Source organism: Thermogemmatispora argillosa (assembly GCF_059696725.1).
In genome coordinates this window covers 5,011,643-5,126,985 of sequence record NZ_AP019377.1, presented here as the reverse complement: position 1 = coordinate 5,126,985, position 115,343 = coordinate 5,011,643, and the positions used below count along the sequence as shown (strand labels likewise).

The 115,343-nt window shown below is 58.5% G+C and carries 83 protein-coding genes and 2 tRNA genes (2 of these 85 running past the window's edge); 56 read left to right on the top strand and 29 right to left on the bottom strand.

Annotation, left to right across the window (positions count from 1 at the left end):
* Window positions 1-803: the 3' portion of a S41 family peptidase gene (locus AC6H1L_RS20005; protein ID WP_497599214.1), read on the top strand. The gene continues 2,569 nt to the left of window position 1, outside the view; 803 of the gene's 3,372 nt are visible here — the last part of the coding sequence; the start codon falls outside the window, past its left edge; its stop codon occupies window positions 801-803.
* 192 nt (window positions 804-995) lie between these two features.
* Here AC6H1L_RS20005 and AC6H1L_RS20000 read toward each other — a convergent pair whose 3' ends face one another.
* The gene (locus AC6H1L_RS20000) at window positions 996-2,315 is read right to left on the bottom strand and encodes a formimidoylglutamate deiminase (RefSeq protein ID WP_497599213.1); all 1,320 of its coding nucleotides are present in this window, start codon (window positions 2,313-2,315) and stop codon (window positions 996-998) included.
* A 90-nt stretch (window positions 2,316-2,405) separates the two neighbouring features.
* On the bottom strand, window positions 2,406-3,410 hold the full coding sequence (locus AC6H1L_RS19995; protein ID WP_497599212.1) for a LacI family DNA-binding transcriptional regulator: 1,005 nt from the start codon (window positions 3,408-3,410) through the stop codon (window positions 2,406-2,408).
* Window positions 3,411-3,690: 280 nt separating this feature from the next.
* On the opposite strand from AC6H1L_RS19995, the gene ptsP reads away from it, so the two are divergent.
* The 5 genes from ptsP (at window position 3,691) to AC6H1L_RS19970 (ending at window position 11,957) form a co-directional block, all read left to right on the top strand.
* Window positions 3,691-6,159 carry a phosphoenolpyruvate--protein phosphotransferase gene (gene ptsP, locus AC6H1L_RS19990; RefSeq protein WP_497599211.1) on the top strand — a complete coding sequence of 823 codons (2,469 nt, stop codon included), beginning with the start codon at window positions 3,691-3,693 and terminating at the stop codon, window positions 6,157-6,159.
* Entirely contained in the window at window positions 6,156-7,115 is a 960-nt protein-coding gene (gene pfkB / locus AC6H1L_RS19985) for a 1-phosphofructokinase (protein ID WP_497599210.1), read from the top strand. The genes ptsP and pfkB overlap by 4 nt, the downstream gene beginning before the upstream one ends.
* 282 nt (window positions 7,116-7,397) lie before the next feature.
* Window positions 7,398-8,927, top strand: a complete 1,530-nt coding sequence (locus AC6H1L_RS19980; protein WP_497599209.1) for a PTS fructose transporter subunit IIC — start codon at window positions 7,398-7,400, stop codon at window positions 8,925-8,927.
* A 752-nt stretch (window positions 8,928-9,679) separates the two neighbouring features.
* Window positions 9,680-10,789, top strand: coding sequence for a LacI family DNA-binding transcriptional regulator (locus tag AC6H1L_RS19975; protein WP_497599208.1), 1,110 nt, complete (start codon window positions 9,680-9,682; stop codon window positions 10,787-10,789).
* Window positions 10,790-11,198: 409 nt separating this feature from the next.
* The gene (locus tag AC6H1L_RS19970; protein ID WP_497599207.1) at window positions 11,199-11,957 is read left to right on the top strand and encodes a hypothetical protein; all 759 of its coding nucleotides are present in this window, start codon (window positions 11,199-11,201) and stop codon (window positions 11,955-11,957) included.
* A 128-nt stretch (window positions 11,958-12,085) separates the two neighbouring features.
* On the opposite strand, the gene AC6H1L_RS19965 is transcribed toward AC6H1L_RS19970, so the two are convergent.
* The gene (locus AC6H1L_RS19965) at window positions 12,086-12,907 is read right to left on the bottom strand and encodes an alpha/beta hydrolase family protein (RefSeq protein ID WP_497599206.1); all 822 of its coding nucleotides are present in this window, start codon (window positions 12,905-12,907) and stop codon (window positions 12,086-12,088) included.
* A gap of 192 nt (window positions 12,908-13,099) precedes the next feature.
* Window positions 13,100-13,561, bottom strand: a complete 462-nt coding sequence (locus AC6H1L_RS19960; RefSeq protein ID WP_497599205.1) for an S-adenosylmethionine decarboxylase family protein — start codon at window positions 13,559-13,561, stop codon at window positions 13,100-13,102.
* A 502-nt stretch (window positions 13,562-14,063) separates the two neighbouring features.
* Here AC6H1L_RS19960 and AC6H1L_RS19955 point away from each other — a divergent pair.
* Complete coding sequence (locus AC6H1L_RS19955; RefSeq protein WP_497599204.1) at window positions 14,064-14,324, top strand: hypothetical protein; 261 nt, start codon at window positions 14,064-14,066, stop codon at window positions 14,322-14,324.
* Window positions 14,325-14,857: 533 nt separating this feature from the next.
* Entirely contained in the window at window positions 14,858-15,115 is a 258-nt protein-coding gene (locus tag AC6H1L_RS19950; RefSeq protein ID WP_497599203.1) for a hypothetical protein, read from the top strand.
* Window positions 15,116-15,223: 108 nt separating this feature from the next.
* Here AC6H1L_RS19950 and uvrB read toward each other — a convergent pair whose 3' ends face one another.
* Entirely contained in the window at window positions 15,224-17,221 is a 1,998-nt protein-coding gene (gene uvrB / locus AC6H1L_RS19945; protein WP_497599202.1) for an excinuclease ABC subunit UvrB, read from the bottom strand.
* A gap of 364 nt (window positions 17,222-17,585) precedes the next feature.
* On the opposite strand from uvrB, the gene AC6H1L_RS19940 reads away from it, so the two are divergent.
* Window positions 17,586-18,713, top strand: a complete 1,128-nt coding sequence (locus AC6H1L_RS19940; RefSeq protein ID WP_497599201.1) for a zinc ribbon domain-containing protein — start codon at window positions 17,586-17,588, stop codon at window positions 18,711-18,713.
* A 262-nt stretch (window positions 18,714-18,975) separates the two neighbouring features.
* Here AC6H1L_RS19940 and AC6H1L_RS19935 read toward each other — a convergent pair whose 3' ends face one another.
* Entirely contained in the window at window positions 18,976-19,677 is a 702-nt protein-coding gene (locus tag AC6H1L_RS19935) for a hypothetical protein (RefSeq protein ID WP_497599200.1), read from the bottom strand.
* A gap of 542 nt (window positions 19,678-20,219) precedes the next feature.
* On the opposite strand from AC6H1L_RS19935, the gene AC6H1L_RS19930 reads away from it, so the two are divergent.
* Together AC6H1L_RS19930 and AC6H1L_RS19925 are read left to right on the top strand one after the other, a co-directional pair.
* On the top strand, window positions 20,220-22,238 hold the full coding sequence (locus AC6H1L_RS19930) for an APC family permease (protein ID WP_497599199.1): 2,019 nt from the start codon (window positions 20,220-20,222) through the stop codon (window positions 22,236-22,238).
* Window positions 22,239-22,493: 255 nt separating this feature from the next.
* Complete coding sequence (locus AC6H1L_RS19925; RefSeq protein WP_297159617.1) at window positions 22,494-23,417, top strand: class I fructose-bisphosphate aldolase; 924 nt, start codon at window positions 22,494-22,496, stop codon at window positions 23,415-23,417.
* Between the two features lie 176 nt (window positions 23,418-23,593).
* Here AC6H1L_RS19925 and AC6H1L_RS19920 read toward each other — a convergent pair whose 3' ends face one another.
* Window positions 23,594-24,970, bottom strand: coding sequence for an MFS transporter (locus AC6H1L_RS19920; RefSeq protein WP_497599198.1), 1,377 nt, complete (start codon window positions 24,968-24,970; stop codon window positions 23,594-23,596).
* A 303-nt stretch (window positions 24,971-25,273) separates the two neighbouring features.
* On the opposite strand from AC6H1L_RS19920, the gene AC6H1L_RS19915 reads away from it, so the two are divergent.
* The 8 genes from AC6H1L_RS19915 to zwf all read left to right on the top strand — a co-directional run bounded on the left by AC6H1L_RS19915 (window position 25,274) and on the right by zwf (window position 33,238).
* On the top strand, window positions 25,274-26,605 hold the full coding sequence (locus AC6H1L_RS19915) for an MFS transporter (protein WP_497599197.1): 1,332 nt from the start codon (window positions 25,274-25,276) through the stop codon (window positions 26,603-26,605).
* 153 nt (window positions 26,606-26,758) lie between these two features.
* Window positions 26,759-26,832 (top strand) — tRNA-Glu (locus AC6H1L_RS19910).
* A 252-nt stretch (window positions 26,833-27,084) separates the two neighbouring features.
* Window positions 27,085-27,158, top strand: a tRNA-Glu gene (locus AC6H1L_RS19905).
* A 301-nt stretch (window positions 27,159-27,459) separates the two neighbouring features.
* Window positions 27,460-27,855 (top strand): cupredoxin domain-containing protein, encoded by a 396-nt coding sequence (locus AC6H1L_RS19900; RefSeq protein WP_497599196.1) that lies wholly within the window; start codon window positions 27,460-27,462, stop codon window positions 27,853-27,855.
* Between the two features lie 466 nt (window positions 27,856-28,321).
* Window positions 28,322-29,005 carry a hypothetical protein gene (locus AC6H1L_RS19895; RefSeq protein ID WP_497599195.1) on the top strand — a complete coding sequence of 228 codons (684 nt, stop codon included), beginning with the start codon at window positions 28,322-28,324 and terminating at the stop codon, window positions 29,003-29,005.
* A gap of 403 nt (window positions 29,006-29,408) precedes the next feature.
* Window positions 29,409-30,383 carry a hypothetical protein gene (locus AC6H1L_RS19890; protein ID WP_497599194.1) on the top strand — a complete coding sequence of 325 codons (975 nt, stop codon included), beginning with the start codon at window positions 29,409-29,411 and terminating at the stop codon, window positions 30,381-30,383.
* A 206-nt stretch (window positions 30,384-30,589) separates the two neighbouring features.
* A complete protein-coding gene (locus tag AC6H1L_RS19885) occupies window positions 30,590-31,039 on the top strand; it encodes a hypothetical protein (RefSeq protein ID WP_497599193.1) in 450 nt (149 codons plus the stop codon).
* 591 nt (window positions 31,040-31,630) lie between these two features.
* Window positions 31,631-33,238 carry a glucose-6-phosphate dehydrogenase gene (gene zwf, locus AC6H1L_RS19880; RefSeq protein WP_497599192.1) on the top strand — a complete coding sequence of 536 codons (1,608 nt, stop codon included), beginning with the start codon at window positions 31,631-31,633 and terminating at the stop codon, window positions 33,236-33,238.
* A 149-nt stretch (window positions 33,239-33,387) separates the two neighbouring features.
* On the opposite strand, the gene AC6H1L_RS19875 is transcribed toward zwf, so the two are convergent.
* Both AC6H1L_RS19875 and AC6H1L_RS19870 read right to left on the bottom strand, forming a co-directional pair.
* On the bottom strand, window positions 33,388-34,038 hold the full coding sequence (locus tag AC6H1L_RS19875; protein WP_497599191.1) for a bacterio-opsin activator: 651 nt from the start codon (window positions 34,036-34,038) through the stop codon (window positions 33,388-33,390).
* Window positions 34,035-34,931 carry a KaiC domain-containing protein gene (locus AC6H1L_RS19870; RefSeq protein ID WP_497599190.1) on the bottom strand — a complete coding sequence of 299 codons (897 nt, stop codon included), beginning with the start codon at window positions 34,929-34,931 and terminating at the stop codon, window positions 34,035-34,037. The genes AC6H1L_RS19875 and AC6H1L_RS19870 overlap by 4 nt, the downstream gene beginning before the upstream one ends.
* A 404-nt stretch (window positions 34,932-35,335) precedes the next feature.
* Here AC6H1L_RS19870 and AC6H1L_RS19865 point away from each other — a divergent pair, with 404 nt between their 5' ends.
* The 12 genes from AC6H1L_RS19865 (at window position 35,336) to murD (ending at window position 48,663) form a co-directional block, all read left to right on the top strand.
* Window positions 35,336-35,782: a carboxymuconolactone decarboxylase family protein gene (locus AC6H1L_RS19865; protein WP_497599189.1), complete on the top strand. Its 447-nt coding sequence runs from the start codon at window positions 35,336-35,338 to the stop codon at window positions 35,780-35,782.
* 148 nt (window positions 35,783-35,930) lie between these two features.
* On the top strand, window positions 35,931-36,944 hold the full coding sequence (locus AC6H1L_RS19860) for a catechol 2,3-dioxygenase (protein WP_497599188.1): 1,014 nt from the start codon (window positions 35,931-35,933) through the stop codon (window positions 36,942-36,944).
* A gap of 472 nt (window positions 36,945-37,416) precedes the next feature.
* Entirely contained in the window at window positions 37,417-38,499 is a 1,083-nt protein-coding gene (locus AC6H1L_RS19855; RefSeq protein WP_497599187.1) for a cobalamin-independent methionine synthase II family protein, read from the top strand.
* 371 nt (window positions 38,500-38,870) lie between these two features.
* Entirely contained in the window at window positions 38,871-39,605 is a 735-nt protein-coding gene (locus AC6H1L_RS19850) for a response regulator transcription factor (RefSeq protein ID WP_497599186.1), read from the top strand.
* Between the two features lie 184 nt (window positions 39,606-39,789).
* On the top strand, window positions 39,790-40,281 hold the full coding sequence (locus AC6H1L_RS19845; RefSeq protein ID WP_497599185.1) for a hypothetical protein: 492 nt from the start codon (window positions 39,790-39,792) through the stop codon (window positions 40,279-40,281).
* Window positions 40,282-40,377: 96 nt separating this feature from the next.
* Window positions 40,378-40,848 (top strand): hypothetical protein, encoded by a 471-nt coding sequence (locus AC6H1L_RS19840; RefSeq protein WP_497599184.1) that lies wholly within the window; start codon window positions 40,378-40,380, stop codon window positions 40,846-40,848.
* Window positions 40,849-40,958: 110 nt separating this feature from the next.
* Window positions 40,959-41,054 carry a potassium-transporting ATPase subunit F gene (locus AC6H1L_RS19835; RefSeq protein ID WP_297159576.1) on the top strand — a complete coding sequence of 32 codons (96 nt, stop codon included), beginning with the start codon at window positions 40,959-40,961 and terminating at the stop codon, window positions 41,052-41,054.
* A 27-nt stretch (window positions 41,055-41,081) separates the two neighbouring features.
* Window positions 41,082-42,818: a potassium-transporting ATPase subunit KdpA gene (gene kdpA, locus AC6H1L_RS19830; protein ID WP_497599183.1), complete on the top strand. Its 1,737-nt coding sequence runs from the start codon at window positions 41,082-41,084 to the stop codon at window positions 42,816-42,818.
* 3 nt (window positions 42,819-42,821) lie between these two features.
* Window positions 42,822-45,038, top strand: coding sequence for a potassium-transporting ATPase subunit KdpB (gene kdpB / locus AC6H1L_RS19825; protein ID WP_497599182.1), 2,217 nt, complete (start codon window positions 42,822-42,824; stop codon window positions 45,036-45,038).
* Between the two features lie 27 nt (window positions 45,039-45,065).
* On the top strand, window positions 45,066-45,686 hold the full coding sequence (gene kdpC, locus AC6H1L_RS19820; RefSeq protein ID WP_497599181.1) for a potassium-transporting ATPase subunit KdpC: 621 nt from the start codon (window positions 45,066-45,068) through the stop codon (window positions 45,684-45,686).
* A gap of 79 nt (window positions 45,687-45,765) precedes the next feature.
* Window positions 45,766-47,127 (top strand): sensor protein KdpD, encoded by a 1,362-nt coding sequence (locus tag AC6H1L_RS19815; protein ID WP_497599180.1) that lies wholly within the window; start codon window positions 45,766-45,768, stop codon window positions 47,125-47,127.
* A gap of 147 nt (window positions 47,128-47,274) precedes the next feature.
* A complete protein-coding gene (gene murD / locus AC6H1L_RS19810) occupies window positions 47,275-48,663 on the top strand; it encodes a UDP-N-acetylmuramoyl-L-alanine--D-glutamate ligase (protein ID WP_497599179.1) in 1,389 nt (462 codons plus the stop codon).
* Window positions 48,664-48,852: 189 nt separating this feature from the next.
* Here murD and pckA read toward each other — a convergent pair whose 3' ends face one another.
* Window positions 48,853-50,436, bottom strand: a complete 1,584-nt coding sequence (gene pckA, locus AC6H1L_RS19805) for a phosphoenolpyruvate carboxykinase (ATP) (protein WP_497599178.1) — start codon at window positions 50,434-50,436, stop codon at window positions 48,853-48,855.
* A gap of 1,049 nt (window positions 50,437-51,485) precedes the next feature.
* On the opposite strand from pckA, the gene AC6H1L_RS19800 reads away from it, so the two are divergent.
* The 5 genes from AC6H1L_RS19800 to AC6H1L_RS19780 all read left to right on the top strand — a co-directional run bounded on the left by AC6H1L_RS19800 (window position 51,486) and on the right by AC6H1L_RS19780 (window position 61,129).
* Window positions 51,486-52,757, top strand: a complete 1,272-nt coding sequence (locus tag AC6H1L_RS19800; protein ID WP_497599177.1) for a hypothetical protein — start codon at window positions 51,486-51,488, stop codon at window positions 52,755-52,757.
* A gap of 385 nt (window positions 52,758-53,142) precedes the next feature.
* On the top strand, window positions 53,143-56,190 hold the full coding sequence (locus tag AC6H1L_RS19795; protein ID WP_497599176.1) for an FtsX-like permease family protein: 3,048 nt from the start codon (window positions 53,143-53,145) through the stop codon (window positions 56,188-56,190).
* Between the two features lie 31 nt (window positions 56,191-56,221).
* On the top strand, window positions 56,222-57,181 hold the full coding sequence (locus AC6H1L_RS19790) for an ABC transporter ATP-binding protein (protein ID WP_497599175.1): 960 nt from the start codon (window positions 56,222-56,224) through the stop codon (window positions 57,179-57,181).
* A gap of 5 nt (window positions 57,182-57,186) precedes the next feature.
* Complete coding sequence (locus AC6H1L_RS19785) at window positions 57,187-57,939, top strand: ABC transporter ATP-binding protein (protein WP_497599174.1); 753 nt, start codon at window positions 57,187-57,189, stop codon at window positions 57,937-57,939.
* A gap of 25 nt (window positions 57,940-57,964) precedes the next feature.
* Window positions 57,965-61,129 carry an FtsX-like permease family protein gene (locus AC6H1L_RS19780; protein ID WP_497599173.1) on the top strand — a complete coding sequence of 1,055 codons (3,165 nt, stop codon included), beginning with the start codon at window positions 57,965-57,967 and terminating at the stop codon, window positions 61,127-61,129.
* Between the two features lie 146 nt (window positions 61,130-61,275).
* Here the strand turns inward: AC6H1L_RS19780 and AC6H1L_RS19775 are convergent, their stop codons facing one another.
* Both AC6H1L_RS19775 and AC6H1L_RS19770 read right to left on the bottom strand, forming a co-directional pair.
* A complete protein-coding gene (locus tag AC6H1L_RS19775) occupies window positions 61,276-63,060 on the bottom strand; it encodes an MFS transporter (RefSeq protein ID WP_497599172.1) in 1,785 nt (594 codons plus the stop codon).
* A 256-nt stretch (window positions 63,061-63,316) separates the two neighbouring features.
* Complete coding sequence (locus AC6H1L_RS19770) at window positions 63,317-64,084, bottom strand: cytidylate kinase-like family protein (RefSeq protein ID WP_497599171.1); 768 nt, start codon at window positions 64,082-64,084, stop codon at window positions 63,317-63,319.
* A gap of 624 nt (window positions 64,085-64,708) precedes the next feature.
* On the opposite strand from AC6H1L_RS19770, the gene AC6H1L_RS19765 reads away from it, so the two are divergent.
* Window positions 64,709-67,306, top strand: coding sequence for a glycoside hydrolase family 15 protein (locus tag AC6H1L_RS19765; RefSeq protein WP_497599170.1), 2,598 nt, complete (start codon window positions 64,709-64,711; stop codon window positions 67,304-67,306).
* A 376-nt stretch (window positions 67,307-67,682) separates the two neighbouring features.
* Here the strand turns inward: AC6H1L_RS19765 and AC6H1L_RS19760 are convergent, their stop codons facing one another.
* The 6 genes from AC6H1L_RS19760 to AC6H1L_RS19735 form a co-directional block, all read right to left on the bottom strand.
* Window positions 67,683-69,869, bottom strand: a complete 2,187-nt coding sequence (locus AC6H1L_RS19760) for a multicopper oxidase family protein (RefSeq protein ID WP_497599169.1) — start codon at window positions 69,867-69,869, stop codon at window positions 67,683-67,685.
* Between the two features lie 784 nt (window positions 69,870-70,653).
* Window positions 70,654-71,766, bottom strand: coding sequence for an agmatinase (gene speB, locus AC6H1L_RS19755; RefSeq protein ID WP_497599168.1), 1,113 nt, complete (start codon window positions 71,764-71,766; stop codon window positions 70,654-70,656).
* A gap of 264 nt (window positions 71,767-72,030) precedes the next feature.
* Window positions 72,031-72,699, bottom strand: coding sequence for a cyclase family protein (locus tag AC6H1L_RS19750; protein ID WP_497599167.1), 669 nt, complete (start codon window positions 72,697-72,699; stop codon window positions 72,031-72,033).
* 77 nt (window positions 72,700-72,776) lie between these two features.
* Window positions 72,777-73,427 (bottom strand): GNAT family N-acetyltransferase, encoded by a 651-nt coding sequence (locus tag AC6H1L_RS19745; RefSeq protein WP_497599166.1) that lies wholly within the window; start codon window positions 73,425-73,427, stop codon window positions 72,777-72,779.
* Window positions 73,424-74,005 carry a VOC family protein gene (locus AC6H1L_RS19740; protein WP_497599165.1) on the bottom strand — a complete coding sequence of 194 codons (582 nt, stop codon included), beginning with the start codon at window positions 74,003-74,005 and terminating at the stop codon, window positions 73,424-73,426. Before AC6H1L_RS19740 ends, AC6H1L_RS19745 begins: the two co-directional genes overlap by 4 nt.
* Before the next feature lie 658 nt (window positions 74,006-74,663).
* Window positions 74,664-78,038: an ATP-binding protein gene (locus AC6H1L_RS19735; protein ID WP_497599164.1), complete on the bottom strand. Its 3,375-nt coding sequence runs from the start codon at window positions 78,036-78,038 to the stop codon at window positions 74,664-74,666.
* Window positions 78,039-78,559: 521 nt separating this feature from the next.
* Between AC6H1L_RS19735 and AC6H1L_RS19730 the strand changes: the two genes are divergently transcribed.
* The 6 genes from AC6H1L_RS19730 (at window position 78,560) to AC6H1L_RS19705 (ending at window position 85,099) form a co-directional block, all read left to right on the top strand.
* Window positions 78,560-78,940 carry a GspE/PulE/PilB domain-containing protein gene (locus tag AC6H1L_RS19730; protein WP_497599163.1) on the top strand — a complete coding sequence of 127 codons (381 nt, stop codon included), beginning with the start codon at window positions 78,560-78,562 and terminating at the stop codon, window positions 78,938-78,940.
* Window positions 78,941-79,145: 205 nt separating this feature from the next.
* Window positions 79,146-80,267, top strand: coding sequence for a DegT/DnrJ/EryC1/StrS family aminotransferase (locus AC6H1L_RS19725; protein ID WP_497599162.1), 1,122 nt, complete (start codon window positions 79,146-79,148; stop codon window positions 80,265-80,267).
* A 322-nt stretch (window positions 80,268-80,589) separates the two neighbouring features.
* A complete protein-coding gene (locus AC6H1L_RS19720) occupies window positions 80,590-81,594 on the top strand; it encodes a Gfo/Idh/MocA family protein (RefSeq protein WP_497599161.1) in 1,005 nt (334 codons plus the stop codon).
* A 98-nt stretch (window positions 81,595-81,692) separates the two neighbouring features.
* Complete coding sequence (locus tag AC6H1L_RS19715) at window positions 81,693-83,039, top strand: polysaccharide deacetylase family protein (protein ID WP_497599160.1); 1,347 nt, start codon at window positions 81,693-81,695, stop codon at window positions 83,037-83,039.
* 346 nt (window positions 83,040-83,385) lie between these two features.
* A complete protein-coding gene (locus AC6H1L_RS19710) occupies window positions 83,386-84,195 on the top strand; it encodes a LuxR C-terminal-related transcriptional regulator (protein ID WP_497599159.1) in 810 nt (269 codons plus the stop codon).
* A 163-nt stretch (window positions 84,196-84,358) separates the two neighbouring features.
* Window positions 84,359-85,099, top strand: coding sequence for a response regulator transcription factor (locus AC6H1L_RS19705; RefSeq protein ID WP_497599158.1), 741 nt, complete (start codon window positions 84,359-84,361; stop codon window positions 85,097-85,099).
* 330 nt (window positions 85,100-85,429) lie between these two features.
* Here the strand turns inward: AC6H1L_RS19705 and AC6H1L_RS19700 are convergent, their stop codons facing one another.
* Together AC6H1L_RS19700 and AC6H1L_RS19695 are read right to left on the bottom strand one after the other, a co-directional pair.
* Entirely contained in the window at window positions 85,430-86,482 is a 1,053-nt protein-coding gene (locus AC6H1L_RS19700) for a lipid II:glycine glycyltransferase FemX (protein ID WP_497599157.1), read from the bottom strand.
* Window positions 86,483-86,645: 163 nt separating this feature from the next.
* On the bottom strand, window positions 86,646-87,875 hold the full coding sequence (locus tag AC6H1L_RS19695; RefSeq protein ID WP_497599156.1) for a glycosyltransferase: 1,230 nt from the start codon (window positions 87,873-87,875) through the stop codon (window positions 86,646-86,648).
* Window positions 87,876-88,364: 489 nt separating this feature from the next.
* On the opposite strand from AC6H1L_RS19695, the gene AC6H1L_RS19690 reads away from it, so the two are divergent.
* The 4 genes from AC6H1L_RS19690 to AC6H1L_RS19675 all read left to right on the top strand — a co-directional run bounded on the left by AC6H1L_RS19690 (window position 88,365) and on the right by AC6H1L_RS19675 (window position 95,137).
* The gene (locus tag AC6H1L_RS19690; RefSeq protein ID WP_497599155.1) at window positions 88,365-89,537 is read left to right on the top strand and encodes an NAD(P)-binding domain-containing protein; all 1,173 of its coding nucleotides are present in this window, start codon (window positions 88,365-88,367) and stop codon (window positions 89,535-89,537) included.
* Window positions 89,538-89,674: 137 nt separating this feature from the next.
* Window positions 89,675-90,898, top strand: a complete 1,224-nt coding sequence (locus AC6H1L_RS19685) for a carboxylate--amine ligase (protein WP_497599154.1) — start codon at window positions 89,675-89,677, stop codon at window positions 90,896-90,898.
* Window positions 90,899-91,382: 484 nt separating this feature from the next.
* On the top strand, window positions 91,383-93,644 hold the full coding sequence (locus AC6H1L_RS19680) for a glycosyl hydrolase family 18 protein (protein WP_497599153.1): 2,262 nt from the start codon (window positions 91,383-91,385) through the stop codon (window positions 93,642-93,644).
* Window positions 93,645-93,868: 224 nt separating this feature from the next.
* Window positions 93,869-95,137, top strand: a complete 1,269-nt coding sequence (locus AC6H1L_RS19675) for a chitinase (protein ID WP_497601575.1) — start codon at window positions 93,869-93,871, stop codon at window positions 95,135-95,137.
* A gap of 111 nt (window positions 95,138-95,248) precedes the next feature.
* Here the strand turns inward: AC6H1L_RS19675 and AC6H1L_RS19670 are convergent, their stop codons facing one another.
* A complete protein-coding gene (locus AC6H1L_RS19670; protein ID WP_497599152.1) occupies window positions 95,249-96,058 on the bottom strand; it encodes a PIG-L deacetylase family protein in 810 nt (269 codons plus the stop codon).
* Window positions 96,059-96,159: 101 nt separating this feature from the next.
* Window positions 96,160-96,717: an acyltransferase gene (locus AC6H1L_RS19665; protein ID WP_497599151.1), complete on the bottom strand. Its 558-nt coding sequence runs from the start codon at window positions 96,715-96,717 to the stop codon at window positions 96,160-96,162.
* 670 nt (window positions 96,718-97,387) lie between these two features.
* On the opposite strand from AC6H1L_RS19665, the gene AC6H1L_RS19660 reads away from it, so the two are divergent.
* The 6 genes from AC6H1L_RS19660 (at window position 97,388) to AC6H1L_RS19635 (ending at window position 103,780) form a co-directional block, all read left to right on the top strand.
* Window positions 97,388-98,449: a GumC domain-containing protein gene (locus tag AC6H1L_RS19660; protein WP_497599150.1), complete on the top strand. Its 1,062-nt coding sequence runs from the start codon at window positions 97,388-97,390 to the stop codon at window positions 98,447-98,449.
* 12 nt (window positions 98,450-98,461) lie between these two features.
* Window positions 98,462-99,385, top strand: coding sequence for a P-loop NTPase family protein (locus tag AC6H1L_RS19655; RefSeq protein ID WP_497599149.1), 924 nt, complete (start codon window positions 98,462-98,464; stop codon window positions 99,383-99,385).
* 30 nt (window positions 99,386-99,415) lie between these two features.
* Window positions 99,416-99,547: a hypothetical protein gene (locus AC6H1L_RS19650; RefSeq protein WP_497599148.1), complete on the top strand. Its 132-nt coding sequence runs from the start codon at window positions 99,416-99,418 to the stop codon at window positions 99,545-99,547.
* 94 nt (window positions 99,548-99,641) lie between these two features.
* Window positions 99,642-101,252, top strand: a complete 1,611-nt coding sequence (locus AC6H1L_RS19645) for an O-antigen ligase family protein (protein WP_497599147.1) — start codon at window positions 99,642-99,644, stop codon at window positions 101,250-101,252.
* Window positions 101,249-102,499, top strand: a complete 1,251-nt coding sequence (locus tag AC6H1L_RS19640; RefSeq protein ID WP_497599146.1) for a glycosyltransferase family 2 protein — start codon at window positions 101,249-101,251, stop codon at window positions 102,497-102,499. Before AC6H1L_RS19645 ends, AC6H1L_RS19640 begins: the two co-directional genes overlap by 4 nt.
* A gap of 36 nt (window positions 102,500-102,535) precedes the next feature.
* On the top strand, window positions 102,536-103,780 hold the full coding sequence (locus AC6H1L_RS19635; RefSeq protein WP_497599145.1) for a glycosyltransferase family 4 protein: 1,245 nt from the start codon (window positions 102,536-102,538) through the stop codon (window positions 103,778-103,780).
* Between the two features lie 522 nt (window positions 103,781-104,302).
* Here the strand turns inward: AC6H1L_RS19635 and AC6H1L_RS19630 are convergent.
* The 3 genes from AC6H1L_RS19630 to AC6H1L_RS19620 all read right to left on the bottom strand — a co-directional run bounded on the left by AC6H1L_RS19630 (window position 104,303) and on the right by AC6H1L_RS19620 (window position 107,512).
* Complete coding sequence (locus AC6H1L_RS19630; RefSeq protein ID WP_497599144.1) at window positions 104,303-104,977, bottom strand: sugar transferase; 675 nt, start codon at window positions 104,975-104,977, stop codon at window positions 104,303-104,305.
* A 302-nt stretch (window positions 104,978-105,279) separates the two neighbouring features.
* Window positions 105,280-106,296 (bottom strand): CapA family protein, encoded by a 1,017-nt coding sequence (locus tag AC6H1L_RS19625; protein WP_497599143.1) that lies wholly within the window; start codon window positions 106,294-106,296, stop codon window positions 105,280-105,282.
* A 43-nt stretch (window positions 106,297-106,339) separates the two neighbouring features.
* Window positions 106,340-107,512, bottom strand: a complete 1,173-nt coding sequence (locus AC6H1L_RS19620) for an MFS transporter (protein ID WP_497599142.1) — start codon at window positions 107,510-107,512, stop codon at window positions 106,340-106,342.
* Window positions 107,513-108,061: 549 nt separating this feature from the next.
* Between AC6H1L_RS19620 and AC6H1L_RS19615 the strand changes: the two genes are divergently transcribed.
* On the top strand, window positions 108,062-109,270 hold the full coding sequence (locus AC6H1L_RS19615) for a glutamate--cysteine ligase family protein (RefSeq protein WP_497599141.1): 1,209 nt from the start codon (window positions 108,062-108,064) through the stop codon (window positions 109,268-109,270).
* On the opposite strand, the gene AC6H1L_RS19610 is transcribed toward AC6H1L_RS19615, so the two are convergent.
* Together AC6H1L_RS19610 and AC6H1L_RS19605 are read right to left on the bottom strand one after the other, a co-directional pair.
* Window positions 109,239-110,012: a dienelactone hydrolase family protein gene (locus AC6H1L_RS19610; RefSeq protein WP_497599140.1), complete on the bottom strand. Its 774-nt coding sequence runs from the start codon at window positions 110,010-110,012 to the stop codon at window positions 109,239-109,241. The two genes, AC6H1L_RS19615 and AC6H1L_RS19610, sit on opposite strands and share 32 nt — an antisense overlap.
* Before the next feature lie 131 nt (window positions 110,013-110,143).
* The gene (locus tag AC6H1L_RS19605) at window positions 110,144-111,490 is read right to left on the bottom strand and encodes an MFS transporter (RefSeq protein WP_497599139.1); all 1,347 of its coding nucleotides are present in this window, start codon (window positions 111,488-111,490) and stop codon (window positions 110,144-110,146) included.
* Window positions 111,491-111,739: 249 nt separating this feature from the next.
* Between AC6H1L_RS19605 and AC6H1L_RS19600 the strand changes: the two genes are divergently transcribed.
* Window positions 111,740-112,924, top strand: coding sequence for an MFS transporter (locus AC6H1L_RS19600; RefSeq protein WP_497599138.1), 1,185 nt, complete (start codon window positions 111,740-111,742; stop codon window positions 112,922-112,924).
* An 83-nt stretch (window positions 112,925-113,007) separates the two neighbouring features.
* Here AC6H1L_RS19600 and cobU read toward each other — a convergent pair whose 3' ends face one another.
* Window positions 113,008-113,628 (bottom strand): bifunctional adenosylcobinamide kinase/adenosylcobinamide-phosphate guanylyltransferase, encoded by a 621-nt coding sequence (gene cobU / locus AC6H1L_RS19595; RefSeq protein ID WP_497599137.1) that lies wholly within the window; start codon window positions 113,626-113,628, stop codon window positions 113,008-113,010.
* 37 nt (window positions 113,629-113,665) lie between these two features.
* Window positions 113,666-114,517, bottom strand: coding sequence for an adenosylcobinamide-GDP ribazoletransferase (gene cobS, locus AC6H1L_RS19590; protein WP_497599136.1), 852 nt, complete (start codon window positions 114,515-114,517; stop codon window positions 113,666-113,668).
* Between the two features lie 425 nt (window positions 114,518-114,942).
* Between cobS and AC6H1L_RS19585 the strand changes: the two genes are divergently transcribed.
* Window positions 114,943-115,343 carry the 5' end (the start) of an amino acid ABC transporter substrate-binding protein gene (locus tag AC6H1L_RS19585; RefSeq protein WP_497599135.1) on the top strand. The gene runs 949 nt beyond the window's last position, so the window shows 401 of its 1,350 coding nt (coding positions 1-401); the start codon lies at window positions 114,943-114,945; its stop codon lies beyond the right edge, outside the window.

Here is a 115,343-nt window from a genome sequence, read left to right as displayed (position 1 = left end):
AGGTGCGCACGATCACAGTCAAGGCCCTGGCTAGCGAGCGTCCAGCGCGCTATCGCGACTGGGTTGAGCGCAATCGCCGACTCGTGCATCAGCTTTCCGAGGGCAAGGTCGGCTACATTCATATCCCCGATATGGGTGCCGAGGGCTACGCTGAGTTTCACCGCAGCTATCTCAGCGAGTATGACCGTCCGGCGCTGCTCATCGATGTGCGCTGGAATGGAGGTGGCCATGTCTCGCCGCTGCTACTGGAGAAGCTGGCGCGCCGCCGCCTTGGCTACGATTTTCCACGCTGGGGGCAGCCTGTCCCTTATCCTCCGGAGTCGCCGCGTGGCCCAATGGTCGCTTTGACCAATGAGCAAGCTGGCTCGGATGGCGATATCTTCAGCCATTGCTTTAAGTTGATGGGCCTGGGACCTTTGATCGGTAAGCGCACCTGGGGCGGGGTGGTCGGTATTAGTCCCCGCCATCGCCTGGTCGATGGAACGCGCACGACGCAGCCGGAGTTTGCTTTCTGGTTTAAAGATGTCGGGTGGAATGTTGAGAATTACGGCACTGATCCCGATATTGAGGTGGATATTGCCCCCCAGGACTATGCTCACGAGCGCGATCCGCAGCTAGAGCGCGCCGTCGCTGAGGCGCTGCGCTTACTGGAGAGCTATCCTGTGCTGGAGCCAAAGCCAGGCGAGCGCCCGCGCCGTTCTCGGCCACGCTTGCTGGCCGCTTCCCCAAGGACAGAATCCGCTTCTGACAGCGCCTCTGAACAGCCCACCGGCGATAGCGATAGCGCAGCGGCCACTCAATGAGTGAGGCCACCGCTGAAAAACGGCAGTAGCAGGCAGTGCAGGGGCCAGGCCTGCCGCTCCCTCCGGTTTGCCTTCAGCAGGGCGCTGACAGGCAAGAGCACCTCTGCGCTGCGCCTGCGCTCCTGATCTGATCGAACCCCAGATGAGCAAGGTGCTGCCGATGTTCTCTCCCTCTCTCAGAGGGGAGGCCGTTCAGCGGGCATAGACCTGCTTACCCGACACCCAGACGGCACTGATGACTTCAGCTGTGGCCCCAAAGAAGAGGCAATCAAGCAGGCTTTCAAGGGTCCAGCCCTGGAGCATGGGATGCTCCAGATCAATAGCCACCAGATCAGCCAGACGCCCAGGTTCAAGGCGCCCACTTTCGACTCCCAGGGCTGCCGCCCCGTGCTCGCAGCCGCAGGTTAGTAGATAGGTCCCCGGCGACGCCTCCGGTTCCGTTACGAGTACCCGCCGCTCTCCGTAGCGCAGGCGCGCCGTGTACTCAGCCCAGCGCAGTTCTTCGAAGGGATCAAGGCGCGTATTGCTGTCAGAGCCGATGGCCAGCGGAATCTGTCGGGTTAGCAGTTCGCGATAGGGAGGGATGCCGTCGCCCAGGTCGCCTTCGGTCGTGGGGCAGAGACAGACCGTCGCGCGCGAGCTGGCCAGGAGATCTAGCTCTGCCTGATCGGCATGGGTGGCATGCACGATGGTCGTCTGTGGTCCCAGGACTTCGCAGCGCTCCAGCAGGACTAGTGGACGGCAACCACAAGCCGCCAGGCAGCTTTCGATCTCCGCTGGCTGTTCATCGGCGTGAATGTGCAACGGCAGCCGGTGTTGCCGGCTGTACGCAGCGATGGCCCGTAGCCAGTCTGCGGGCACAGCTCGCACTGAATGGGGCGCTAGCCCAAGAGGTACCCCAAGCTCGCGTAGTGCTTCAACACGCTCCAGATAGGCAGCGACCGAGGGATCGCAGAAGCGAAGTTGCTCCTTTAAGGCTGGCTGGCCAAAGTCGTTGCGCGCGTAGGCCGCGACTAGAATCACCAGCCGAATGCCCACCTCGCGGGCCGCCTGCAGGAGAGCTTCAGCCATGAGATTGGGGGAGGCATAGGGCCGGCCATCAGGCTGATGATGCACATAATGGAACTCGCCAACCGTGGTATAACCAGCGGCCAGCATTTCACGATAGGTAGCACGCGCGAGCCGGTAGAGACGTTCTGGATCAAGACGCTGGGCCTCAGCGTACATTGCCTGTCGCCAGCTCCAAAAAGTATCATGTCCGCTGACGGGTCGCTGGGCCTGGCCCCGAAGCGCGCGCTGGAAGACATGGCTGTGAACATTGACAAAGCCTGGCAGCAGAGCTTTGCCGCGTAACGGCTCTCGCGCAGCTTCGGCCTCTGCGCGCAGGCCCCTGGCCTCCACTTCGGTCTGTGATAGCAGCTCGGCAATGCGACCGTTCTCATCGATAGTCAGCAGTCTATCGCGCTGCCAGCCGCGGGGCGTGTAGATATAATCGGGCCTCAGATAGCGCATGGCCCCTGCCTCCTCATCGCTTACTTTCATTCATTGATATAAAGATACATGCGCACCTGTGGCGCCAGCGGCCTACTGACGCCGCTGGACTTAGCCGCAGCGCACACGTGGCGCGCTGGAGCCGCGGATCAACAGGCGCCCTTTGAGGATGACGCGCCGCGTCGGGCGCTCCGGCTCAGCAACACGCTGTAGAAGCAGCTCAGTTGCTGTCTTGCCAATTTCATAGGTCGGCTGCTCTATCAGCGTGATGGGTGGCTGGACCAGCGAGGCCCAGGTTGTTGCATCGAAAGAGACCAGGGCTACATCCTCCGGGATACGCAGCCCGCGCTCACGGATCGCTTCTAAAGCCCCTGCCGCCAGCAAGCTATTGGTTGTCAGCAGTGCTTCTGGAGGCTCGGGCAGCTCTAGCAGGCGCAGGGCCGCTGCGTAGCCGGCTTCAATCTGTGGGGGGACAAAGCGCACAAGCTCTGCTGTCGGCTGCACCCCATAGGCGCGCAGTGCCTGCTCATAGCCTGCATAACGCTCGCGCCCCGTGGTGCTACGCTCACCACAGATGGCGGCAATCCGCCGGTAGCCATTGTCCAGGAGGTGCCTGGTCAGGCGATAGGCCGAATCGACGTTGTCCAGCAAGACCATGTCGACGTCAGCATCAGGGACGGAGCGATCGATCACTACCACCGCTAAGCCCGCCTCCAGCTCGCGTAGCCCCGCCGCCGTCGGCCCGGTCGGGGAGAGAATCACCCCCGCCACGCTGGCATCACGCAGCACATTGAGGTAGATGCTCTCTTTTTTGGGGTCCTCGTCTGTGTTGCATAGGATCAGGCTGTACCCCTGCTCGTAGGCTGTGTCTTCAACAGCCCGGCTGATATCCGTGAAAAAAGGGTTGCGAATGTCAGAAACAATGAGGCCGATGGTCGTGGTCTGCTGGGCTCGCAGACTGCGGGCGATCAGGTTGGGGCGATATTCTAGCTCTTTGATGGCTTTCAGCACGCGCTCACGTAGCGCCGGTCGCACGTGCGGACTGTTGGCCAGTACCCGTGAGACAGTAGCGGTAGATACGCCCGCGGCTCTGGCTACCTCTTTGATGCTCGCCATGCACGCTCTCCAAATGCCTCTCAGTGATGGGCTTGCCGGCTCACCCACTGCAGTCGATTTGAATCTTACTATACCACAATTTTGTATCTCGGCATATCACCATGAGGCCATTTCGGTAATCGTTATGAAATCGTTTACAAAAATCTCTGCCATTTTGGCCGTAAAATGGCCAATTTTTCGGCTCTCCAGGCCGCAGGGAAGGGGGAGATACTTGACAAAATTATTGTAATCGTTTACAAATTAGAGAGAGTGTGTGCCCTGGCTCCTACCCTTGGAGGCAATGATGATGCAAATAAGTGAACAGCAAGTCCGACTGCAGGCGCAGGCTGAGGACAAGCAAGGAGCCATTCGCCAGGCGGGCGACCTCCTGGTGCGCAGTGGCTGCATTGAGGCAGGCTACATTGACAGCATGCTGCAGCGTGAGCAGGTTGCCAATACTTATCTTGGCAACGGCATTGCCATCCCCCACGGTTTGCCTCGTGATCAAGAGCTGATTCACCGGACCGGCATCGCGGTATTGCAACTGCCCGCCGGTGTGATCTGGAATCCTGGCGAGATCGTTCACCTGGTGGTGGCGATTGCTGCCCGCTCCGATGAGCATATTGATGCCTTACGGCGGTTGACACGCGTGCTCGGTGATCCTGCCGCCGTTGAGCGCCTGATCCACACGACTGATCCCCGCGATATTATCGAGGCTCTCACTGGCGAGCGGCCCGCCGCTCCGAGCACGGAGGCCGACTACACGACTTCTTTCGAGACAGTGATTCAGAATCGCACTGGATTGCACGCCCGACCGGCGGCGCGCTTTGTGGAGCTGGCCCGTGGTTTTCAGGCCGCGATTCGTGTGCGCTATGGGGAGCGGGTGGCAGATGGGAAGAGTTTGATCGCCCTGCTACAGCTTGGGGCAGAGCGCGGCGCCAGGATTCGCGTTTCGGCGGAAGGTCCTGACGCGGCCCAGGCGCTGGCTACATTGCAGGCGGCCATCGCCGCCGGTCTGGGCGATGAACTGGAGCCACTGCCAGCTTCCGAGACGGCGCCTTCTGAGGTGCAGGTACTGCGCTGGGCCCCGCGCTCGGTGGCTGCTACTTACAGTGGCCTGGGAGCTGCCGGCGGGCTGGCCATTGCTCCCCTGCAGCGCTATCGCCGCGAGCGCCTGGAAGTCGCTGATCAGCCAACCGATCCCGCCAGCGATGGGCTGGCGCTGCAGCGGGCGCTTGATGCCGCGCAGCACGAGCTAGATCAGCTTTATGAGGAAGTGCGGGCGCGTCTTGGTTCGAGTCGGGCGGCGATCTTCCGCGCTCATCGCGAGTTTCTGCAGGATGCCGAGCTGATTCAGGAGGCGGTTCGCCTGATCTATGCCGGTCATGGCGCTGCCTGGGCCTGGCAGCAGGCCATTGCCCGGCGCGTGGGCCAGCTCCAGCAGATCGATGATCCAGTATTGGCGGGACGGGCTGTCGATTTAAGCGACGTCGGCGAGCGGGTGCTTCGTCACTTGCTCGGTGTAGCAGCTGCGGGCGCTTTCCCCACGGGCGGCCCGGTGATTCTGGTGGCCGAGGATCTGACTCCTTCGGATACGGCGGCGCTGGACCCCGACATTGTCCAGGGTCTCTGCACGGCGCGCGGCGGTCCAACGTCGCATACGGCCATTATCGCCCGCTCACAGGGTATCCCGGCGGTGGTGGCTGCTGGCGAGGCTGTGCTGAGCGTTGCCGATGGTACGCCGGCCATTCTCGATGGCTTCAATGGGCGGCTTTATGTGCGGCCAAGTGAGGCCGATCTGGCTGAGGCGCGCGCTTTGCAGATGCAACTGCGCCAGCGGGAGGAGGCGGCCCAGCGTCAGCGCTTCGCGCCTGCGGTGACACGCGATGGGCACCGCGTGGAAATTGCGGCCAATATCAACCGCGCTGAGGAGGTTCCCCAGGCTCTGGAGGCGGGCGCCGAGGGCGTTGGCCTGATGCGCACGGAGTTCCTCTTTCTGGGCCGAGCAGCTCCCCCTTCGGAAGAGGAGCAGTATGCGACCTATTGTGCGATGGCTCGCGCTTTGAATGGACGTCCGCTTATCATTCGTACTCTCGATATTGGTGGCGATAAGCACGTGCCCTATCTGCAATTATCCGCTGAAGATGCCTCGTTCTTGGGCTTGCGCGGCATTCGCCTGTGTTTGGCCTATCCAGATCTCTTTGTGACGCAGCTTCGCGCCCTCTATCGCGCGGCGGCCTGTGGCCCCATTAGCATTATGTTTCCGATGATTGCAACGCTGGAGGATTTCGCCCAGGCCCGTGAGTATGCTGAGCGCGTCCGCCGTGAGTTGAATGCGCCGCGTCTGCCGCTGGGTATGATGGTTGAGGTGCCTTCGGCGGTACTGCTGGCTGAAGAGTTCGCCGCCGAAGTTGATTTTTTCTCGATTGGGACGAACGATCTGACACAGTATACGCTGGCGATGGATCGCTTACATCCCCAACTGGCGCGGCAGGCCGATGCTCTGCACCCCGCGGTGTTGCGCATGGTGGCGCGCACGGTTGAGGCGGCGCGGGCCGCTGGCAAATGGGTCGGTGTCTGTGGCGGCCTTGCTGGTGAGCCGTTAGGGGCCGCGATCCTGGTCGGACTCGGCGTCTCGGAGCTGAGCATGACAATCCCCGCTCTGGCAACGATCAAGGCCCAGATTCGCAGTCGCACGCTCGCTGAGCTGCAGCAGTTGGCCAGGCAGGCGCTGCGCTGCCGCACAGCAGAGGAGGTACGCAGGCTATGAAGGTGGCAACGGTCACCCTGAATCCAGCTATCGATCAGACGGTGCGCGTCACCGCTTTGGAGCCGGGGCATGTCCATAGGGCACGCACTATGTTGTTCCAGGCCGGTGGCAAGGGGATTAATGTGGCGGCTTTTCTGGCTGCTAGCGGCTGTCAGGTGAGGGCAACTGGCTTTCTTGGCCGCGAGAATGCCGCGATCTTTGAACGCTTCTTTGCCGAGCGCGCTATTGCCGATGCGTTCGTGCGCCTGCCAGGTCAGACGCGTATCGATATCAAGATTGTCGATGAGGAGCGACGGCAGACAACCGATATTAATTTGCCGGGCCTGGCTCCCTCAGAGGAGGCTGTGACGAAGCTGTGGCAGACCATCGAGGAGCTGGCCGCCGATTGTCGATGGTTTGTGTTGGCCGGTGCGCTGCCGCCGGCGCTGCCCGCTTCCTTCTATGCCACGCTGATTGCGCGCCTGAAGGCGTTGGGATGTCTGACGGTGCTGGATGCCAGTGGCGAGGCGCTCGCTCAAGGTATTCTGGCTGGTCCGACACTGGTGAAGCCGAATCGGGCGGAACTGGAACAGTTGACTGGTCAGCCGCTGCCCACTTTGAGCGCGGTGGCTCAGGTCGCTCGCTCTTTGCTGCGTCATGACATTCGCCGCGTCGTGGTCTCGCTCGGCGAACAGGGGGCGCTTTTCGTGGAAGATGAGCAGATGGTGCACGCGGTACCGCCAGAGGTGACGGTAGAGAGTACGGTTGGCGCCGGGGATGCAATGGTCGCGGCCCTGGTACTGGCCGAGCTGCGCGGTTTAGATCTTGCCGCCAGCGCTCGCCTGGCTACGGCTTATGCCCTGGCTCGCATTACGCGTCTTGACGGGACCTTACCGCCCTCGCCTGTCCTGGAGAGCTACAGCGAGCGCGTGCAGGTCTATCCGTTCGTGGCGCTGCCTGCTGAGGCTGAGGATTAGCGGCGCGACACGCACGGACGAGGCGTCCCCGGCTCTGGGCCTGATCTGCTGAGGTTGGTGCCTGTGCGCTGTCCGCTGAGCAGGATGCTGGCCGATGTTGCCGGTCCACTCTCGTGCCACGGCACCTACGGGCCTGATCACAGCTCCGCACTGGGGAATCTCCGTTAGCAGTCGACTGGGAGCCGGGGGGCGAGCGAACGAGCGAGCACAGTATCTGTCCCTGCTAGCAATGATGCAGCGTCGTTTGTTGACCCCACTGAGTACACACAAAGGAGTTTGCATATGGCACGGATTGTAGCCATTACCTCATGTCCGACAGGCATAGCCCATACGTTTATGGCCGCTGAGGGACTCCAGCGCGGCGCCGAGGCCCTGGGCCATACTATTAAGGTAGAGACGCAGAGTTCGGTCGGAGCTCAGAATACTCTGACCCCCGAGGAGATTGCCGCCGCCGATGTGGTGATTATCGCAGCCGATACCAAGGTCGACTTGAGTCGCTTCGGTGCGAAGACCGTTTACGAGACCTCAACCAGCGCAGCCATTAAGGATGGGCAGGCGGTCATCCGGGAGGCGCTGGCTCGTGCCGAAGCTGAGGCGGCCGCGCGCCAGACAGCCACCGGCAGCAGTGCCAGCGGCTCTGCCAGGGCAGAGGCAGGCGAGAGCAGCGACTATCTGACGCGCGTCCAGCAGGCCAAGGCGGCGCGCGCGCAGGCTCGTCGCGGTCCCTATAAGCATCTGCTCACTGGCGTTTCGTATATGATCCCCTTTGTCGTGGCGGGTGGCATCTTGATTGCCCTGGCCTTCGCTATCGCCGGCTATCGCATTGCCTTCTACGATACCTCCAATCTAACCACGTTAACGACTGGTTTTCTTGGGAACCCGCTGCAGTCGCTGGGAGCAGCGCTCTTCGTCATCGGGGCTAAGGCGGGCTTTCTGCTCTTCGTGCCAATCCTTTCGGGCTTCATCGCCTACTCGATTGCCGACCGGCCCGGTATCGCCCCGGGCATGATCGGGGGCGTTCTGGCCAGTCTGACCAACTCGGGTTTCTTGGGCGGCATCATTGCTGGTTTCCTGGCCGGCTATCTGGTGCATTGGATGAACCGCAGCATTCGTCTGCCTAGCAACCTGGCTGGCCTGATGCCGGTGCTGATCCTGCCTTTGCTTGGCTCGCTGATCACCGGCCTGTTGATGCTCTATGTGGTTGGCACACCGGTGGCTCTGCTCAATCAGGCGCTGGTGAACGGCCTGAAGAATCTGCAGGGAGTCAATGCCGCCGTTCTGGGGCTGATTATTGGCCTGATGATGGCCTTCGATATGGGAGGCCCGGTTAATAAGGCGGCGTATGCTTTCTCGACCGGCCTGTTGCTCGACACGCACAATCCCGTCTATCTGCCGATGGCGGCGGCAATGGCCGCCGGGATGACTCCGCCGCTCGGGCTGGCCCTGGCGACTCTGCTCTTTAAGAATCGCTTCACTCCTGATGAGCGCGAGGCCGGTAAGGCCGCCTGGGTGTTGGGTCTCTCCTTTATTACCGAGGGGGCCATTCCTTTCGCCGCTAATGATCCTTTCCGTGTCATTCCTTCGATTATGGTCGGCTCGGCAGTGACTGGAGCGCTCTCGGCTTTCTTCGGCTGCCAGCTCCATGTACCACATGGCGGTATCTGGGTCATGTTCTTGCCGGGCGTAGTGGGCAACCTGCCGCAGTATCTGCTGTCGATCGTCGCGGGCACGCTGGTTACTACTGGAATGCTCTTCGTCCTCAAGCGCCCTATCGCGGTCGAGCAGGAGCGAATGGAGCCGGTCCTGGCTTAAGCTGCGAGCAGGTGGCTACAGCTATAGTGTAGGCACAGCAGGGGAGGCGTGTTCGTTCGTTCGAGCCGTGTTGACGATGAGCGCAGGGGATGAGACGGCTGTCTGACAGGAAGTCAGCGCCGTCTCATCCCAGGTTGACGGTTGGACAGTATAGATAACTATATACCTGTGAGAGGAGAGGGGCCAGACCCGAGCCAGAGAGGAGCCCTGAAAGGCCAGGTTGCTTGTGGAGCAGCCTGGCTTTTCTCACGGTTGCTTTGCGCAGTCATGTCACGGCTGAGCGGGCCGCCGTCAATGAGTCCAGAGGCCCGGCCCTGTGAGGCCACGCGTCAGCTCGGGGTGCCTGTCGGATGGTGTTGACTCGCCCAGATCATGGCTGGCGCGCTGCTCTTTCTCTCTGCTCAGGCCTCCTATCTGGCTGGTGATGGAGGCGTGTGGCTTCTTCCCTCCTTTGCAACCGTTACCGTAATCGTTTACGTAAGTATCTATATTTAGGAGACTTTTGATTGTCAAGAGAGGGACAATAGCAGGCACGATAGAACCGTCGGGATGCTTGTGCTTATGCCGGCGTTTCGGTATACTTATCTCGTAAGCAGGTAACCGAAGCAGGTCACCTGTGATTTCTCACAGAGTAGAGCAGGAACCCGGAGCAGCAAAGCAGAGTAGAGACGACATGAAGGCAGGTTTTTATCGGCCTGCCTGCCTTGAGGCAGTTATGTTCCACATGCAGCGGAGGCGAAAAGCAAACACCTATGGCCCACAAAGTGACGATACTCGATATTGCACGCCTGGCGAAGGTCTCCACGACCACCGTCTCGCGTGTCCTCCATAACAAGCCGGACGTCGACCCGGCGACGCGCGAGCGTATTCTACGCATTGTTGAAGAGCAAGGCTTTGTCCCCAGCATCACCGCAGCCGGGCTAGCTGCTGGACGCAACCCTCTAATCAGCGTGCTGGTGCCGGCTTTGACCTGGCCGCTCATTCCCGAACTGCTGCTGAGCGTGGCCTCTGTTGTAGAAAGCACCTCTTATGAAATGGTGCTTTACAGCATCAGCAGCTCTAACCATGAGCGAGACTGTGGCAAGATCATCGATCGTATTCTTGCCACGCGGCTCACCGCCGGGCTGTTGGCCGTCTTTCCTGGCCAATCGAGCCAACACCTGACGCGGCTACGTCGCCAGGGCTTCCCGGTTGTGCTCATAGATGATCAGAGTCCGCCGCCGGAGGGCATTCCCTGGATTGGGGCTGACAATCGACGCGGCGCCTATGAAGCTACGCGCCACCTGATTGAGCTTGGTCACCGACGCATTGCCCACATTCAAGGACCACTCAAGTACTGTGTCTCCCACGAGCGCTATCAGGGGTACTGCGACGCGCTCCAGGAGGCTGGTTTAGCAGTTGATCCTTCGCTGGTGCTGGAAGGTGACTTTATGCCGGCGGGCGGTCAACGCTGCGCTCTTGATCTCCTCTCGCGGCCTGCCAGCGAGCGACCAACAGCGATCTTTGCCGCCAGCGACTACATGGCCTATGGCGTGATCGCCGCAGCCGAAACACTTGGTCTGCGCATTCCTCAAGATGTCGCGCTGGTAGGCTTTGACGACAATCCGGCCTCGGCTCATCTGCGGCCCGCCCTGACCACTGTGCGTCAGCCGGTGCATGCGATGGGCGAGCAGGCCATCAAGCTGCTGCTAGAGATGATCGAGCAGGAGCAGATGCCGCGACGTCGACGGCAGAGCGCACCCGCCACAGTCGAGGAGCCGCCGCGTGAGGCCCCGCGCCTTGTCCTGCCCACCAGTCTGGTGATCCGCGAGTCCTGCGGGGCGCTGCAGCGCCATCCCTCCGCGCTGCTTCCCGAGGCCTGATCTGCCCTGCCGTCGCTCGCGCATCCTCGCTCGGTCATTCTACCCTGGTCCGAGTTGGCGCTTGCCGCTGTTACTTCCCTCTGCCTGCCTCTGATCTTTTGGCTTTCAGGGGGGCGCCGACCGGGCCAGGTTATCTCTCCCCTCTGTCGGGCCTGGCTCTTGTCTGGCGCCACCCAGAGTGACACTTTTCCCGTCTTGATCGTTGGTCACGCTGGTCCTGGCCGTCCTTTTTCCCGATTTGCTGTCCCTTGACCCCCCCGACTGCACCCGGTAATATTCTTCCTGAAGAGAACCCTAACCCCCCGGCAGGACGTGTTTTCTAATAGAGAAAGTCTTGTCGTTTTCAGGCGTCCAAAGGCAAGCCCCTTCTGGCAATAGCGGGGAGTAGAGAAACGATAAGGAAGGCCCGATGAACACACCGTTTGTCTTCGGCTGGCAGCAGCTTTTGCTTTTCGCCATTGCGGCTCTCGGCCTGGCCCTGCTCATCTACGCCATTCTAGGCCTGGTCCGGGGTGAGAAGGTCTACTACCGTCAGAAGCACCCCTACCGCAGCGATAAAGAAGCCTGGGAACATGGCTGGTATGACCAGCCTCATCGCCGTTTCTTTCGCTATCGGCGGCGCTATCGTATAGGCCACGGCCTCGGTGGGCTAGCCTTGCTGCTGTTCGCCATTCTGTTGCTTTGGCTCACGTCGCTGATGCAGACCTATATCGGGCTGACCGGTGATATCAAGGTGGCCCACGTACGGGCTTATCCGGTCGCTAATATGCCCCACACGATGAATGTCGAACTGATCCTCTATGGCCAGGACGGTAACCAGCTCTCCGATAATTTCTACATCGTGGCCGGTGACGAATGGATGCTTCAGGGAGACATCATCAAGTATCCCTCCTGGCTGAATGTCCTGGGACTCCATTCCGGCTACAAGCTGACACGCCTGGAGGGGCGCTTCGACGATCCTAATCTGGAGGCCAATGCCAAGCACACGGTGGTAGTCCTCAACGGAGGCGATGATAATTTCTTCCAGACCATGCGCAATCAGCGTGGTAGCTGGCTCTCGAATCTGGTCGAGGCCTCCTACGGCAATGCCGTGTTCAACCCGGCTGATGGCAGCTACGACGTCTTTGTCTCACAGACCGGCCTGTGGGCCAAACGTACGTCGTCGTAGTTGACGAGGGATGTATGGGCTGCACTGCAGGCAGGAGCGCCGCGACAAGGCGAGCCAGCTAGCTTCTCCCGTTTTTCGCTCGGGCTGCTGTCGCAGCGCTCTACTCAGGCGAGGAGCCGCCCCTTGACTTAGCGGCAGAGGGCTAGCACTAGCTCACGGGTCTTCTGCCAGGCCGCCGAGCCTGGATCGATGAGGGCAAAGTGATCAACGTCGGGCAACTCGACCAGGGTCGCTTGATCGCCAGCTCTCTGCGCCCGTTCTGCGTAGCTGCGACTGATCTCCACAGGCACACGGTCATCCGCGGTCCCATGAATCAGGACCTGGGGAACACCGAGCGGGAGCAGCGCCGCCGGAGAGGCCAGCCGATAGCGCTCGGGTACATCAGCGGGGCTTCCCCCTAGCAATTCAGCCACAGCGTCACGTCCTAGATGGCGTTGCCAGCCAGCTTCTAGATCGGCTACGCCTGCTAAGCTGACCACACCCCGCAAGGGTAAGGCCTGTTCGGTGGCGAACGACGGCTGCTCTGCGCCGAGGGCTTGCCGCGCTAGTAGGGGTCGGGCCGCTAGCCAAAGAGCAAGCTGTCCCCCAGCGGAGTGGCCAACGCAGACAAGTCGCCTTAGATCAAGGCGATAGCTCTCCGCAACCTGAGGCAGGAAGTCGACGGCCAGGGCCACATCCTGCAGAGTACCTGGCCAGCCACCGCCAGCATCGCCCAGGCGACGGTATTCGATGTTCCAGGTGGCCAGTCCGTGAGCGGTCAGGTCCTTGGCCAGCCCTGTCATGAGGGAGAGGTCGTATGGATTGCGCCAGAAGCCACCGTGAATCAGTACCACTACGGCGTAAGGTCCCGGCGAGGATGGCAGGCGTAGCTCTCCAAAGTGCAGAGGCTGCGAACCATAGTTTAAGCGGATCGTCAGTGGCTCAGGGGCATATTGGTCTGTCGTGCTCATCCGTGGCTCGCTCCTTCTTTGTTGTGGTCGGTTGTCTGGCAAGATCCGACCGACCGATCAGATCCACTATATATCACAAGCAAATGAGGAGCTATCCACTCGTCGCGGATAGCTCCTCAGCCGGGATGGATGCCCGGACGATGCTGGCAGTGAAAGGCCGCGGAAAGGCTTCCCGGCCTCTTGTCCTTGCCTTTAGGACACCTCCGTCGTTAGTCTGGATTCACCTCTGGCGGCTTGCCTGGCACGACGGGCCGCCATTGCTTCGGCATAGCGCACCGGGTCAGGTGTCTCGGGGCGCAGTGAGCGCGTGGCGCGGACCACAAAATGGGCCTCGACGTCATCGGTCTGAAACATCTCTTTGGCGTAGGCAATGGCGTCCTCTTGGCTAAACTCTTTGCAAGAGCAGATATCTATATCTACCTCGCCGTACTCGGGCCAGGCGTGTAGGCTAATATGGCTCTGGGCAATGATCACAAAGCCGGACATGCCGGAGTCGAGCGGATTCGGTGTCTCGATGTCATAGAGATGCACCGGACTCACCTTCTCCATCCCCACCCGCGCCGGGAATTCATCCAGCACACGCCTGAGTAGCGGCTCACTGGTCAAGAGTTCCCGTTTGCAGCCGTACAACTCCAGCATTAAATGCACAAGCATCGGGCTACTCCTCCTGTAGACGTTAAAAGTATGAAATCTGCGAGTCTTCAGCCTCACTCGGCCCAGACTGCCAGGTTAACGACTCGCTGCAATCAATTCAAGTGCCGTTTTGAGCACAAGTGATATTATACGGTAGCAGGTCAACGGAACCACAAGCCGGCTGCGCCTGCGGCCTGGCCTGATATGCTCTCCCGGGGAGAGCCATCAGAGCTGACGCTGAACCAGGAATGCACTTAGCTCCCGAACAATTACTAAGGGGAGCCGCTTCATTGGCCTGCCTCCTCATATGAACGAGTAATGGAACATTATTGTTACAGTATTGCTCCGTATGAGCTTAAGCTTGTGTTCATCCATAAGCGAGTACCCCTCAGTAGCTGGCGCCGCTGATTCCTGCTGTGCCAGCCAGAGCCAGGCGAAGCAGGCATGAGCGCATGACTGACCCACGGGCAGGCGAGCGGGAAGAGATCAGCTCAGCAGTTCGGGGAGGAATGGCGGGCGCTGCATGGCAGAAGCTCAGCCGGGGCGCAGAAGCCCAGAGCCACCGCTCCCCAGCATTCAACAAGCCTGGCGACGAGAGAGCCGCTTTGCTCCCGCCAGCCACGCAGCGCGCCAGTTGCGGGGGCGCTTGTGTGGAGGGAGCCATGTCCTGCCGACCGCCTGGGTCGCCAGCAAGGGGACAGCCTTTGTCCAGTGGACGCGACGGAGCGTTACGCTGGCGCGCCGCTCACGCTCAGGCTTGCTCGCCTTCCAGGCAGCCATCTGAGCGGTGAAGGGCCTGTCCAGATGTCGCCTTTCATTACCCTGGGGCCTGCCTGGATGTGGTCGCACAGACGCCAAGGCCTGTGCCAGGAGGAAGCTACTGGCCGCCGCTTGTCGGTCATCACAGGCCGCAACGCCGCAGAGCGGTGGCTCTCTTCTTAAGGCTGTTTGGGTCGGGTACTGTCCGCTGAAGGAGAAGGCCCGGATAGACCACGCCGAGCCAAGCTCTCCCAGTTCGCTGGGCCACCGGCCTGTTGTCAACCATCCTGGAACCTTGCTCAGCAGGACGCTTTCTTCCTCTTGCAGCAGCTCTCTCAGCGGCAGAGAGAGCCTCTTCCGAGCAGTGACACCGCTGCTCTTCTTGATGAGAGGCTGGCAAGGACCGTACAGTGCGCTTGTCACAAAGAAACGTGCTGCCTCCTGCCAGCACGCCATATGATCAAGCTGCGAAAGAGGGTGATGGTTCGTTGCTACTGCTGCGCCTGCTCTCAGCTGCTTTCTTGCCAGAGGCAGGCGCAGTAAACCACACCGCCGCTTGTGGAAAAGACGTTCTTCCGGCTGCTCGGATTGCTCAGATTGCTCAGACTGTCCGGCTTCTTGTGTCGCTTTATGCTGACGGCGCTGTGTCTGTTGCCGATGATGCTGACTCTGCTGCTGGGCCATAGCGATAGTATTGCCAATCCTTTCCTTCCTGGTCAGGTAGGTGGTAGCGCCGGACTCCGGCAAGGTTGGCTTTTGAGCGGGCGAGCATATATGCATGTGAATTGCCCGCTCTTTTTGGTCCTGGTCCTGTGATAAGGCTTATCGGCCAGGCCGGGCAGGCCTGTTTTGCCTGCTACTCTCTATCTTGCTGTCTGCTTGTCACTCTCATGGAGCTGGCGTTTTCCCGCGCCAGGCCCCAGCTTATTCAATCATGGCGCGACGAATCTCGATGATTTGATCGCGCAGCTCAGCAGCTTTTTCGAACTCTAGCTGCTTGGCGGCGGCCCGCATCTGGGCTTCCAGATTCTTGATCAGGCGTAGGGCCTCCTCTTTCGGGATACCGGCCAGGGCTACCGCCGCTTCTCGCTCCTGCTGACCCTCCTCTGTTCCAGCTCCGCTCATGGCTTTGATGCGCTCTGATAGCGTTTTGACGCCTTTCTTGATGCCGCGCGGAGTGATCCCATGCTGCTCATTGTAGGCCATCTGCAGACGGCGGCGGCGGTTGGTCTCATCGATGGCCCGCCGCATGGAGCCGGTGATCGTATCGGCATACATAATGACGGTGCCTTCAACGTGACGGGCGGCCCGCCCGATCATCTGAATGAGCGAGCCTTCCGAACGCAAGAAGCCTTCTTTATCGGCATCAAGGATGGCCACCAGCGAGACTTCTGGGAGATCCAGCCCTTCGCGCAGGAGATTGATGCCCACCACTACGTCGTAGACCCCCAGACGCAGATCGCGCAGGATATCGACCCGCTCAATGGTGTCAATCTCCGAGTGAAGGTAATGCACCTTGATATTCAGCTCCTGCAGGTAGTCGGCCAGATCCTCGGCCATCTTCTTTGTCAGGGTAGTGACCAGGACACGCTGTCCTTTCTCGACGCGCTTGCGAATTTCAGCTACCAGATCATCGATCTGGCCCTGCGTCGGGCGCACGAAGATTTCGGGATCAACCAGCCCCGTCGGGCGAATGATCTGCTCGACAATGGCTTCGCTATGCTCGTATTCATAAGGGCCAGGTGTGGCCGATACAAAGATAGCCTGGTTGATCTGGCGTTCGAACTCGGCGAAGGTTAGCGGGCGATTATCAAGGGCCGAAGGCAAACGGAAGCCATAGTCGACCAGCACCTGCTTACGCGAGCGATCTCCCTCGTACATGCCGCGCACCTGGGGCAGAGCAATATGCGACTCATCCACTACAAGCAGGTAGTCGTCGGGCATATAGTCGAGCAGCGTCCAGGGCGGCTCACCTGGGGCACGTCCTGAGAGATGACGCGAATAGTTCTCAATACCAGAGCAGATGCCGGTTTCGCGCAGCATCTCAATGTCGAAATTTGTCCGCTGCTTCAGGCGCGCTGCCTCTAGCAGCTTGCCCTGAGCCTCCAGCTCAGCCAGACGCTCCTGTAGCTCAGCCTGAATCGACTCTATAGCGCGGTTGAGACGCTCGCGAGTCGTGACCCAGTGCTTGGCTGGGTAGATGTCCAGCCGCTGCCGCCTTCCCAGCACTTCCCCAGTCAGGGGATCGATCTCCGTCATGCGCTCAATCTCGTCGCCAAAGAATTCGATCCGGACGGCTACATCCTCATAAGCCGGGAAGATCTCCAGTACATCGCCGCGCACACGAAAGCGCCCACGAGTAAAGTTGGTGTCGTTGCGTTCATACTGAATCTCGGTGAGATGGCGCAAAATTTTATCGCGTCGCCGCTCCTCACCAACACGCAGCGTCAATACCACTTCGCCGTATTCTTCAGGGCTGCCCAGGCCGTAGATGCAGGAGACCGAGGCCACGATCAGGACATCGCGTCGCTCAAAAAGGCTGCGGGTCGCCGAGAGGCGCAGCTTCTCTATCTCTTCGTTGAGGAGGCTCTCTTTCTCGACATAGGTGTCGGTGCGTGGAATATAGGCCTCCGGCTGATAGTAGTCGTAGTAAGAAACAAAGTATTCTACTGCGTTATTCGGAAAGAATTCTTTGAACTCGCTATAGAGCTGCGCCGCTAAGGTCTTATTGGGGGCCAGGACTAATGTCGGTCTCTGCACCTGCTCGATGACCTTGGCGATCGTATAGGTTTTACCGCTGCCAGTGACCCCTAGCAGTGTCTGCATGCGATAGCCTTTTTTCAGACCCTCGACGAGGGCCGCTATGGCCTGCGGTTGATCACCGGTTGGCGTAAACGGCGCTTCTACTTTGAACTCAGGCACAGGTTTTGCCCCCCTCACGTCTCTCAGCGCTTGCGTGCTACGCTTGTCTTTGTTCTCTTCGGCTTGGGCTGATGGCTGAGCCTCCAAAAGTCCTCACCATTATATCATCTTCTCCTCGTTGTAGCGACCCCTTTTTATCTGGCTGTCCAGCGGATTCGCGATGCTGGCTCAGCTTTAGTTGTTACTCTGGCCCCCTTCTCCAGATGGCCGCTCTCAGGCGGTAGGAATTCAGTGCCAGAAGCGAATTGCTCTGCGTTGACAGGCCATTATGCTACAATGGTAGCGAGAGGGGCAGGGGCTTGCTCCCTGCCCTTGTCAGCGCCAAGCCCAGAGAGAGAGCAGCCCACCCAAGGAGTCTTTGCTTATGGCGCAGGATTCGCCATTGTCGTCTTGTCCCCGCTGCGGCGCTCCGGCGAGGCCCAACCAGCGTTTCTGTCCGAGCTGTGGTCTCAGCGCTGAGGAAGCTTTTCGCTATTTGAGCGCCCAGAGAGCGCAGCCATCATCAGCGTCGCCCCTGCTGACCGCTCCCGCTCAGCGGGCGAGCGCTTCGCCTTCGGTAACGATGCGCTCGCTCGTCAGGCGCCTTTCGTGGCGGAGCTGGTGGCTTCCCATCTTGCTCGTCGTTGTGCTTCTGGCTGCCCTGAGCTATGTCGCCGCTGGCTTCGCCGGCGCTCCGCTGCCCGGCTTTCGCAGCTCAGCGCAGGGACCGGTGACCACGCGCATGCTCAATACGACCGTGACTTATGCCAGCGCACGTTTGACTATCCAGCGCGTCCAGCAGGCTCAGACTTTTGACGATGATCCGCGAGCTACCTCAGATGGTATGCTGCGTATCTTCTTACATGAAGAGAACTCTACGAACTACACGATCGCTTATAATCTCTACCAGTGCGCTCACGTGCTTGTGCCTGGCAAAGGGGAGCAGGCCCCGCTGTTGGTCACGGCCAATGGTCCGCTGGCTCCCAAGGCAAGCCGCAACAATCTGTTGGATTTTGCGGCCCCTTTCAATGTGCCCCTCAGTCAGCTCGTGCTGCGCTTGGGCACGGATAACGAGGCCCAGATGGACATTCCGTTGACGAGTAAGCCAGATCTTTCACGCTACGCTCCCCGTAGCGTGAAGCTGAATACGCAGCTTCAGTATTTTGGGCTGAATTGGACGGTTACAGAAGCTACGCTGACCTGGAGCGCTGACGGGCAGCAAGCTCCTCGGAATAAGGTTTTCTTGACTTTGACGCTGACTGCCGACAATACTCTAGCCCAAACAGCTATTCCTGGTTCGCCATATGACTATATCCGTCTGGAGACGGAGGATGGGAGCCGCATCGCCCCAAGTTATAGCACACTGCCTGTGGCCTTCGCCCAGGGCGCTAACGGTCAGGGCGGTACCGTCACTTTTCTTGTTCCGCAAAAGAGCCAGCAATTGACGCTGATCATGGGCCAATCCGGCAGCGGCATGCAAAGCGCCAGCGCTACCATTCATCTGGCTTCTTAGCTCTCCTCTCGCCTGCTTATCCAGGCAGCCCGGGGATGGCCATCCCCGGGAGTGTGCTGCGCGCAAGCCCCTGAGCCGGAGAAGGCAAAAAGACTACAAGAAATCAACCAGACGAGCGGTGCAATCAGCAAGAAGTGCGTGTCCCTGGAAGGAGGTCAAGCCTTCCAGGGACAACGAGCAGTTACGTTCCACAGGAGCAGCGAAAAGTAGTGATTGTCTGCCTGATCCGGGGCGGGGCTTAGCTGGCTGGAGCGCAAGGCGCTCAGTCCAGGAGGAAGCTGCCCATCAGTTCACGCCTGAGCGCAGCCTTGCTTTCCTCATCCAGGGTCGTGGGCGATGGTGACGTAGCCTGGCCTGGGGCCTGACCCGGCCATTGCTCGCGCCCCTGGCCTTCGCCCTGGTACCTAGCCGCAGGGCCGGCTGAGCCGGCCTCAGGAGCGGTGGCCGGCATGGTCCCTAGCGGACCCGTGGCAGCGGCCGCGAATTCATCAAGTAACATCTCTTCGAGGTAGGAAGGCGAGAGCCGGGGACCTTGCGGCGTCGGAACCTGAGCCGGGGGCACCGGCTGAGCCATTTGTTGGGCCTCCAGTGGCCCGATGGAAGCCCGGATCTGCATGATTTCTGGGGGGCGCCCATCAGGGACAGTCGGTGCTCCCCCCCGTTGGTCTTGTCCCCCAGAGCGCCCCTCCGGTAGCTCCTGCATTGGTTGATACGCTGGTGTTGATCTGTATTCAGACTGCACCGCAGCCGCCGGCAGAGGCTCGGGGATCTGCTGCCCCGCAGCTCCCGATACGGCCAGGGGATAGCGCACCCCCAAAATCTCCACAAAGATTCCACGTCCTTCGCGCAGATCGGCTAGTTGCTGGCGCAGCTCGCGATTCTCTCTTTCAAGCTCTTCTAGCAGACGTTGTTGCGCATAAATTGCTTCTAAGAGACGATCAAAGGTATCGCCACTTGCGGTCATAACTTTCAGCTTCTCCTCTCCAGTTGCAGACCTGACGATCCGATCATCCACGACCAACCGCTGCCCGCGATCTCTGGAGACAGACAAGATAGAGATAGATGATCTCCTTTCATTGGCTACTTCTTCGCAGACAGACTAACGAACTGACTTTCGCTCCCCCGATTGAGATAAGCATCACTCTCTAGTCTTGCCTTGTCCAGGCGCTCCGCTCAGCCGGCCACTCCGCACCGCCTCTGCTAACAGCCACCAGGCAGGCAGACAGACGCGCCTGTCACCAGGTCTGTCCGACCAGTGAAACAGCCTGATTACCCGAGAAACATTTCTTTGGCTTAGAACGGTTGAGGGACAGCGAAGTAACAATGGTTGGGCTTTGCTTCATAGCTCAGAGTGGGGCGTTTTCCCCTTGCCCCGGGTTGAGATTGCATGTTACAGTTATAGCCGGAATGACCGACGCGCCGGCTCAGGTGCCTGCCCCTTATGGGGAGTACCAAAAAGGGGGAGGCACAATCTACGATCCTCTGAGCTCAGCTAAGGACTCTACAATGCAGGATTCGGTGACACAGGCAGCAACAACAGACCAGTCGCAGGAGCACCACGCAGGCCGTGGCCGTCTCGGTCCTCTGCTTTGCTGGGCAGTCGTCTTTGCCGACATCGGTACCTCAGTGTACTATACGCCCGGCATTCTCTACGTTACTGTGGGGAAACTGGCCGGGTTCTTTGTCCTCCTTACGATGGTTGTCTTTGTGCTGTTGACGCTCAAGTACGCTGAGGTCTCGGCTCGCTTTCCCCAGGGCGGTGGGGTGGTGAGCGTGGCAGCCCATGCGCTGAACCCGTGGTTCGGAGCCTTGGGCGGCATGTTTATTCTTGTCGACTACTTCTTGACGGCAGCCTTGAGCTGCCTCTCGGGCATCTTTTATTTCAGCGTGGTCTTTCCCGCCTTGGGGCCTAATGCTCTCTGGATTACGATAGCCGTTTTGACTCTGCTGGGTATCCTCAATTGGGTCGGCATCACAGAGAGCGCCACGGTGAGCCTGGTTGGAGCGGTGATCTCCTTCGTAAGCGACCTGGCTATTCTTTTCACGGTTTTCAGCCATGTTTCTCCGGCTGAGGCGCTCCATCTGTTTGAGAGCATGTTCGCCGGCAATGCCGTGACACCTGTCAAGTTGCTGGTTGGTTTCGGGGGCGCCTTCCTGGCTTTCTCAGGTTTGGAGAGCATCTCGCAGCTATCACCGGTGATGAAGACTCCTCGCAAAAAGGTCGCCAGTCTGGCCCTGCTGCTGGTCGTGGTGACAATCGGCCTCACTAGCCCCCTCCTCACAACTTTCTCTACGCTCCTGCAGCCTCAGGAGGCAGCTGATCCTCTTAAGAATAGCCAGCTCGTTTCCTTGCTGGCTGGTCACTGGGGCAATTTCTGGCTGCAGACCGAGGTAGCGATCAGTGCCAGTGCTCTCTTGGTCTTTGCGAGCAATACGGCCATTATTGGTGCTTACCATGTCTTTATGGCCCTCTCGCGCATGGAGTTTCTGCCTTCCTTTGTGCTGAAGCGGAACCGCCTGCGCGGTACTCCTCACTATTCGATTGCGCTGGCCACCGGCGTTCCCATTGTGGTTTTGCTGCTCGTTCATGGGCAGTTGGATCTGCTTGGTGATATGTACGCCTTTGGCCTGCTCGGCGCTTTCTCGTTGACCTGCCTGGGCCTGGATGTGGTTCGCTGGCGGGAACGGCGTGCGGCTCGCAATCGGGCCAGGGCGCTGGCGGAGCTGCAGCATAGCAGCCAGAATGGCCATGCTCCAGGGGAGCCAGGCCTCACGCTGGCCCCGGATGGCAGCGCGGTTCTCAATGGCCACCATGAGCGGCAGGCCGCAGAACGGCCCTCCCACGGTGAGATTGTAGAGAGTTCTGAGCGTTCATATGAGGGCTGGCGCGGCCTCTGGTATACGGTTGATTTCTATCTGGGGGTCGCTACGACCTTTCTGGTGACTCTGGCTTGGTCGATCAATTTGGTGGCGAAACCCCTGGCTACGGCCTTTGGCGGCTCGGTCGCTTTGCTGGGCATGGGCGTGGCTTTCTATAACTATCGCAGCCATCGCTTGATGGGTCGCTTGCCTGTGCCCGTGACTACGATTGAGGATCATCTCCACGGCTCCATTCTAGCAGTGTTGACCGCCAATAATCCTCATAATGAGGATGTGATCCGCACGGCGATCCACAGTGCTGATGGCCGCCCGGTGGTCTTCCTCTATGTCGGGGAGCCACGGGTCGCTCGCACGCCGCGTCTCTTCGAGGTGGTTGATCCCTATCTTGAGGATGAGCAGGCCAAGGAGCTGTTCGGCAAGGCTGAAAGTCAGGCTCGCCGCGCTAAAATCAGTACCCGCCGCTATGTCTATCGTCCCTACGAGCCTGGGACGATTGCCCGCGTCTGGCAGATCGTTCATCCTCATGATACGATCGTTCCTGCTGACGAGGTGCCCAGGATCGAGGACATCAATCCCGACCGCATCAGCTACGAGATCACTCCCGGTGGCGGCATGCAGGTCGCGCACATGGTAAAGCGCTGGTAGGGTAGGTAGGGCCATGTCATATGGAGAAGAGCGACGGTGGCCGTTGCTCAGCCTGTTTGGCTCACTTAGTCGCTTGCGGGCCCGGCTCGCTCCGCTGATGTGGGCTGGGCGGACAGCTTTGTCATTCGCACCGGTCAGGATCGCCGTTTCAGGCGTGATACAATAAAGGTTGTGAACTTTCTCTAGCTGAGCTACGCTTACTGACCCTGTTTACCGACGTATTTGTCGCTGTTGATGGAGGAAGGAGTAACACGTATGAATGAGCGCATTCGCGAGATTCTGAGCTGGTACGCTGGTGAGAATCCCGGCGTCTTAACCAATTTGGCCCGTATTCTGAATCATGGCCGTCTGGGCGGAACCGGTAAGCTGGTTATTCTGCCCGTTGATCAGGGCTTCGAGCATGGCCCTGCCCGAAGCTTCGCTCCGAATCCGGCTGGCTATGACCCCCGCTATCACTTCCAGCTTGCTATCGAGGCGGGCTGTAATGCCTACGCCGCTCCGCTGGGCTTTTTGGAGGCCGGTGCTGCCGAGTTTGCCGGTGAGATTCCTTTGATCCTTAAGTGCAATAACCATGACCTGCTCTATGAGTCGCGCGATCCTTTGCCAGCCCTGACTTCTAGCGTGGAGGACGCTTTACGCCTGGGCTGCTCGGCTATCGGCTTCACCATCTACCCCGGCTCGGCGGCTCGCGATACCATGTATGAGGAGCTGCGCGAGCTGACCCGCCAGGCCAAAGCTCACGGGCTGGCTGTGGTCGTCTGGTCCTATCCGCGCGGTAGCGGCCTGAGCAAGGAAGGCGAGACGGCTATCGATGTGGTGGCCTATGCGGTGCATATCGCCGCCCAACTCGGGGCCAACATTATCAAGGTGAAGCTCCCCAGTGAGAAGATCGAGAAGCCGGAAGCGCAGAAGGTTTACCAGAAGTATGAGATTCCGATTGCCACGCTGGCCGATCGCGTGCGCCATGTGGTGCAGAGTGCCTTTAATGGTCGCCGAATTGTGATCTTCTCGGGCGGGCCGGCTGCCGCCGATGAGCAGGTCTTCGAAGAGGTGCGCGCCATCCGCGACGGCGGTGGCTTTGGTTCAATCATTGGACGCAATTCTTTCCAGCGGCGCAAGGATGAGGCTCTGCGCTTCCTGAGCACTGTGATGGGTATCTACGAAGGGTCTATCCGCTAGTTCGGCTGGGAGATTGGGCCAGCCAGAGCGCTGGCCTTGCAACCGCAACCGCGCGGTTGAGTGCCTGCCCAGGTAGGGCTGGCCGTCAGAGTGGCCAGCCCTTTTTGTTGTCGATTGCATGGAATGAGCGCAGCCTCTTCACCCCAGTGCCAGCCTGGTTGTCTCTTCGTCGTTAGCTAGCGTGCTCCGCGCACCTGCGTGATGGCAAGCGTGCCGATGGCAAAGTAGAGGGTGGTGACGGCAAAAAGGACAGTATAGCCCAAATGATTGGGCAGGCTCTGTAAGAGCTGGAGAATGACGCCCCCGATGGCCGTCCCAATGACCTGGGGCAGAATGCCCATCATTGACCAGAAGCCCATGAATTTGCCGGCTTCATTGGTTGGCGGGAGCACGTCTGTCGTGAGAGCCCAGTCCACGCTTGTGTAGGCCCCAAAGCCAATGCCGAAGATGAGGGCCGCAATTAAGGCTCCGTACTGGGTCTGGAAGAAGATAAAGACCAGACAGACAATGGCCATCATTGCGCCCGAGAGATAGACCAGTCCTTTTCGTCCCCAGTGGTCCGAAGCCCAACCGCCAATGATCGAGGTCAGCAGGGCTGTGAGGAGAAGCGCGGGCTGAAAGACCAGGCCATTGAAGAACTCCCCCGAGAAGGGCGTGTTGTAGATGATGGTGCGTACCCCTGGCCCGCCTAGCACATTGTCAAAGTAGTATTGCAAGAAGTAGTAGACGGTCCAGATGCCCATCATGACAAGGAGCCTGGCCAGGAGAACCCAGGCCATGTCAGGATAGTCCAGGGGATTGAACAGGAAGCGCTTGATAAAGCGCCTGAAGCTGAAGCGCTCTTGAGTCTCGGCGGAAAGGGGCGTCTCTTTGACGGTGAGAACCGTATAGATGACGAAGATAATCTGAACGGCAGCGATGATCAGGAAGATTTCGACAATCTCGTGGCGATAGAGGGGAAGAGGGTCATGTTTGTTGACAATGGCCCCGGCGACCAGGGAGCCGACGGCTGTACCGAGGAGCGAGAGCAGTCCGTTGAAGCCAGCGGCAAGGCCGCGCTGGTTCTGGGGCACCTTATCGGCGATGATGGCGCTCCAGGGCGAGTTGGCGACGTTGTTTGCGATCTGGAGAAGAATGAAGAGGATAGCAAAGAGGATGAGCAGCGCCGTGGAGCTGGCCCAGCCGGGAGCGAAGGCGAAGGCCACGAGCACGATGATATTGAAGACGGTGCCGATGATCATGAAGGGACGCCGCCTTCCCATGCGGAAGGTGGCGTAGTCCGAGATAGCTCCGATCAGTGGATTGACTATGACAGCGACTATGGTCCCCCACAGGACAACGGTGGTCAGGTTGATGGCCTCCTGGCTGACTGGCAGGAATTTGGCCACCATGCTGGGGATAACAATGGCAAGGAGTGCTTGCCAGTGAAAGTTGTTGGCGAACCAGAAGACGTTGATATTGATGTGTTCAAGCAGCGATACTCGACGGGTGACAAGCTCTGCAGTCGCCGCGGCACTCATGGCCACTTCGCCTGAGTCTCTGCCAATTTCCATGAGGTTCCTCCCTCTCTTTGGTCCTGGCTTGCCGGTCGGTCTGGCTGTCTGCCTGCCTGGGGGTCTGGCCTGGTTCGGCTAATGCAGGAGGAGAGCCTGAGAGTGCGGGTGAGGGTGCTCTTCCAGCACTGGTGGCTCAGCTCTGCCTCTCGCTCTGCCTGTGCTTATAGCAAGACTGTACCCCCTCCTCTACGATCTGTCAAGTCTGCGCGCGCTATGCCCTCTTTTGCATGCATCCGCGAGATACTTGACGCTCCGCTTGCTGGCTGGCATCCTTTTTCTGTATAGAGCAGGAGCGCTTAGATGCGCACGTCCATTGCTGGCGTCCGGCGTTGCCTGGCCCGCTCTGGCTCCAGTCTGGCAAGGAAGGTTACTCTGATGCGCTTTCCTCTCTTTGAACGGCGCCGTAGTGCGCCCTGGCGTATTTTTGCCGCCTGTTGGACTTTGCTGATTCTGACGGTGCAGTATACCAACTATAGTCCGTTGATCCCGGAGCTACGGGCAACGCTGCACATTAGCGCAGGTGAGGTTGGCCTATTTTCAACGCTGCTTTTCCTCGGTCTCACGCTGGCCTATTTGCCGGCGGGGATGTTGATCGATCGCTACGGTGCTCGCCCGGTGTTGCTGGCCTCGACTTTGCTGGCTACCTGCGGGGCTGTGCTGCTGCCTCTGGTGCCGCAATTCGGCTGGCTGTTGGCTATGCGACTTGTGACAGGGTTAGGCATCGGCGGGGCTTTTGTGGCAGGCGCCAGTGTGGCAGCCGGGAGCGGTCGCCTGGCGGCGCTGGGCCAGGGCCTCTATGGTGGCTCGACCCAGGTCGGCGCAGGCCTGGGTTTATTGCTGACTCCTTATCTCGCGCGGCTGGTCGGATGGCGTGGCGCTTTCTTTTGTTGGGGCCTGCCGGGCTTGCTCGGGGCGGCGGTCTGGCTTCTGGTGGAGGTCGAGGAGCAGCGCCCGCGGCGTCAAGGGGGACTGAGAGATGGGCTGCGCTCGGGGGCTGTCTGGAGCCTGGGCCTGGCACATATGGGCACGTTTGGCCTGGGTAATGCGATTGCTACCTGGATTGCGCTCTATCTGGTGCAGTTGGATCATTTGCCTTTGACGCTGGCGGCTACCTGCGGCTCTCTGGTTCTGCTAAGTGGGATGCTGTTCCGCCCACTGGGGGGCTTCATTCTCGGACGACGCTGGCTGGAGAGCATCGCTCTGGTACGCTTGATGGCCCTGCTCTGCTGTGTGGGAGTTGTCTGTCTGGCTTTGCCGTGGCATTCTGCTTTGTTAAGCTGGATCGGTATTGTTTTCACTGCGATTGGCTCTAGCGCTCCCTACGCGGCGATCTTTAATGAGGTCGCTGCCTTGCGCAGTGTTGGCAAGGGTGTGGCTCAAAGTCTGGTGAGCGTGATCTCTTCACCCACGCTGATTATGGGTCCCCCCCTGATTGGTTTCTTGCTCGATCAGACAGCCAGCTATAGCGCCGCCTTTGGCACGATGCTGCTCTTTAGTGCAGTGGCCATCGTCTCTGCGCTGGCTGCAGGGCCAGCCACTGCCCGCGAGCGTTGGGAAGTAGGCTACGCAGTGGCCGATTCTGTCCAATCTCCTGCGACTGGCAAGCCTTCTCCTTCCAGGCGCAGCGAGTGAGCCGCACCTGATCTTTGGTCTGCTACGTGCCATCTGCAGTGTCCGCTCAATTGGAGTCTTTCTCAGCAAAGTACTTGACAAATGGCAAAAGAGTAGGGTATCATAATTGCCGTCAGCTGTTGGGTTGCGGCTGACCCAGCAGATGACTTACGGGGCGCATTCGTCTAGCGGTCTAGGACACCGCCCTCTCAAGGCGGAGATCACGGGTTCAAATCCCGTATGCGCTACTCCTCTTCTCGCCCGAGGCTCTTGTCTGACCGCGCCTCGGGCTTTTTATTTGGCCCCCTCTCCGCACTCGTTCCCCTTTGCCGGCATGGCGGGATCTGATGGCCCAGACTCTCCTGGTTCGCCAGCTCTCATCACGGCTCTTTGAAATTGTGGAGGTTGCCCACCAGGTACTCTTGACAGCGGGCTAAGAATCGGGTATCATAACTGCCGTCAGCTGTTGGGTTGCGGCTGACCCAGCAGATGACTTACGGGGCGCATTCGTCTAGCGGTCTAGGACACCGCCCTCTCAAGGCGGAGATCACGGGTTCAAATCCCGTATGCGCTACTCCTCTTCTCGCCCGAGGCTCTTGTCTGACCGCGCCTCGGGCTTTTTATTTGCCGGCAGGAGACTCTCTCACATTACTGTCACTGGTCGGAGGGGGATGGTCCTTTTCTCTTCTCGTTAAGGCCGGCTTTTGCTATAGTTATTAACAGGGCACCGCACCTGTTACGTGTAACGGGGCACTGTACCATCTGGTTGGCGACACTGGCTCCCGGCTTAGCCAGTGGGCGCCAGATCGCGGACAGCAGGATCTCGCTCTCCTGCTCCTTTGCTATCTCTCCACGATGAAAGGGATGTTTTTTCTATGTATAAAAAGGTTGTTACGGGTCTGGTCCTGCTAGGAATCCTCACACTCGTCCTGGCGGCCTGCGGCATCCGCGATACCGCTGCGGGCGCAGCTAACACCGGTCCGACGGTGAAGATGAGTTCTACGGCCTTCGAGGTCGCGCAGATTACTATCAAGAAGGGCCAGGCCCTTACCCTGGTGGATGATGTGGCTGTGCCGCATGTGATTAAAAACGGCACCTGGAAAGGCTCCACTCCCCAGGTGACAAAGGAAGCTGGCGCCCCAACGGTGGATCTGAATTTCAATGGCGTTCAGGGTGAGAGCGCCACGACTCCGCCTTTCACAACCGCTGGCACCTTTCACCTGGTCTGCACTATCCACCCCAATATGCAGCTAACTGTCATCGTCCAGTAGTCGCCAGACAGGTAAGGCCGCTAGCAGGCCAGCCAGGATGAGTAAGGCTTGTGTGAGCAGGACATCGCTTCGTAGAAGGGAGAGGGCCGGGTCGCCTGAGATCACTCTTGCCTGTCATTGAGGACAGGAGTCCTCTGGCCCTCCGGCCCTCGGATTTAGTCCCCCGACTGTTCTTTTGGCCCGTCTATTGCCCGAGCTTTCCTTTTGTGCTAGCACTGCTCTCCCCCTTTCTTCAGCCTCCCCCCCTCTTCTCGGCGCTTTTTCCAGGCCAGCTAGCGACCACAGAGACTGCGCAGCCGCCGTCATCTGCTCGCTAGTACTTTTTGTCACAAGCAGACGCCGATCCGCAGATGACCCAGGCACGTATGCTATACTCAAGTCAGTCTTAAGCAGCGGCCTCTCCGCCAGCAGAGACATACTGGCTGAACTGTAGAGCAGTTGCGCCTATCTCTGTAGATGATGACTGATGAAGAAGATATTGACTTCTTCCGCCTATAGCTTTGCTCTGAAGTCCGGTGCTCTGATTTTGTTCTTAGTGCTGTGTGCGGTAATCGTTGCCTGCGGTAACAACAGCTCACAGGCAAACCTGGAAGGGCCCAGTGTGACCGCTACTATTGTCTTCGGCTCAAACGATTCTCCCACGCCAGCCCTGCCAGACTATCTCTGCGGCGCATGGGCAACGGATACCTCGCCGCAGATCAACAGTGGAAAGATGATTATGGTATACGCGAAATTTGTGCATACCGTCGATGGGAATCCCGTGGGAGTAGGAGATGCAACTGCGACAGCTACTGTGCGCTGGTGGGATGGCAGTGTGACTACTCAGACGGTTCAGACGACTAGCGATGGTCTGGCGGTCTTCTCGATCCCGCCTCGGGCGGATGCGGTCGGCAAGATGACGCTGGTGAATGTGACATTTAGTAAAGCTGGGACGCCCGGCTGTACTGTGCCCCAGGCCGCTTATTTTACTATCTCCGGTGGCGGTACGGCGGTCGCTACGCAGACGGCTAGCCCCCAGGCGACCAGCGGCCCAACTCAGGAGACGCCAACGCCAACGGCTACTTCTACGGCTGTGCCGTTCCCAACCGTGACGATCACGGTGACGATCCCTGTTGGCCCGCCGCACGGCACAACTACTCCTTCTCCCTAATGGCGCCTTTGCTCAGCCATTGGTAGGACAGCGTGCGCTCACAGGGCTTGTGCGTTAGGACCCGGCCCATTCGTTAGGATCGCTCTGCATAAGCTGGGTGCGGTCAGTCCCACGGGCCGGGTCTTTTTTCTCTTGCTTGGTTGGTCCGTGCTCACTTCAGGCGCTTCCTTTGCCACTGTCTTGAGGAGAGACAAGTTGCTCTCCCTTGAAACCTCTCCTGATTCGGGACATAATTGCTGTAGAGAGAACTGTACCGGCGTGATATGCTTCTATCTTGCTGCTCCTTCAAGCAGGTTAAGAAGCGTGCTATACTGTGTTGTGATGGATTGTGTTTGCTGTCATCTCTCCATAGACTAAGACGCAGGACATTCCAGGTACATTTAGATGAATTAGGAAAAGTACTATGACACGCTCTTCAGAGGAGAGGCCAGCCGAGCAGCGTCCCCCTACCGCCGCCGAAAGCCAGCCCTCAGCCAATCAGCATGAGGCCGCTACTACCAGCACCCTTAAATCGTGGCCCGCCGGCTCGGGCCGGGAGATAAGCCTGGCTCAGGTGCGCAATCTTCAGCGCCAGCTTGCTTTGCTGCGCGAGGAGAATAGACGTCTCCGTAGCGAGCTGGCTGAGCAGCGTGCTGAGCTGGAGCGCCTGGTTGCAGCCTATAACGCCCAGCAAGCAAGCTTTGATGAGGAGCTGGCAGCACTCAAGGAGGGACATCAGCGGCAAATTGAGCAGTATCAGACCCATCTCCGCGATATGCTGGCCGAAAATCGTCAGCTCCAGGCTGAGAAACAGCGTATACAAGAGAAGTATAAAGAGCTGCAAAGGAATTATCAGCAGGCAGTCGAAGAAGAGGCCCATAAGATGATCGCCGAGGCGGCCAATACGATCATCATGCGCCCTGAACATGTCCCTTCTTTGCTGCAGGATGTCAAGAAGACTATTGAGCTTCAGATACGGCAGGAAGAGGATGAGCAGGCCGCTGCGACGCTCTATTTGATCCGCGATGCGCAGCGTCGGGCCCGTCAGCTTGAAGAGGAGCTGGCTCGCGAGAGAGAGCACATTGCCGCTGAACGTCAGCAGCTGCTGCAGATGCAGCAGAGCATTCGAGAACAGGCTGAGCTGCGCTATAAGACTCTGGCCGCTCATCTCGGGGGGCGCTGGTCTTTGGCTGTGACGCTCTCCGTCATTCTTCTCCTTGTCCCTCTCCCTGTGCTTCAATCCCTGTTCTATTTCGTTCTACACTTTTCTTCAGCCATTTCTCTTTATGTTCCTATTCCAATTTGCATCGGATTAGTTGCTCTCTTTGCACGCATTCGCGCTGCAATGGCAACATACTATTCTAGTGCTCCACGCAAGTCTTCAACTTCTAAAACATGATGTATTCCAGGTATTCATGGGGGTAGTCAGGCCCAAGTCCCATCTATGCATTTTCCCTTTCCTGATATCTTGTATAACAGGCAATCATAAATTACTCTAGACAATTTTTTATTCTTCATGTACCCTATACAAGGGGAGAGGCCTGGCTCCCCCTTCTGGAGTCGCTCCCCCGTTCGTGGCAAGGAAGGAACGGAAAGGGGAAGGTTATGCCAAATCTGGTACAACTGGCACGGGCTACCGAACAGGACGAGATCATTAACGAGGTCTGCGACTTCGCCAGCAAGCTGGCCAGTGCCCTTCACGAGCCGCCCTGCTACTGGACTGCCGCTATGCTCCGCAAGTGCTACCAGCAATCATACGCCGCCTTTGTCGAGGCCCAGCGTTCGACCTGGGAGCAGCAACGGCGCTGGTGGGTGATCTATTATGCCGATATGGCTCTCTATGCACTCTGCTGTCGCGCAGAGGGAAGCGCGGAGGAGTTGGAGGACTTTCAGGGTATCACCCAGGCTCTTAATCGCACACATGGCTATCGGATCACTTTGCGCCAGGCAGCGCATGCCGCGATTGCTCGTCATTCACTCTACTTGCGCGGTTCCGTACCTTCGCGCGAAGAGAGCCGGCGCGCAGTGCTGGAGGCTCTCCAGATCGAAGCGTGACGCGGGCTGGCTCGCCATCTTTTTCGGGCCCCTACCACTACGTTGGGCCGGGCCGCCGCCAGTGCCTTCGCTCGCCCGCCTTTTTCGCTCGCTCTGGCAGCCCGGCCTCCCTGATCAGCTATCCCTATTGCCAGCGACCACAGGCGACGGGTGCAGCAGGCGGCCTTTACAATAGCTTGAACAGCCGGAGCCGGTCGCGCCGGCACAATGAAGCTTCTTCGCCTCGTCAGGAGTGTATTACGTTGGGACCAGGCCAGGGCAGGACTGCGAGCGGTTTGCCTGTCCCCCTTGATACGCACGCTCCTCTTTCTCCTCCTCAGCCTGGTCTCGCTGGTTCTGGTGGCCTATTACCGCCCGCTGCTATGGATGCAACTGGGTCCTCCGCCAGCGTTTGTCTTACCAAGGGATATTTCCGTCGTTTTCAATGATAGACTGCGTGTTTGCTGGGCTGATAGTGGCAGGCTCTTCCCTTCCCCTTGCTACAATTACCTGGGGAAGACCGGCTCTTTGCCCGACCCGCAACGTCTCAGAGCTGCGTTGAAGCCCAAAGACCGGCTCAGATGTCAACTCAAGGAAGCAGGAGAGACTTTGATGGCCAACGATGAGCGCGGACAACATGCGCAATTGCAACAGCAACAGGCACAGTCTTCGCTTCAGTCTCATGTGATCTGGCAGGATGGGATTCACCCGGAGCCTTGTATTATCGTGATCTTTGGGGCCACGGGCGACCTGACGCGGCGTAAGTTGCTTCCAACCCTGGCCCATTTGATGCACGCCCATCCCCAGCCAGAAAGCTTTCTAGTAGTAGCTTTTGCCCGTCGCCCTTTCTCTGAGGAGCAGTGGCGCCAGTTCGTGGTAGAGACACTGGCAGAGAACAGTCCTCCCGAGCTTGGGCTAGATGAAGCGGCCAGGCAGGCCTTTGCTCAACGTACCTTCTATTGCCAGGCAAATTTGAGCGAGTCTGCAGGATACCAGCAGCTTGCTCAGCTGCTAGAGCGCTTAGATGAGCAGTATCAGACTCGCGGAAACCGCATCTTCTATCTGGCTATTCCCCCCGATCTGTATGCCCCGGTGGTCCACAAGCTCGGCGAAAACGGTCTGCTTCACCGACCTCACGGTGGTCATCGCACCAACCAGCCTGGCCCCTGGAGTCGCGTGATTATCGAGAAGCCTTTCGGTCGCGATCTCCATTCCGCCCAGAAGCTCAATCGCGAGATTGCTCGCGTCCTGCATGAGGATCAAATCTACCGCATTGATCACTACCTGGGGAAAGAGACGGTGCAGAATATTCTGGCTATGCGCTTTTCTAACGGTATCTTTGAGCCGCTCTGGAACCAGAAATATATCGACCATGTGCAGATTCTGGTCGCGGAGGAGGTCGGCATCGGAGGGCGTGCCGAGTACTACGACGAGGCCGGGGCGATTCGCGATATGGTCCAAAACCATATCTTGCAGGTGCTTTGCCTGACGGCAATGGAACCCCCTGTCGCCTTTGAGGCCGATGCGATTCGCGATGAGAAAGTGAAGCTGCTGCGCGCTATCCCTCCTCTCACTCCCGAGGAGGTGGCGCGCCAGGTGGTACGGGGGCAGTATACGCGCGGCACAATCAATGGCCAGGAGGTCCCCGGCTATCGCGAGGAGACAGGTATTCCTGCCGATTCGGCAACAGAAACGTTCGTGGCCCTCAAGCTCTTTATCGAAAACTGGCGCTGGGCCGACGTGCCGTTCTATATCCGTACGGGGAAACGCCTGCCAAAACGCAGCACTGAGGTCACTATTCAATTTAAGCGCGTGCCTCATCTACTCTACAAGCCTAGTGAGGCCCGCGAGCTGGTTCCTAACCGTCTAACAGTGCACATTCAGCCAGAAGAGGGGATCACCTTGAAGTTCGGGGCGAAGGTGCCCGGCGCTGCTCAGCGGCTTACCTCGGTCGATATGACTTTCTCTTACGCCACGGCTTTCCGTATGGAGCCGCCCGACGCCTATGAGCGCCTGATTGCCGATTGTATGCTCGGCGACTCAACCCTATTTATCCGCCGCGATGAGATTGAGACAGCCTGGCGCATTATCGACTCTATTACAACGGCCTGGCAGCAGATGCCTGCCGAAAGCGTCCGCCCTTATGCCGCCGGTACCTGGGGACCTCCCGAAGCGGAGGAGCTGATCCGGCGCGATGGCCGCCAGTGGGACACGCCTTGACGTTCAGCCCACAGGGAGAAAAGAAAGGCATGAGCCGAGACTCAACCCCTGCGCACAAACCCCAGGGGTTGAGTCTCTTAGGGAAGAAAGAAGAGTCCGATGAGCGCCGGGCCTCTCCCTCCCTCCCGCCCCCTCTCATGAGCACGCGGCTAGGAGGTGGCTGAAGACTGTCGCTGTCGGGCAAGCGCGCGTAGTAAGGCAGCCGGCGAGGAGAGCGGATATGAGAGATGCTCCAGCAACTCCCTGACCGGCTTGCCATCGATGCTGAGGTCGCCGAGACGCTCCGTAAGTGTTTCTCGCTCCGCTGGAAATGCAACCTCCTGGAGGCGGCTGAGTATCTCCAGCGGCCAGGAGAGGCTCATATCGTCGCCGCCAAGATAGTCCCGGAGGATGTCGACGAGGAAGGCGATATTCTCGTGGCCCGCGGCGATCTCTTGATAGGCTAATTTGGCCAGACCACCGGCGATGTGTGTTTTGACCGGTTCTTCATCTTGGTGGTGTTTCGCCAGCTCTTCGCGCAGATGCTCCAGTACTCTGCCTTCGTCAGCCCCCAGGATGTTTCTGACAGTGGCCGACGTTAGTCCCAGCTCCCTGGCAATCTCGCCCTGGGTCTTGAGTCGCTCCCGGCTGAGGACAATGACATAGGCGGCCTCCATGAGCGAGGGGAGCCAGGTAAGGTGCCGATATGCGAAGAGCTTGCGTGGACCACCAGCAATGTCAAGAGCCTTTAAGAAGACGCGCAGCGCTTTGTGATCAAGCTCTTTCTCTCGCTCTCTAGGCGGCTGACCGAGCACGGTCATGTTTGCTCTTCTCCTCCTTTCGCCTGGGTTAGCGGCGGTCCAACTTTGATCAGGCCGGCTTCGCTGATGTCGACAAGATGAACGCGGGTATCATGGCCGGCCAGGCGACAGCCATCGATACGGCAAAGTCGGATGACACTGCCAAAGGGCAGACGATACCAGCGCTCATCATAGGGACTCATAATCTCGCGCTTGAAAAGGACGATGGTTCCATCGACAATGTGCCCGACGGCATAGCCTCCCGCCGCTTCGGCGCTGAGGTCCTCATGGCCGCTCCTTTTCTGCGAGATGAGCAGCGCCGTTTGGCGCCATTTCTTGAGGAAATGATAGAGAAAGCGCACGATTTGCCTGGCCTGCATTTCCCGCGCTTCATAAAGACCGGTCACGGAATCGATTACTACAGAGCGACAGCGGTACTGCTTGAGGGCGTAAGCCAGGGTGTCGCTCAGGGCGGTCGGGTCTTCACGTAGGGTAGCATGGCTGGCCGCATCGATGATAACGATGCGCTCTTCAATCAGGCGCTCGTCGATAGCCAGGGCGAGCGCTCGCTGACGCAGCCCCGCGATCAGGAAAGGTGCGGGTTGCTCGACCGTGACAAAGCAGCAGCTATGTCCCATTGTCGCCTGCTTGAGGGCAAACTGCTCTGCCATTAAGCTTTTGCCGCTATCGGGCACTCCAGTAATCTGGAGAACGCTGCCCTGTGGGTAGCCCCCCAGCGGTTTGACGCTGACCTGCCCCCGCTCATCGCGCGTGAGGAGAAAGAAGAGGTTATCTAAGCCTTCGACGCCCGAGGGCACGCCACTGATGACGGGTGCCTCTTGGCTAAAGTGGGCCAGAGTACCAAGGCTTTCTTTGATCACTTTGCGCTGTCCGGTTTCAGCTTGCGTTTCCATGCGCTTATTCCTCCCTCCAGACCAGAACCTTAACCCGATCAGCTCAGCCAGGCTATCCATGCTGGCCTGCTGATCTTGTCTCTCCGTTTGAAACGCTCGCTGTCTTCCTGGATTGACCGGCGCGCTCCCTCCTGCTCTTGGCGAGCAAGAGCGCCCCTTGATCGATACGCCCGGCCCCCTATGTTTGGTTTCAGTAGCTGCTGCTCTCTTACACCAGCCCTGTATACAAGTTCCTGTGGTGCCTGGCCCACAAGAGCGAGACAGGCAGCCGGTCAAAGACAGGCACTTGCTTCTACAGACTTCCCGGTGATTATGGTATTATGTATACAAACAACGCTTGCCTGGGTGCAGGCCTGGGATGATTTCAGTTAGCCCACTGGAGGGCAAGGAGAAGAGACGCGCGTATGAGCCACGCTCAAGGGGGAGATCAGTTTCCAGAGCTGAAGCTGAGCCAGGAGCAGCTAGCGGAGCTGCGTCAGCGCTACGCCGAGCTGATTGGCTTTGTTCCCCCCCGTGTTCAAGCCAGAACCGACCTGCTCGCCCGCCTCGATCCCGATTTCCTTCTGCTTCAGGAAGAGATCCGCCGGCGCGCTATGTATCCCTCATGCTTTGATACGAAAACAGCCCAGTTGATGCTGTTTGGCATGTTGCTGGTGCTGCTCTCTGACGCGGCTCACCTCCATGCACGTGCCGCCCGGCGCGCTGGCGCCACCTGGGAAGAACTCAATGCGGTGGTCAATTTAGCTTTTCTCTTCCGTGGGTTGCCTGCCGGCAACCTCGGCGCTCAGATTCTTCAGGAACTGGCCGCGGATGAAGGCCAGCAGGGTTCAAAGGAGTTGGAACCACGCTGATGCGAGACGGAAGAGCAGTACAGTGGCTTTGCCGGGCAGGCATTTCCTCCCCTGGTCTCAATAGGGTTTAGTGCCGCGCCGGCAAGGTCAGACAGGCCCTGCTCCTTCGTCACGCCGCAATGCCGCACCTAAGAGAGGAGATGGCCCCATGACGGACCTTCAGGAGCCAATCAGGGATGTTGCCCACCTGGGCCATGTCGAGCTGCTTACCCCTCGACCCGCAGAGAGCCTCTGGTTTTTTACGGAAGTGCTCGGTATGACGGTGACCGATCGTCAGGGCCAGTCGGTCTACCTCCGCGCTTACGGCGATTACGAGCACTGTACTCTCAAGCTGACTGAAGCCCCACACGCCGGCCTCGGTCATGTGGGCTGGCGCACGGTTAGCCCCCAGGCGCTGGAGCGACGCGCTCAGGCGCTGTCTTCTCAAGGCTACGGTCAGGGCTGGATCGATGGCGATATCGGCCACGGACGCGCTTTCCGCTTTACTGATCCTGACGGGCACGTGATGGAATTGTATTACGAGGCCAAAAAGTATTTGGCCTCGGCAGAGCTACGCTCACGCCTCTACAATCAACCCCAGAAGTTCACCGGCCACGGTGTGGGTGTGAAGCGTATTGATCATGTGAATCTGATGTGTCACGATATCACGCCTAATCGCCTTTTCCTACAGGAGCAGCTTGGGTTCCGCCTGCGCGAGCTGCTGCAGCCGGAGGAGAACGGTATCGAGGAAGGGGCCTGGCTCAGTGTTACACCGCTGACTCACGATATCGCTTATATGCGCGATTTCAGCGGCGCACATGGGCGCTTGCACCATATCGCTTATTGGCTCGATAGTCGCGAGGAGGTGCTGCGTGCTGCCGATATTTTGTCGGAGCACGACATCTTTATTGAGGCAGGGCCGGCACGCCATAACGTCTCTCAGGCTTTCTTCCTCTATTTGTACGAGCCGGGTGGCAATCGTGTTGAAGTCTACTCGGGTGGCTACCTCGCTTTTGCTCCCGATTGGGAGCCTATTGTCTGGCGTCGCGAGCAGCGCGGACGCGGCGTCTATTGGGGTGGCGCTTTGCCTGAGAGCTTTAAGACCTATGGAACTCCGGTCATCGAGCCAGTGCAGGCCGGCCAGGGCGGGCAAACGCCTACTCCCGTCTTCGATCCTCTCTGATTGCTTGTTTGCTCACCTTGTCATAGCCAGACAGGGAGAGCGTACTGCCCTTACTTACTTGCTTGTTTGTTGGTTTGATGCGCTGCAGATCAGTGTAGATCACTCTGGCGGCTTTCGCTAGCTGGTAGCCCGCCCTAGGAATGGGTCAATGCTCATCAACTAGCGTCCGTGCTTTTGCCGTTTGCGCTAGCGCTGTGCCGTTCTTGCTTGCATCGGGCCGCAGAGAGAACCTGACACGACGGCGTTGCTCACGCCAGTCAGGTCAGGGTTGAGATAGTGTTAGCTGTTCGCCTTTCGCGTTCGCTGACCAGGCCTGTGCGAGACGTTGTTGGGCTACTTGAAAGAGCCGAGACGGAGCCTCCGCCGTCTGGTCCTTTGTCAGCAAGGCCACGGTCTCCGCCCGCTCACAACGGCGTGCCCGCCGGGAAGAGTTGGCCAGGAAACGAGAGGTGCAAGAAGAAGGAGAAGCGCAATGGTCTACCACAGCGAAGTCATCGGCAGTCTGCTCCGCCCCCCTTATCTCCACCAGGCACGTCAGCAGTTAGAGGAGGGAAGCATTAGCCCTGCAGAATTTAAGGCGATCGAGGACCGCGCTGTCGATGAGGCGATCGCCTTACAGGAGGAGGCCGGTATTGAGGTGATTACCGATGGAGAGCAGCGACGCTATGCCTTCTTCGGTCACCTCATTGAGGCGCTCGACGGCTTCGATAAGTACGGCGGCTGGGCCATTCCTTTCCGTGATGAGAGCGGCGAGGAGCTGGTGATGCGGCGCCCGGTGGTCGTGAATCGCTTGCGCTGGCGCCGCAGCATGTGTAGCGAGGAGTGGGTCTATCTGCGCGCGCGTAAGAAGCACGCTGGCAAGGTGACGATGATTAGTGCTCAGCAGGCAGCGGCTTACTACGATCCCGAGAAGTCAAAGGGGGCTTATCCTACACTCGATGCCTATCTCGCCGATATCGTCGATATCTCCCGCCGCGAAGTTGAGGAGCTGATTCGTCTGGGCTGCACTTATATCCAGATCGATGCCCCTCAGTACGCCGCTCTGCTCGATCCGCAGATCCGCGAGGGCTATCGTCAGCGTGGCAATGATCCCGAGAAGCTGATCGACCGCTGCATCGAGCTCGATAACGCTATCATCGATGGTCACCCGGGAATCACCTTCGGCCTCCATATCTGTCGCGGGAATAATCAGAGCAAGTTTTATGCCAGCGGCGACTATGAGCCGATCGCTCGCATTTTCCAAAAGACGCATTTTCAGCGTTTTCTGCTGGAATACGATGATGCGCGCTCAGGCGGCTTCGAGCCGCTGCGGCATATGCCAGAGGACCGCTTTGTGGTCTTGGGCCTGGTGACAACCAAGAAGCCGCAATTAGAGAGCCGCGACGAGCTGCGTCGGCGGATTGAGGAGGCGACGCGCTATATTCCATTGGAACGGTTGGCACTCAGTCCGCAATGTGGTTTCGCTTCAACCATTGAAGGGAATCGCCTTTCGCTCGAAGATCAGCGCCGTAAGCTGGAGCTGGTGGCGAGCGTGGCGCGCGAAGTCTGGGGCTAAGGCTTTCGCTTTCAGCACCCCCCGCTCACCTCTGACTTTTTCCTCTTCTCCTGGCCAGGCGACGGTGGACCAGGCCGGGTAAGCCATTTTGCTCCTGGTCCATCGTCGCTCTCCCAGGCTTCTCATGATCTGCCTCTCCTCATCGGCCTGGACCTTTTTCTCCGAACCAAGTCGTTGCTGACCTCCTAGAGGCCCCTTTTTTTTGAGGGAATCCTGAGAGGGAGGATACGAAGCTCTGTCTGTTTCTTGAGTGTTCTCAGGCTATACTGCCCTTGATGGACAGGATAGATAGGCCGGTAAACCCGACACGGTCGGGAGTGCAGAGCGGAGAGGGATGGCTCTGCCGCTTTGCCACAGGAGGTGCGATTACGATGGCAACCTTTGGGGCGACCATTCTGGTGGTTGAGGATGAACCGGAACTGGCTAGCGCCCTGGAGCGCAGTCTGCTGGCTCATGGCTATCGCGTCTTGAGCACAGGCCGTGGTGAGGAGGCGCTAGCGCTTTTTGCTCGCGCCCATCCCGACCTTGTGCTGCTCGACCTGCTGCTGCCCGATATCAGCGGCCTGGAGGTCTGTCGGCGTATCCGCGCTGCTTCGTCAACGCCCATCATTGTGCTCTCGGTGAAGAATAGCGAGCACGATAAGGTAGAGGCGCTGGATCTGGGCGCCGATGACTATGTAGCCAAGCCCTTCGGCATCGCAGAGGTCCTGGCGCGTATTCGCGTGGCCTTGCGCCGTCTGGAACGCCAAAGCGGCGGCTCTGCGGAGGAGCAGGTCCACATTGGGCCGCTTGTGATCGATTTTGGCCGCCGTCGTGTCTTGCTCAAGGGACGCGATATTGCTCTGACGCCAACTGAGTACGAGTTACTGAGAATCTTCGTGATGCACCGTGGTAAGCTATTGACGCGCCAGATGCTGCTACATATGCTCTGGGGTTCTGCCTCTCACGATCGTATGCATAGCCTCCATGTCTACGTCGCGCAGCTCCGCCAAAAGATCGAGCCTTGTCCAGGTGAGCCGCGCTTGATCCTGACGATCCCAGGCGTCGGCTATCGCTTCAGCGACGAGGTTGAAGCAGCAGATAAGTTTGACTGCAGGCGTTCTTGAGCGTGTCTTGAGCGGTCGCTCCTTTTTTTGGAGGAAAGTCTGAGCGAAAGGGCACCCTCTCGGAACGCATCTTGAGCAAGCTTGAGTTACACTGTGGCCGAGAGCCGCTGAAGTCGGGCAGCGCAGAGTCGCGCTAAGCTTCTCGCAGCCACTGATGGCACTTGCGCAAGAAGGACGGTTCAAGATGACACGACGTTGGTTGCTTCCCTTCAGTTGGGGGATTGACGTGCAGGCTATCGATGCCATTGTGCGTCTCGCTGCTTTGGAGGGTGCGAGCTTGATTGCGCTCTCCTTGCTGCCAGGCCCAAAGACGCGTAAGCTGCGAGCTGAATATTGGCAACAGTCTCAGGATTTCCTGGAGGTCGTGCGCTGGAAGAGTCAGCGCTACGGTGTCAGGGGCACCGCCTATGAGCTGTTGACCGAGGATATTGGGCAGAGCATTGTGAGCTTTGCTCATGAGTTTGCTTGTGACCGCGTGCTTGTGATCCGTCGTCCGCACGGTGATGCTTTGTTACCGGCCACGCAGGTTCAGCAGCTTCTGCGTGAGCGCCTGGTCCCTTTGATGCTGTTTTACTTGCCGGAGAGCGCCGAGTATGTCTCTCTTGGACGAAGGTTGCAGGATTGGCTGAGGGTCCACTGGCCCAGGCCTGCGACCCATATCGGCGGCACTCGTTAGCATGCCAGGCGCCAGGCAAGACAGGCCTCCTCAGCTCAGGTCGACAACGCAGGCCACCGCCAGGCGCTGGCTTCAATCGTGGAGAGGTAAGCGCAGATGTCTAAAAAAGGTTCTGTCCTGATAGTCAGCAGTGATGCACTGCTCGGTTCGCTGCTTCAGCGAGCGCTGCAGGCTCAGGGCTATGAGACAGCGCTGTCTCGCTCAGCGGCGGCAGCTCTGGCGCAACTTGCCGCTATGGCCCCGACAGTGCTGATCGTCGACTTGGCACTGAGCGATGACACCGGCTGGGGCTTGTTGCGCCAGGCCCGGGCCCGTGGCCTGTTGGCTCCGCACACCGATGAACAAGGTAATACTTGTCTTCCTGTCATCCTGTTGTCTTTAAATCCGCTTCAGTCGCGCCGTGGCGGGGAGCTTCGCCCGCTGGCCTGTTTGCCCCGTATCTGTCCACTCGGTGCTGTGTTGCGCCTGGTTGCGCAGGCCTGCGCCCGTTGGTCTTCAGCGGCAACCCAGCCGGCGGCGACCGCTCCCGAGCCAGGCCTGACATGGGAGGAATGGCGCTATGCTTGACACGGTGATTGTATTCGTGACGCTGCTGACCTTCTTGCTCTTTATCGGCTTCACGCTGGCCTGCGAGCGTCTATGAGCCAGCGCCGCCTTGCCCAGGGAGGGTCTCTTCTATGAATACACCGCTGGAGTACTTGCTGACTGGCTTAACGGCTCTGCTGCTTCTGATCTATCTGGTGATTGCTCTGCTAAAGCCAGAATGGTTCTGATATCCCACCTGTAGAGGATGACTTTCGATGCCCGTTACGCTGAATAGTCTTGTTCAGATTGGCCTTTTCCTGGCTCTTGTGCTGATCCTGACGAAGCCGCTGGGCCTCTACATGACCAGGGTTTTCAATGGAGAGCGCACCTGGCTGTCGCCGGTTCTGGTGCCACTGGAGCGCTTCCTTTACCGCCTCTGCGGCATTGATCCGGAGCGTGAGCAGCGCTGGACCGGCTATGTTATTGCCATGCTGCTCTTTAACCTGGCCGGCATGCTCCTGCTCTATGCGCTGGAGCGGACGCAGCAATGGCTGCCTCTTAATCCTGAGCATCTGGGGCCGGTTGAGCCTCAGCTTGCCTTTAATACAGCGGCCAGCTTTACGACGAATACGAATTGGCAGAACTATGCCGGTGAACAGACCATGAGCTACCTGACCCAGATGGCTGGCCTGGCTTACCATAACTTTGTCTCGGCCGCCACTGGGATGGCCTTAGCGGTGGCTTTGGTACGCGCACTGGCCCGGCGCAGCGCTGAGCACCTCGGCAATTTCTGGGTTGATCTGACCCGTGCTACGCTCTATATCCTGCTCCCCATCTGCCTGGTAGGCGCCCTGATCCTGGTGTCACAGGGGGTGGTTCAGAATTTCAATGCCTACACGGTGGTACATACGCTGGAAGGCGGTACCCAGGTTATTGCTCAAGGACCGGTGGCCTCCCAGGAGATCATTAAGGTGCTGGGGACCAACGGCGGCGGCTTCTTCAATGCTAACTCAGCGCATCCGTATGAGAATCCGAACGCGCTGACTAATCTGATAGAGATGCTGGCCATTATCGGGATCGGCGCCGGCATGTTCTATATGTTTGGGCGTATGGTCGGCGATACGCGCCAGGGCTGGGCCTTGTGGGCGGCCTCTGCCCTTATCTTTGTGCTGGGGTTGGCAGTGGCCCTGCCCGCCGAGCAGAGCGGTAACCCCCTGTTGGCCCATCTCGGCGTCAACCAGCAAGCTTCGGCCTTCCAACCAGGCGGCAATATGGAAGGCAAGGAAGTCCGGTTCGGTATCACGGATTCGGTGCTCTTTACGGTCACTACTACGGCCACTTCCTGCGGAGCGGTCAATAGCTTTCTTGATAGCTACACGCCGCTCGGCGGCCTGGTACCTCTGGCCAACATGGCCTTGGGAGAAGTGATCTTCGGCGGGGTCGGCTCTGGTCTCTATGGCATGTTGATGTTCGCCATCCTGACGGTCTTTATCGCCGGGCTGATGGTGGGACGCACGCCGGAGTACCTGGGGAAGAAGATCGAGCGCAAAGAGGTTATGATGGCCGCTCTGGCGCTCCTGCTGGGGCCGGCCACTATCCTGGGCTTCGCCGCCATCGCTAGTGTGTTGCCCCAGGGCCTGGCTTCGCTGACAACGAACGCTGGTCCGCACGGCCTCTCGGAGATTCTCTACTTGTATACCTCTTCGAATGCTAACAACGGCTCAGCTTTCGCTGGCCTGGCTGGCAATACGCCTTTCTACAATTGGACGGGGGCTTTCGCCATGTTGATCGGGCGCTTTGCCTTCCTGATTCCTATTCTGGCCTTTGGCGGTTCACTCGTTGGTAAGCGCGTTGTGCCTGCTGGGCCAGGCACTTTCCCCACCACGGGGCCGCTTTTCGTGCTGCTCCTGGTAGGGGTCATTCTGATCGTGGGGGCTTTAACCTACTTCCCAGCCTACGCCCTCGGACCAATTGTCGAACATTTGCTGATGCTGGCAGGAAGGACCTTTTGACCGATGAGCAGCCATACACTGGAAGTGCAGCCGTGGAAGACGCGACGCAAGGGGAACGTCTCTTCTTTTGATCCGCAGATCGTGCGTCGCGCTTTGGTGGACGCATTCCGCAAGCTTGATCCGCGCTGGCAGATCAAAAACCCTGTTATGTTCGTGGTGGAGGTCGGTAGCCTGATTACCACTATCGAGTTTGTGCGCCTGCTGCTGACGGCGCCGACCTCCGCGCTCTCCACCACGCGCTTAGATAATGAAAGGCTTTTTGTGCTGGCCGTCAGTCTCTGGCTCTGGTTCACCGTGCTTTTCGCGAACTTCGCGGAGGCAATGGCCGAGGGACGAGGCAAGGCCCAGGCCGAGACTCTGCGTCGGGCGCGTACGACCACGACCGCTAAGCGTCTGCGCCGTCCCGAGCGCTCGGCCCCTTGGGAGGAGGTTCCCGCTTCTTCCCTCCGCAAGGGCGATTATGTGCTGGTAGAGGCCGGCGACGTGATCCCTGGCGACGGCGAGGTGGTGGAGGGCGTGGCTGCAGTCGATGAGTCGGCCATTACTGGTGAGTCGGCCCCTGTCATTCGCGAGAGCGGCGGCGACCGCAGCGCCGTCACCGGTGGCACGCGCGTGCTCTCCGACTGGATCATCGTGCGCGTCGGCGCCAATCCCGGCGAAACCTTCCTCGACCGCATGATTGCTCTGGTCGAGGGGGCTCAACGTCAGAAGACGCCCAACGAAATTGCTCTCAATATGCTGCTCGCCAGCTTGACGATCATCTTTCTTCTGGTCGTGCTCTCACTGGAGCCGTTCGCTATCTACTCGGGCAGCCCCGTCTCAATCACGACCCTGATCGCCCTGCTGGTCTGCCTGATTCCAACGACGATTGGCGGCCTCCTCTCCGCCATCGGCATCGCTGGCATGGATCGTTTGGTGCAGCGCAATGTCCTGGCCATGAGCGGGCGCGCCGTGGAGGCTGCCGGCGACGTTGATGTGTTGCTGCTCGATAAGACTGGCACTATTACGCTGGGCAACCGCCAGGCAACGCGCTTCCTCCCTATGCCCGGCATCGAAGAGCAAGCCCTGGCGCGAGCCGCCTTGCTCGCTAGTCTGGCCGATGAGACCCCCGAGGGGCGCTCGATTGTGGCGTTGGCCCGCGAGCGTTTCGGCATCAGTGAGGAAGTGGAGGCTTCCGGGCAGGCCAGCCGCTTTGTGCCGTTCTCGGCTATGACGCGCATGAGTGGACTGGATGTTCTGGCCGCTCACGATGGCCAGGGCGACAGTCTTAGTGCTGAGAACATGGCTAGCCTTCTACCGCAGCGTACTATTCGCAAGGGGGCTGCCGATGCCATTATGGCCTACGTCCAGGAGCATGGCGGCTCTTCGGTGAACAATGCGTTCCTGCAGCGCACCGTCGATGAGATTGCCCGCGCTGGAAGCACCCCCCTGGTGGTCGCTGAAACCTGGCGCGCTGGCCCAGATCATCAGGAACAGGCCCGCGTGCTGGGCGTGATCGAGCTGAAGGATATCGTCAAAGGCGGGATGCGTGAGCGCTTCGAGCAATTGCGCCGCATGGGGATTCGCACGATTATGATCACGGGCGATAACCCTCTGACCGCAGCGGCCATCGCCCGCGAGGCCGGTGTCGATGACTTCCTTGCGCAGGCTACGCCAGAGACCAAGCTGAAGCTGATCCGTGAGCAGCAAGCCGGAGGGCGCATGGTGGCGATGACCGGCGATGGTACAAACGATGCCCCAGCGCTGGCGCAGGCCGATGTCGGCGTGGCCATGAATAGTGGCACGCAGGCCGCTAAGGAAGCAGCCAATATGATCGATCTGGATTCGAACCCGACCAAGTTGATCGAGATCGTCGAGATCGGTAAGCAGCTCCTGATCACGCGCGGCGCTTTGACTACCTTCAGCATCGCCAACGATGTGGCCAAGTACTTCGCCATTATCCCGGCGGCTTTCTCGGCGACCTACCCCCAATTGAATGCACTTAACGTCATGGGCCTGGCAACGCCACACAGCGCGGTACTCTCCGCGGTCATTTTCAACGCCTTGATCATTATTGCGCTGATCCCGCTGGCTCTGCGCGGCGTAAAGTATCGTCCTATCGGTGCCGGGCCTTTGCTGCGACGCAATTTGCTGATCTACGGCCTGGGTGGTATTGTAGCCCCCTTTGTGGGCATCAAACTGATCGATATTGCGCTCTCGCTGCTGCATTTGACGCTCTAAGCATGGACAGAGAAGAGAGTGAGCCTTATGCCTATGTTCTTTCAAAAGATCTTTCAGGAGTATCTGCGCCCAGCACTGGCCATGACGCTGCTCTTGACTATTCTGCTGGGCCTGCTCTATCCCGGCGTGGTCACGGCTCTAGCGCAGTTGCTCTTTCCCTATCAGGCTAACGGCAGCTTGCGCTACGTCGATGGGCGTTTGGTCGGTTCGGAGCTGATTGGCCAATATTGGACCTCGCCTAAGTACTTCCACGGGCGTCCTTCGGCCACGCTCAGCGACAACGGTAGCCAGGCCCAGCCCTATAATGCCGAGAATTCCAGTGCCTCCAACCTGGGACCTACCAGCCAAACCCTCGTGCAGACGGTTCAGCAGCGTATTGCTGAGCTGAGGCGGGAGAACCCCGATGCGCCACCAGGCCCGGTGCCCGCTGACCTGGTGACGGCCTCCGGCTCGGGTCTTGATCCCGACATTTCCGTGGCTGCGGCCCTCTATCAGGTGCCGCGGGTAGCGAAGGCTCGCGGGCTGAGCCAGGAAAGTGTACGTCAATTGGTGATGAGCCATGTACAAGGGCGCTTCCTGGGCATCTTCGGCGAGCCGCATGTGAACGTTCTCGATCTCAATCTGGCCCTCGACGCGCTTCAACGCTGAGCAGGCTGCTCCTTACCGATCAATGCAAGAGCAGCGAATAGAGAACCACAATCAGAAGAAGAAAGAGGAGCCGCGGACCATGAGCGAGCGGAAGTCAGGGAAACCAGGCAGCCAGCAGGACGATGGGCGTCCTTCCCCGGAAGAGCTGCTGCAGCGCTACGGTCTGGGCGATGCGGATCTGGCCCAGCAGCAGCAGTCGGCTGAGAGAGAAACGAGCAGGCCCGGCGGAGACCAGAGGCCAGCAGAACAGCAGGCTTCGGCTGCCCGTGCGCCGCGCTCCTCCACAGGTCGCCGCGGGCGCCTGCGTATCTACCTGGCCGCTGCTCCTGGCGCAGGCAAAACCTATGCGATGCTCAACGAGGGGCACCGGCGCAAAAGTCGCGGCACTGACGTCGTCATTGGCTATGTTGAGACCCACGGGCGCCCGCGCACCGCCGAGCAGATTGGCGACCTTGAGATCGTCCCTCGAAAAAAGATCGTCTATCGCGGCTTGACCCTCGAAGAAATGGATCTGGAGGCCATTCTAGCGCGCCGTCCCCAGGTCGCACTGATCGACGAGCTGGCACATACCAACGTTCCTGGCTCCAAGCATGAAAAGCGCTATCAGGATGTGCTGGAGCTACTGGAGGCAGGCATCGACGTGGTGACAACCCTCAATATCCAGCATCTGGAGAGCCTCAATGATATCGTGGCCCAGATTACCGGCGTGCGCGTGCGTGAGACGCTGCCAGACTGGATTCTTGATCAGGCCGATGAGGTTGAACTGATCGATATCTCGCCCCACGCCCTACGCCAGCGCATGAAGCATGGAAACATCTACCCGCGCGAACGCATCGACGCCGCTCTCAATAACTTCTTCCGTGAAGGAAATCTGACAGCTTTGCGGGAGCTGGCTCTCCGGCGAACCGCTGAAAAGACCGAGGCCCAGCTTCAGCAATATATGGCCTCGCATAAGATTAGCAGACTCTGGCCAGCCTGCGAGCGTGTCCTTGTCGGCTTTGATCACCGTCCCCACAGCCGCCAGGTCATCCGCGATGCCTGGCGGTTGGCGCACGGTCTCCAGGCCCAACTGATCGCTGTCTCGGTCGAGCCTACTGGCTACGCCGCCTGGATGGCGCGCCTGGTGCGCCTCCTTAAATATGGCCGCCGTTTGCGCTCCGAAGAAGCTGCAGCCCGACATCGCCTGGAAGAGCACGCCCAGCTTGCAGAGGACCTCGGGGCCGAGGTGCTTCATGTCCGCAGCAAAGACGTGGCGCAGGCCCTCGTAACCATCGCCCGCGAGCGCCGTGTGACGCTGATTGTGCTCGGACTACCAGGGCGCAGCCGCTGGGAGGAACTGCTACGCGGCTCGCTCGTCAATCGCCTGCTGCGCCTGAGTACCGACATCGATATTCACCTGGTGCCGCGCCGCCCGAGCAACGAGACTGAAGCAGAAGTCTAGGTTTTGCACTTCGCTGGGAGAATAGCCGGCGCAGCCCCACCGCAGAGGGACTTGACAGCCAGCCGCCCGGACTGCTATACAACCAGCTATATACTCACAAGAGAAAGCCGCTCTACCTGAAGCGTAGAGGAGAGGAGCCATCGACGGATGGAGCTACGTGGGAAACGTGTTCTGGTCATGGGGCTGGGCCTCCAGGGTTCAGGCGTGGCCGCTGCTCGCTATGCGGCTGAACAAGGCGCCATTGTGCGCGTCACCGATAAGAAGCCGGCCGAGGTGCTGGCCCCCAGCATTCGCGCTTTGGCTGGCCTTCCCATCGAATTTATCCTTGGCGAGCACCGCGAAGAAGATTTTCGCTGGGCCGAAATTGTCATTCGCAATCCCGGTATTCCGCGTAACTCGCCCTACCTGCAGATCGCCCGCGCGCACGGTGCTCAGATCGAGATGGAGCTAGCACTCTTCATGCTGGCCTGCCCGGGTCGGACCATCGGCATCACCGGTACGCGTGGCAAGACCACCACTACCACCCTCATCTATGAGATTCTGCGCGCCGCCGGCAGGCCCGTCGTCATCGGCGGCAATGTCGCCGGCGTCGAAACGCTCTCACTCCTGCCCCAGATTACCCCCGAAACTCTTGTCGTCCTGGAAATGTCAAGCTGGCAACTGGAGGGCTTCGAGCAGCACCGCATCAGCCCCTCAGTGGCCGTTATGACTAATCTCTATCCCGACCACCTCGACACCTACGCCAGCATGGAAGAATACGGCGCGGCCAAAGCCAACATTTTCCGCCATCAGCGTCCTGAAGATCTGGCCGTCTTCAACTACGATAATCCCTGGACACGCCGTTTCGGCGAGGAGGCCCCAGGCCGGACCTGGTTCGCCAGCCTGGAACGCGGCGGGAGCTTTGCCCGCGGCTCTACCGAGCTGCAGCCTTTCATCTTTCGCGATACCCCTTTACCCGGGCGCCATAACCTGGAAAATGTTCTACTGGCCACTACCGTCGCCCGCTTGCTAGCGATCCCCGACGACATCATCGCGGCCACCGTGCGCCAGTTCCGCGGTGTCGAGCACAGACTACAGGAGGTAGCCGTGATTGATGGCGTCCGCTATATCAACGATACGACCAGCACAACCCCAGTAGCGGGCCGCATGGCTCTGACCGCCTTCAGCGCCCCCATCATCCTGATCGCCGGCGGCAACAGCAAACATTTGCCGCTTGAAGACTGGCCAGCACAGATTGTAGCCCGCTGCCGGGCTGTCCTCCTTCTCCAGGGCACCGGCACAGAGGAGCTGCTACCGGCGCTGCAGGCCGAGGCCGACAGACAGGGTCGCCCCAATCCCGTGCAGGGCGTCTTCGAGCGCTTTGAGGAGGCCCTTGATGCCGCCGTGGCCCTGGCCCGCCCTGGTGACATCGTTCTACTCTCGCCCGGCTTCACCAGCTTTGGCATGTTTCAGAACGAATTCGAGCGCGGGCGGCGCTTCATCGCCTACGTGCAAGCGCTTCAACAACGCAAGGGGGCGGAGCCTCCAACGGGCTGAAACCGCGGCTCGGCAGATTGGCCTGCGGGACCAATCAGCAGGGTCAGCCTCCACGCCGTGACCCGACTTTGTTCCCCTATACCAACGGCGCGGGCCGCGCTATTCTTGTTCGTAGCGCGGCCCTTCACGACAGCTCTCATTGCCTTGCCAGGCAGCCTGGCTGGCTTGACGCCTGGCGGTCCAGGCGGATTAGCGCGGCCCGGCGGCGCGCACTTCCTCACCAGGCAGGGTAAATTGCTTGAAATTCTCCTTAAATCGTGCCGCCAGCTCTGCCGCCTGGCGATCATAAGCTTCGGGATCAGGCCAGGTAGCGCGTGGATTGAGCAACTCGGCGGGCACACCGGGACAGGCGACAGGAACATGCAGCCCAAAGATCGGATCAGTGACCGTTTCCACGCTCTCCAGCTCGCCACTGATCGCCGCCCGTACCATCGCTCGCGTATAGTTGATATTGATGCGCCGTCCCACTCCGTAGGGGCCCCCGGTCCAGCCAGTATTGACCAGGTAGCAACGCACCTTGTGGGCAACAATGCGCTCGCGCAGCAGATTGGCGTACTCGCCGGGGCGCAACGGCAGGAAAGGCGCCCCGAAGCACGGGCTGAAAGTCGCCTGCGGCGTCGTCACACCCGACTCCGTCCCCGCCAGCTTACTCGTGTAGCCGGAGAGGAAATAGTACATCGCCTGCTCGGTTGTCAAACGCGCGATCGGAGGGAGCACCCCGAACGAATCCGCCGACAGAAAGATAATGGCCTGGGGATGACCGGCGCGGCCCTCTAACACCACATTGTCGATAAAGTCGACAGGGTAGGCCGCACGCGTATTCTCTGTGATCGAGGCATCCTCATAGCGAGGCTCACGCGTCTTCTCATCGAGGACGACATTCTCATAGATGGCGCCGAAGCGCATGGCGTTCCAGATTTGCGGCTCATGCTCCCGTGAAAGATTAATGCATTTTGCGTAGCAGCCGCCCTCGAAATTGAAGATGCCCGTATCGCCCCAGCCATGTTCATCATCACCGATCAGACGGCGCGTGGGATCAGCCGAGAGGCTGGTCTTACCAGTGCCCGAGAGGCCGAAGAAGAGCGCCACATCGCCCTTCTCTCCCACATTGGCCGAGCAGTGCATCGGCAGGACGCCCTGCGCCGGCAACATGAAATTGAGCACCGTGAAGACTGCCTTTTTCATCTCTCCGGCGTAGTGGGTACCAGCGATCAGGATCAGGCGCTCCTCGAAGTCGATGATGATAGCCGTCTCCGAGCGGGTGCCATGCGTGCGAGGGTCGGTGTGGAAATTGGGAACACAGAGAATCGTAAAGCCCGGGCGCTCGCTGGTCAGGTCCTCGTCCTTCACACGCAGGAAGAGCTGACGAGCAAAGAGATTATGCCAGGCCAGTTCGGTAATGACTTGCAGCGGTATACGGTAAGCCGGATCAGCCCCGGCAGCGGCATCCAGGACATAGACGTCGCGCCCCTGCAGATAGGCCGCCAGGCTGCGACGCACCATTTCAAAATGCTCCGGCGTCATCGGGTGGTTATTTTCCCCCCACCAGATGCGCGAAGCCGACTCCTCGTTCGAGACAATGTATTTATCTTTGGGAGAGCGCCCCGTGTGTGGGGCGGTCTTGGTGGCAAGCGCGCCGTTGGAGGCCAGCACCCCTTCACCGCGCGCTAGTGCATGCTCAACCAGGATGGCCGGGGCAAGATTCCAATGGATCTTGCCCAGGTTCATCAGCCCATACTCTTCCAGGGCCTTCCGGCTCATCATCATTGTCATAGAGTGTTCTCCTTTTAGGGCACGTTGGCAACGGCTTTGTTCTCCCGCCGTATGCTTCACCGGTTCCTGAGCGGAGACCGAGAAAGATCAGTGGTTTAGCCCGATAAATGCATCCAACGAGCACAATAGGTGAAGACAAGCAAGTGCTCAGGTCTACCCGGCGCTGTGCATACGAGCGTGTGCGTATCCGTCTTTGAGCGTCCGCACAGCAACGTTGATGCCCCTACCGGTCGTTAGTTTATCAAACTTGACCGGGACAAAGCAACCCAGAGGGTCGCTGGCCCAGCGCGCTGGGATCATGCTCTCCTTCGGCCAGGCAAGGGAAGCGAAAAGACTCAGCTCGTGGTGCTGAGATAGTTCACCAAACTGTTGCTTATTCATTGCCAAAAAAATTTGAATAGATCGCTGACACTCACCAACCTCCTTGCACGATGTGGCGGGGTCGGCAGGCTTCAAGTACATCTCCAGCCTGGCAGACAGGCAAGCCTTTCCACTCATCGAAGCGCTCTTTCTGCCTTTCAGCGTTGCTGCCTCGCCAGAGGATGCCCGAATCGCTCTCTTTCCCTGCCCGTCAGTGCTGCCACCTCAATCAAGGTCTGCCTGGAGCTGGGAGAAAGAGGGGCCCGGATTGGCAGACCCTCCCAGCCTCTGCTATACTTGTTGGCGATCTCGTCCTCCTCCAGCCAACTTGTTCGGACATTCTCTCAACCTGGAGACACCAGCGCCTTTGCATTGGCCCTCTCTTACCCTGTCGTGATTCCCCCGATCTAACAGCGCGCCTGCCGCTTTATCTTGCCAACATGGAGGCCGTCAGCCCCGAGGTCACGGGCGCTGCTCGCCCAGGTTACCCGCTCATTCTCATTATAAGATGAGAGGTGAATCACATTATAGTGACATCTGATTCATCTTTTATTTCCAACCATTTTTGTGGTTAATCATTCGGATATTGACTATCTATTTAAGATGTCCTATACTACTAGCAAGTCTCCTATAAGGATCAATTTTTAAGAATAGCTATGAATATTCGTCTATCTAAAGGAGGGGCAGTCATGAACACGTGGTGGGAGCGGATGGGCTACCCACCCTTCGCAGCCGATTCGGAGGGCTTTCCGCGTCCAGGCCAGGTAACCAAGTACTTTCGGGAGCGATTGCAAAAGAGCAGTGGCTGGTCCTGGTCGCAGCGCGACCTGGGCCTTGTTTTGAACCTGAGTGAGATCACGGTGCGTAAAATGGAGAACACAGACATGGGCCTCGATTCAATCTCCCGCCGTCGCACGCTGGTGAAGCTGCTAGGCATCCCGCCGCTCCTCATGGGGCTGGCGGAGCCACCGAGTGAGGCCTCAGCCTCCTCGCCAGCCGACAGCTCCCCTACTGGAGGGCCACGGGTCCTCGGCTCTCCTCTTCCGGCTACTCGCGCTGGTGCTATTGACCTTGCCAGCGCCCGAGCCGAACTGGAGCAGTTCTGGGATCAGAACCATTTCGATACCGCTTTCCACAGTATGGCGCGCATGGAGGCTACGCTGAACCAGCTCTACCGCCAGCTCCCCTTTATGCGCGAACCTCAGTACTCGGAGGCCTGCGCTCTGGCGATTGGCTTCCACCTGATCTATGGTAACTTGCTGCGCGACCTCTGCCTCTTTGAGGATTCTGCAGAGGAGCTGACCTGCGCGCTTCAGCAGGCTCGCGCCCTTGGTGATTCTTCCCTGGAGGCTGAGGCGCTCTTCCGCCGTGGGGCAACCTACCTGGATGCCCATGATCCGGCGCGCAGCCTCCAGGATTGTTTGCAGGCTGAGGCCTTGCTGTCGCGCTGTGAACCAGCCCTGGTGCCCGCGATCTTGATCCAGAGCGCGCTAGCCCATGCCAGTCTGGCAAGCACTGAGCAGGAGCGTTGCGCCGCCCTGCGCCGCTTCGATAAGGCTGCCAGCGCTCTCCCCAACGCTCAGGCCGCGGCCGACCGCTTCCATTTGCACATGAATAGCGATCGTTTCCATCTCGATCGTGCTGCCGCCTTACTACGTCTGGCTCGCCCCCGCGATGCTCTGGCTGAGCTGGATATGCGCCGGCCTGATCCAGCTTTTAAGCGCCGCAATCTCTATGGCGAGATCCTGGAGGCCTCGGCCTATGCCTCCATCGGCCTGCAGACTATGGCCGCCTCTATCCTGGCTGAGGTCGTTCCCCAGGCTTTCGCGATCCGTTCAGCAGTCAATGTCGAGCGCATTCAGCAACTCTCTGCTCAGCTGAAGACTTCTCCCGCTGCTAAGGAGCCTGAAATCGCTCACCTCGACTATGTGCTCCATGAACTGCTGAGTGTTGCTCACTAGTCCCTGGCAGGTGAGGGAGACCTTCCCTCACCTGCTTATCTTTCCCGAATTTATTACTAAAATAGTACTTAATCTCTTGTTATATTCCATAGCAGTACAAGCGAGCTGATCCGCCAGTCCTTGCCTCCTGTAATCACATGCCTGCGACTTCCGGCCCACTTATTCGTTTTCCTCTATAGAGAGGCAGCAGGGTAGCTCTCATGTCCCCAGGACGGTCTACTGCTCTCACGCCTGCCTGATGTAATCCTTTCTTGGACAGATGGAGCGCTCACCTGGGCTCGCCTGTCCCTCTATGGTCACCAGGGAGAAGGAGGCTGCCCTTGACCGTTCTGCTGGCCATGCCCGCACTGCCTGCTGTCCAGCATCTCCCGGGGAAGGAAAGAATATGGCTCGCTTTCTACCCGCTTTGCACTCCACTGGTCCCGCTTCCAGCGGCGGTAAGAGGGGGGAAGCTGCCTCGCGCTCCTTTGTGAGGCTGGCTTTCTGGCGCCTGCGCCGTAGCTGGGGCCTGCTTGCTATGACGGCGCTCGGCCTGCTGGTGGCGGTGATGCTGCTGTGTACCGTGCCTCTTTACTCCGCTCTGACTCTCTCCCTCGGGTTGCAGGAGACTTTCCGCTCCCATCCTCAGAGTGCCGATATTTTGGTACAGAGTAACGCTGAACAGCTCTCTGTCTCCGGACTTGACCATGTCTCCGCTCTGCTCGACCGGGAGCTTCAACGCTTGCTGGGGAGCTATCTGAGCACGGCTAGTCTCTCTATCACCACCCCTCTCGTCCCGCTTGTGGATCAGCGCACTCAGACGGTGAGTGGTAGCGAGGTGCAGCTTGTGGCTAAGCCTGCTGCTAGCCTGGCTGCTCACGCTTCTTTGCTGGCAGGCCGCTTTCCCCAGGCTCAGTTACCCTCTTCTTCCAATGTCCTGGAGATTGCGCTCTCCGCCCAGGAGGCCAGTGCGCTGAAGGCTCAACTCGGCTCGCTTTTTATCGCACAGTTTGCTTATGTGAAGATCCCTCTTGAGCGTATTGTGCGCAATGTTACTTTGCGCGTGGTGGGAGTCTTTTCAGCCGAGGTTGATCCTTCGTTCTGGCAAGGCGCGACTTTCACAACGGTCCCGCGTGGTGCCAGTATTGGCCAGCAACTGGGTCTACAATCGACGGTTCTCACAACCACTGAGAGCTTGCTCGCTCTCTTTGATCGCTTCAGTCAGCAGACACGGGGTCTTTCCCTTGAGGAGCCTTTTTCTCTTTCCTGGCTTTACCAGCTTGATCCGCAGAAGGTCAGAATCGGTGATCTCGGTCTGCTGTTTACAAACATCAATCGTGTGGAAAGCGATATTATCAATAATCCTGCTCTGCACGTGCCACCTTTGATAGAGAATCTGCAGGTTAATGTACCTAGCGACGCCCTGTATGATTTCTTCGATCAGGTGAGCGCGGCGACGATCCCCCTCTTTGCTCTGGTCGCGTTGGTCCTTGCCCTGGTGCTCTTCTTTGTGGGGGTCATGACCACTCTGCTGGTCGAGCGCCAAAGGGAAGCAGTAGCTATCTTGCGGAGCCGAGGCGCGAGCCGTTTGCAGGTCACTGGCATGTTTCTGGTTCAAGCTCTGCTCCTGACGGTGCTGGCCCTGATCGGGGGGCCACTTCTGGCCTTTGGTCTGGTGATTAGTCTGGCTCATGTGCTCCTGCCCGACAGCGAGCTGATCACTCACCGATTGCTCATGTCCGAGCCGCTGCAAACGCTGCTTTCGCTTAGCGGCTATGCTCTGGCCGCATCCCTGGTGGGCTTGCTGACGATGGCGCTGACGATCGCCCGGGCCACACGTTACGATGTGCTCACTCTTCGTCGCGAGGCTGCCCGCGCCAGCCAAAGCCCCCTTTGGCAGCGCCTCCATCTCGATATGGTGGCCGCTCTGCTGATGCTGCCCGGCTATGGTGTGGCACTCTATCTGACACGGTCGGATTTACTTGATGCCCGCACGCGCTTGATTCTGTTGACGCCGCTTACTCTGGTAGGCACCGCCTTCTTGGGCCTCTCTCTCCTCTTGCTAATTATGCGTATTTTACCTTTCTTAATCGATGTTGCTGCCCGCCTGACGGCCCGCCAGCGGGGCCTGGCTCCTTTGTTGGCCTTGACCCAGATGGCACGTGCCCCCCGCCAGTCGCTGCGCATGTCCTTGTTATTGGCGCTGGCAACTGCCTGTCTGCTGTTTACACAGGTGCTGCTGGCTTCAGAGCTGCAGCGTAGCGATGATAGTAGCGCTTTTCAGGTTGGGGCTGATATGAGCGGCGCGCTTCCGCAGGTTTATTCCCCCCAGGACCTGGCCAGGCTGACGGCGCGCTATCAGCAACTTCCAGGCGTGCTGTCTGCTTCGCTCGGTCTGGCAACGACGCTGGCAGGTGGCAGCAGCCAGAGTATTTCGATTGCGCTGCGGGCTGTTGATGCCGAGACATTTATTCATACGGCTCAGTGGACGCGGGCGGATTCCGCCATGCCGCTTTCTTCGCTGATGCAGGCGCTGGTGGCCGCTCGCCCCAGTGCGCTGACGACGAAGGTCGTGCCCGCCATTGTCGATATCAATGCTGCGCGCTCTCTGCAGCTTTCACCGCATAAGACCTTTACGCTGAGTACTATCGATAATCATCTCTCTCTCGCTTTGCTGGATGTAGCGACAGTCGATGCTATCCCGACAATTATCTCGTCCTCCTCAGCGGGCGACTTGGCCAGTGCGGACATTCCCGCAGGCGGCGTATTGGTCGACTATCGCACTCTTGTTGCAATCCTGCAGCAGCGGTTTCAGCCGGCGTTCGTCGCTCAGGAAGCTCCGCTCAATTATGTCTGGCTGAGAACCGTGGACGATGATGCCCAACTGACTGAGCTGCGTCAGCAGCTCAGCAGAGGGCCTCTGGCGCTTTCAGGACTGCTTGATCGGCGCGCGCTGCGCTCTAGTTTCCTGCATGCCCCTCCTTATGTGGATCTGGCCGGTGTGCTGACGATTGGCGCCTCCAGCGCGCTGCTGCTGGCTCTGTTCGGGAGTCTGACGGCCTCTTGGTTGAATGTGCGCAGTCGTCTGACGACCTTTGCGGTGCTGCGGGCGCTCGGTGGCAGCCCACTCCAGCTTGTCGCAACTCTGGCTTGGGAGCAACTCTTGATCTATGTGTCTGCTCTCTTGCTCGGCATCGGCCTCGGAGCCTTGTTCTCCTGGCTGACGGTGCCTACGCTGGTTTTTACTGCCAGCAGTGGCACGGCGCCAATGACTATTTCATCTGACGCTTTGTACGTGGCGCAAAGCATGCCGCCCGTGCAACTCACTATACCTGCCTGGCTCCCCATGATCCCGGCTTTCTTGCTGGGACTCTTCTTGCTCGCATTAGGCGTGATGATGCGTACGGTCTCGAGCCCAGCGCTGAGCCACACGCTGCGCGTCAGCGAGGATTAGGTGAGGTGAGTTGCAATATGAAGGAGTCCTTATGACGTCACCGGTCATTATTTGCGATAATCTGGTTAAGATCTATAAGGTGGCGGATCTGGAGGTGGTGGCTCTCCAGGGGCTAGATCTGGAGGTTCTGCCCGGCGAGATGCTGGCTCTGGTGGGGGTCTCTGGTTCGGGCAAGACCACGCTGCTCAATATCTTGGGGGGACTCGACAGTCCCAGTGCTGGGCGTTGTCTGGTAGCTGGCTATGATCTCGCTCGCCTGAGTGAGCGTCAGCGTCTGTTCTATCGACGCTTCGTGGTTGGGCATGTTTGGCAGCAGAGTGGGCGCAATCTGCTGCCTGAGCTGAACCTGCAGGAGAATATCGAGTTGCCGCAGCTTTTATGCGGGGTGGGCCGCCGCGAGCGCCTGCGGCGCGCCCGGGAGCTGTTGCGCCTGATTGGGCTGGAAGAGGCAGCCCAGCGCTTGCCTGCCCAGATCTCTGGTGGTGAGCAGCAACGGGTCGCGATCGCCGTTGCGCTTGCCAACCGGCCCCAGGTACTGCTGGCCGATGAGCCAACGGGGGAGCTGGATACCCAGACGGCGGCGGAGATTCTCCGGCTCCTGCGCCGTCTGAATCAGGAGTTGGGCTTGACTATTCTGCTGGTCACCCACGATCCGACGCTGGCCGCCAATGTGGACCGGGTGATCGCTATTCGCGATGGCCGTACAAGTACGGAGACGGTACGCCGTGAGGCACCTCTGTCAGGCGTTCCCAGGCACATGCCTTCCGCTAGTGCCGTGATCGCTTTGCCCAGTGAAACGCATCGTGAGTCGGTGCTGATCGATCGCGTGGGACGGCTGCAGCTTCCCAAGGAGGCTTTGGAGCGCATTCCTTTTCATGGCCGCGCTGAGGTGGTGATAGCCAGCGATCACGTGGAACTCTGGCCCGTCGGTAGCTTGCTCAAGGGCGAGGCAACGCAGAAAACCAATAGCGCCGAGCTAAGGGAGGAATAGGGCTGATGGAACAGCAGTTGGATTTTGATCAGCAGCCCCTGAAGAGCGGGCGGGCTTTTCAGACGTCACTGCCAGCGCCAGCCGTAGTCGAGGCATACAATGTACGACGTGAGTTTCGCAGTGGAAATAGCGTGGTCCAGGCGCTGCGTGGGGTGACGCTGCGCATCGAGCCTGGAGAGTTTGTGGTCTTGCGTGGGCGCTCCGGCTCTGGTAAGACGACGCTGCTCAATATCCTGGTTGGCCTTGATGATCCAACGGAAGGCGAGGTAATCCTGCTTGGGCAGCGCCTGCGTCGCCTGAAAGAACAGGCCCGCGCTCGCTTGCGACGTGAAGCTGTCGGTATGGTCTTCCAGAACGCTCATCTTTTCCCATCTTTGACAGCTCTAGAGAATGTTGAGGTGCCGCTGCGGCTGGTCCATATGGAGCCTGGGGAGCGCCGCCAACGAGCGCAAGCGGCTCTGGAGCGTGTTGGGCTGGCTCACCGTTTGCGCCATCGTGGCCTTGAGCTGTCCGGCGGCGAACAGCAACGGGTGGCTCTGGCTCGCGCTCTGGTACATGAGCCACGTTTCCTGGTGGCAGATGAGCCAACGGGCAACCTGGATACGACGACCGCCCGGGCGATGATGCAGTTGCTGCGCGAGGTGGCCCATGAGCGCGGCATTGGCCTGCTTATGGCTACCCATGATCCCGAGGCTGTTCCCCTGGCTGACCGCGTGCTTGAAATCTCGGATGGTACTTTACGCCAGCCAGGTCGGTAGCCGTGAGCAGAGGAGGTAGAAGTCGATGGCCACGACTGAGAGCCATTCGCCTGTGTGGAGACCCGCGCCGCAGCCGCCCGCCCCCCCACGGCCCGGCTGGTTAGACCGTTTCCCTTCCGTTCTACGCCTGGCCTTCTGGCGTGCACGTAGCAACCGCGGCTTACTGGCAGCCGTCTGGCTGGGTATGCTGGTTGCCGTAATGATCGTGGCTGCAGGGCCGCTCTATTCAACAGTCGCTATGACGGCAGGCCTGCGGACAGTGCTGTTGGCAAGCCCGCAAAACCGCGCGGTGATCGTGCAGGCTACGACCCAGCAGATCAACGCTGCTCTGTTGGACAGCATCACTCGTTCCATCGATCAGGAGGTCCAGCAGTATCTTGGTCCCTATGTCGGGTCTTTGCATCTCTCGCTTGATGTCCCCTGGCAAAAGGTGATCGCGCGCGACGGTCGACGCCTGAATCCGGCGGTCGATGACCTGGCTCTTTTTACGCAGCCGATGAGCCAGGCCGCTCAGCATCTCACCCTGATAGAGGGGCGCCTGCCGCCAGCACTGACGCCGGCTCAGGCTCGGCGCCAGGTTACTCCTACTGGGGCGAGTCTGGCTATCGCCCTCAGTCAGCAGGAGGCCCAGCGCTGGCAGGTTCATGTCGGTGAAACCCTGGCTATTCAGCTTGTCTATAATTTTCCTGGGCTGCCCGGCAATGTCCCCTTTGAGCTGCGCCGCGTCCGTACGCTCACCCTTCAGGTTACAGGTATTTTTGCGAATCGCTATCACGGCCTCAGCCTGGATGAAGATCCTTTCTGGCGTCAGGAGGCTTTTCTGAGTGCGGATCACCAGGGGCTAGGCCTCAATGGTGAGGGGGCCGACTATACCGCGCTAGCCGATACCACTACGTTGATTACGGTGCTCGACAGTTTCTATCAGCAATTGCAGGACGAGAACAACCCTGTTCCCCTCACAATCCAACCAGTTCTTTGCTGGCTCTACGAGCTACAGCCAGCGCGGATCACGATCGACCAGCTCTCAGCGATTACCTCCGGTGTGCATAGCTTGCAGCTCGATGTGGCCAACCGTAGCTCCGAGGAGAGCCCTGATCCGCTGACGCAAGAGCCGTTTGTCATGGGTACGACGGCTTTTCTGCCCTCCGATATCCTCACCCAGTACCAGAGCCGCCTTGCGCTGGTGCGCATTCCGATTAGCGCTCTGCTGGTCCTCATTACGGCTTTGCTGCTCTTCTTTGTCAGCATGATCTCTCATTTGCTGGTTGATCGCCAGAGCGAAACGATCGCTGTGCTGCGCAGCCGAGGCCTGAGTCGCAGTCAGATCTTTGGGATGTTTGCTTTGCAGGGGCTGGTCTTGAGCATACTGGCCTTGCTGATAGGTCTCGTGGGCTCCGGTTTGCTGGTACAATGGCTGGCAGCTCGTCTGCTCCCAGGCAATAGCCCGAGTGTGTTGAGCCTGCTGGCCGAGGATTGGCGCGCGCTCCTGCCTGCCCTGGGCTGGCCAGCTTCGGTTACCGCGCTGGCTGGGCTGGCAGCCTTGCTTATGGCCCTGTGGCACCCTCTGCGCTCAACTATCGTCAGTTTGCGCCGAGAAACGGCCCGGACTTCTCAGCGGCCGCTCTGGCGCCGCCTCCATCTGGATATCGTGGCCCTGCTCCTGATGCTTGCCGGCTACGGCCTCTCTGCCTATTTTGTGAATAGTAATGTGCTCGATGCCCGCTTGCGCCTGCTCCTGCTCTCTCCCCTCTCCCTGCTCGGAGCAGTGTGCTTACTATTGGCAGCTATCCTGCTCTTTCTGCGTCTGTTGCCACAGTTGCTGACGCTGGCGAGCAAGCTGGCTGCCAGGAGGCGCGGCGCCGCTTCTCTTCTGGCAGTGGCTTATCTGGCGCGCGCTCCGCGGCAGTCGGCCCGTATGACCCTGCTGCTGACCCTGGCGACAGCCTTTGCTGTTTTTAGTCTGGTTTTTCTCAGTTCACAGACACAGCGGGCGATCGATGTTTCGGTCTATACGGTGGGAGCCGATTTCAGTGGGCCTCTGGCCTTTCCGGGACGCCTTGACGATCTGGCTGATCTGACTGCCGAATATCGCCATTTGCCAGGGGTGCTGGCGGCTTCGTTGGGTTTCGCCACGACAGGCCTCGCCGGCGGTGCGCTTCAGCTTCCTATTGCGCTGCGCGCTGTCGATAGTTCAACCTTCCCACAGGTGGCGCTCTGGCCGCGGCAAGGCTCCGACCCCGCATTGCCCACGTTGATGGCGCTTTTGCAGGCACGCCGTGACTGGGGGGAGGCGCATCATCTGGTACCGGCCATCATCGATGAGGCCGCCGCCCAATCGCTGCATCTCTCCAATGGCTCAAGTCTGGTTCTGACGGTGACGGTGACACCCGGTTCGCCACCGATCGAGACCTCTTTCGTCGTAGTCGGCCAGGTACAGGCCATTCCTACTGTGCTCTCCAGTCCGCAGGGGAATGCAGCCAACGAGGTTCCTGCTGGTGGGGTGCTGGTCGACTATCAGACCTACGCGGCCGTCTTTGAAGGTCCGGCCCTGGCTGCCGGTAGCGATCTGCTGCCGCTCAATTATGTGTGGCTGCGTACTTCGGAGGACGCGCCCGCTCTGCTGCGTTTGCGTTCTCTGCTAACCAACAGCGATGTAGAGCTGACCCAGGTCTTTGATCGCCGCGCTCTGTTGGAGGAGCTGCGCTACGAGCCACTCTATCTGGATCTTCTGGGGATTTTGACCTGCGGTGTGATCTCGGCTCTCGTGCTCGCCTTCGTGGGGAACCTGTTGGCTTCCTGGCAGAGCACGCGTAGTCGACTGCTGCAGTTCGCTGTCCTTCGCGCTCTGGGCAGCAGTAGGCGCCAGCTTGCAGCCGTGCTCGCCTGGGAGCAAGGTCTCATCTACCTGGGAGCAATCGTCTTGGGAACGTTCTTCGGCTTTGTGCTTGCCTGGTTAGTGGTGCCGGCTCTGATCTTCACTGGGGCCCCGAGCAGCGGACCAGGTAGCGATCCCTCTGGCACGGCGCTTTATGTCTCGCAGCGCGTACCTGCAGTCCAGCTAGTTTTTCCGCCTGCGCTGTTAGCGCTGCTCGCAGGATTGGTCATGATCTGTCTGCTCGCGCTGGTCATAACTGTGAGCCTGGTGACGCGTCTGACGGTGGCTCGTACCTTGCGCTTGAACGAGGATTAGAATCGCAGTCGCCCTCCACTGGTGAGTAGGCTCAAGCCAGAACGGAAGAAAGGAAATCTGGAGGCGAGACGAGAGCGGCAATGGTGCCTTGTCTCGTCTCGCGCTCACACTGCGTTTTCGTTGGCGCCCGTTTTCTTCCGCCTGCTTTACTCGTCACTTCCCTGCTGGCGTGAGGCCACGACCGGCGGAGTTTCGCCCGCGTTGGCGCTGCCAGCCTCGATGTCGTGGATATAGCGCCGGCCACGTAGCAGCGATGCGACAGCGGCCACCAGGCAGAGCACGAGCGAGAGGTAGAAGACCGAGCGTAGGCCAACCATGAACGGGGAGGCGATCAGATTGGGAAAGAACATCTTCCCCAGTAAATGGGCGCGCTGCGCCGGTGCAATGTGCTGCAAGACTGCCGGTGGCAGCAAGGTGGCCATCGGGTTGTAGCCCAGGAAGGCGGCAAAGAGGGCCGAGGTAGGTGGCAGATGGGCGATTTTCTCCGCTACAGCAGCAGGCACGCCAGCAGCGGTCAGGCCCGAGGAGAGCGCTGGGGGGAGGGCCGTGGCCAGACCAATCGTGACCACACTAAAGAAGATGCCAATACTCATGACTGTGGCCGAGTTCTGGAAGGTCGAGCGCATGCCCGAGGCCACGCCGCGCCTGTCCGCCGGCACGCTGTTCATAATGGCTGTCGTATTTGGGGCGGCAAACATTCCTTGCCCAATGCCCATCAGCAGCAGAATCAGCGCGAACCAGATATAATTGAAGTTGGCAGGCAGGAACGTCAAGAGCAGAAAGCCAAGCGCCTGGATAACCATGCCCAGCGTTGAGAAGAGACGAGCCCCAAAGCGGTCGGATAACCAGCCACTCAGGGGACCAAAGGCGATGAAGCCGATCATGAGGGGCAGCATATAGATGCCGGCCCAGAGCGGTGTTTCTTCAAAGCTGTAGCCATGCAGCGGCAGCCAGATACCCTGCAACCAGATGATCAACATGAACTGCAGGCCGCCACGCGCAATGCTGGCCAGCAGACTGCTCAGGTTGCCCGCGGTGAACATGCGGATCTTGAACAGGTCCAGGCGGAACATGGGATCGCTGACATGCAGCTCAACAAAGACGAAGGCCACCAGCAAGATGATCCCTACTACAATGGCTAGAATGACCAGGGGATTGGTCCAGCCCATCGGCTGATTGCCGTAAGGTTCGAGGCCGTAGGTGATGCCAATGAGCAAGATGGTTAGGCCGAGCGCAAAGGTAATGTTGCCCAGCCAGTCGATCTTTTGATGGCCGCGAATGGTTGCTGTCTCGCGCAGCATCCAGTAGGCCCAGACCGTCCCGAACAGCCCAAAAGGCACACTGACGAGAAAGACCACTCGCCAATCGATGGTGGCGAGAATGCCTCCTAGAATGAGGCCAATGATGGAGCCGAGTATCGAGGCGATCTGGTTGATGCCCATCGCCATGCCCCGCTGATGCGGCGGAAAGGCGTCGGTTAGAATAGCTGTGCTATTGGCAAACAGGAAGCCGCCTCCAACGCCCTGGATCAGGCGAAAGATGATCAGTTCCAGGGCCGCTGTGTTGCCTTTGCCCGGCGTCAAAAAGAGCAGAATGCTCCCTAGAGTGAAGATGGCAAATCCCAGGTTGTACATGCGGACGCGCCCGAACATGTCGGAGATGCGTCCAAGGGTCACCAGAAGGGTAGCTGTGACTACCATGTAGCCCAGCAGCAGCCAGAGGAAATAGTTGGTCTCCCCAGGCGCCAGCGGATTGATGCCGATTCCGGTGAAAATCGCCGGGAGGGCAATTAGTAGAATACTCGAGTTGATGGTGGCCATCAACATACCGAGCGTGGTATTGGAGAGGGCTATCCACTTGTAGTGTGGGCTGAGCTGGGGCCGCTCTGTGCTTACTCGAACTTGTTGCTGTAACGTCTCGCTCCGTGCCATACCGCTATCGCTCACCTTCTTCCTGATATAGACTCTCTTCTTACGCGTTAATATATTTCACTTCATGAATAAATCGATTAGAGAAAAAGGCCGCTGGGGGCTGCTCGCCAGCCCGGCAGGCCAATCCACGCCTGGCTCAATGGTTTAGCGCACCGCCCTAGCGCCTTTGTGGGCTGCCTATTGGATTTGACAGGCCTCTCAAGAGGATCTTGCGTCCCACCCACCCCCTCGGCGTAGGAGGCTCCTGCCTGCTGTCTCATCTGGCGCTGGTCTGGTATGGTGGGCGCAGGTCGCCAGGGCGCCCACTGTAGGGGGGCAGGCCTGCCCCTGGCCCAAGCTCTTGCTCAGGCACACCCAGGCGGCGCGCTTTGCGCTCCAGTGCCAGCACGATCAGATCAACGACGCTATCCAGATCGAGTACATCGGTATTCAGCACCAGATCATAGAGATGGGCATCGGCGGGATGGCGCCGATACTCGCTCTGGAGATAGCGCTCACGATCATGGTCTTTGCTCTGGATACGCGAGCGGGCCGCATGTTCATCAAGGCCTTCGCGGCGCATGACGTAAGGAATGCGCCTTTCTAGCGAGGCGACTATGCGCACATGCAGGACATCGCGTCGATCGCCTAGCACAACCTGGGCCCCACGTCCCACGATGACGACGTGCCCAACGGCGAAGGCTCCTTTGATGACGCGATTGACGGCTTCACGGTATTCTTCAGGATTGGTAAAGAGCGCCACCGGCGTGCTCTCGTCATAGATGGCCGGATAGACCGCCGGCGCAATGCCTTGCATGCTGGTGAGGATGCGCGAGAGCAAACTCTCAACGTGCTCATCGCGCGCTGCTGCTTCTTCTTCGCTGACTCCTAGCTCCCGCGCTACCTGAACCACAACTTCATGATCCACTAGATGCCAGCCAAGCCGCTCAGCCAATCTTTTGGCAATTTCACCGCCACCGCTGCCATATTCGCGCGAGATGGTCACAGCTCTCATCTGGTTAATGATGCCAGCTTCTCCACTCATAGCCTGCCTCCTTGACCTGGCCGCTGCGCCGACGCTGCCCTCGCACCAGCACTCGAAAGCGACCAGCCTTAATTTGATATTCAAATTATCTCACTAACCAACTATACTACATTCAAACTAAATGATCAAGGTCAGCGGGGAGAGCGATTCCTGCAGATAAGGAGTGTGACAGCAAGGGGGAACGGGTAAGGGAGATCAGTGCAGTGGTCTCTTGACCCCAGCCAGGCAAAGGCGAGGGAGATTAAGCCCGGCTAGAGCGGGAAGGCCTGTCTGTCTGCCTGCAGGAGGAGGGCCGGGACCATACCATCTTAGCGTTGAGCAGGCGCTCTTTGGCCTCCTTAGCTGTTATCTTTCCCCTCTGTCTTGGGCACCATCGCGGTGTTGCCGAGCCGCCTTGTGTTCTGCGCGCTCGTTTGCTGCTGAGTGCAGGCCTTGCAGAGCCGCGGCGCCCAGTGTGTTACACAGAAGTTGGCATGATTGTTGCTCTTACTGAAGCGTGTCAGGGAGGCAAGAGGTAGCCACCCTTGAGGTCGCCGCTCGGAGCTGAGAGCGGCTTGGGCCGTTGATGTCAGTCAGAGACGACCGTTTGACCTATTAAAGCCGAGCAAGCAAAGGAGAAACGCTATGGGCAGTACGATGCATGATGCGATCTCTCCCCATTCTGTGGCCTGGCACGCTGCCCGGTTCTTACGTGGCAGACGCTCTGGCTTGCTAGCGTTGTTGCTGGTCTGGGCGCTGCTTTTTGCCGGGGGTCCTCATCAGGTGCAGGCGGCAGGCACTGCCCCCAATGGGCCAGGTTACTCCTCGATCTGGGCCCCATCGAATAAGGCTTTTTTGGGCACCGCTGCCAATACCGTCAGCGATGTCTGGTTCACCGGCTTCAACGGTATCATCAGCGAGGTCTTTTTCCCAACCGCCGATACTGCTAACACTACCGATCTGCAGTTCCTCATTGGCGACAGTGGCCATACCTGGGTTGATGAGGAGAAGGTCGCTACCACTTCCAGTGTCCAGCTCTATAATGCGCATTCGCTGGCCTGGCAGGTTACAAATACCGCTAAGAGCGGGCGCTACCGCATTACTAAGATTATTTATACTGATCCCGCCCGCAATTCGCTGATTCAGCAGGTCACCTTTACCGCTCTCAGCGGGACGCTGGCTAATTATCTGCTCTATGTCCTCTATAATCCAGCCATCCACAATGCCGGCAACAACAATACCAGCTCAACTCAGAGCTATAACGGGCGGACGATGCTGGTGACGACCGATAGTTCCGGCAACTATGCCAGCGCGCTGGCCGCCTCAATTCCCTATGTCTCAGGTATGACCAGCTCAGGCTTTGTGGGCGTTAACGATGGCTGGACCGATTTGAAGGCCTCCAGCAACTGTGGTAGCACCAGTTGTCCTGACTATACGATGACTTATACGTATAGCCTGGCTAGTAATGGCAACACCGCCCAGATGGGTTTGCTCGATCTCTCGAACGGCGGCAGCATCAATACGAGTACGGCTACTTCGCTCACTTTCAATCTGGTGCTCTCCTTCGGTCAGACCAGCGGGAGTACGTCAGCGACTACAGTCGCCGAGCAGACGCTCAATGCGACCCTGAGTGATACGTCGAATATGCTGGCGACCTACGTAGCCCAGTGGAATAGCTTCGATAATAGTCTCACAAGTCCGCCAGCGGTGGGCAGTTCGACAGCCATCCAGCAGGCCCGGCAGCAAGAGTACTACTTAGCGGCCAATGTGCTGAAGGCCTCTCAGGATAAGCAGACGGGGGCCTTTGTGGCCGGCCTGGGCGTACCCTGGGGCGACACGAACGGCGATAGCGATGCTGGCTATCATCTGGTCTGGGAACGCGATATGTACAAGATCGCCAGTGCTTTGATCGTAGCTGGCGATCGTGCTGATGCCCTGCGCGCTGTCCAGTGGGCCTTTAATACCCAGCAGCAGTCAGACGGTCACTTCCCTCAGAATAGCTATGTCAACGGGACGCCCTATTGGAATGGTATCCAGATGGATGAGCAGGCTTTCCCGATTATCCTGGCCTGGAAGCTGGGAGTGACCGATAATAGTACGTTCGTGAATCATATCAAGAAGGCCGCCGACTATATCCTGAACAATGGCCCGCGTACCGGCCAGGAGCGTTGGGAAGAGAACGCCGGCTATAGTCCTTCGACGATCGCCGCTGAGATTGCCGGCCTGCTCTGCGCCGCCGACATCGCCCGCATCAACGGCGATACGACCGATCAGACACGCTATACCAATGCTGCCGATTACTATCAGGGGATGGTGCAAAACTGGACGTTCACGACGACTGGCCCGCTGGGAGGAGGCTACTACTTCGAGCGTATCGACGGTAATGGCAATCCTAACGATGGCGCGTCTCTGACGATTGCCAACGGCGGCGGCACCTACGATGAGCGGACAATCGTCGATGCCGGCTTCTTGGAGCTGGTGCGCCTGGGGGTTATGCCAGCCGATTCGCCCTATATTACGCTCTCGCTGCCGGTGGTCGACGCCACTCTTAAAGAGACGATCAATGGCTATCCCTACTGGTTCCGCTACAACCACGATGGCTATGGCGAGCATAGCGATGGCTCGAACTATAACGGTACGGGAATTGGCCGCCTGTGGCCGGTGCTCACTGCGGAGCGCGGTATCTATACCGTGGCCGCAGGGGGCGACGCCGATCTCTACTTGAGCGCGTTGATGGCGGCGGCCAATTCATCAGGGATGATTCCCGAACAGATCTGGGATGTGGCCGCTCCCAGTGGCTATACTCCCGGGACACCGACTAAGTCGATGAATCCGCTCAACTGGGCGATGGGCGAGTATATTGTGCTGCTCTTCTCGCAGGCCAATCACCGCGTGATGGATCTGCCTTCCATCACTTACAGTCGTTATGTGACGAATGCCTATCAACCGCATAGCGGCTGGGTGGTCGACTACGATCCCAACCAGCTTCATCCAGGTAAGGCCCTGACGATCTACTATAACGGCTGGCTGGCCTCACATACCCATGTCTATATCCGCTGGGGAGAGAATGGCTGGCAGCATATTCCGCCCGATGCCGCCCTGGTAAAGCGCAACGATGGGTTCTGGCAGGTGACGATTAGCGTGCCAACCGACGCTACCCAGATCAATTTCGCTTTCCATGACGATGCTAATAACTGGGACAACAATGGAGGCGGGAACTGGAATGTACCCATCACCGCTTGAAGGCCAGAACCGGCCCGAGGGCATTGGCCGCGTGGTCAGTCAGCAGCTCGCTCTCTTGGCTGCGCTCTACTCTGGCTAGCTCAGGGTTATCTGCTCGCTCAGACAGAGGCGGCTGCGCCTGATTGGAGAGGGCTATCTATCCCAGAATTTTCCCCCTTCCCCAACGAGCACAGTTGGCCCTGGTAGGGAAGGGCTGAGGGACCGGCGCCCACGTCTTGCCTACATTTTCCCTCACCCTTCCCTCCTCTTTCCTTTCGCTTCCCTATTAATGCAGCTCCGCTGGTGACTGTCCAAAGGGTTGAAACTGGATAGGGAGAGCCGAAGTGCGAGCGTTGGCCGTCTGGTGCCTGGGAAGCTGAGTACGGCGACGCCCAAGCTAGGGAGCGAGCAGATAGGGACGCATCATCTCGTTATCTTCGTGATCGAGGATGTGACAGTGCCAGACATAGCCCGGCCCGCGGGTAGGGTCAAAGGGGTAGAGATTCTGGCCCGGCCTGACACCATCGACCGGCGTTGTGATCGGCGCCCAGCGCACTACCAGGCGTGTGACCTGGCCTGGGTAGGCCCTGATAGTATCTTTCCATCCGTTCTCACCCGGCTCAGGCAGGCTCAGCGGGCCGCGCAAATATGGGGTGATATCGGGATTGCCTCCCAGAGCGCCGGCAGCGTTCGGGCGACTATAGGGCAATGGAGGACCGTAGCCCGGAATAAAAACCCCCGGTGGATACTGTATCGGCCCCCAGGAACCGTCTGATCGGAGGCCGTTATAGGTCCCGCCAGGAAAGAGTGAGTCGTAATGCGCTCGATAGCCGTCGACATCCAGCGCCTGGCGATTGAGTAGCTGGAACTGAACAAGATGAATGTGGATAGGATGAGCATCCTCCGTGAGATTGGCGATCTCCCAAATCTCGGTTGCCCCAACGCGCGGAAGCTCGGTCAAGTAAAAGCCTTGCCCCTGCCTATCGAGGTGCGCTCCCGAAACTGGCTCCTGGCTCCCTTCGCGTACGCCACTCCACTTGGTATTGTTGAGCAGCACCTCAACAGGCCCGCCTGGTCCCTCGACCTCTACAAGCACCAGCAACCTCTTGGCCTCCGGTTTGACACCAGCGGCCAGTGTCCCTGTTGTAGGGTTGGCCAGACGCACAATAGCGGGTGGTCGATTGAGCCATCCTCGCAGAGGCAGACCGTGGGCCGGATCGTAGGTCGTGTCGGGTTCCTTCAGAGGCCATGCGACCCGGATTTGCATGACCCGCCCAGTGGTGGCCGGATCAGGCGGGTCACCGTCGGGAAAAGGAGCTGGCGCACTGTTGGTCAAAAGCAAGGTGCGACCAGCATAGGGCGCAAAGTCGATGAGTACATCGGCGCGCTCGCCCGGAGCCAGCAAGAGCGCCGGAGACGCCGGGTCTTGAGGATCATTGAGCTTTACTGGCCTATCTAGCAGCCCCCCATCGGTTCCAATCTGCCAGAAGATCGGCCCCGGCTCCTCAGTTCTGGCCTCTATCAGGCGCATCTGGAAAAATCGAGCATTAGATGCATTTAGGAAGCGAAAACGATAGCGCCGTGGCTCCACATTGAGATACGGCCAGGCCTTGCCGTTGACGACAATGACATCGCCAAAGAACTCGGGTATCCAATAGGGATGGATTGAGGGATTGGGCGGTGGTCCGTTCAGGCCTGTAGGCTGATCAGGGGGTGTTCCATCGGGAAAGAGTAACTGGCCACGCGTGTCGAACTGGCGATCCTGGATCATCAGTTCGATCTCGTGAGCGCCAGCCGGCAGGCCAAGGGGATTGTTTGGCTGCCCTGTATCATAGGCATCACGGATCAGATAAAAAGCCGCCAACCCAGAGAAAAGTGTCAGCCGGGTGACCCCCAAGGTGTGATCATGAAACCACAGCGTTGTCGCCGGTTGCTGGTTGGGATACCAATAGACTGCAGCATTTGGGGCTGTCGGCAGGTAAGTACTGTAGCCCTTGCCATGTCGGCCATCGGCGGTAAACCAGGCTTCAGGGGCCCCATCGAAGGCAGAAGAGTTTTCTCCTCCGTGGAGATGGACCACCACCGGAAAGGCCCCGACAAACGGTTCCATCGATCCCATCTGCTCTTGTGGATCAGCCCAGTGAATGGTCTGATCAACGGTGAGCAGCGGCAAGAGCTTCGATTGCTCCGCCAACGGCAGCGCATTGACATAGGTTACCACCATTGGGACCCCGTGGCGCGCCTCGACTGTGTAACCAGGGTAGTGCGGTGGACGCCCATCTACCTGATAGCCCCAGACATAGGTTCCGGCGTTGAATGGCGGGCGAAGGCGGGCATAGAGACTGGCTGGTAAAATGCGCTGCTGAAATTCGACGATGCGTACTTGAAAATGCGAGCCGCTGACCCGGGCACCAGCAAAAGTGGGCAGCGGTTCAACAAACTGGGGGATCTCGGCCCCTGGCAAGGGTGTTTGGGCAACCCGCACCGAAGCGGAGACGCGCGAAGCCATCGAGAGCGAGAGCGGCAGCAAGCTCCCGAGACCCAGGACAGCCCCCATCTTAAGTAGCTGCCTGCGAGTCGTCATAGCCGATGCTCCTTTCCAAAGGACGTGTCGATGGCAAGTTCTTTGCAAGACGCACTACAGGGGATTGCTGTACAAATACACAACAGGAGTGTATAGGCCTGCAGCCTCCCTCAACCTGCTCAAAGAGGATAGGAACACATCGAGCAGTAGCTAGGAGCGGGACAGGCAGACTGATGTCTTGGGGGCCAGGAGAGCTGGCCAGTCTTGTATGTCCTCTACAAGGCCAGCTTCCAGAGGACGGCCACGCCGCTGAACGTGAAGAGCTGTTGTCTTGCTTCTTTCTGGCTTCTCTGTTCTCTCGGGGATAGTCTTGCGAATTCCTTTCCGCTTGGTGGCATGCTATGGTGAGGATGACACAATAGCTACGACTTCTGCCCACTGGGTAGACAAGCTTTTGACGCCTTCCAAGGCAGATCAGCCAGGAAGCTCATCCTTGCTTTCCCTGACTGACCCCGGTCCGTCCAGAGAGTCTGAGGTCCGCAGACCCTCTAATGAGAGGATAAGAAAGAGGGTCGCCTGCTGTCAAGGAGTACTGCTTATGCAGAGAACTGTCAGACACGATCTCCCTGGCACGCTATGCCCTTCTCGTAAGCGAAAATGAGTCAGACATAGTTCCTGCCTCGCTCCAGCCGCTCAAAAGATGTTCCCTTCTCTTCACGAGCCTTCCCGGAGCAATAGCCATAAATGGCTATCCCCCCAAAAAGGAGCAACACCGCACGCCATTGCCCTCTGCAGTGAGCGGAGAACACTGCTCCTCTGATAGAAGCATACCTGGCAGCAACAACTAGTCTGGCTGGGAGCCTGGCCCGGTTCCGCCTGCCGCTTTGCGCCAACGCCCAAGTTTCCCCTCTACCACTAAGGTCCCCAACACTTCCATAATGATCCGCCCAGCAAGCAGGGCCGTGAGATCAGCGACATCATAGGGTGGGGCGACCTCCACCAGCTCCATACCCCGGAGACCTTCACGCGCTGCCAGACGTACCATTCTGAAGACCTCACGTGGCAGCAGTCCCCCCGGCTCGGGGGTCCCTGTCCCGGGCGCAAAGGCCGGGTCCACAACATCGATATCGAAGGAGAGCCAGACCGCGCTTGCCCCTTTCCAGGCCACCTCTAGCGCATACTCCATTACGCGCTCAATGCCGTAGTGCTCAATGTCATCCAGGGTGATCACCGTCACTTGCCGCTCATAGGCCAGGCGCATGCCTTTCTTGGAGCCGGTCCAGCCGCCGATCCCGATCTGCACAAGGTTGGTTGGGGGCACATTGGGCAGAGCTGTAGCATGAAAGAAAGGCGAAGCATGCATGCGCTCGTCGTAGGTGCGCGCACTGAGGTCACTATGCCGATCGAAGTGGATTACGCCTAATTTGCCATCGACGTGCGGAGCGACCCCGCGTATGGTGGCATAGCCGATGGAGTGATCGCCGCCAAGGACAACGGGAAAGGCTCCACGTTTAACGATATAGCTGAGAGCAGACGTGATCTGATCAAAGCTCTTTTCGATGTTGGCGGGAATGACCTGAATATCGCCGGCATCGACCATCACAAGGGACTCATGGAGATCAACGCCACGCTCGGGATTGTAGCCATAGCTGAGGGCGGAAGCGCGTCGAATGGCGGCCGGACCAAAGCGGGCCCCTGGACGGCAGGTGGTACCGCTATCCAAGGGGGCACCCACAAAGACGACATCCTGCCCCCCAAGCTGCTGCATATCTCGCAGAAAAGGCACCTGCAGAAAAGTAGCCTCCCCTGTTCCCCCGCCCAGTGTCCACGGCTCGCGTCGAAAGAGCGTGAGGCTGCGATCCTCAATGCTGGCCGCTGCCTCCAGCCCGCAGCCCCGTGCCTGCTCACGCCTTAAAGCGACCTCCGACTCTGCGCTGTGCTGAGCCTGCCAGCGCATGGCCCATGTCCCTCGCAGGTCTTCTCTCTGCAGTCTCTGAGACGCTTTTGATGATCCAGCGCCGTGGTTGTTACCGCTCTCCACCAACTGAATGCCATCCTTTCCTTAAACCAAATTGTCAAGTGATCAAGCAATCGATCTATAAGGACCGAGCGCTATCAAGAGCCAGCGCTGCATTGCAGGCAGCAGCGCCGGTCTGACTGGCCCGCTCTCGTTGTACCACTCTCTATCTGGCTACTGTAGAGCAGGCCGCCAGATCGGCGCTTACGGGGCAGTACGCCAGGCCAAGGCGCGTACTGGAGAGCCATCCAGGCCGCGCAACGGCAAGGGTAGGAAGGAACAGTGATAGACGACCCCGCTGGCTAACCGGTCCAGGCGCGTCAGATTTTCGACAATGAGCACGTCATTGCCAAGCAAGGTGGCGTGGGCATGCTGAGTACCCTGGACGCTGGAATCAACGCTGAGGGCATCGATCCCTACAAGCGAAGCTCCGGCCTCAACAAGCAGGCGTGCAGCCTCTAGAGAGAGATAAGGGTGACGCAAGTAGCGCTCACTCTTCCAATAGAGGTCCCAGCCAGTACGCAGCAGCGCCGCTCCGCCCGCTGGTAGCGCCTTCAAATGAGGCCGGAGCGCCTCCGCCTCGATCGATGTATCTTCTCCACATCCCTCCAGGGGGATCACAATACCCGTCAGCAGGAAGCGCTCAGGAGGGTACTGCGTAATGGTCTTACCCTCCGGTATGAGATGCGAAGCAGCGTCAATATGCGTGCCGGTATGTGTCCCAAGCAAGAGACGCGACACCTGCCAGGGAGGTTCAATCTCCACCGGCTCAATGCGCGGCTCAGGATCACCAGGGAAAATCGTCATCCCCTGCTCTATCGCGTGAGAAAGGTCGATAAACTGCATCAGGCTGACCTTTCCCTCCTTTCGCATGCCAGTTGCTGATTGCCGTTCCTCACTACTTGGCGACCTGGACGGCTCCCGCTTCCTTGCCCTTCGCCTGCTCGCGCTCAGGCCGAGCGGCTCTCATCTTCTGGAGCAACCAGCTCAACCGCCTGCGAGAGGGACTGACGGAGATCTTGCAGTACCTCCTCTGACACGCCTGGCCAACGGCGAAGCAGATAGCGCGTCTGGGTTCTGCCGACCACGATGCGCGTCACATCGGCCACCGCCTGGAAGCCAGCAACCTCGATGCCGCGCCGCGAGGCATAATTACTGGCATCCGCCCCGATCCAAAGGCGGCGCAGCCCCTGCTGTTGTAATACCCTTGCTATGTAGATAAGCAGTGCCGGATAGAGCCGCTGGCCACGGTATGGCGGCAGGGTGGCGCAATCCCAAATATAGGCTCTCCCCGCACTGAGGCGAATGCTGAGTCCCAACTCACCGATCTCTTCTTGATCAAAGGAGACCCAGCCATACGAGGCCAGGACCTTTCCGTCCCCCAGGTAGGCGGCGTAACATTGACGCCCACGCGCGAAGCGCTCTAAGACAGCAGCCCTGGCTACTCCCATTGCTGCCGCCAGCTCCTCCGCGCGCTCCGGGCCAACACGCTGCAGTTCGGCTGGCAACCGGGCCGGCGAGCTGGTTATGATCGGGCGATCAAGATCGAGGACCCAAAACGTCCCTGTGTGCTGCACCTCAGAAGCAGACGCGTGACTCATCGCGTGCGCGCCTCCGCTCCCTCTTCCACTAGCGATGGCGCGCGTCGCTGACTGAGTTCGGCAATCGCCTCAGCTAAATGCTCCTCTTGAATATTGTACGCTCCTGCAGCTATACGTAGCTTATGGGCCGTCGCCAATACATCAGCAATGGTATAGCCCTGCGGCGGCTCGAACTTATAGCAAGCCATCTCCAATAGCTGCCCGTTCGGATCGCGGAAGTAGATCGAATCCATAAAGCCGCGATCGATGTTGCCTGTGTTCCAGATGCCGCGTTCGTTGAGGCGCTGAGCGATCTGGTTATAGGTGGCTCGCGAGACCGTGAAGGCCAAATGGTGCAGATTGCCAACGCCTTCAGGGTTGGGCGTCGGATCATTGGCACGGTCCGGTCGGACAAAGAACGTGATCAGGCGCCCATCTCCAGCGTCAAAGTAGAGATGGGTTTCCTCCGGCACATCAAGATTGGGCTGCTCCATAATGAGGGGCATGCCTAGAAAGTCCCGGTAAAACTCAATGATGGCCTCGCGGTTCGAGCCGACAAAGGTGATATGGTGCACTCCTTGTACTTGAATCTTTGCCATGTCTCTCTTTCCCTGACTAGCGCAATCTCGTCTTAGCTACTGGCTTGCTATATTATTTTCTCACATACAAAGATGACTTGCGAGGTTAACTATGTCAGCTTAGCCGCTGCCCTCTTGTTTGGCCAGAGTCTTCAAGCCCAGCCGGCTCTGAGCAGAGCACACGCCTCGGACAGAAAAGCAGGGTAGCCGCAGCATAGTCCTTGCTCAGGTAAGTCAGCCTCGCTCTGCTGAGATCCTCGTCTACTGCGGTGGCGATCTCGCGACCAGAGAGAGCACAAGCCCTGTCCATGTAACATACCCAGGACCATTGAGGGCGTCAGTTAGAGGAGCGTCTAGCTCTCCAGAGAGAGCAGACAGGAGCAAACAGGTGACTGTCCTTATCGCCGTTGAGGAATGCTATGCAGCTCGCGTGTGATGCCAGCCTCTGCGCCTTGACTGCTCGCTGAGCAGTGGTGCGCTTTGGCTATCACCCCACAGGCACTTTCTTACACGGAGAGCCACGGACAAAGCAACCAAGGCAAGCCGCGCGCGGAAAGCCCCGCCGCTCTCGCTCGGGCCAACACGAGATGCAGCTAGTGGCCATCCGCGCGCGTTTGGCAAGCTGCCATTACTTAGCATAGGCCCCGACTGTCAACGCAGCGTCATTGCTCGGCCAGACTTAAAATGTCGCCGCGAGAGGCAGCTGGGCCAGCTCGCCCCGTGCTTGATATTGCTCTAATACCCGCTGAGCCTCTCGCAGGATACCAGCCGCTTGCTCTCGCTGCGCAATCGATCCCGCTCGCCACGCAGCCCGGACCCGCAGAACCTGGATACGTGCTCGCTCTAGCGCTAGCTCTAGCGCCTCTGCCTCCTTCTCTAGCTCGCCAAAGCGCTGCTCAGCCTCTTCCCACAAACCACTTTCCGCGAGATACCAGGCCCAAAGAGCCGCAGCCCGGATGGCCAGCAGACGACGCTGCTGTTCCCGAGCCGTGGCCAGAGCAACTTCGAGATAGGGGACTGCCGTGGAAGGCTGAGAGCGGAGGAGCCAGATCTCAGCCAGCCAGAGCTGCAGGCGCGTCCGCAGATGGTGATAGCCATGATCATCGATGAGTGCGAGGGCCTCCTCCAACAGGGCGGTTGCTTCTTCTAGGCGCCCTTCACTACGCGCGCATAGAGCCAGGCCTGCCCGATAGCCGGCCTGCCGTTCGAGATTGCCAAGGTCTTCAGCCAGGTCCAACCCCTGACTAAAGACCTCCTTTGCAGCCTGCCACTCTCCCAGGTAAAGATGGAGCTCCCCCTGTGTACTGGAAAGATGGAGCAATGCTCCCAGTAGCTCATACGTCTCAGCTATGCGGCGTCCCTCGGCCAAAGACCTTTTCGCTTCCTCAACCTCTCCCAGGAGCAATCGATGATATGCATCGTTATTATATGATAAAGCCAGAAAATAATAGTTATGTGCCTTGCGAGCGATTTCAGCAGACTCTCTATAGAAGCGCAGGGCCTGACGCAAATTGCCATACTGAGCCGCAATATTCCCTAGCTCAAAGAGGGTGGCGCAGAGATCGCTCAGATTACCAGATTGACGTAGAGCGCGCGCCGCCTCGCAGAGATGCGTCTCAGCCGCAGCGAGGTTGCTGCCTTCCATAGCCAGCGCCGCCCCCAGCAGGCGCTGACCGGCGGCCATCAGTGGCGTTCGCTTGCTCTCTTCGGGGGGATCAGGGACCGCTAACCCGGCTTCAGCGCAGGCGATAGCTTCCCGGTAATCGTTCATAATGAGCGCCAGCTCCCCCAGCTCGAAATAGGCGCTTTTCCAGGCTACCCGATCATCAAGCTGGCGCGCCAGCATCAAATAGCGGCGGTACCAGCCAGCCGCCTGCTGGAGCTGCCCCAGCGCGCGGTAGACCTGCCCCAAGGCTGCTGTCAGGCGTAGCTCCTCCTCCAAAGCCGCCGCCGGCGCTATCAGATCATAGAGCTGCTGTAAGAAAAGGGCCGCCTCAGTACTCACATTTTCACGTACCAGCTCATCCAACATCTGGAGTCCATAGCGGCGGGCGCGCTCGCTATCGCCCCCCCTCACGGCATGCAAGGCAATCTGCCGCCGCGAAACATCTGGCTGCAGCGCAGGACAGCGCTCCAACATCGCCGCCAGCTCGCGATGAATCTGCTCTGCCCGCACCTGGCTGAGGCGATGCATTACCGCTTCGCGCAAGAGCGCATGCGAGAGACCATAGCAGCGGGGGGCGGCTTCAACGAGCAGACCGCGCCAGAGGAGTTGCTCAATCACAGACATGATATGGATATTACGCATCTCAGGCATAGCTTGCAGGAGCGGCACGGGCACTGGCTGATTGGCCACAGCCAGGACCTCCAGCAACATGCGGGCCTCGGCATCAAGATCAATCAAACGCCAGAGCACCAAATCGTAAGCGGTCTCAGGGAGAGCGTGCATGGCCCGCCAGCGTAGCCAGCGTCGCACATCCAGTCGTAGCCCTCCCTCACTCTCGGAGAGCACCTCATCGGCCTGAAGCTGGCGTAGCAGTTCCAACAAGACAAACGGACTCCCCCCCGAGCGCTCATACAACCAAGAAGGGAAGGTTGAAGCCGCCGGCAAGGTCACAATGCGCAGAGACTGAACCAGAGCAGTGACAGCCTCCTGTGTCAGGGGCCCCAGTCCCAGCACCTGGACATACCCATGCCGACGTCCAAGAGTTAGCAAGCGCTGCAAGGCCGGCACCAGCTCAATCGAGGAGCTGGTACCAATGAGCAGCACGGGGAGCTGATGGACACGCACAGCGAGAAAACCAAAAAGCTGCAAAGTTGAGCTATTGGCCCAATGGAGGTCATCAATCGCTAAAAGCAGTGGAGCTGTGCGCGCCAGGGAGCGCAGTGTCTGCCAGAGCGACCACATGAAGCGCCCCTGGCCTTCTGGCAAAGCGTTGCCGAGAGGAGGCGAGACTGCTGTTAGTGTATCGGAGAGAGGATCTAGCCCTAGTCCCTGAAGGGCCTCCAAAAAAGGACCATAGGCCAGCAACTCATCAAATGGCGAACAGGCCCCGCGCAGAACAATCCAACCTTCAGAGAGCGCTTCAAGGCGTACCACCAATTCATCTAACAAGCGTGTCTTGCCACTGCCATCCTCGCCCTGGATCAGGACCGTCGCCCCCTGGCCAGTCGCCGCCACCTGTCTGGCCAGCTTCAGCAGATGGCCAAGCGGCTCCTCACGCCCCACAAAAGGCCACGCCTGTCCTCCAGGTCCAGATCGTCCTCCCCCTGTCTGGCCAGCCTGAACCCCTCCACAGCGACCAGTCCCCCGATGTTTCGTCAATACCTCCCGCATGCGCTCCTGCAGATCAGCAGGGGGCGAGAGGCCCAGCTCTTGCTGTAAGAGCTTCTCATATTGAGCATACTGGAGCCATGCCCGTCCGACAGAGTTAGAGCGCAGATACAGGTCAATCAGGCGCCGCTGATCAGCCTCAGAGAAAGGATCTTCCTGGATCAGGCGCTGCAGATAGGCGATGGCCTCCTCCCAGCGCCCTTCTTGCTCGGCAAAGGTCGCCAGGCGACGCAACGCCGCCAGGTAGCTCTGGCTGAGGGCCGCTTCTTCTGCCTGCAGCCACTCGTCGAAGAGGGGCGCCCCACTGAGCGTAAAGCCCTGCAGTAGGCGCCCACGATAGAGCTGAACCGCTTCTGATAGGGCTTGCTCGCTTCCCTGTTGTATGAGACGCCGAAAGCAGCGCAGGTCGCAGATCAGCCAATCTTCAGCCAGCGAGACATATGGACCATCTACGACCAGGGCCTCAGCTACGCCATGAGATTGAAGTGTACGGCGAATCACATAAAGATTTGAGCGCAGCGAATGACGGGCATTATCTTCAGGCACATCACTCCACAATAGGGCAGCCAGGTGCTCACGTGGTTGAGGGCTTTCAGAGGCCGCTAGATAGTAGAGGAGCGCCTGCGCCTTCTGGTGATGCAAAACCAGCGGGGCCCCAGCGATACGGACCTCGGGCACCCCAAGGAGTCGGAAAAACAATCGCCCGGAAGACATGCTCATAGCCGCGCACTGCCGCTTGTTACTTGCGATGATCCCTCCACTGCACTGCGAAAACCAACGTCTTTTTAACTCTATCCCTATCCCTTTGCGTTTGCAAGAGCATTCCTACGGTCTTCTCTCAGAGCCAAGCTAGCAGAGCGCTTGCTGCGCTCGCTCTGCTGCCTGAAGTCAGCCGCCCTGCTCCGTCGCCCGCTCTCCCTTATTAGGCAGTGGAAGGGATAACGCGGTCTTTACTTGACTGGAAGAGGCAACACCATATCTTTTTCCAGACCAACATCTCATCAGCACATCTGACAACTACACTTCTTGCATAAGTCAAAATACAGGGTGTGTCCTTATCCTTTCTTCGTCTCAACAGAAGACAAAGATGGAACAAAAACAGCATGTGTAGTATATATACTCTGGGAAGACAGTTCATATATTATGGTATAGGAGCAATAAAATACAAAAGAAGAGATGGTTCCTCAGAAAATCTGGAACCAATTAGAAGATTTTTTTGCAGCAAAGAGAGCATCGCCAGCATGGGGACATTGAAAGAGATGGCCTATCTTGCACGTAGCGGACCACTCCCACGCCTTCCCTCGCTAAGGTATGTCCCGGTGCGCTATCGTCGCTGGCTGCCTCTCTCTGTGGCTAAACGCTACCAGTGCCTGGTGATCGGCGCCGCCCAGGGTGTTGCTACCGTGGCCCTGGCGCACTCGGGCGACGCAGCTTTCTACGCTCTCCTTGAAGAACTCACCGCCTGCACGGTCTTCCCCGTGCTTGTCCCGCCATCGGCGCTGCGCCTGGCGATTAAACGCCTCGAACGCGACCGGCGCCGCCCCAGCTTGAGTATGCGCCCCACGTATTTTCTGCATCCCTATCAGATCAGGACCCTGTCGCAGCTTTCACTCCTTTCATAAAAGGCAAAGGAGAGGGATGCTCGCCTCATTCGTATCTCCAGACATCACCGCATTTCAACCAGCATAAGCATCAGGCAAAAACCTGCGGGTGCTATTGTGCTTCTTGACAAGAGGCAGATAAGGTAGTCATCCACCCATCGACAGACTGTTATACAGGCAATCGGGGGCTGGTCGCAACACGGCTATTTCAGGAGGCAGGCTTTTTATGCGCATACCACTCGTGGACCTACAGGCGCAGTACCAGACAATCAAGGAAGAGATCCACGCTGCCCTGGATGAGGTTCTGCACGATATGGAGCTGTTCCTTGGGCCGCATACTTCCGCTTTCGAGGAGGCTTTTGCCTCTTACTGTGGCTGTCGCTACGGTATCGGCGTCTCATCGGGCACCGACGCCTTGACACTGGCCTTGCGCGCCTGCGGCGTCGGTCCAGGCGATGAAGTGATCACGGTGGCCAACACTTTCGTGGCGACTGTTGAGGCAATCACCCAGGTCGGAGCCAGACCAGTCTTTGTGGATATTGATCCCCAGACCTATACAATCGATCCCGGGCAGGTTAGTGCGGCCCTAACTCCTCGTACCCGGGCGCTGTTACCGGTGCATCTCTATGGCCACCCTGCTGAAATGGAGCCGCTGCTCGCTCTTGCCCGCCGGGCGGGCCTGCGCATTATCGAGGACGCCTCGCAGGCCCACGGCGCCACATATCAGGGTCGCCGCGTTGGCAGCCTGGGCGATATCGGCTGTTTCAGTCTCTACTGCAGTAAGAATCTAGGCGCCTATGGCGAGGCCGGCATTTGCGTGACCAATGATGCTGCCTTGGCCGAGCGCTTGCGCATGTTACGCGATCATGGCTCTCGTGTCCGCTATCATCACGAGCTGCTAGGAACTAACGCCCGCCTCGATGAGCTGCAGGCCGCCATCCTGCTCGTGAAATTGCGTTATCTGGAGCGCTGGAACGCTGCCCGTCAGGCCCATGCTCGCTTCTACAGCGAGCACTTGCGCGCAGTGGTTGCTGCCCTGCCTACAGTACGCTCCTGGGCTACCCATGTCTATTGCTACTATGTGATCCAGGTTGAGGAGCGCGAACAGCTTCGGCACCTCTTACAGGAGGCAGGCATCAGCACGGGTATTCACTACCCGATCCCTCTGCACCTCCAGCCCGCCTGCGCCTATCTCGGCTATCAGCGTGGCTCCCTTCCTCAGACTGAGGCTTGTGCCGCGCGCATTCTGTCGCTACCCATGTACCCCGAACTCTCAGAGGAACAGCTGACCTATATCGTGGAGACGGTGAGCAGAAGCCTGGCCAGGTGCTCGCCCGCCCTTGATTGATCTTGTTCCACTCGCCTGCTTGCTTTGCTATCAGGCCAAAAACCGCGAGACGGCGATCGTCAGGCCCTTGCGGTAGGCCCGTGCGGAGGATCTGGGCGGCCAGGCAGTTGGGTAGGCCCGCCACTCAAGGGGCCTGTGCCACCTGGCCTGTTTGCCGGTGGGCGCCTCTCTTCGGCTCTGACCAGCTTATAAGCGGCAAAGCGCATAGCTCAACTGCTTCTGGCAACACCTGGCAGCGCCCTGACCCTTTGTAGCTTGTCATCTGCTTTTTGACATAGTAGAGCTTTGGCAACGAAAATGGATACGGAAGAGGTAGATTGCCATGGAAACCCTGCGCTTCGCCATCATCGGCTGGGGCTACTGGGGTCCCCGGTTGGCGCGTAATCTTGAGTCGCTCCCTTACGCTAGTGTGACTCTGATCGCTGATAGCAATCCTGCTTGCCAGCTTTCTCCCTCTCTGCGTCATCACCCGTGGGCGCGCTTTACTACCTCCGTTGAGGAGGCCTTTCGCTCCGATGTGGACGCTGTCGTCATCGCTACGCCAGTCAGTACCCACTATGCCTTTGCGCGTGCAGCCCTTGAACATGATAAGCATGTGCTCGTCGAAAAGCCTCTGACTACGAGCGTGGCCGAGGCTGAGGAGCTGGTCAGTCTGGCTCAGCAGCGGCAGCGCATCTTGATGGTCGGTCACACCTTTGAATACAGTCCGGCAGTCAACGAGTTGCGTAAACTGATCCGCAATAATGATTTGGGCAGGATCTACTGTTTCGAGGCCATTCGCGTCAATTTGGGCCTCTTTCGCCAGGATACTAATGTTATCTGGGATCTCGCCCCTCACGATATCTCGATTCTGCTTTACCTGCTCAATGAGAAGCCAACAGAGGTACGTGTCCAGGCCCACGCTCATCTGCAACCGCGTATTCCCGATATTGCGCACCTGGACTTAACGTTCGCTAGTGGCATGACAGCCCATGTTCATGTGAGTTGGCTCCATCCCTGCAAAATTCGTCGCGTGACTGTGATTGGCGACCAACGCATGGCAGTATACGATGATACGAATCCCGCCGAGATGCTCAAGATCTATAACAAGGGGGCTGATGTGCACGCCGATCCCGTTGTTTCTTACCGCAACGGCGAAATCACTATTCCTCACATCGACTGGATCGAGCCACTGCGCCTGGAATGCGAGGATTTCGCCAACGCCATCCGTACGGGGACGCAGCCTCGCGCTCATGGCCTGGTCGGCCTGGAAGTGGTTCGCATCCTGGCCGCAGCTCAGCAGGAGCTTGAACGCCAGACGCGCCAAACGGCGACTTTGATCGGCTAGCCAGCCTGGTCTTGTGGTCGTGCTTTCGTTCATCCATTCATAGGCTACACCGTTCTCGCTTAAGTGCACCGAGGTTCACGGAGGGGAGGATAGTCGCTATGAACCTGGTCGCCTTTTCTCTGCGTACCAAGGGGACGCATAATTTTCTGCGTCGCCTGTGGACCGTCTTTGCTCGCTTCGGCCTGACGGAGCGGCGGACCGCCCAGGCTTTGCAGACACTGGTCGCGACGCTGCGTCAGTATAGCGCTTACCCCACGTTCTTTATTCCTGCAGTGGTGCTGCGTCGCCATGTTTCTTTGCTGCGTCAGATTGCTGCCAGTGGTGCAGAAATCGGTATTCATGGCTACGTTCACAATGACTATCGCTCGCTGACACGTCAGCAGCAGGAAGAACAAACTCGCCAGGCAATGGCCGTCTTCAGGCAGAATCAAATCGCTTTCGCCGGCTTTCGTAATCCTTACCTGGGCTGGACAGAAGAGGCGCTGGAGATCTTTGCCTCGCTGGGCTTCACTTACGAGAGCAATGAGGCAGTGATCCACGATGTGATCGACTTGAAGGCGCTCCCACCCCGATTACGCATAGGCTATGAGAAATCACTGCGCCTGTTTCAGGCAGTGCCGCCAAGCATCTATGACCTGCGCCCCCACTGCGAGGGGTCTTTAGTTCGTCTTCCTACGAGTATCCCCGACGATGAAATGCTCTTTGATCGTCTGCGCATCACCGAGCCTCAGCGCATCGCCACGATCTGGTCAGCGGTAATGGAGCGCGTCTATGCGCTCGGTGGACTGTATACGCTCAACCTCCACCCCGAACGCGGCTTGCTCTGTCAAGCTGCCCTTCGCGGCCTGCTTGACTACGCAACGAGTCAGCCGGAACCCGTCTGGCTGGCTCGTCTGGAAGAAATTGCCCAGTGGTGGCTCCAACGTAGATCTTTCCGCTTTGCTATTAGTTCGGCGGGCCCTCAGCGCTGGCGCGTCTGCTTGCTCAGTTCCCCACGGGCTCAGGTGCAAACCAGACATCTTACGGTGCTGACCCGCTCTAGGGAGGATAAGAGTGTCACCACAGAAGGGCTGCAGCGACAGGAGTGGCTCATTGAGGCCGCGCGTTGTCCGGCTGTCGCCCTTTCTCCCACTACTCCCCTGGCCGTCATGGCTTTTCTCCAAGAACAGGGCTATGCCGTCACTCGGGCCAGCCCGGAGGAGGCTTCAGACTATAGCCTCTTCCTGGATTTGCCTGAAGGCCTGGGAAAGACGCCGGCTCAGCAGCGGGAGCGCCGGCGCCAGCTCGTTGCTCAACTCGAAGCATTGTCAAATCCGCTGCTCTCGTTTGCCCCCTGGCCAGCCCCCTACCGCTCCGCCCTGGCCATTAGCAGCGATATCGATTCGGTCACGATCCAGGATTTCTTTCTGCGGATCGTTGAGGTCGCCCGCGCCAGCCGTCATTGAACCATGCAGCTTTGGTGCAGAGCACCCCATGTGGAAGGCAAAGCGATGGAAAGGGGGAAGAACCGCCGAGAACTGGGAGCCAGTCCGGCTCAGTCGATCTTGGAAAGATATGAGGTCGATGGGCATCTTTTTCTTATCCCCAGCACCTCCAGATGGGTTCAGGCGAAGTAAGCAGGTAGAGCCGCGGAAGATACTATAAGCTAATATTGTCTGGTACTCCTGGCTCTTAAGTCAGTAATAGTAGCTACTATCTGCTTCATCTGTAAAAAATGTCGATCTATCACGTCCATACTTAGGGGGTTAACAAAATGGCATGTGCTAGAGCCACCAGGAAAAGGATAGGCCTATGCCGTCTCAGGAAAGACAGCAACTGCCCTTTTATGGCACAACTCAGCGCGTAATTATCGCTCATGAAGCCGATATTTTTTGTCGCGGACTACACAGTCTGCTGGAGACCAGTGAGGAGTTTGAAGTGTTGGCAGAAGTGAATTCCTGCGCCGCCCTGCTGGATGCCGCGGCGAGGACTGCTGTGGACACCGTTCTTATTGATTGTGCGTTGGCCGATGGGGACTGCATTGAAATGACACGCCGCCTGAACGAATCCCCTTCGCCCCCCCATGTGGTTCTCCTGGCCCCTGGCATTAATAATGAGTTGCTCCTGCGCGCCTTGCTCAATGGAGCCAGCGGTTACCTGACTAAGGATACGCCCGGCCACCAGGTGCTGGCCTGTCTGAAGGGCTTACGCAGAGGTGAGCTGGCTTTGGCCCCCCAGGTGGCTGGAGTGGCTATTCGCCTGCTCGTGTGGGAATGCTATCGTCTAGCCGCTGCCTTGTCCGCCACTGCTCCCGTCGTTCGTCCCTTGCAGTCCGCTACAGCGGAGCCTCAGACAAACTCCCGTCAGCTCCACTCAGAGGCCCTTTATCGAGAGCCGCCCAGGCCAGCAGCCCGGCCTCATCTCACCGAGCAAGAGCAGAAGATCCTGCGGCTTCTGCGACTCGGCCTCAGTAATAAGCAGATCGCAGCCCGGCTTTCGATCTCTCCCTATACAGTCGGCAAGCACGTCCAGCACATTCTACGCAAGCTCGGGGCCAGTAATCGCACTCAGGCTGTCTCACATACCTCACTTGAGGGACCTCAAGTAAGGGATGAACAGTAATTATTGACAAGTTCCTGCTTTTCAAAATACTTCAATTGAGTAGTTGTAAATCGGCAGGTCATCATGTTTTAATACTAGAGAGTTGAGCGTTTCTTGGAAGGCAGAATCCTCTACTATACGAAATCCGGTAGACTATCGGCAGCTATGAGAATGGGGTATTTTGATGAAACTGCTTATTATTGATGAAGATCGTGATCTCGTTGAAATGCTGACAGGCTGGCTACGAACGCTCGGGCATGAAGTACGGCGCGCCTATTCTGGAGATCAGGCGCGTCGGGAGTGGGAAGAACATCAGCCTGATCTCGTGATTCTAGACACGGCCCTCAAAGATACAGATGCTCTGGCTATGTGCCGCGAGATGCGAGCGCGACATGACGCCCTTGTGCTCGTTATCTCGCAAGAGCGCGACGTACACGATGAAGTCCGCTGCCTGGAGGGGGGAGCAGATGACTATCTGCGCAAGCCATTTTTCCCGGCTCAGCTCCTGGCGCGCATCCGAGCTGTCAGCCGGCGCGGGCGCTCGACCCTCCTCCTGCGCCCTCCCGCTGTCATCACTGTTGGTCCACTCTCCATTGACTCACTGCACAATGAAGCGCGTATCTTCGGCAAAACCGTGCATCTCACCCCCACTGAAAGCAAGCTTCTACATCTCTTAGGAGTCAATGCCAATAATGTTTGTACTGCAGGGCAAATTGTGGCCCATATCTGGGGCTTTGGGAACGAGGGCGATGCCAGCCTGATCAAGGCTCACATTCATCACCTGCGGCAGAAAATCGAGCCAGACCCGGCTAATCCGCGCTACATTCTGACGGTGCCAGGTGTAGGCTACACACTGGTACGTCACGCCGAGAGAGCCGAGGCTGCAGAGGGTTCTCCTGAGCAGGAACAGAGAGCCTCTGGTTAACAGTGCAGTCGCTTAGCCGTTAGCCGCCACGGCGATTTCTCTCTCCACTCAACCGTCAGAGCCATCTGAGGCAGATGCCGCGTTCCAGGAAAGTCCCAGCGCTACGATCAAGCTGCCTCGGGGAAGCGCTCAACCGCAGTCGAGCAGGCAGAGGAGTATGACTGATGGTAATGGCATGTTACAACCATGCCCTTCCTCAGCGGTCTGCTCCCCTGTCTGCCTCCTCGGTCCTGCTATCAAGACTCTCACAGGCCGTTGCAATCGCTTTCGTCATCTTCATCCCTCGCTCCCCTCTATCGGCCTCACCCCCTTCCAGCATGCCCCACTCACCTACCCCAGATAGCGATACAGGAGGCCCCCCAGGGGACCGCTCACAGGCAGCGGCAGCCAGCGCCAGCAGCCAGTTAGCCAGCGATAGACACGGCTTTCCTCGGAGGTACTCACTGGTCCGGCCTGGCGAGGGTAATAATAGTAAGGTAACGGTATTCTTTCGGCTCCCCAGCGACGCTTAAATTCCATCAAGCCCTGATTAGCGCAGGCCGTGCGTCCAAGATCGAGCACCTTGAAGCCCTCATCGCAGGCCTGCTTGATGGCTTGCCACATCAGCAAGTTATTAGGTGCCAACTGCAGATAGCGCTCATGAGAAGCGCCGTAGGCGTAGCGGAGTACGCTACCTGCCGCCAAGAAGATCATGCCCGCAATTGGCTTCCCCTCGTACTCTGCCAGCCATAACCGTAGTCGTCCACTAGACGCAAACGTATCCCACAGCTCTAAAAAGAAGCGTTTCGGTTGAGCTGGCAGCCCGTGTTTCTTACAGCGCGTGCGCAAATGTAACTGATAGTAGCTGAGCATTTCTTCGCGCCGCTCAGCCAGGCGTACCTGGACCCCTAACTGGGTAGCCTTACGTATCTGGCGCTGCACCGGCTTGCGCAACCGGGACCACATTGCTTGAGCGTCGCCTGCCAGCGGCAGTATCCAGCGTACATAGAGATCGCTGACGACAAAGTCGCCGCGAGCCTGCAGCCATGCATTGGGACCACAGCGCAGCTCCAGGCAGGCAGCCTTGTATTCCCCAGCCAGGGCCAGCGCTTGATCAACCAGGGTCTGGGCATGCTCCGGGCTTTCTGCCAACAGTGGACAGTAATCCGAAAACGGAAAGGCTACTAGCCGCTGGCTTCCAGGGCGGTTTTGTACCAGGCAGAGCGGTAGAAAGGCGCAGAGCTGACCAGCCTCGTTACGCACCTCAAGAGGGAAGAGCTTGTAACCATAGAGGCGGCTGATCAGCTCCAGCCACTCGGGCAGCAGATAGAAAGTCTCGCTCGCCTCCTGGGCCAGTACTGGAGACCAATTCTGCGCTAGCGAAAGCCTCGCTTGTAACTTCATCTTCGTTCCTGGTCCGGTAATCTGCAATATGCGCTCTTTTTTAACTCTTCGGCCACTATGACTTGAGAAGCAGAGATCGTCTGGCGCTTGGCTCGCATGGTGCGCTGACTGTCCCTTCCCCACAGACAGGAGGTTCAGGCGTCAGGTGTAACCTCCGGCGCTTCTAGAGCAGCGACCCCCGAAAGAGCGACCTTGTTCCAAGCTGCTCTTCCAACAGGGCCGTCAGTTGCTCTTCGCAACGCTCCCAGGAGTAGTTCTGCTCGACGAGACGTCTGCCGGCTTCACCCAGAACCTGACGGCGATTAGCATCCTCTAAGAGCGAGATCACAGCTCTGGCAAAATCTTCTGGGGCATCAGCGAGCACTAGATGACGGCCAGAAACCACTGTTAAGCCCTCAGCTCCGAGCGTTGTCGAGACGACCGCCTTTTTCATTGCCAGTGCTTCGAGAATTTTGAGGCGCGTCCCGCTGCCGATGCGCAACGGAACAACGACAACACTCGCGCCCGCCAGATAGGGGCGTACATCGGGCACTGTACCGGTGACTATCACACCAGGCAGCCGGGCCAGGCGCCGCACCGATAACGGTGGATTGCGCCCGACAATCCACCATTCAGCCGCGGGCACTCGTTCGCGAATAAGCGGCCAGCACTCTCTGGCAAAGGAGAGTACAGCCTGCTCGTTAGGATAATAGTCCAGTGAGCCGGTGAAAAGAAGACGTTGCCCCGCTTGCTCTTCCTCACCTTCCCCTGCCGGCGAAAAGAACGTCAGGTCAACCCCATTGGGCACCACTCCTATGTGGGCTTTGGGGAGCGACTCTTGTAAGAGCTGGCGCTCCCGCTCACTGGTTACAAAGACGGCAGCGGCCTGCTGGCAGCAAGCCAGCTCACGCGGCTTGACAAGGCGATACTCGCGCTTGTTATACCAGCGACGCAGCCAGCTTTTCTCAGTGCGGTAGGTGCGATAGAGTAGTTCATATTCAATATTATGCTGCAAAATGAAGACAGGGAGAGCAAGAGGCAGGTGTAGACCGGCAGCAGTCAAAGCCCCATCGACATAAATCGCCTGATAGTGATCGCTCGCCAAAGCCCGATCCAGGGCGGCCTGCAGGCCAGGCGGGCAACGATCGGCAATGGCGCTTGATTCTCGCCGTACGATGTTGAGAGCCTGCCGCCAGCGTCGCCAGCGCGAGAGCGGATATGGCACGAACTCAACACGCTGTAACCGTTCTAGCAGTGGTCTGCAGCTTGCAGCGATGCGCGAGTCGGTTCCGCGGTTCAGAGCGAGAAGTGAAACCAGATATTTGTTCGCCAGTGCCTTTAACACATAGAAGCTGCGCGCTCCCCCTCCCCAGGTCGGAGCTGGGAGATAAGGGACCACCGCCAATAGCTTCATCAGGACACCTCTTTCGCTTAGCACAGCCTGCCGGCGCGGCCTGCAAGTCCGCTGCTTCCACTGGATAAACACTGCTCCCGCGCCGGTTGCCGTCGCGGCCAGGCACATACTTTTAGACGTGCTGGATGAGAGCCTCTGCGATCCCTCTGTGTTATGGCCAGGTTCTCTTCAGGGGATCTCTCCTCTTAGTCAGTAAGCATAACGCCTGCTGATCGCGGAACGGTTGACCTCTCGGTCAAGAAAGTGTTCCTTCGGAGGCAAGGATGTGCATATTCGCAATCACTGGCGACCATCATCCTGCGCTACCTCTACCAATTCACATAGCACCTCCTCCCATCACGACACCTTCTTCACCACAAGGAACATTGCTTCCCAACACACGAGGGGTATGCTGTCAGAGACAGGAAGACCGCTCTCACAGCGTGGGTTACTCACTCATCGGCGGGTGAATCCCCCTGTGATCAGCTTCGAAGGAGGGAGGGTGTTTGCGTGAGCAACGACACCACTGTTGTCATCGGGGCCGGGCCATATGGGCTGTCGATCGCTGCCTATCTGAAAGGGCGCTCTCAGCCCGCGCTGGTCTTTGGCCGCACAATGGAGTTTTGGCAGCAGATGCCTGCTGGCTTTCACCTGAAGTCGGTCTGGAGCGCCTCAACGCTCTTCGATCCAGATAGACGCTATAGTCTGGATCGTTACTGCGCTGCGACTGGCACACCGCGACAGGAGCCGCTACCGATCAGGCTCTTTCTCGACTACTGCTGCTGGTTCCAGCGTCAGGCCGTGCCCGATGTGGACCCAACTTATATCAGCAAGCTGGCCCGCGATGGTGAGTCGTTCGTGATCGAGCTGGCCGATGGGCGCTCTCTGAGGGCCAGGCGCGTTGTGGTTGCTAGCGGCATCGCTCCGTTCTACTATGTGCCTGAGTTCGCTCGCCACTTGCCTGCTGAATTGGCCTCTCATACGCAGGCACACAGCGACTTCTCGGCTTTTGCCCAGCGCGAGGTAGCTGTGGTTGGACGCGGTCAGAGCGCTCTGGAGTCAGCTGCGCTGCTCCATGAGGCCGGCGCCCGCGTAGAGCTGATCGCCCGTGGCCCGGTGATCTGGATTAATCGTACGCTATACCACCGTACCGGTCCGGCTCGCCGCATCTTTTACCCGCCCAGCGATGTCGGGCCTCCAGGACTCAATTGGCTGGTTGCTACCCCTCTGCTCTTCCGCCTCTTTCCAGAGAAGACACGCTACGCTCTTGACCGCCGGGCCGTCCGGCCAGCGGGAGCAGAATGGCTGCGCCCCCGGGTGGAAGGCCGCGTCCGCATCACGGATACGGCCGAGGTCGTTAAGGCCGTCCCTCGCGGTGAACGGTTGGAGCTGACGCTGAGCGACGGGAGCACGCGTCTGGTCGACCATCTGTTCTTGGGAACCGGCTACCGGCCCGATATTCATAAGCTGGATTTCCTCGACGAGGCGCTGCGTAAGCAGATTCTGGCTCGCGACGGCTATCCCGTTCTCAATGAGTGGTTTGAGTCGTCGGTCCCTCGCCTGCACTTCGCTGGCGCTCTGGCCAATCATAGCTTCGGCCCTATCTGCCGCTTCGTGGCAGGGGCTAAGATTCCTGCTCGCCAGATCTTGCGCTGCGTCCAAGGCGACCGTCGCTTTGCTTAGCCTGGGTGGGCTTGGCCTGGCTTGGGACCACTGCCGCCGCTGAAATGACGCTGTCGCGCTTCTCTAGGTCGGTAGATATGGCAATGCCCGATACATGCGCTAGCGCTAGGTGGACTACAGGGGAGCTTCCTCCCGCGTTGATCCTGGGAAGCGATTTTAAGGCTCTGGGAGTCGTGCGTAGTTTGGGTCGCCGTGGCATCGCTTGCATGCTGATCGATGCCGTGCCACGCTCCGCTTGGTTCTCGCGTTACACGCGCCGGCGTATCCGCTGGCACGGCTCCCTTGGCGATGAGGCTTTGCTGAGGTTTCTGCTCTCTTTAGGACCCACGCACGGTCTGCAGGGGGCCGTCCTTTTCCCAATGCAGGATGAGGCCGTTGAGCTGGTGAGTCGCCACTATATGGAACTGGCGCCCCTCTATCGGCTCACTACTCCACCCTGGGAGATCGCCCGCTGGGCCCTCGATAAACGTTTGACCTATCAGATGGCAGAGCGGCTGGCTATTCCGGCCCCGCGTACCTGGTATCCGGCTAGCGAGGAGGCCCTTGCCAGTCTCGATCTGCAGTTCCCGTTAATTGTGAAACCGGCAATTTCCGTTCATCTGCAGTACGCTTTGCATCTGAAGGCGCTGGAGGCCCATAACTATGCCGAGTTGCTGGCCGCCTATCGCCAGGTCCGCGCTGTCTTGGACGCCGATGAAATTATGCTCCAGGAGTTGATTCCAGGCGGCGGCCTGTCACAGTATTCTGTGGGAGCTTTCTGTGCAGAGGGCCAGCTGCGCTACGCCTTGACCGCCCGCCGGCGCCGTCAGTACCCTATCGACTACGGCCTTGGCTCCAGCTTTGTGGAGGCTGTCGAGGTCCCGGCTCTTTATCCCCTGGCGGAGAAGGTGCTCCGCTTCATGGGCGCCAACGGCATGGTTGAGGTGGAGTTTAAGCTTGACCCTCGCGATGACTGCTATAAGTTACTTGATATTAATCTCCGTCCCTGGGGATGGCATACGCTCTGCATAGCCTGCGGCCTGGATCTACCCTACTTGCAATATTGCCAGGCAACCGGCAGGCCCGGCGAGGCCCCGACCTCTATCCGCTACGGAAGACGCTGGCTGCGCCTTCTTACTGATCTGCCCGCCGGCCTCCAGGAGATCCGCGCCGGTCTCAGCAGCCCCAGTGCTTACCTTCGTTCCCTGATCGGCCCCCTGACTTTCTCTGTCTTCGCTTGGAGCGATCCTCTCCCCGCGCTTGGCGACCTGCTCGTGGCTCTGCTGCGTTCCAGGTCCCTTCTGCGCTCTCGCCTCACTCCCCGCTCTCCTGCTCATCCTTCCTCCTCTCCTCCCCAAGCAGTCGTCTCCCCACCCCGCTAGGCTTTCCCCGCCCAATTCACCTCATCCTTCTCTCCGTCATCTGGTCTATACATCTTGACATATAGACTATAAATGAGTACACTCTCAAAAAGGAGAGAGATCAGAGGGCTTCAGGGGCCAGCCGAGATCTCTCGTAGGAGGCAGAATTCCCGCTTCACTGCCCATAACAGCAGGTGGAAAGCAGCCAGTCTGTCGGGTTCCTTCCGCCGTCAAACAGCAGGTGCTCTACGCAGGTGTCTTTCTGACGCGGTGGGCAAGGGAAGAAAGCAGGGTCTGCCCCACGCCAGTCCGAGAAAAAGGAAGGAGGCGAGAGCAGCATCAGGGCTGGTATGCCTGTCATCGGGCAGCGCAGCCTCAGTAGCCTTCCTTGGGAATCTACCTAGCGACGCTTAGTGCATGCTGCGCGCGGTAGGTCGGCTGCCGCGCGCTTTGCCGGGATCTCTCAGCCGAAACTGCTAGCAAGGAATGTTAGCAAGGAGCAACCATGAGACGACAGGAAAGACTCTTGCAGCTCGGAATAGCGGTGGCTCTTCTTTGCTCGGGCCTGGCCGCTCTGCTCTATACCCATCCTCTCCAGGTACATGGTGCCACGGTGATCACCACCCCGACCAATGTCCACGTGATTGCCACCGGTCCGCAGTCGATCACACTGGCTTGGTCGCCTTCGACTGACAACTCCGGTACCGGCGATGTGCCTGCTTATTATGTCTACAATGGCAGCAATATCGTCGCTACCTCGATGGGGACGGCTGTCACTATCAGCTCGCTGCTGCCCTCGACAAGCTATACGTTCACCGTTCAGGCTTACGATAAGGATGGCAATACCTCGGCCCCTAGCGCTCCGATCACGGCCTCGACTCAGGCGGCCAGTGCTCCGACTTATCAGAAAATTGCCTACTTCGACCAATGGAGCATCTACGGCAATGCCTACTATCCCTCGACCGTCGATACGTCGGGAGCCGCGTCGCGCCTGACGATGATCATCTACGCTTTTGAGAACATCGATCCAACTAATTTGACCTGTTTCGAGGCCATTAAGGCTGCTGATTCGAGCAACGAGAACAACCCCAATGCCGGCGACGGGGCGGGCGATGCCTTTGCCGACTACCAGAAGAGCTATAGCAGCGCTAACTCGGTCGATGGTACCTCGGATTCCTACAGTCAGCCGCTCAAGGGTAACTTCAATCAGCTTCGGGAGTTGAAAGTCAAGTATCCCAATCTGAAGATTTTGCTTTCGATCGGTGGCTGGACCTATTCAAAGTACTTCTCTGATGTGGCTGCCACGGCCTCCTCACGCCAGAAGTTTGTTAGCTCCTGCATTGACATGTTCCTCAAGGGCAATCTCCCCACCGGTATCGGTGGTGATCCTTCGGGCGGGCCAGCCGCTGCCGCTGGGATCTTCGACGGCTTTGATATTGACTGGGAGTATCCAGGAGTTCTCGGCCATGTTGGCAATCACTACGGTCCCCAGGATAAAACCAACTTCACTCTTCTGCTCCAGGAGTTCCGCAGCGAGCTTGACGCCTATGGAGCCAGTATCGGCAAGCATTTCTTGCTGACGGCAGCCGTTCCCTCCGGGCAGGATAAGATTATGCAGATCCAGACTGATCAGATCGGTCAGTATCTGGACTATGCCGATGTCATGACCTACGATATGCATGGGGCCTGGGAGAGTAGCGGCCCGACGAATTTCCAGGACCCGCTCTACAATTCCCCTCAAGATCCTTCAGCTCCTATACCGCCTGGCCAGGCTAAGTATAATATCGATACGTCCATCCAGGCCTGGACAAGCGGCCTGCCTGCCTACAACATTCCAGGCGGCTTCCCGGCCAGCAAGCTGGTAATGGGTTTTCCCTTCTACTACCGTGGCTGGACCGGTGTGCCTGCTGGCAATACGCATGGCCTCTACCAGTCTGCTACTGGTCCTTCACCTTCCTTCTCCTACAGCCAGACCCCCGGCGTTGCCTTCTACAAGGAGCTGGCCGCCGCAGGTCTTACTGCTAATGCGAACGTCAATTTCTTTGATCCGACGACTCAGGCAGCCTGGATTTATGACGGCACCAACTTCTACACTGGCGACACTCCCCAGTCGATCGCTGCGAAGACGACCTATATCAAGAATAAGGGTCTGGCCGGGGCAATGATGTTCTCCCTGGAGGATGAAGACGCCGGTGATACCCTGCTGAATGCTATTGTCAACGGCCTGGGAGGCGCTCCTAATCCCGGCCCGACGCCGACGCCGACACCTGCGCCAACCCCTACGGCGACCCCGACGCCGACAACACCGCCCCCGACGCCAACCCCCACAGCAGCACCGACAGTCACTCCTACGCCGAGCCCAACGCCGACTGCTCCCCCATCCGGAGGCAATCTGGTCGCGAATCCCGGCTTTGAGAGCGGCTCGCTGGCTCCCTGGACCTGCGACGCCGGCGACAAGATCGTCTCCTCTCCCGTTCATAGCGGCTCCTACGCGTTACAGCTGACTCCTACGAGTTCTACGACGGGTCAATGTACCCAGACTATCAGCGTCCTGCCGAACCATACCTATACGCTGAGCGCCTACGTGAACGGCCCCTACGCTTACTTGGGCATCAGTGGAGGAGCTAGCAATTGGACTAGCAGCAGCAGTTACACGCTGCTCTCCGTGTCCTTCACCACAGGCGCTTCGACAACGAGCGTCACTATCTACGTCCACGGCTGGTACTTGCAGGGGAACGTCTATGTCGATGATGTCTCGCTGCAATAGGCCTCAGCTCGAGCACATAACCGGCTGACAAAAAGAGGAAGAGCGCGCGCCATCCCGTTCAGCTCCCTACCGAGGTGCGGCGCGCGCTCTTCCCGCCCTGGCCGGTCATCACATCTCTGCAAGAGGATCTCCTACAACGACAAAGGAGCTAAGGCATGAAGCCTTTCAACCTGTTTCACAGGCGCATTATGGGCCTGCCACTGAATTGGCGAGCTATGTTGCTGATGAGCGCTGCCCTGCTTGTGAGCTGCGCTATCGCCGTCGTTACGACTATCCAGTCTCAGCAGAGACCAGCTCAAGCAGCGACGGCCCTCAGCTCAGCCTGGTATAACGCAGCTCCCTACGTTATGCCTCTCGCTAATAATCCCCCGTCTCTTACGGCAGTCATGAGCGCTACAGGAGCGCGCGTCTTTACGCTTGCCTTTATCGTCGCAGACAACGGCTGTACTCCTGCCTGGGAGGCCGACAGCGGGCTCATCGATGTCTCTGCAGACACCCAGGTCGGTCCCATTATCAATGCCGTTCGGGCAGCCGGGGGTGATGTAGTCGTTTCCTTCGGCGGCTATAATGGAACGAAACTTGGACAGGTCTGTGGGACAGCGCAGGCCACAGCCGCCGCTGAGCAAGCAGTGATCAATAAGTATGGTTTGCGGGCCATCGATCTTGATCTGGAGGAGCCAGAGTACGAGAATGCCAGCGCGATCAATAACGAGCTGGCAGCCGCCCAGATTTTGCAGGCTAACAACCCTGGCCTGCTGATCACGATTACTCTGCCTGGCACAACGTCCGGCACCGGCTACTTTGGGCAGCAGCTCCTCAACACTGCACATAGCCTTGGCTACACTCCCAGCAGCTATTCCATCATGCCCTTCGATGGCGGCTTCAACGGCGCCAGTAGTCAAATTAGCGCCCTTCAGAGCTTCCATACTATCCTCATGAATACCTTCGGCTGGGATAGCGCTACTGCTTATGCCCACGAGGGAATTTCTTCTATGAATGGGCGCACCGATAGCGGCGAATACTTCTATCAGTCTGACTTCCAGACAGTGCTGAGCTTTGTCGAGAGCAATCACCTGGCGCGATTTACCTTCTGGTCGGTGAATCGTGACCGCCAGTGCACGCCTCCAGATAACAACGGGAATCTCTCGGCCACCTGTAGCAGTGTGCCTCAGAACGATTGGGATTTCACGCGCATTATCACGCAGTTCGCGCAGGCCGCTGGCGGGACACCCCCTGCGACTCCCACTGCAACACCTATACCTACAACCACCGCTACCGCGACGCTCCCGACCTCGACTCCCACGCCGACCCCAACGCCAACCTCGTCAGCCGGCAGCAGCTGTACAGGTGTTGCTCCGTGGAGTCCGACCACAGCTTATACTGGCGGCAGCAAAGTTACTTACAATGGCTATCTCTGGCAGGCCAAATGGTGGACATACAATGACGTGCCTGGCGGCCCAGCAGGCGTCTGGGTTCAACTTGGCCCCTGTTAGCCAAACAGCCTTCCCTGGCCTGAAATCTTCTCCCAAGAGCAAGCTTGAGCCTGGCGGAGGTGGCGATCACCTCCGCCACTGGCTTGCTGGCGACCGCCGTCGGTCACCAGCTCATAAGACGGCCCGCCAGAAGCGCTCTACATGGGTCCCCGGCTTGGGGCTGATCCGGCTGCTGTAGCACTCAATGCTTTGATAAAGAGCCTCAGAACTACCAAAGTTGATACGCACCTGTGATGCATACAGGCTGGCAGCTTGCTGGCGCAAGGCCAGCGTGTCCGAAATCTCCACCAGATGAGGCTGCATAGCAATCCCCACCTCCCGCAGGCGCTTTCTGAGGGCGGAGGGACGCAGCACGTAGGGGAAATCCTCATAGAACGCCACGTTGGCGCCGTATACCAGGAGCCGGAAAGCAGCAGCAGAGACAACGCGGTGATCGATATGGCCTCCAATACCTAAAGGGGCATACCAATGCAGCGAGGGCAGGCGGCGATGGAGCGCTAAGCAAAGCTGGAGTAAATCCTCCACAAGCCAAGCATCGACCTGACGAATACCTCCCCCAATTGCGCGTCTCCAACGCTGGAGGGCCGGAGAACCACGATAGATAGCATCGAGGTAGTCCAACCAGAGGCAGTCAGCTTGCAGCCAGGAACAGGCCCGCTGATCTTCCTGCCGGCGAAGCTCTACCAGGCTAAATGCCTCTCGACTGCTGCTCATCGTGCGCTGGATACGCCGGGCAAAGGAGCTTAGCTTTAAATCAGGGCCAGGAATACCTGCGAAAACAGTTATTACTAGTGAGTTCTCTCTCTGGAGAGTCTGTAAGGCGATAGTTCCACCACATGAATAGACAACATCATCGAAATGCGGTGAGAGATAGACATGCTGATACTCTGGACCGACGTCGTCTGTAGCAGGGACAAGCAATGCTAAACTCCTTTCAGTTGGCAATCAAGCAGCGCCTGAGCCGGCATAGCGAGGCAGAGGATCGACCTATGCCAATCTCTTGCCCCTCGCTGAGCAGGGCGCTAACCGAATAGAGGATGAAAATGAGCCAGGGAATAGGAGGGATTACGTAGCTGGCGCTCACCAACCACGCGCGCCGGAACGCCTCCCACGATAGCATAGGGAGGAACGTCACGTGTCACTACTGCACCCGCCATAACAACAGCCCCTTCACCGATGGTTACACCCGCCAACACTGTTGCTCGCGCTCCCAGGAAGGCGTAGTTTCCGATCACGATAGGCTTATATACATCTTTATGCTCTGGATCATTTATATCGTGCGAACCCGTAATCAGCCAGACCCCAGGCGAGAGGCTGACATTCTCTCCAATCACCAGCCCTCCCGTTACATAGAGGAGACAGCCGTAGTTAATCACAGAACCCTTGCCAATAACCACCCGGCGCCCCCGGCCACGCAACCCCGCCATCTGGATACGCACCCCCGAGAGGATCGTCACCTGTGGACCAATCTCCCAGCCCAGGATAGCCCGATACCAGGCATAACGCAGAGTGTAGGAGGGAATATAGTTGATGAACTGGTTAGTGAGATATTTAATCAGCTCTCGAAGCGCGTTTCTCATCTCAGAACCTCCAGCAGCGCTGCAAATAACAGAAGCCATCCTATCATATATCAATGTTATATGAATAGCAATCATGAAATAAATGTAAATTGGACATTATCAGCATCGCTTTAAGCAAAGCTCAACAGCTCTCGCTGCTTCGGCAGGTCAGGATGAGGTGATGTCTACCAGCTCTCCCGAATTGACACAAGCAGTTCGCCATACCTCGCCTCAGCCAGCCGATAGATAACCGAGACGCGGTATGGACGACCATGCCATCGACCACTGCCTCACTAGCCGACTGGTTCAAGCGGCTAGATTAGCTAGCATAGAGAGAGGAATAGCTCTCTCCCCTGCCTCGGGCGGCACTGGTCGTATGGGTTGCTCCCCCCGCTTGACTCTTCTTAGCCTACCTCGGGTTATAGCATGCCTTTGTAGTGACAGGATTGCGATGATGGTAAAGAAGACGTCGCTTTTCTGAAGTGAGGTGAATGTCCCGTACCCGAGACATTCCAAGCCTTCTGCAAGGCAGCCGGTAGAGCGATGTACACATTGCCCCCCCGGTAGCAACGCCATCTTCACATATATGAACACCTCTTTACTATGGAGCCAGTAGTACCCTTGTAGCAGATCGCATACCGGTAGAAAGAACGAGAGGCTACGGAACGCGAAGCGAAGGAGGTCTGTTCTTGTGGGGCGTGTACTTGAAGTCATCTTCCGCCGACCCCTGCAGCTCGCTTTACTGTTTGTGATGTTCCCAGCAGTGGCGATTGCGGTGGTACTGATTCTTCCTCCCTCATACGAGACAACAGCCTCGCTATGGGCCTTGCGGCGCTATGAGGTGATTGGAGCTACCGGGCCGGAGACGAATCTCCAGGCTACGCCTGCAGAGACTCAGGCGACCGCTCTGAGCGAGCTGCTGCAAAGTCGCACTTTCGCCTTGAAAGTAGCAGCGCAGGCGCAGCTCGCTGCAACCTTGGATGAGCATACCCGGTCTAACCCCCTTTTGCGCGACGATGCTCTTTTTACAGAGATCTCTAAACATGTCCTGGTGCGCGCAGTGGGCTACAATTTGTTCACTATTACCTATGAGAATCGCAGCCCTCAAGTTGCTCAGCAAGTGGTCGAGTCCGTGATTGAGAACTACAGCGAACAGAGCCAGCAGTTTAGTATTGCGGAAGCGCAATATCTACTGCAAAGCTATCAGGGTCAATTGGTCAAGGCTCAGCAGGATGCCGCGAATGCCGCGGCTGCCGAGGCTCGCTATCTGACCAGTCATCCAGATCTGGCCCACCAGGTGCTGGTTTCTGGCCCTGATTATGCTGCAACCCTGGACCCCACTTACAGCCTGCTCCACAGCCAGACGAAGCAGGCCCAGGCCACAGTGGAAAATCTACAGTCGCTCATCGCTAGCCTGAAGCAGGAAATCAGCTCTCAGGGTACAGGGGTCAACAGCCTTTTTAAGGTCATCGATTCGCCAGCGGTGGGCACCCAGCCTGTTCCGCGCACAAAGTCCTTGCTGATCGGTGGTGGAATCGGTCTGGCAGCAGCGATTCTTAGCTGCTCCGCTCTGGTAATCATGCAGGTCCGCCGTCAGCGTGCAATCTATACGCCTCTCGACGTGCAGAAGATCACGACGCTTCCTGTGCTGGCACAACTCCCACGCCTGCGAGGGGAGAGCGTCGCCGCTCTGCTCCCTTCAGCTACCAGTGGCAAGCTGTTATCCAGCAGAGATGGTATTCCTAGCCGCTAGAGGAGAGCGCCTATGGCAGAACTTGATCGGCTCAACAACAACAAGAAGAAAAGCTCTAGCTCTCACGACTCGGACACCGATACGGTTAAGCTCCCAGCCCTCCGCCCCCAGGCAGCAGCTGCGGTGGTGTCATCCAAGAAAGCGGAGGTCCAGGTTACCAATAAGACCGAGCTCTCACAGCAAGATAACGAGGAGCATATAGAGACGATCAGTACAGTTGAGTTACCGGATACGCCAGTACCAGTACCAGCTAGCCAGGCGGAAGGCGACCGTGTTCCAGCTTCGGCGAAAAGTCGTCAGGCTCGCGAGTTGCTCAATATCCAGGTTGTGCGCGAGCGCTGTCGCCAGTTGTGCGCCTCTATCTTTTTCCGCGAGGGGTCGACAATTCGCTGCCTTGGCTTTACAAGCGCCATTGCAGGCGAAGGCAAGACGCTGCTGGCTCTGACAACCGCCAGCGTGCTGGCTAGCGATAGCGGGAGGCCCGTGACGCTGCTCGAATGCACTTGGGAGCGCCCGCAGTTGCAGGCATTGTTCGATTTGCCACGCCGGCAGGGTCTGGCCGAATGGCTGCGCGGCGAGTGTTCTGAAGAGGCAATTCGCTATCGCGTGACGCCCGAGCTGACGGTGATTCCCGCTGGCGACGCCGCAGGACAGGCAATGCGCTGGATTCGCCAGCTTATTGAACGCCAGCTTCTCTCCCGTCTCTCTCTTCCAGAGGAATTGATCATCCTGGATCTCCCTCCTGTTGTGACTACAGGTTACGGAGCTTTGGCAGCTAGTCTGGCCGATACGCTGATCCTGGTAGTGCATGCCGGCGCGACCTCCGAGGTGCTTGTGAGTGAGGCCTGCGCTCAGTTGAAAGATCTTCCTGTCCAGGGCATCCTGCTGAACCAGATCGAGAGCCGTATTCCGCGTTGGATACGCCAGATGCTGTGAGAGATAGTGTGCTAAGAGAGAGTCAGGCCTATGAAGGTAATCTTTATTCTGCTGAGCTTCTTTATCCTTATGGCGCTCTTTATCAGGCGCTATAGCGCTAAAACGAGAGCGATCATGCTACTGGTCATTGTCTCGTTGGTCGCCTACAGCACTTTCTTCTAGGAAAGGTAAAGGACTCTTTCGCCGTAGTCCGACCGAGGTTCAGATGTCTGCTCTTTGTAGTCGTCTTCCGTAGCCAGCTAGATAGTGAAAGCCTATGTCTGCTCTACCAGAGTCACCGCCACGATCGAGACGGCTCTACCGCGCTTACCCTGATGAGCCGGCGACTCAGCCCCCAGGTGGGGGAATTCTTCCGTTCTGGGTCGCTCTTATGTTGGGCCTGCTTGTGCTCCCTTTGTTGATGTTGGCCGGCGTCTCTGTTGGCTTCAGCATCGTTGTTGCTCTGCTCACCGCCCTCGCTGCCGGCCTGATGATTATGCGCTGGCCTGTCAGCGGCCTCTTCCTCTGCCTGGCTTGCGTGCTGCTCATTGAGCAGAATCCTCTGCAGATCCATATCGGCACCGATCAGTTGAACATTTTTTATTGGCCTCCCAATATGGCTGGGATGATCGAGCGCCCCATCGGTTTTTTGATGCTGTTCACTCTTTTTATGGCTATCTGCCACCGGCTGGCCAGGCGTCAGCCAGCCCTGGAGGGCGGTCCCCTCTTCTGGCCCTTCGTCGCCTTCCTGCTTTGCGTGGCGATAGGCGTCATTCACGGCCTGGCTACCGGTGGCGATCTGAAGATCATTGTGTTAGAGGTGCGACCACTCTGGTACCTGTTCCTTTCTTACTTACTGGCTTACAATCTGATCTCCCAGTTGCAGCATGTCCGCCTCTTTTTCTGGTTTGCGATCTTTGGCGCCGCTTTCAAGGGCTTGCAGGGCTGCTATGTCTATTTCTTCGTGCTACATGGCGATCTGACTAACCAGAATGAGATTATGTCACACGAAGAATCTTTCTTCTTCGTATCAATTTTGCTGATAATCATCCTCTTTTGTATGCTTTACCGCTATCGGCCACAGCTCTATGCAGCTCTGGCGGTGCTGCCGGTGATCCTGATTGCTCTGATTGCCAATAAGCGACGCGCCGATTATATCGCTTTGATCGTGGGTGTGGCCGTGGCCTGGGCCTTTGTCTTCTATCTTAAGCCGCAGTTGCGTAAGCCGCTGCTGGCTGGCCTGGTGATCTGCTCTATGCTGGGCGTAGGTTACGTTGTCGCTTTTGCTCACGGTACAGGCAGCCTGGCTGAACCAGCCCGCGCCATTGTCTCGGTTATCGACCCTTCCGCGTCAGATGCACGAGATCAGGCTTCAAACTCCTATCGCAATGCTGAAAATTATGATCTAAAGTATACGGTGCAACAGAATCCACTGCTAGGCTTGGGCTTCGGAAAGCAGTTTCTACAGCCGGAGCCGCTGCCGATCCTAGCTAACGATGATCCTGACTTTGGAGGCAATCCCTATCTGTATGTTCCTCACAATACTATCTACTGGATCTGGATGCGGCTCGGGCCAGCAGGCTATATCGCTCTGTGGTTCTTGTTAGGCTCGCTGATCGTGCGTGGCGGTCTGATTGCGCGCCAGCTCCGAGAGCCATACCTGCGCCTGGTCGCTGTCTATGTGATTGCGATTACTTGCATGGAAGTCATGGTAGCCTATGCGGACTATCAGCTGTTCTTCTATCGCAATGTGATCTATCTGGGTTTGCTGGCGGGATTGTTGATGCGTCTGCCAGCCCTGGAGCCAAGAAGGTCTCAAGAGATCCCTCAGGACAAGGCTCTCCTGTCTTCTCAGCCGCGACCAGCCCTGAGCGAGGTCAGCCTATGACGCCCTTTGTTGCTCTCTCCCCTCTGCTGCTGTGGACCCTGCTCCTGGCGGAGCTGATTCTGGCACTACCCGTCAGTTATCTGGCTGTGGTAACGGTAGCAGCCCTGTCGACTCGCTTCCGTCGCCAGGCTGCACTTGCGCCAGAACCCGGCGCTTCTGAGCCAGTGCGCTTTGTGGTGCTGATCCCCGCGCATAATGAGGAGTTGGTCATTGGCACGCTTCTGGCAAGTTTACAGCAGCTCACGTACCCGCGTAGCCACTATGACGTCTATGTAATCGCCGATAACTGTGATGATGGCACGGCAAGTCTGGTCCGCTCCAGGGGCGGGGCCACGGTCTACGAGCGCTATGATCTTCAGCGGCGTGGTAAGGGCTACGCCTTGAATTGGGCTTTGGCGCGCCTGGCTGAAGATGGCGTTAGATACGATGCCTGTGTGTTCCTGGATGCGGATGCCGTGGTTGAGCCTTCCTTCCTGGACGCTCTGGAGCAGGCCTTGAAAACAGGCCAGGCTCGTGGTGAGCGCCTGCAGGCGCTCCAGGCCTGTAATACGGTTCTTAATGCCTCGGCTTCTCCCGGTACAGCGCTGCGCTGGCTGGCTCTCTCCTTGATGAATCACGTCCGTCCCCTCGGGCGGACTAGGCTGGGAGCTTCGGCGACTTTGACAGGCAACGGGATGTGTTTCACCCGCGCTCTCTTGGAGCGTTATCCCTGGCAGGCTTTTTCACGCGGCGAAGATTACGAGTACTATCTACATCTTGTGGAAGAGGGGATCTGCGTTCGCTACGTGCCTGGGGCTGTGGTTCGCTCACAGATGCCAGTTCGCTTCGCGCAGATGCGCTCGCAAGATCTACGCTGGGAGGCAGCGGAACCAGGCCTGTCCACTGTGAGACGCACTTTCCGTTTGCTACGCGCAGGCCTGCGAGCAAGGGACTGGCGCCGTCTGGAGGCCGTGGCAGAGCTGCTGACGCCTCCACTCTCTGTGCTGCTGGCCTGGACAGTCCTCGCGCTTCTCGTCAGTTTTATCCTGGGCTGGCCTCCAGCTGTGTTCCTGGCCTTGTTCTCGTCACTTGGGCTGAGCCTCTATGTGCTCTCTCCTCTCCTTCTTTTGGATGTTCCCGACGGTATCTATAAGGCTTTCTTCTTCGCCCCGGCCTTCGTGCTCTGGAAACTCTGGGTCTATCTTGTACTGCGCCAGAGCCATCGGCAGAAAAGAGATTGGGTGCGAACCGATCGCACGCCCGCTTAATGCATATCCTGGTTCGGCTCGAAAGGGGATATTGGGATGACGCCGCTACGGATTGCCCATATTAGTTACGACTGGTACCGTTTTGATCCCCTGGTGCGCCGCCTGGCGGAGGCTGCTCGCGCCAGAGGCCATTTGGTTGATGTCATTTGCCTGCGTCATGGCGCCGAGCCTCCCTACGAGGAGTACAACGGAGTGTCGGTCTACCGCGTTCCCCTGGATCGCGGCTTTGGCCAGCCTCTCCCTCTGACTCTGCTTGGTTGGCTCAGATTTTTGTTGCTCGCTGCCTGGACAGTGACACGCCTCCATTTCCGCAAGCGCTACGATGTGGTGCAGGTGCATAATATGCCGGACTTCTTGGTCTTTGCGGCGCTTGTCCCCCGTCTCTTTGGAGCCCGGGTTATTTTGGAGGTGCAAGATGCTTCCCCAGAGCTGATGGCGGTGAAGGCTCGCGGGCGCTTGCGCCGTTTGACCAAAGCCCTGGCCGTTTTGCAGGAGCGTCTGTCTACCTTGTTTGCGGACCACGTGATTACTGTGGGCTGGCCTTTTGAGGAGCTGTTGCTCCGGCGCGGTGTTCCTCGCCACAAGCTCTCTGTCATTCTGAATAGTCCCGACCCCCGCTATTTCCCTATCTCGCGGCGCATCCGCCGTCCTTCTAGCGAGGAGGATGGCAATTTCATCTTGATGTATCATGGGACAATGGCCGAGCGGCACGGCCTCGATATAGCACTGCGCGCTTTGGCTTTGGCCCTGCCAGCCGCACCCCGGCTGCGTCTCGATCTTCTGGGACGTGGGGAGCAGATCCCCTTTCTACGCTCCCTCGCCAAGGAGCTGGGGATCAGCGATCGGGTTACGTTCCGCGAAACATGTACCGTCGAGGAAGTGGCTGACTTCATTGCTCACGGCGATGTCGGCATCATTCCTTACCGCTGCGACGGGTTTATGGATCTCCTTCTCCCTACGAAGGCTTATGAGTTCGCCTGGTTGCATCGGCCAATCATCGCCACGGATACTAAAGCGATCCGTTCGATGTTCCGCCCCGAATCGGTCATGCTCTGCGAGCCTGAGAATCCCCTTAGCTTCGCAGCAGCTTTCATCGCTCTCTACCACAATCCCGAGAAACGCGCCCAGTTGGTTGAAAACGCCGCCCGAGATTTCGAGCCGTTCCGCTGGGAGCTGATGAGTGAACGCTATAATGAGCTGCTAGAGCGACTCTGTGGTCAGCCTCGCTCCACAGAATCGATGGCGATCTCACAGCAGATTGGCAGACAAAATATACCATAGCTATTGCCAGTATCTTTATCTCATCGCTCGTTTTTCCTCATGTGACATCAGCAGAGTGGCTAGAGAAAGCCAGGAGGAAGATGAATGAGGCACGCTCAATGTCAGAGGCATAGGGAGGAAGAGCGCACCTAGCTCGCTTAGAGAGCCAGTAAAGCAACGATGCCCTGCCGCCGCTACAGGCTGTAGCAGCGGCTTTCGTTGTTTTCCGTACCTTTCTTCAGCAGAGCCGCCTGCATTCTTCCTCCTGGCAGATGATGAATCTGAAAGCCGACAGCCTCCTCAGTCTCAGGTTAGCTACAAGGTGCAATGGCTTCCTCATTACAGAGTTCAGGCCCAGCTCGGAGCGATGAATGAGAAAGGAAGCAAGCAGGTACGAGAGGAAAAAGAGGAAGGGCATCCCTGCCCTTAGCGGATGGAGGGAGATAAAGACGCAGAGCAATGAAAGCTAGTGCTAGCAATCAAGCGCGTAAAAGCTTGCAGAGCGGAGCGATGCGGCCTAGATGGCCAGGATGCTCAGTTCAGTCAGGCGCCGCCACGCCCACTTAGCATTACCAGAGGAGTGAGAGCAATGAGCTTGAGATCCTCGCGGATCGATTGACTTTGCAGATAAGCAATATCCATCTCCACCATCGTCTTGAAATCGACCTTACTTCGCCCATAGACCTGCCAGTAACCGGTGAGGCCGGGCTTGCCTGCCAGGCGCAGCCAATCCCGTTCGCTATAGTGCTCCACTTCATAAGGCAGGGGAGGACGCGGTCCGACCAGCGACATATCGCCGCGCAGCACATTAAAGAACTGGGGCAATTCATCAAGACTGGTACGGCGGAGCAGACGACCAATCCTCGTGATGCGCGGATCATCGTTCAACTTGTAGGGATTGGCTCCATTGTGATCACTGCTGAGCCGATCGCCGTTCATGTAGCGTTTGATAGCTTCGCGGTGCAGCCGGTCATCGCTATCAGCGTACATCGAGCGAAACTTTAAAAGAGTGAACTCTTTGCCGTTCAATCCCAAGCGTTTTTGGCGGAAGAGCACTGGTCCCTGCGAGTCGAGGCGGATCAGGATAGCTATCACCGCCATTGTCACCAGCAGCAGAGGTAACAACACCACTGTGATAGAGACATCGATCAGCCGCTTGAGGCGCAGGTAGCCAGGATCAATGGAGATGGCCAGACGAGGCTCAGAGAGAACCGCCATAGGGCATCCTTCCTCCGCAGGACAGACAAGCAGCATGTGAATTATGGTTGTCACATACTGGCCTATACTCTGTTTAAGAGGATAGCGATCTGAGGTAGCGAACGGGTGCAGGTGCTTATAAAGATATGGGTAAAGAAGGCTTCGGCTGAGACAGAAGTGGTACACAATAGTTGAGTCATCCCTCTCAGCGGCCTGCCGAGGCTGTGCTAGCTGGCGAGAGAGCATCTGTGCAGCCACGGAAGCCAACACCAACCCAACGCAGTAGAGGCCTTCTATGGGTAGCCTTTGGGCAAGCTGCAGACTCAGGGCTGAGCAATGGCAATCTCCAGGCAGCCCTCTGGTTCCAGCCAACGCGTCGCTGTTCCCAGCATGGCACAGAGGCGCTGCATCGTAGCTACAATTTGCTGCCGATCGGCGCCATACGCTCGCCGGGCCTGGAAGGCGCGTATCACTGTTGGATAGAGCAGCAGGCGCGTAAGCTGAGATCCGACAATTTCGACACCGAAGAGAAAACTGAGGTCATTGCGCTCATGGGGATCAACGGCGTAATCATCGACCCAGTCGCCACAGCTATAGAGTATCGGACGCCCACGATAGATCTCGATGCCGCGCACCACATGAGCGGAATGACCATAGATAATATCCACTCCCGCCTCTATGAGGGCATGCGCGAAAGCTCGATGCTCTGCTGGTGGGGTATAGCCCCAATTGCCCCCCCAGTGAAGGGAGACGATCAACCAATCGACCTGAGCGCGCACAGACCTGAGTGCCGCGTACAACTCAGCACTGCGCGGATCAGTCAGGGTCATCGGCATATACCAAATACCGGGCCGCTCGGGGCCTGCCTCCCAGGCCGGTTCGTTGTCTGTGAGTGCCAGTAGCCCCAGTTTCCTCCCACCTACCTCCCAGAGCGCTGGCTGCCGGGCCTCTGCGCTAGTAGCCCCAGCGCCCGCAAAAGTGATGCCGGCCTGCCGTAAAATAGCCAGCATCTGTAGCAAGGCCTCATAGCCAAAGTCGAGCGTATGGTTATTCGCCAGGGAGACCGCGTCGATACGCGCCGCTTGCAATACGGCCACATTGCGCGCATCAGAGCGGAAGTGAAAAACTTTCGGGGTCAGGGTCCAGGGACTGCCAATGTCAGCAAGGACGCATTCGAGATTACAGATACGGCTATCTGCCTGGAGCAGGAGAGGCAGGGTATCACCCCAGGGATACGCTGCTCCGGTTTGCTGCAACACCTGATTGACCAGCCGCCCTAACATGACATCACCAAGGAAGACAAGCAGGAGCCGTCCGGTCTGGTATATTGGAGCTTGCATGCCTTCCTCCTCCCGTTATAGAGAGGGGCGGAGCCACAGGCTATCAGGAGCGAGGGCCCGCCCCCGAGGCCACTGTCTCGCTCAGGGCTTCCCTGTCCCCTTGAGGTCGCGCGAAGTCTTTGTCCTCCTGGACTCGAATGATTAATCCCCCAATGAGGACACAGAAACCATAGCACAATCCCATGACAAACCAGGGAAAACGGAAATTTATAAGGTAAAGAGGAATGAAAATATTGCTACCCACAAATGCCCCTATCAGGCCAACGGTGCTGTAGAGGCCCTGAATGCGAGCGCGCACATGGCTCCCAGAGAAGGCCGCCAAATGGGCATCAATGGCCGGCTGGATGAAGGCATAAACAATCCCATGAATAGCGAAGAGCAGCAAGGCTATCAGGGCCCCGCTCAGCAGGCCGTAGGCAAGATAGAGCGGCACTTGCGCCAGACCAAAGATGAGGATCAGCGTGGAACGGCGTCGGCGATCGGCCACTTGGCCCCCAATGGGCGAGCAAATGGTGTTAGGCACGGCCCAGGCCGTGTACGCTAAGCCTATAACGGCTACGGAAGCATAGAGGTGATCGTGCATCCAAAGCGGCGTCACAGTCAGGTCAAAGCCCAGATAGAGGTAATCGCCAAAGGCAATCAGATAGGCTGCCAGCAGCGGCCAGGTAAATAGCTCCTTGAAAACATTCCCTAAGTGCGGTCGCTTGTTGACGGTACGCGGGAAGCGGCTGCCTGTATGGTCGCGGATGAGCCACATCACAAGGATGATGCCTACCAGGCGAATGCAGACAGCGCCAATAAAAGCCCAACTGTAACCAAGGGTGGCTATCAGTCCTCCAAGTGCCGGCCCTAGTAAGAAGCTGGCGTTGAAAAAAGCGTTAAAGATACCGAAGGCTTCACCTTGCTGCTCAGCCGGCACGGCATCGATCAGCAGCGCCCGCGCCGCTGGGAGCAGACCCGCCGCAGCGATTCCTTCGAGAAAGCGCAAGACCACGAAGAGCAATGGGTCGGAGATCGGTAGATAAAGAGCCGAGAGCAGCGCTTGGACCGCCAGACCGGCTAGCATCACTTGTTTGCGTCCCCAACGGTCTGCCAGCCAGCCGAGCGGATAGCCAAAGAGAAAGTCAGAAACCAGGTAGGCTGAGGCCATCGCCCCTATGACCGGTAATGAGGCCCCATGCGCTTGGGCATAGAGGACACGCACAGGATTGATCATCGCTGTGCCTATATAGGCCCCTAGCACAGAGAAGGAGATCGCTAAGAGAGTACGGTTGCGAACGCCAGGGCTGGCAAGAACAGACTTGGCGAGACGTTGAAGGACCGCGGTCCGTTGCGATGGATGTCGATTACTTTCAGTCATAGGTGTGTGTCTATCGATCAAAGCCCCCCGCTTGCGCTAAGTAGAGGCGCTCCGCAGAGAGGAACGTTTTATTATATGCCGCTCCCCCCAGGTAAGGGCAAGTAGGTGGCAGAGCTAGGCCGCTTTCGATCCCTTGACTGCATGCTCTTGTGTACTTTACAATGGCATATTCCCGTACTACGCTCTACGCCAGAAGTGCCTTTCCTCTTGACGTCAATGTTAGGCCATGCTAATATCTGAGTTGCTTACTCAGATTTGGGATCGTTCCTTGCGCCGCCGCAGGGGAAGAGCAAGCTTTCCCCTCCAGGTGGTTGGTGGACTGTGGGGCAGGTTTCTCCTCTCCACTTTAGGGCGACTCCCGATTAGCTCTTTCTCCGCCTGTATTTCAAGCAAGGGATGAGATAGATGAGCGATTTCCGCTTTGGCATTGAACATGAGGTGGCCTTTCTTGACCATAAGGGCAGCTTTGTGGATTTCGCCTCAACGCCCTATCGTCTGCTTCAAGCCGTGATTGACGAGCTGCCAGTCTATCCTGGCGATGAGGTGGAGCTACGTATCGGCGATGCCGGTATTCGCCTCAAGCGCTGGTATCTTGAAGCTCTGGAGCGCCTCAGCCCTCAAGGTGAGTGGCTCACCTGCCTTCCCAAGGGCATAGAAATCAGGACGACCATTCATCCTGACATTCAGAGTACTATCCAGGAATTAGAAGAGAGCTTCGCTCTGCTCTGTCAAGTAGCCGCCCGCCATGGATTCACTCCTGTTTTGACGAGCTACAATCCTTACCGGACCTGCCTCATCCTTGATCCCCCTCTTAATCCATATGAATGGCGGTTGCTTGATCGCTCGCCAGAAGATCGTACGACGCTCGGCACCTTCCTGACCTACGGTCCTGATCTCAGCCTGTCTTGCGCAGCCTGGTCCACCGAGCAGTTGATTGACTGCGGGCGTAAACTGACCTACTATAGTCCCTATATTGTACCTTTCAGCTTCAGCTCTCCTTTTTATGAGGGTCAGCTCTGGGAGGGTCTCTCAGTGCGCACGTTTTTGCGCACTGGTCAGCGTCCGGCTGTCCTCGTCTTTATTGCCGACGAGACCCAACTGATCTATAGTAACCCTTCGCTGACAAAGCTGGCGCGTATTCCGGCAGAGATCGGGCGCTTGGAATTCAAAGCCTGCGATAGCTGTGCGGATTTCTCGCTCTACGCTGCGCTGCTGGCCCTGCTCAAGGGCCTGACCATCGATGAGACTTTGCCAGGACGGGCTATCGTGCCCGATGCTACCCTTCACCAGCACGCAGCCTTGCGCGGCTTCGCGGATGAGGAAATTTTTGAGGGGGCCCAGAGAGTGCTAATGGCGGCAGATCAGGCTTTGGTCGCGGACGTCGATCGCTCGCTACTGAGGCCACTCTTTGCGCTTTTGGAGCAACGCCAGACACCCGCTCATCGGATGATCGAGCGCTATCGGCAGACAGGTAGCCTGGAAGAGGCTCTTCGCTTTCCCTACGTGGCTTCGCTGGGCACAGCCCGCGAAACCATGCAGGGAAGCTCAGAGCAAGCGACAATGGCTGAAGAGAGATCAGCTCCTATGCCCGGCTGCGGCTATGGGCCGCAATGAAATCGCGCACACGCTGCCAGGCATCAGCGCAGGCTTCGGCATATTCGTTGTAACGGCGATCGAAGAAGCTATGAGGCGCTCCCTCATAGATGTGAATACTATGCTCCAGGCCACGACGGCGCAGCTTCTCTTCTAGCTCGCGCACCTGGCTGACGGGAATACCCTGATCAGCGCCTCCAAAGAGGCCGAGCAGGGGATAGGCCAACTGATCGGCGCGCTCCAGAGCCGTGCCATCGCCCGCAATAGGCCGGCTCAACCCGGCATAGAAGGCGATCAGGCCGGCAAAGCCGAAGGAGCGATCACAGCCCGAGAGGATGGTTAAGCTGCCACCCATGCAGAAACCGACGGGAAAGGTCGCTCCCTCGGCACTGGCATGCCCGCGCAGGTAGTCAAGAGCTGCTCTCACATCCAGCAGGAAGTTTTCCAGTTTGAGCTGTTGGACATGCGGCCAGAATTCAAAGGAGTCATCGCGCGCTGTTAATCCGGCAGTTCGCCCAAAATAGTCGAGAGCGATGGCAGCGATGCCGATGTCAGCAAAGCGCAACGCCAGCTCTTTGTAGAATTGATGCAGGCCCCGAACATCAGGGTAGATAATGACTTGCGCCCCCGTAGGAGCAGCGGGACGGGCAAAGTAGGCAGCAAAGCGGTTGCCATCCGCTGCGGTGAGGACAAGGTCTTCTCCCTGAGCTTGCCCATCTGCACCCTCCGGTACAGGTGGACGGGCATGATCATCGTAGCACATAGTGTGAATAGCCTCCCTTGCTCATCTCTGGTTCCTTGTCTTTCTTCATCATAGCGCATCGGGCAAGGATTGCAATGGATACTGAGGCAGGCGGTCAATGAAAATGTGGCCGCTCTCTCACCCTCAGCGAGCTAGGAAGTGGCCGGCGGTGCTGACTGCTCTTGGTCGGTGCTCTGCCAGGGCAGAGCGCGCTGCCTTTCCTCCGTCGCCCTCAGCGCCTCCGCTCCTGTCTGGCGCTCGGGCAACAAGGCCCCCAGCACGACCAGTAAGAGGCAGGCGATCAAGATCGGGAGAAAGGCGAGGGCCGGCAGCCCGAAGAGGTCCCAGAGGGCACCGCCAATGAGCGGCCCCACGAAGGCTACAGCATAAGTGAGTGAAAGAGTCATACCGGTCAGGCGAGCTACTTCACCGGGCGCGGCAAGCAAAGCGGGCAGCGCTACCCCCAGGGTGAAGACCAGTGCGGAGCCGGCGCCGATCAGGGCCGCCCAGATGGCTTCTAGCTCGGGCGGCGAGATCAGCCATCCAATGAGCGACAGGGCGCAGACTACGCCTGCGCCGATGAAAGGCCAGCGCCTCCCTGCCAGTCGCTGAGCGAAAAGCGTCACGAGCAGGCTCGATGGCAGTTGGGCAGTGTTGAGCACCCCCAGGGCCAAAGGTGTGACGGCAATGCGGTGCAAAGCCGCGTTATAGGGGGCAATCCAGGCATTCATACCAAAATAGATGAGGCTACCCCCACCGAGTAAGATTCCCAGGTGCCAGGCGTTGACACGCCTCTCATTAGTCATCTCCCCTGGAGCTGTCCGTCCTTCCTGAGCCGCTTGTTTGGTCACTGGCGGCTGCAGCGCTTGAGGTGGCTCGCGACGCTGGTCAGGTGACTCAGACGGCGCGAAGGCCAGCCAGCCTATGAGCAGGGCGAGCGCTGGTAGACCCCAGAAGATAAAGGAAGCTCTCCAGTTGCCGGGTCCAAAGAAGCGCTGCATGAGCGGCACGGTCACTCCAGCGGCCAGCGCTTCGCCGATGATCAGGCCGTCACTGAATAGGGCTGTCACAAGCCCAACCTGGCGCGGAAACCAGCGCCGCGCAAGCGGCGGTACGGCTGTCTGGGCAAGTACAATGCCCAAACAAAGCAGGAGCGTAAAGCAGAAAAGGGTCGCCGATGAAGGCCAGCAGGCTCGCAGGATTGCCCCTAAGCCGAGGAGCAGCAGGCCAAGCGCTACACAGGTCCGCTCTCCCAGGCGCTCAATGACGAGTCCGAGCGACCAGGCGCTTGCGCCCAGGGTCAGCGGTGGTAGCGCTGTGAGAAGGCCCACTTCTAAATATGAGAGGCTAAGATCATGCTGCACCAGCGGCAAGACCGGCGGGACCCCCAGGATCACGGATCGGAGATTAAAGCCGACCAGGGTAAGCAGGATACAGCAGAGAATCATGCGCCAGTGGGCAATAGGACGGCTCTCTGCATTAGCTGGTATCTGTCTCAATGCTCTGCTCCAGCGATGAGGATGGCGAGGAAAAGAGATGGAGCTTGCTTTCACCGTAAGCGGCGACTCTCTCATTATAGGCCGACGGCTGATTGGTTGGCAAATCGTTCGTTCTCTTCCTTCCGCCCGCTATGGCATACTTATTTATGATCGCATCTTGCACGGGAAGGTTTCCTCTTTTCGAAGGTGCCTGTTCGCTCGTCTCTGGTAGGCGAACCAGGTGAAGAGAAAGGGAAGAAGAGATCATTGATGTCGGATCTGACACGCAAAAGGGCAGCTTTTCGCTTTGTGCTGCTGATCGGTATTTTGAGTTTCTTTGCGGACTTCACCTATGAAGGGGCTAGAGGTATCCTTGGTCCCTATCTCGCCTTGCTTGGTGCCGGGGCCGCTTTGATCGGAGCTATTACCGGGCTGGGTGAGCTGCTCGGCTACGGCCTGCGCCTCATCTCTGGCCCTCTCAGTGATCGCAGCGGCAAGTATTGGCCTGTAACTATTGTGGGCTATGTGGTACAGATGATTTCGGTGCCCCTGTTGGCTGTGGCAGGGAGTTGGCCCCTGGCCGCCTTGTTGATTATGCTCGAACGAGCCGGCAAGGCGATCCGTAATCCGCCACGTGATGTTATGCTTTCGCAGGCCGCTCGCGAGATGGGCTATGGCTGGGCCTTCGGTTTTCACGAGGCACTCGACCAGTTTGGGGCCTTGTTGGGACCGCTGGCTGTGGCCGCCGTGCTGGCCTGGCAGGGCAACTATCGCCTGGCTTTCGCTGCTCTGGCGGTCAGTGCTGCCCTGACGCTGCTCCTCCTCTTGATCGCACGGCTTCTCTACCCGCGACCCCATGAGCTGGAAGCCACCGCACCGGCTGTCGCCCCTCAGAGCCTGTCGTCTACTTACTGGCTTTATCTGATTGGGGCCGTTCTGGTGGCCGCTGGTTTCGCCGATTTCCCGCTGATCGCCTACCACTTCGCTCATGTGTCTAGCGTGCCCTCCACGCTCGTTCCAGTCTTTTACGCTCTTGCAATGGGAAGCAGCGGGTTAGGCTCGCTGCTGTGTGGCCGCCTCTTCGATCGTCTGGGCATGAGTCTCCTCATTCCTCTGACGGCGCTGGCAGCGCTCTTTGCGCCGCTGGTTTTCCTGGGTGGCTTCTGGCTGGCTCTGCTCGGTACCATAGTGTGGGGTCTTGGTATGGGTGTTCACGAGTCGCTGATTCCCGCCGCTGTGGCGCTTATGGTCCCGGCTCAGCGCCGTGCCTCAGCCTATGGGATCTTCACCGCCGGCTATGGGATCTGCTGGTTTCTCGGCAGCGCCCTGATCGGTCTGCTGTACAGCCTGGCGCTGCCGTTAGCGATCGCCTTTTGCCTGCTCACTGAGCTGCTGGCCATTCCGTTTTTTGTGATCGCCAGCCGCCAGCTACAGCAAGGCGTCAGGATGGCTTGAGCCCTGCTCTCCAGCAGAGAGACGGTAAGTAAGGGTCGGAGGCGAGCGGACTGGCCAGCGGGTTCGTCATGAGCCTGTCTCGTCTACAGGCCTGGTCCATCAGCCTGGAGACGCTTGAGGTCTAGAGGGAGGCCAGCTACAAGCAGGTAGGCTCGGGCAGCAGCCTGAGCCAGACGCTGATTTACCAGGCCAAGCAGGTCGCGATAGCTCCGTCCCAGCGGGGAGAGCGGTACAAGGCCTAAGCCTACTTCGTTAGAGACGACAATGAGCCGCTGATGGGACTGCAGGGCCCGCGCCACTTGAAGCAGTTGTTCGATCTCTCCAATGACGCGCTGCTCTAGCTCCGGACTGAGAGGTGCGATCTCCGGCTCGGGTTGCTCGTGAGCCTGCAAGAGGTTGCTCAGCCACAGGGTCAGACAATCAAGTAGCAGGACATCGGCTACTTGGGCCGCATGCTGAACAGCCCAGGCTAAGCGTAGAGGTTCTTCGAAGGTGTACCAATCCGCAGGGCGCTCGGCGCGGTGGCGACGAATACGTTCAGCCATCTCCTGATCACCCGCTGTGGCTGTGGCAATAAAGGCGACACGGCCTCTGGTGGCAGCCGCCAGACGCAGAGCAAAACGGCTCTTGCCACTACGCGCCCCTCCTAGAATAAAGGTGAGCTGCTCAATAACAGGCTGGTTCTGGGAGGTCTCTGCTATCACGAGGGAAGCTCTCCTTTCTCAGCTTCACTGCTTTGCACTACAGAGTCACGTGCATCAGGAGGAAGAGCAGCAGGGCACATACCTCGCAAATCTCGCCGAGGGCGCCGCAAACATCGCCTGTGAGACCGCCGAGCGAGCGCGTCACGGCCAGGCCTAGACAAAGGACAAGGAGATTGCTCAGAAACCAGACCAGCAGGCCGATGAGATGAGCGAAGAGGAGGGCGATCAGTAGGCTGCTGAGGCCAGCCAGTAAGAGATGACGCAGAGTAATGGCTTGATGAAAGGCCGCCCCTAAGCCATCGGGGCGCGCCGCCGGAAAGAGGCCGCCACAGAGCACCATTGCCCAGCGCCCCAGAGCAGGCGCTACCAGCAAAGCAGCCAACAATCCCCAGAGAGGCAGGCTGGCCAGAATCGCGAAACGCAGCAGTAGGAGAGTGAGGGCCCCCAGCACTCCAAAGCTGCCAACGCGGCTATCGTGCATGATTTCCAGACGCCGTTCGCGCCCAATACCGCCGAATAAGCCATCACAGCTGTCCATAACGCCATCCAAATGCAAGCCTCCCGTCAGCATGACTTCAGCCATCACCAGCAATGCGGCCAGGACCAGTGAGGGGACATGTGTGGCGAGCACTCCCGCGAGCAGACAGAGCAGGGTCCCCAGCAGCAGACCTACTACAGGGTAATAGATACTGCCCACGACGAGCGCGGCTTTTTCTTCCTCTATGCTCATGAGCAGACCGCGACCAGGCAGGGGCAGGATCGTCAGAAATTGGATCGCTGCGGCAAGCTCAACATATTGTTTAAGGCAGAAACGGCCCATCCGGGTCCATAGCCGCCATAGAGGCTGTAAAGCCAGGCCGGCCTGTGAATCGTCGGAGCGCGTGGGCATCTCTTTCCTCCTCTTCGTTTGTTGACAGCATTGCGCAATTGCAGAGTCTATTGATGAGTTGGTTGATGGCACGCTGCTAAACGGTCAATGCTGGTCTATCAACAGTTTACCGCTCGCTGTCTGACCTATTATAATAGACATTGTTCAATGTATTTGACCAGCGCAGCGATGCATCGTAGAGATGAACAGGCAGCGAAGCGAAGCAAAGGAGACAGCGCCCACGCCTGGCGTGGCCAAAGCTGGCCTGCACGGGAAGAGTCAGGCAGTGATGTCTTGCGCTGAACCAGCCGGATCGACCGCCAGCGCCTGTTCCAGTGCATGCTGTATGCGCCCTGCCTCGGGCCAGGCGCAGCGCCGGTCATTCGACCACACCGGCGCTGACAGTTGCAGCGCCACCAGGAGAACCCAACGATGGGGGAGAAGCCATGATGCCTATTTTTAGCTACCTCCACCTCCCGCGGCGCTACCTTGCGCGCACGGGGCACGACCAGTTTGCCCGGTTCCGACCCACCGCAGCGGCCTCATCACGTCTGCAGCTACCGCTGCCAACCATCCTCTTCTCCGTGCTGTTGGCTTTTCTCTGCGCCACAGGGCTGCTCGCCTGCGGCGGAACAGCCAGCAGCAGCAATACCTTGCTCTTCGGTGCCCCGATCTCGCTCACGGGGTCTACTGCGACTGAAGGGCGCCTCACTTTGGAAGGCTACCAGCTCTGGGTTAAGGAGGTCAATGCCCACGGCGGCATCAAGGTTGGTAATACCACCTATCAGGTTGCGCTCAAGTACTATGATGACGGCAGCAGTCCCACGCGCAGCGCCCAACTGACCCA

Coding starts and splice junctions, on each gene's coding strand:
- AC6H1L_RS20000 (WP_497599213.1), bottom strand. CDS start 2,315: ATGCGCTATCTGAGGCCCGATTATATCTACACGCCCCGCGGCTGGCAG.
- AC6H1L_RS19995 (WP_497599212.1), bottom strand. CDS start 3,410: ATGGCGAGCATCAAAGAGGTAGCCAGAGCCGCGGGCGTATCTACCGCT.
- ptsP (WP_497599211.1), top strand. CDS start 3,691: ATGATGATGCAAATAAGTGAACAGCAAGTCCGACTGCAGGCGCAGGCT.
- pfkB (WP_497599210.1), top strand. CDS start 6,156: ATGAAGGTGGCAACGGTCACCCTGAATCCAGCTATCGATCAGACGGTG.
- AC6H1L_RS19980 (WP_497599209.1), top strand. CDS start 7,398: ATGGCACGGATTGTAGCCATTACCTCATGTCCGACAGGCATAGCCCAT.
- AC6H1L_RS19975 (WP_497599208.1), top strand. CDS start 9,680: ATGGCCCACAAAGTGACGATACTCGATATTGCACGCCTGGCGAAGGTC.
- AC6H1L_RS19970 (WP_497599207.1), top strand. CDS start 11,199: ATGAACACACCGTTTGTCTTCGGCTGGCAGCAGCTTTTGCTTTTCGCC.
- AC6H1L_RS19965 (WP_497599206.1), bottom strand. CDS start 12,907: ATGAGCACGACAGACCAATATGCCCCTGAGCCACTGACGATCCGCTTA.
- AC6H1L_RS19960 (WP_497599205.1), bottom strand. CDS start 13,561: ATGCTTGTGCATTTAATGCTGGAGTTGTACGGCTGCAAACGGGAACTC.
- AC6H1L_RS19955 (WP_497599204.1), top strand. CDS start 14,064: ATGGCAGAAGCTCAGCCGGGGCGCAGAAGCCCAGAGCCACCGCTCCCC.
- AC6H1L_RS19940 (WP_497599201.1), top strand. CDS start 17,586: ATGGCGCAGGATTCGCCATTGTCGTCTTGTCCCCGCTGCGGCGCTCCG.
- AC6H1L_RS19935 (WP_497599200.1), bottom strand. CDS start 19,677: ATGACCGCAAGTGGCGATACCTTTGATCGTCTCTTAGAAGCAATTTAT.
- AC6H1L_RS19930 (WP_497599199.1), top strand. CDS start 20,220: ATGCAGGATTCGGTGACACAGGCAGCAACAACAGACCAGTCGCAGGAG.
- AC6H1L_RS19925 (WP_297159617.1), top strand. CDS start 22,494: ATGAATGAGCGCATTCGCGAGATTCTGAGCTGGTACGCTGGTGAGAAT.
- AC6H1L_RS19920 (WP_497599198.1), bottom strand. CDS start 24,970: ATGGAAATTGGCAGAGACTCAGGCGAAGTGGCCATGAGTGCCGCGGCG.
- AC6H1L_RS19915 (WP_497599197.1), top strand. CDS start 25,274: ATGCGCACGTCCATTGCTGGCGTCCGGCGTTGCCTGGCCCGCTCTGGC.
- AC6H1L_RS19900 (WP_497599196.1), top strand. CDS start 27,460: ATGTATAAAAAGGTTGTTACGGGTCTGGTCCTGCTAGGAATCCTCACA.
- AC6H1L_RS19895 (WP_497599195.1), top strand. CDS start 28,322: ATGAAGAAGATATTGACTTCTTCCGCCTATAGCTTTGCTCTGAAGTCC.
- AC6H1L_RS19890 (WP_497599194.1), top strand. CDS start 29,409: ATGACACGCTCTTCAGAGGAGAGGCCAGCCGAGCAGCGTCCCCCTACC.
- AC6H1L_RS19885 (WP_497599193.1), top strand. CDS start 30,590: ATGCCAAATCTGGTACAACTGGCACGGGCTACCGAACAGGACGAGATC.
- zwf (WP_497599192.1), top strand. CDS start 31,631: ATGGCCAACGATGAGCGCGGACAACATGCGCAATTGCAACAGCAACAG.
- AC6H1L_RS19875 (WP_497599191.1), bottom strand. CDS start 34,038: ATGACCGTGCTCGGTCAGCCGCCTAGAGAGCGAGAGAAAGAGCTTGAT.
- AC6H1L_RS19870 (WP_497599190.1), bottom strand. CDS start 34,931: ATGGAAACGCAAGCTGAAACCGGACAGCGCAAAGTGATCAAAGAAAGC.
- AC6H1L_RS19865 (WP_497599189.1), top strand. CDS start 35,336: ATGAGCCACGCTCAAGGGGGAGATCAGTTTCCAGAGCTGAAGCTGAGC.
- AC6H1L_RS19860 (WP_497599188.1), top strand. CDS start 35,931: ATGACGGACCTTCAGGAGCCAATCAGGGATGTTGCCCACCTGGGCCAT.
- AC6H1L_RS19855 (WP_497599187.1), top strand. CDS start 37,417: ATGGTCTACCACAGCGAAGTCATCGGCAGTCTGCTCCGCCCCCCTTAT.
- AC6H1L_RS19850 (WP_497599186.1), top strand. CDS start 38,871: ATGGCAACCTTTGGGGCGACCATTCTGGTGGTTGAGGATGAACCGGAA.
- AC6H1L_RS19845 (WP_497599185.1), top strand. CDS start 39,790: ATGACACGACGTTGGTTGCTTCCCTTCAGTTGGGGGATTGACGTGCAG.
- AC6H1L_RS19840 (WP_497599184.1), top strand. CDS start 40,378: ATGTCTAAAAAAGGTTCTGTCCTGATAGTCAGCAGTGATGCACTGCTC.
- AC6H1L_RS19835 (WP_297159576.1), top strand. CDS start 40,959: ATGAATACACCGCTGGAGTACTTGCTGACTGGCTTAACGGCTCTGCTG.
- kdpA (WP_497599183.1), top strand. CDS start 41,082: ATGCCCGTTACGCTGAATAGTCTTGTTCAGATTGGCCTTTTCCTGGCT.
- kdpB (WP_497599182.1), top strand. CDS start 42,822: ATGAGCAGCCATACACTGGAAGTGCAGCCGTGGAAGACGCGACGCAAG.
- kdpC (WP_497599181.1), top strand. CDS start 45,066: ATGCCTATGTTCTTTCAAAAGATCTTTCAGGAGTATCTGCGCCCAGCA.
- AC6H1L_RS19815 (WP_497599180.1), top strand. CDS start 45,766: ATGAGCGAGCGGAAGTCAGGGAAACCAGGCAGCCAGCAGGACGATGGG.
- murD (WP_497599179.1), top strand. CDS start 47,275: ATGGAGCTACGTGGGAAACGTGTTCTGGTCATGGGGCTGGGCCTCCAG.
- pckA (WP_497599178.1), bottom strand. CDS start 50,436: ATGACAATGATGATGAGCCGGAAGGCCCTGGAAGAGTATGGGCTGATG.
- AC6H1L_RS19800 (WP_497599177.1), top strand. CDS start 51,486: ATGAACACGTGGTGGGAGCGGATGGGCTACCCACCCTTCGCAGCCGAT.
- AC6H1L_RS19795 (WP_497599176.1), top strand. CDS start 53,143: ATGGCTCGCTTTCTACCCGCTTTGCACTCCACTGGTCCCGCTTCCAGC.
- AC6H1L_RS19790 (WP_497599175.1), top strand. CDS start 56,222: ATGACGTCACCGGTCATTATTTGCGATAATCTGGTTAAGATCTATAAG.
- AC6H1L_RS19785 (WP_497599174.1), top strand. CDS start 57,187: ATGGAACAGCAGTTGGATTTTGATCAGCAGCCCCTGAAGAGCGGGCGG.
- AC6H1L_RS19780 (WP_497599173.1), top strand. CDS start 57,965: ATGGCCACGACTGAGAGCCATTCGCCTGTGTGGAGACCCGCGCCGCAG.
- AC6H1L_RS19775 (WP_497599172.1), bottom strand. CDS start 63,060: ATGGCACGGAGCGAGACGTTACAGCAACAAGTTCGAGTAAGCACAGAG.
- AC6H1L_RS19770 (WP_497599171.1), bottom strand. CDS start 64,084: ATGAGTGGAGAAGCTGGCATCATTAACCAGATGAGAGCTGTGACCATC.
- AC6H1L_RS19765 (WP_497599170.1), top strand. CDS start 64,709: ATGGGCAGTACGATGCATGATGCGATCTCTCCCCATTCTGTGGCCTGG.
- AC6H1L_RS19760 (WP_497599169.1), bottom strand. CDS start 69,869: ATGACGACTCGCAGGCAGCTACTTAAGATGGGGGCTGTCCTGGGTCTC.
- speB (WP_497599168.1), bottom strand. CDS start 71,766: ATGCGCTGGCAGGCTCAGCACAGCGCAGAGTCGGAGGTCGCTTTAAGG.
- AC6H1L_RS19750 (WP_497599167.1), bottom strand. CDS start 72,699: ATGCGAAAGGAGGGAAAGGTCAGCCTGATGCAGTTTATCGACCTTTCT.
- AC6H1L_RS19745 (WP_497599166.1), bottom strand. CDS start 73,427: ATGAGTCACGCGTCTGCTTCTGAGGTGCAGCACACAGGGACGTTTTGG.
- AC6H1L_RS19740 (WP_497599165.1), bottom strand. CDS start 74,005: ATGGCAAAGATTCAAGTACAAGGAGTGCACCATATCACCTTTGTCGGC.
- AC6H1L_RS19735 (WP_497599164.1), bottom strand. CDS start 78,038: ATGAGCATGTCTTCCGGGCGATTGTTTTTCCGACTCCTTGGGGTGCCC.
- AC6H1L_RS19730 (WP_497599163.1), top strand. CDS start 78,560: ATGGGGACATTGAAAGAGATGGCCTATCTTGCACGTAGCGGACCACTC.
- AC6H1L_RS19725 (WP_497599162.1), top strand. CDS start 79,146: ATGCGCATACCACTCGTGGACCTACAGGCGCAGTACCAGACAATCAAG.
- AC6H1L_RS19720 (WP_497599161.1), top strand. CDS start 80,590: ATGGAAACCCTGCGCTTCGCCATCATCGGCTGGGGCTACTGGGGTCCC.
- AC6H1L_RS19715 (WP_497599160.1), top strand. CDS start 81,693: ATGAACCTGGTCGCCTTTTCTCTGCGTACCAAGGGGACGCATAATTTT.
- AC6H1L_RS19710 (WP_497599159.1), top strand. CDS start 83,386: ATGCCGTCTCAGGAAAGACAGCAACTGCCCTTTTATGGCACAACTCAG.
- AC6H1L_RS19705 (WP_497599158.1), top strand. CDS start 84,359: ATGAAACTGCTTATTATTGATGAAGATCGTGATCTCGTTGAAATGCTG.
- AC6H1L_RS19700 (WP_497599157.1), bottom strand. CDS start 86,482: ATGAAGTTACAAGCGAGGCTTTCGCTAGCGCAGAATTGGTCTCCAGTA.
- AC6H1L_RS19695 (WP_497599156.1), bottom strand. CDS start 87,875: ATGAAGCTATTGGCGGTGGTCCCTTATCTCCCAGCTCCGACCTGGGGA.
- AC6H1L_RS19680 (WP_497599153.1), top strand. CDS start 91,383: ATGAGACGACAGGAAAGACTCTTGCAGCTCGGAATAGCGGTGGCTCTT.
- AC6H1L_RS19675 (WP_497601575.1), top strand. CDS start 93,869: ATGAGCGCTGCCCTGCTTGTGAGCTGCGCTATCGCCGTCGTTACGACT.
- AC6H1L_RS19665 (WP_497599151.1), bottom strand. CDS start 96,717: ATGAGAAACGCGCTTCGAGAGCTGATTAAATATCTCACTAACCAGTTC.
- AC6H1L_RS19655 (WP_497599149.1), top strand. CDS start 98,462: ATGGCAGAACTTGATCGGCTCAACAACAACAAGAAGAAAAGCTCTAGC.
- AC6H1L_RS19650 (WP_497599148.1), top strand. CDS start 99,416: ATGAAGGTAATCTTTATTCTGCTGAGCTTCTTTATCCTTATGGCGCTC.
- AC6H1L_RS19645 (WP_497599147.1), top strand. CDS start 99,642: ATGTCTGCTCTACCAGAGTCACCGCCACGATCGAGACGGCTCTACCGC.
- AC6H1L_RS19640 (WP_497599146.1), top strand. CDS start 101,249: ATGACGCCCTTTGTTGCTCTCTCCCCTCTGCTGCTGTGGACCCTGCTC.
- AC6H1L_RS19635 (WP_497599145.1), top strand. CDS start 102,536: ATGACGCCGCTACGGATTGCCCATATTAGTTACGACTGGTACCGTTTT.
- AC6H1L_RS19630 (WP_497599144.1), bottom strand. CDS start 104,977: ATGGCGGTTCTCTCTGAGCCTCGTCTGGCCATCTCCATTGATCCTGGC.
- AC6H1L_RS19625 (WP_497599143.1), bottom strand. CDS start 106,296: ATGCAAGCTCCAATATACCAGACCGGACGGCTCCTGCTTGTCTTCCTT.
- AC6H1L_RS19620 (WP_497599142.1), bottom strand. CDS start 107,512: ATGATCAATCCTGTGCGTGTCCTCTATGCCCAAGCGCATGGGGCCTCA.
- AC6H1L_RS19615 (WP_497599141.1), top strand. CDS start 108,062: ATGAGCGATTTCCGCTTTGGCATTGAACATGAGGTGGCCTTTCTTGAC.
- AC6H1L_RS19610 (WP_497599140.1), bottom strand. CDS start 110,012: ATGTGCTACGATGATCATGCCCGTCCACCTGTACCGGAGGGTGCAGAT.
- AC6H1L_RS19600 (WP_497599138.1), top strand. CDS start 111,740: ATGTCGGATCTGACACGCAAAAGGGCAGCTTTTCGCTTTGTGCTGCTG.
- cobS (WP_497599136.1), bottom strand. CDS start 114,517: ATGCCCACGCGCTCCGACGATTCACAGGCCGGCCTGGCTTTACAGCCT.